This is a genomic window from Qipengyuania sp. JC766 (assembly GCF_040717445.1).
In the GTDB taxonomy this organism is placed as follows: domain Bacteria; phylum Pseudomonadota; class Alphaproteobacteria; order Sphingomonadales; family Sphingomonadaceae; genus JC766.
The window spans coordinates 331297-445111 of sequence record NZ_JBFEFL010000001.1; the positions used below are offsets into that span (position 1 = coordinate 331297).

Consider the following 113815-nt stretch of genomic DNA (forward strand, 5'->3'; position numbering starts at 1 on the left):
GTATCGCAGGAGGAGCTGGACCAGCGATACGACCGGGCGCTTGCCGCAGGGTACAAGGCGCTGATGCTTTGCGGTGCGATGGCCAGTGCCGAGAGGTCCGGCACGGCTCGAACACCGGAGAGTGTGCAGGAGTGGGAACTGACCGGCATCTACCCTTCGCTCGATCCCATCGTGCGCGATCTGCCGTACGAGATCGTCCGGGTTCCTGTTTACGAGAAGGCGCCGCGCCTGTTGCCGCGCCTCCACCATGTGAGGGTGTCCTGGGCCGACGACATGCTGCCGCGCGTCGCGGTTCACCGGGCGGGGGAGGGCTGCTCCATCCTGCCGCCGGGTGCCGAAATGCCGGCGGTGGAAGCGGAGGATCCCGTCATTCCGCGGCCGCCGGAACCCCTCTTTCGCAATGTCGAGGCGGGAGCGGATGGGGTGGCCGCGCGGGCCTTCGGCAGCGATTACGGGGAGGGGACGCGCACCACCGCGGTCCTCGTCCGGCAGAACGGCGGCGTCATCGCCGAGCGCTATCGCGAAGGGTTCGACGCTAGGACGCCGCAGCGTACCTGGTCGGTCGCGAAAAGCATTGCCGCGACACTGGTCGGGGCCGCCGTGGAACGCGGTGACGCGGCGATGATCCTCGACCGCGATCATGCCGCTGTCCCGATGCTGATCCCCGTCATGCGCTGGTACGAAGGGGAGGACGATCCGCGCCAGCAGATCACGCTCGACAACCTGCTGCGCATGGCATCCGGCCGGTATTCCGATACGGCTGGCAATCGGACAGATCCGGTCTACTGGGGCGGGGCCAGCGTCGACGAGCGGGCGAGCAGCTGGCCGATCATCCACCAGCCCGGAACGGTGTTCCGCTACGCCAACAACGACACGCTGATGGCCGTGGAAGCGATTTCCCATACGTTTGCAGATCACCCGCCGGCCGAATTCTTCGCCCGGCTCGGCATGTTCGATACCGTGGCGGAAACCGACTGGCAGGGGAATTACGTCCTTTCCAGCCAGGTCTGGTCCACCGCGCGCGATCTTGCCGATCTCGGCCAGCTTTATCTTAACGACGGAATGTTGAACGGCGAACGGATCCTGCCCCAAGGCTGGCTGGAATACGTGTCCGCGCCCTCCGGCCCGCAGCCGCCGGGGGCCTATGGCTACGGAGCGGGATGGTGGCTCATGCGCGGGATGGACGGCATCCCGGACGATACGATCGCCGCGCGTGGCAATCGTGGGCAGTACGTGGTCGTGGTTCCGAGCCGCGATATCGTGATCGTTCGACGGGGCGAGGATCCCGCGGGCAAGGTCTTCGATCTCGAGCAGTTCACGCGCGACATGCTGGGATCCCTCTGATCCTTCGCATTCAGGAAAGCCACCTATTAAATTAACGGTGCCTGTCGGCGCGCTTCAGGATCGTCTCAGGCACCATGCCCTAGAACACTCCTTGAAACCGGGGCATTCCCGTTCCGGTTCTGATCAAGGAGCGTCCCATGAAGACCATTTCCAAAGCCCTTGCCGGAACCGTCGCCGCAGGTGCGATGGCCATGGCTTCCATCACTCCCGCCGTTGCGCGCGACCGGGACGACAAGATCGATGCAGGCGAGATCATCGCCGGAGCCGTGATCCTCGGCGGCATCGCGGCCATCCTTTCCAGCGGCAGCCGCGATCGCGACCGCTACGATCGCGATTACTACCGCGCCGACCGCAATCGCGGCAATCCGCGTGTCGCCATCGACCGCTGCGTACAGGCTGCCGAATCCACTGCGCGCCGGTATGGCGGCTATCGCTACGCCGACGTCACCGACATTCGCGATGTCGACCGCACCAATCGCGGCTGGCGCGTGAAGGGCCGGATCGCCGTCGACGGCGCCCGCGGCTATCGTGATCGCTACGACCGTCGCGGAGCCGACGACCGGGGTAATTTCACCTGCCGGATCGATCGCGGCCGGGTTGTCGACGTCAACTTCGGTGGCATCCGTGGCCTTCGGTAAGGCACACGCAGCCATCTGATCTGAAAGGGCGGTTCAGACTGGTGACAGTCCGGACCGCCCAGTTGTTCGACCGTTCTTACAGGGGAAGTGCCATGAATCGATTTGCCAGAATTGCCGCGATGCCCCTTCTTGCAGGCGCTATGACGGTTGCTGCCGCACCGGTTTCGGCCGCCGAACTGCCCAGGCCCACTGCCATGTCCTTCGCGGATCATGTGCTACCCGGCACTGCGACCGGCGATTTCGACAACGCGCAGTATCGTCGCAATCGCTATCGTCGCCACCGTGACGACGGCGTCGACGCAGGCGACGTGCTCGCGGGCGTTCTGGTCCTTGGCGGAATTCTCGCGATCGCCGATGCGGTCTACGGTGACGACGACGATCGCCAGCCGGTTCGATACGAACGACAGGACTCGATCGAGTCCGCCGTGGCCAATTGCCGGTACGAGGCCGGTGACGGTGCGAGGGTCGAGAACGTCCGCCGCGACGGTTCCGGCTGGACGGCCGAAGGTGTCTTCGCCGGTGGAGAAGCGTTCTTCTGCCGCACCGATGCGGACGGACGCGTCGTGGAAATCGACTATGCCGATGGATACGGCTCCTACGGCCAGTCGGGTCAGGTCGGCGGTTATGGGGACCCGACCTATGGCGACACCGCATATGAAGATCGGCAGTATGACGATGCGACATACTACGAAGCGCGTCGGCGGCTGGGCAATGCGCCCGTCCAGGACGGTTACGCAGCCGGGCCCTATCCCGGCGGTCCGGTTTCCGACGAGGACGATTACTACTACGCGGAAGAAGACCCCTATCGGGACTACTGATCGGGGGCGGGTCTGCCGCGATCGCGGTAGATGGGCAGGGCGAGGCTGAAGCGAATGGCGCAACTGCGCAGTGTCAGCCCCGCCAGTGTTGCCGCCGCCCATACCGGTTCGCGCGGCAGGTCGGTGGCATAGCCGATGACGCACAGGCTGGCGGAAAGGGCCGCCGCCGTCACGTAGAGTTCCGGGCGCATGATGATCGACGGCCGCCCGGCCACCACATCGCGGATGATTCCGCCAACGCACCCCGTGACGACACCCATCATCATCGCCGGGATCGGCGGCAGTCCGTATTCGAGAGCCTTGGCGGAGCCCAGTACCGCGTAGGCGGTCAGCCCGATGCCGTCCGCATAGTCGAGCAGCTTGCCTTCCCACCAGCGGGTCGGGGTAAACCAGGTCAGCAGGGCCATGCCCAGGCACACCGCCGCCACCCAGGGATCGGTGATCCAGAAGACCGGAGCGTCGATCAACAGGTCGCGGATGGTGCCGCCGCCGACGCCGGTCACGAGCGCGAAGAACGCCATCGTGACGAAGGTCTGCTTTTCCTTCGCAGCGAGCAACGCTCCAGATAGAGCGAAGATCGCGACGCCGATAAGATCGAGCGTATCGAGAACCGGGGTAAAGATGTCAGGCTCGACCGGCATGGCTGGCAATCCTTCTCGTCAGTCCTCTGGGCACGCGCTTGCGCATATGACATTGGGTTCGGGCCTACCTGGCGCGGGGTTCATCGACTGGGGCGTGTGTCACCCGCAGCCAATTCAGCACGAACTTTCGGCCGGGAGTTATTCGTTCGCGAAGATGCGCGCGTCGTCGGCGAAAGCCTTCATCTCGATCGCATTGCCGCTCGGATCGCGGAAGAACATCGTCGCCTGCTCGCCGACCTGGCCTTCGAACCGGATATGGGGTTCGATCACGAATTCGGTTTCGGCTTGGACCAGCCTTTCGGCCAGTTCCTTCCACTGCTCCATCGTCAGGACGATCCCGAAATGGGGTATCGGCACATCGTGGTCGTCGACCGGATTACTGCCGGTCGCGCCCTTGGCGACCACGCCCGGCATCTGGTGCGCCACGATCTGGTGGCCGTAGAAGTCGAAATCCACCCAATCCTGCGAAGACCGGCCTTCCGGGCAGCCCATGACGTCGCCCCAGAACTCCCGGGCGGAGATCAGGTCGTGGACGGGAAAGGCGAGATGGAACGGGCGCAGCGTCATGGCGGTCACATGTGGATCGGCTTGCCCTGAACCGCCATCGCCGCCTCCTTGATCGCTTCGGAATGCGTCGGGTGGGCGTGGCAGGTATAGGCGATGTCCTCGCTCGTCGTGCCGAATTCCATCGCCTGCGCGGCCTGTGCGATCATCGTGCCCGCAACGCTCGCGATCGCCCAGACGCCCAGCACGCGGTCGGTTTCCGCTTCCGCGATCACCTTCACGAACCCGTCGGGCTCGTGGTTGGTCTTGGCCCGGCTGTTCGCGGCCATGGGGAACTTGCCCACCTTGATCGCCGCCTTGTCGCCGCCCATCTTCTCGATCGCCTGTTCGGTCGTCAGGCCGACCCCGGCGATTTCCGGCCAGGTGTAGACTACGCTCGGGATGAGTGCGTGGTTCACGATGCCGGTCTGGCCGGCAATGTTCTCCGCGACCGCGATGCCTTCATCTTCGGCCTTGTGCGCCAGCATCGGGCCGGGGATCACGTCTCCGATCGCCCAGACGCTGTCGACCGAGGTGCGGAAATCGTGGTCGGTCTCGATCTGTCCGCGCTCGTTCGGTTCGAGTCCGATGGCCTCCAGGCCAAGGCCTTCGGTGTTCGGCTTGCGGCCGATGGACACGAGCACGCAGTCGACATCCATCGTCTCCGCGTCGCCGCCCTTGGACGGTTCCATCGTGAGCGTGGCGGTCTTGCCCTTGACCTCGACGCCGGTGACCTTGGTCCCCAGCTTGAAGTCGATACCCTGCTTCTTGAAAATCTTGCGCGATTCCTTGCGCACGTCGCCGTCCATGCCCGGAAGGATCTCGTCGAGGAATTCGACGCAGGTCACTTCGGCGCCCAAGCGGCGCCACACGCTGCCCAGTTCCAGCCCGATGACGCCGCCGCCGATGACGACCATCTTCTTCGGGACTGCCGGCAGCTCGAGCGCGCCGGTGCTGTCGACGACCACGTGGTTGTCGTTGTCGATCTCGATACCGGGCAGGGGCGTCACCGAGGATCCCGTCGCGATCACGATATCCTTCGCGGTAACCGTCTCGTCGCCGACCTTGACCGTATGCGCGTCCTGGAACGTCGCGCGGCCTTTCTTCCAGTCGACCTTGTTCTTCTTGAACAGGAACTCGATGCCCTTGGTCAGCCCGTCGACCGCGTCGCGCCGCTGCGCGTGCATCTGATCGAGGTTCAGCTTGGGAGAGACGTCGATGCCCATGTCCTTCATCGCGCCGTTGGCGGCGGCATCGAAGTACTCGCTCGCATGGAGCAGCGCCTTGGACGGAATGCAGCCCACGTTGAGGCAGGTTCCGCCCAGCGTGTCGCGGCTTTCCGCACAGGCCGTCTTCAGGCCCAGCTGCGCCGCGCGGATCGCGGCGACATATCCGCCGGGTCCGGCACCTATGACGAGGACGTCGTAATCGTATTCGGCCATTATTTGCTCACCGCTTCATTCATGCATTCACTCATCATCGGAAGAACATCCTCTTCCGACAGGTTGGCTTTCTCCATGCCGGAATACTCCTCGCCGATCCTGTCGGAGACACAGGTGCAGATTCGATCGGCGATCGCGGCCGGCACGCCCTGTTGCTCGCTAGTGGTCTTGCAGGAGGAAAGGAATTCGGTGTCGAAGGCGTCATCGGCCGCCCGGTCGGTCTCGCTGGCCGGACCGCCGCAGGCGCTCAGTGCGAGTCCGAGCGCGGCGATGGTCGCTAGACGCCAGGTGACTGGTCGATGGCTCGGCATCATTCCGGGCTCTCCTGATCCGCCGTGGAGGGGGAGGGGTCGGTGCTGTCGGCACATGCGTTGACGATCCCTTCGATATTCTCGCGGCTGATGTCGTCGACGGTCAGCTCGCTGTCTTCGAGGAAAGCATCGGCGCTACACTGGCAGACCTCGGAAATACGGTCGGCGACGATTCCGGCGCTTTCCGCGACGCCTTCGCACTGGGTGGTCACGGCGTTGCGCACTTCGCCTTCGACCGCGTCCCCTGCAATTTGGGTCGCGGCGTCGCATCCGACTAGGGCCAGCGTCGCCAGCGAAACCAGGGCGAGCGATCTAAAATGCATCTGCCGTTTCCTCTTTCGTCCGGTCACAGGTCGATCAGCATCCGGGTGGGATCCTCGATCGCCTCCTTGATGATTTTCAGCGCCGTCACCGCCTCGCGCCCGTCGATCAGGCGGTGGTCGTAGGAAAGGGCAATGTACATCATCGGGCGGATCACGATCTCGCCATTGACGACCACCGCGCGGTCCTCGATCCGGTGGAGGCCCAGCACCGCGCTCTGGGGCGGGTTGATGATCGGCGTCGACATGAGCGATCCGAACACGCCGCCATTGGAGATCGTGAAGGTGCCGCCCTTCATGTCTTCCATCGTCAGCGAACCGTCGCGCGCGCGCGATCCGAAATCGGCGATGTCCTTCTCGATCTGCGCGAAACCCTTCTTGTCGGCGTCGCGGATGACCGGGACGACGAGGCCGTTGGGCGCGCTGACCGCCACGGAAATGTCGACGAAGTCGTGATAGACGATCTCGTCGCCCTCGATATAGGCGTTCGCGGCGGGCACGTCCTTCAGCGCGAGGCAGGCAGCCTTGGCGAAGAAGCCCATGAAGCCGAGCTTGATGTCGTGCTTCTTGGCGAAGAGGTCCTTGTACTTCTCGCGCGCCTCGATGACCGCGCTCATGTCGCAGTCGTTGAAGGTCGTGAGCAACGCCGCTTCTTCCTGCGCGCCCTTCAGGCGCTTGGCGATAGTCTGGCGCATGCGCGTCATCTTCACGCGCTCGGTCCGCCGCTCACCCGAGGATGAACCTTCGACCTGCTGCGCCTGCGCCGGGGCGGCGTCGGCCACGCTGCCGCTGTCCTTCTTCGCCCTGGCGGCTTTCTCGACGTCTTCCTTGGTCAGGCGGCCGTCCTTGCCGGTGCCCTTGATCGTCGAGGGATCGACACCGTGTTCGAGCACGGCGCGCCGCACGGCCGGGCTCAGCGTCTGCGTGCCGTCCGATGCCTTGGCGTCGCTGCTCGACGGCGCCTGCTGGCCGGCTTCGGCGGGCTCGTTCTTGCCCTCTTCCTTCCGCTGCGTGTCGCGATTGGCTTCCTCGCCCTTCGTTGCCGGCGCGGCGCCTTCCTCGACCAGAGCGAGCACCGCACCGACCTCGACCGTGTCACCGACCTCGGCCTTCAGTTCCTGGATCACGCCGGCAACGGGCGAGGGCACGTCGACCGCGACCTTGTCGGTCTCGAGACTGGCGATCGGTTCGTCCGCCGCCACGGCATCGCCGGGCTGCTTCAGCCATTCCCCGATCGTGCCTTCGGTGACCGATTCACCCAGGGCAGGAACCTTGATTTCCGTGGCCATTCTCGTTTCGTCCTCAACAGCTTCTCGTAACGCGCGCATTGCGCATGATTTCTTCCGCGCCGGACAGGCCGAGCGCGATGCTGACCAGCCCGTCCTGCTGGACCTTGTGGCGCGGCGCATAGCCCGTGGCGGGCGAGGCGGCGACTTCGCGCCCGGCATAGCACGGGCGCATCCCTTCGTGACCCGCTTCGGTCAGCGCGTCCTCGATCAGATTGTCGACGAAGAACCAGGCGCCGTTGTTCTTGGGCTCTTCCTGGCACCAGACGACCTGCTTGAGATTGGTCATCCGCTTCAGGCGCACCGTCAGCGGTTCTCCGGGGAAGGGATAGAGCTGCTCGAGCCGGACGATGGAAACGTCGTCCAGGCCTTCCTCGTCGCGCTTCTCCATGAGGTCGTAGGCGACCTTGCCGCTGCACAGGACGAGGCGGCGGACCTTCTCGTCCGGGATTTCCGTCAGGTCGGACTTGATCCGCATGAAGTGGTGCTCGCCCATGAACTCGGCCGCCGTGCTCTTCGCCATCGGATGGCGCAGCAACGACTTGGGCGTCATGATGACCAGCGGCTTGCGGAAATTGCGCAGCATCTGGCGGCGCAGCACGTGGAAATAGTTGGCCGGCGTCGTGATGTTGCAGACCTGGATGTTGTCGTTCGCGCACAGTTGCAGGAACCGTTCCAGGCGGGCGGAACTGTGTTCCGGACCCTGACCCTCGTAGCCATGCGGCAGCAGCATCACGAGGCCGTTGGCGCGCAGCCATTTCGCCTCGCCGCTGGCGATGAACTGGTCGATCATGATCTGCGCGCCGTTGGCGAAGTCACCGAACTGCGCTTCCCACAGCACCAGTGTCTTGGGATCGGCCATCGCGAAGCCGTATTCGAAGCCGAGCACGCCGTATTCGGACAGCGGGCTGTCATAGACCTCGAACTTGCCGTGCGGCAGCGTGGTCAGCGGGATGTACTTGTCCTCGTCCTGCTGGTCGTGCCAGACGGCGTGGCGCTGGCTGAAGGTGCCGCGGCCGCTGTCCTGCCCGGACAGGCGCACGCCGAACCCTTCGGTGACGAGGCTGCCGAAGGCGAGGGCTTCCGCCGTCGCCCAGTCGAAGCCTTCGCCGCCTTCGAACATCTTGCGCTTGGCATCGAGCACGCGGCCCAGCGTTTTGTGGATGGTCACGTTATCGGGAACGGTCGTCAGCGTCCGGCCCAGGCTGTCGAACAGCTTGCGCTCGATCGCCGTTTCCACGTTGCGCCGCGCGTTCTCCGAATCCGCAGGACGATGCAGGCCGGCCCAGCGACCGCCGAACCAGTCGGCTTCGTTCGCCTTGTAGCTCTTGGCTGCCTCGAATTCCTCTTCCAGCCTTCCGACGAAGTCCGAGATCAGGGTGTCGTGGTATCCTTGTTCGATCGTGCCTTCATCCAGCAGTCGCCTGGAATAGATCTCACTGACCTTGGGATGCTTGCGGATCGCGTCGTACATGTGCGGCTGGGTGAACTTGGGCTCGTCGCCCTCGTTGTGGCCGAACCGGCGGTAGCACCACATGTCGATCACGATGTCCCGGCCGAACTTCTGGCGGTACTCGACCGCCAGCTTGCAGGCGAAGGTCACCGCTTCCGGATCGTCGCCGTTGACGTGCAGGATGGGGGCCTGGACGCCCTTCGCCACGTCGCTGGGATAGGGGCTGGACCGCGCGAACTTGGGGCTGGTGGTGAACCCGATCTGGTTGTTGATCACGAAATGGATGCAACCGCCGGTGCTGTAACCGGGGACGCCCATCAGGCCGAAGCATTCCCAGACCACGCCCTGTCCGGCGAAGGCCGCATCGCCGTGGATCAGCACGGGCAGGACCTGCTCGTGCTTCTTCAGGTCGTCGCGGATCGCCTGCTGCGCGCGCGCCTTGCCCAGGACGACCGGATCGACCGCTTCCAAATGGCTGGGGTTGGGGACGAGGCTCATATGCACCTCGATCCCGTCGAATTCACGATCGGTGCTGGTGCCGAGATGGTATTTCACGTCGCCCGATCCGCCGACATCGTCGGGGTTCGAGCTTCCACCGGAAAATTCGTGGAAGATCACCTTGTACGGCTTGCCCATGACGTTCGCGAGGACGTTCAGACGTCCGCGGTGCGCCATGCCGTAGATGATCTCGCGCACGCCATCCTGGCCGCCATATTTGATGACGGCTTCCAGCGCGGGGATCATGCTTTCGCCGCCGTCGAGGCCGAAGCGCTTGGTGCCGACGTATTTCTTGCCGAGGAAGTTCTCGTATTCCTCGCCGCGCACGACCGCGGCCAGGATCGCCTTCTTGCCTTCGGGGGTGAACTGGATGGTGTCTTCCGGGCTCTCGAACTTGTCCTGCAGGAACCGGCGTTCCTCGGTGTCCGAGATATGCATGTATTCGAGGCCGACCTTGCCGCAGTAGTCCGCGCGCAGCTTGGCCAGCAGGTCGCCCAGCCGTACCCATTCGAAGCCGAGCACGCCTCCGACGAAGACTTCCTTGTCTTCCTGCCCTTCGAACCCGTGCCATTCCAGCGTCAGGTCTTCGGGGAAATTGCGCTCCGCAAGTCCCAGCGGATCGAGGTCGGCGGCGAGGTGACCGCGCACGCGGTAAAGGCGGACCAGCAGCATGGCGCGGATCGCATCGGACGCGGCTTCCTCGATCGCGGCCGGATCGCTCGGCTTGCCAGCCTTGGCCGCGGCCTTCGCCACCGCGACTTTCATCGCCGTGGGATCGAGCGCCTGCGTCCATTCGCTTTCCGCGTCCGGCCCGGTCTGCGGCCAGCGCGGATTGCCCCAGCTGGGGCCCGGCTGGGGACCGTCCTGGTCCGTCATCGCGGGAAGGAATTGCTGCTGTTCTTTACCCATGGTCACCTCTTGGTGAAGGAGCGCGCGAGAGTTACGCGAGTTCCTTCAGCATGGCATCGAGAGTGGTGCCAAGTTCGCTTGGGCTGGGGGAAACGCGGATGCCCGCATCTTCCATCGCCGCGATCTTGTCGTCCGCACCGCCCTTGCCGCCGGAAACGATGGCGCCCGCATGGCCCATCCGGCGACCCGGAGGGGCCGTGCGTCCGGCAATGAAGCCGACCACCGGCTTGCGCCGGCCGAGCGAGGCCTGTTCCTTCAGGAACTCGGCCGCTTCCTCTTCCGCGCTGCCGCCGATTTCGCCGATCATGACGATCGACTTCGTCTCGTCGTCGTCGAGGAACAGGTCGAGCACGTCGATGAAGTTGGTGCCGTTGACCGGATCGCCGCCGATGCCGACCGCCGTGGTCTGGCCGAGGCCGACCTGCGTGGTCTGGTGGACGGCTTCATAGGTCAGGGTGCCCGAACGGCTGACGATGCCGACCGACCCCTTCTGGAAGATGGAGCCGGGCATGATGCCGATCTTGCACTCGCCGGGCGTCAGGACGCCGGGGCAGTTGGGGCCGATCAGGCGGCTGGCCGAACCGGTGAGCGCGGCCTTCACGCGCACCATGTCCAGCACCGGGATGCCTTCGGTGATGCAAACGATCAGTTCCATCTCGGCATCGATCGCCTCGCAGATCGCGTCCGCGGCGAAGGGCGGCGGCACGTAGATGCACGATGCGGTTGCGCCGGTCTCGGCCTTGGCTTCCTTCACCGTATTGAAGTTGGGCAGGCCGATATGCGTGGTGCCACCTTTACCCGGCGTCACGCCCGCAACCATCTGCGTCCCGTAATCGAGCGCCTGCTGCGTGTGGAAGGTACCGGTATCGCCGGTCATCCCTTGCGTGATGACCTTGGTGTCTTTGTTTACGAGGATGGACATCTAATTCTCCGATTTGGCGGCTCGAGATCGCCGTAGAAGGCGAATGGCCGCAACAATTACTGTTAATACGCCGATCCAAAATATGACCAGATTGACGCCGAAGCCCGCATAACCATCGATACCGACCGCGTGATACACTAAACGGGAAACGGGGGTCGTGGCGAAGACGATTAACACAAGACCTATTATGAGGCCTTTGCTCACGCCAGCGAGCTATCCAGCCCCTTGCACGCCTCGAGCAGCTCCTCGACCGCGTCCGTGCTGACCTTGAGGTTGTTCTTTTCCTCGTCCGAGAGCTCGATCTCGATCACTTCCTCCGTGCCACCAGCGCCAATCACGGTCGGGACGCCGACATACAGGCCGTCGAGGGCATACTTGCCTTCGACATAGCTGGCGCAGGGCAGGATGCGCTTCTGGTCGCCCAGATAGGCCTCGGCCATGCTGATCGCGCTGGTGGCGGGGGCGTAATAGGCCGAGCCGTTGCCGAGCAGGGCGACGATCTCGCCGCCACCTTTGCGGGTGCGGTCCACGATCTCGTCGATGCGGCTGGCGGACACGCCCTTGATCTTGGCGTAGTCGTTGACCGGGATGCCGTTGATCGTGGTGTAGCTGGTGACGGGCACCATCGTGTCGCCGTGGCCGCCGAGGACGAAGGCATTCACGTCCTTCACCGAGCAGCCGAATTCCCAGGCGAGGAAGGTCGCGAAGCGTGCGCTGTCGAGCACGCCCGCCATGCCGACCACGCGATTGTGCGGGAGGCCGGAAAATTCGCGCAGCGCCCAGACCATCGCATCGAGCGGGTTGGTGATGCAGATCACGAATGCGTCGGGGCAGTTGTTCTTGATGCCTTCGCCGACCGCCTTCATCACCTTCAGGTTGATGCCGAGCAGGTCGTCGCGGCTCATGCCGGGCTTGCGCGGCACGCCTGCGGTCACGATCACCACGTCCGCGCCGGCGATGTCGGCGTAATCGTTGGTACCGGTAATCTTCGCGTCGAAGCCTTCGATCGGGCCGCACTGGCTGAGGTCGAGCGCCTTGCCCTGCGGCATGCCTTCGGCGATGTCGAACAGGACGATGTCGCCCATTTCCTTCTTCGCTGCGAGATGGGCGAGGGTGCCGCCGATCATGCCGGCGCCGATAAGGGCGATCTTCTTGCGTCCTGCGGATGCCGCGGAGTTCTGGGCCATGAGTGCTGGTAGTCCTTTGGATCGCGCGGGACCTGGGCCTGAACCCGGCGTGCGCCCGCGTCCCGCGAGGAAGCCGCACCCGGTACGAATGCGCGCGACCTAGGCCCGCCGGACGTGCTTTGCAACACCCGAGCCGCAGGAAACGCGACATATTGCTGCAAATGCAATGCGTTTGCAATAGGCGCCCGATATCGGCGCTATTCCAACGACGCGACAGCCCCCGTGCCGGTTCCCGTATGGATGAGGTTGGTCAGGACTAGCCGGTCACCGTATACGGCGCACCGTCGTCCTCCTCGCGCTCGCGGGCGAGGAGCATCGAGGCCAGGTGGTCCGGCACCGCACGGCTGAAATAGAAGCCTTGGCCGAGCGTACAGCCCGCCGCGCGCACGGCCTGCACCTGCTCCACCGTCTCGAGACCCTCCGCCACGATCTCCATGTCGAGCCGCGATCCCATCTCCGCAACTGCGCGGATGATCGCATCCGACTTCTCCCCCGCATTGGGCCCGGAGACGAAGCTGCGGTCCACCTTGATCTTGCGGAAGGGGTACTTGTGGAAGTGCCCGAGCGAGGAATAGCCGATCCCGAAATCGTCCAGCGCGAACCGTACGCCGTGGCGCGACAGCTCGCGGATGAAGAAGTCGGTCTCCTCGTGATCGTCCATGAACAGGCTCTCGGTGACTTCCAGTTCCAGCCGGGACGGGGCGATGCCCGCCTCGCGAATGGCGTTGAGCACGCCGAGCGTCGCCCCCGGAGCCCTGATCTGCATGGGCGAGAGGTTGACCGCGAGCGTCACGTCCTCCGGCCACTTGGCCGCCGTACGCGCCGCGCGCGACGTGACCCAGTTGCCGAGCGTGACCAGGACGCCGGTCTCCTCCGCCACCGGGATGAACTCCTCCGGGAGCAGTTCGCCTTTTTCCGGATGGAACCAGCGCACAAGCGCTTCGAACGTCCGGATGCGGCCGCTGGCAAGGTCGACGATCGGCTGGAAGAAAATCGACAGCTGGTCGTTCTGGATCGCGGTTCGCAGTTCCGCCTCGATCTCACGCCGCCTGACGAGGTTGCGGCTCATTGATGGCAGGTAAAAGCAGGTCTGCTTGCGACCATTCACCTTCGCATCGTAGAGCGCGAGGTCGGCATTCTTGAGCAGCGTGTCCGCATTGTCGCCGTCCTCGCCGCGCAGAGTCACGCCGATCGACACCCCGACTTCGAGACAGTCGCCGTCGATCCGCATCGGCCGCATGATCTCGGCATGGATTTCGCTGGCCAGGCATTCGCTGCCGAGCCGGTCCTCAATCGGGGTGGCGACGATGAATTCGTCCCCGCCGAAGCGCACGACGAGCGCGTCCGGACCGACCAGCGCGCGCAGGCGATCGGCCACTTCGGCCAGGACGCCGTCACCGGTCGGATGGCCGAGCAGGTCGTTCACTTCCTTGAAGCGGTCGAGATCGAGCCAGAGCAGGGCCAGGCAATCGCCTTCGCCGAGCCGTCCCAGCATTTCGGGCAAGTCCTCGTCGAGGGCCGTGCGATTGGCGAGCCCCGTGACCGGGTCCTTCCTCGCCAGTTCCCGCATTTCGGTCGCCATCGCAGCGCTGGTCTCGGCGGCGGAGATGGAGTCGCGCAGCGTCCGGAAGATGTTCATCGTGACCGATGCCATCGCCGGAAGCATCAGCAGGAGGTTGAAGGCGAGCAGGACGTAGGCGAGGCCGCCCACCGCGAGCGCCGCGACCATGATCGGCACGATGACGAGGCTGAGTTGCCCCAGTGCGATGACCGGGCGCCCCGCATTGCTGGTGCATATTCCGACCCCGAACAGCAGCGCGTTCGCCACCACCAGCAGCTGGATCCCGCCATGCAGTTCCAGCCAGACGGTCAGGGCCGCTGTCACGCCCAGCGCCGTTGCGTAGGAAAAGGCGCCGGCCTCGTATGCCAGTTCCAGCCGCGAAATCGACCCCGTGCGCTCGCTCGGCTTGATGACGAGATTGGACGCGACCCGGAGCACCGCGATCGTCGTGATCACGGCGAGCGCCGCATACAAGGCGGGTTCGCGGCTGAGAAAGGCGGCGGCAGCCGTGGCGAAAACGCCGTTGACCGCGCCCACTGCCAGCGTGCCCTTCTGCGAGAAGAGGGAAAGGACGAGCTGCTTGCGCGCGCGTCCGCTGTGCGGATCGCTCGGCGCGATATCGCGGGCATTGGCGCGCACGCGTTGCCAGAACGTCTTTGTCCCCATCACCGGGGTCTTACGGTCCAAGGGTCACCGACCGGTTAAGGAGGCAATTACCGAAAATGCTTACGCTGACGGGGCGGAACCCGTCAGCCGTTCCGGCGGATAGGAACGGAAAGGCTGTCGGCAAGCCGTCCGTCGAGCACGCTGCAGATCGCGTGCCAGTGCTCGTAGCGTGCGCGATCGCCCGCGATCAGGGCGTTTTCGGCTTCCTTGTGCGCATTGTCCGCCGCGTTGAGCCCGTGCCGGGCGAAATGGCGCAGCGCTTCCGCAAAGCACGGATCGGTGAGGCGCGGTTCGCCATTGTCGTTGCTGGCGCGCTGGCGCAGCCGACGGGCGAGCACCTTGGCGACCGCGGACTTGCGTGGTCCGCGCGCGGGGGCGAAATGCACCGACATAGAATTTGACCCGATTTCTGTTCTTGTTGGAGGCGTCCCTACGTCCGCTGCCACTAACCCTGCCTCTAAATTCAGGGTTATGGGACGCTTAACCCCGCTATTGTCCGGGCTGCCTGATCCAGCGCCCGCTATTGGCGTATTCGGGCTTTACGCCGTTGTCGGAAGGCACGTCTTCCGCCTGGAACTGGGCGTCGCCGCCTCGCGCCTCGACTTGCGGGGTATAGACGGGCGGGGGCGCCACGGGACGTCCTGTGGAAGGAACACCTGTGGTCCCGGCCGGCAGTCCTGTGCGCGCAGCTTCTGTCTGTGCGCGGGCCTGCGCTTCCTCGAATGCCCGGGCGAGAGCCAGCGGATCGGCCGGATCGTTTTCCGGCAGGTTCGCGACGCGCGGCTTGGGCGCGTTGGCAGGTTCCACCCCAGCATAGCGCGAACTGAAGGCCCCTGCCGTCCCGGCGCTGCCTTTCCAGCGATAGAACCGGTGCGCGCCGATCGTGCCAATGTGGTCGAGGCTCGGCGCCCAATAGGGGTAGATCCATACCGTGTGATAATGCGTGGCGAGACCCACCGGGCGGTACACCATGCCGTTCAGCGCATCTCTGGCGACCATCCGCGCCCGCGCCATCCCGGCGACACTGGGCACTCGGCGCATGGAGCCGTCGCAGGTGAAGCTGAACTGGCAGCCCGTCGTGCGCTCCGACCCCTGGAAGACGACGCCGCAAACGCTGTTGGGGTAGCTGGGATGCGCGACCCGGTTGAGCACGACCTGCGCGACGGCACGCTGGCCGCCGATCGCTTCCGACGCAGCCTCGTAATAGACGGCCTTGGCAAGGCAGTCGATCGCGCGTCCCTGGCTGAGACTGCTCCCGGACAGGGAAAAGGCGCGCGCTGCTGCACCGACGCGGCTGGCGGCCAGTTCTTCCGCCTGGTCGAGGCTGCCGGTTCCGGAAATGTCGAAGATCGCCAGGTCGGAGCCGGGCATGTCCGCGACGACCTGGGGCGTGTCTTCCATGTAGTAGAAAGCCGATCCCGGGAAACTGAAGCCCGCCTTTTCGAACGGCATCGGCTTCACGCCGGGCGCGTCCGCTGTTGCGATATCGTCCGAGAAGCCGGCCCATTCGCCCGGTGCGGCCATGGCCGGAACTGCCACCGCCGCGACCAGCGCGAGCAGGCGGCGCCAGCCCTGACGCTTGCGAATCTGGCGCTGCTGCGCGCGTGTGGGGGCTGGCTGGTTCATTGCGAAGGATCCGCCGCCATGCATAGCGATGCAGGCCCTTAACGGCGACGGCGGCGGCATAGCGCGTCCTATACCGGCACAGGTCGCGGATGGCGGTGAACAACCGTCCCTAACGCGCGGTAAATGCAGGGCTTGCGGTGTCGCCGGCGCCGCCGTATTGGCGCGCCCAGCGTTTCAGGTTGTCCGGGAAACCGGACCGAAGAGGGAAAGCGGTGAGGGGACGTCCCCGAACCCGCTGCTGCCCCCGCAACTGTGACCGGCGAGCGCGCCTTCGATGGCCCACTGCCCCGACTGCAAAGGATGGGCGGGAAGGGGGAGGCGCAGCGGCGACCCGGGAGCCAGGAGACCTGCCGGGAACGCGTCGTTCAGCCTCGGGCGGGGTGTACCGCAGGCAACGGATGCAAGGCACGCCGCGGTGGCGTCGTCTTCCGTCATGAGCGGCTCAATCGCTTGCGATGGAGGAATCATGCGTCACGTCCTTTTCGGTTTTTGCAGTACCCTTGCGTTCACGGTCCCTGCCCACGCCCAGGTCGAGCCTTCGACCCGCGAACAGGTCCCCGACGACACGCCGGTCGATCCGGTCGTCGTGTCCGACGATTTCTCCGAATTCGCGACCGATCCCGACACGATCACAATCACGGTCACCGGTACGCCGATCGAGGTCGAGGACACGGGGCAACCGGTCACGATCATCGGTCGCGACGAGATCGAGTCCGTCCAGGGCCCTGACATCGCCCGTATCCTGCGGCGTGCGCCGGGCGTGACGGTCACGGGCAGCGGCGGTCTCGGCAGCCTGACCAGCGTCCGCGTCCGCGGTGGGGAGAACGACCAGTTACTGGTCCTGGTCGACGGCATCGAGGTCAACGATCCGGCTTCGACCTCGGGCGGTTTCGATTTCGGCAATCTCGTTCCCGGAACCATCCAGTCGGTGGACCTGTTGCGCGGTTCCAATTCCACCGTCTGGGGCAGCGATGCGATCGCCGGGGTCATGGCGATCACGACGCGCGCGGCGACCGGACTCGAAGCGAGCGCGGAATACGGCGCACGCGACACCGTCTACGCACAGGCGTCCGGCGGTGTCGAAAGCGATGCCGGGTTTATCGGTATCGCAGGCAGCTACCTGACCACGGGCGGCGTTTCCGCTGCCGCTTCGGGCACCGAGCCCGACGGGTTCGAACAATATGCAATTACCGGGCGCGGTCGCCTCTATCTCGGGCGGACCGCCTCGCTGTTCGCTTCGGGCCGCTATGCCGAGGGCGATCTCGAACTCGACGGGTTTCCGCCGCCCGACTTCACGCTCGCCGACACCGGCGCCACGCAGGAGACGCGGCAGTATTCGGGCAATGTCGGCGTGCAGAACGATGCCGGGCCGCTTTTCGTGAAGGCCGCCTATTCCTTCGCCGATACCGAGCGCGTGAATTTCGATCCCGGGACCGGTCCGGGACCGTCCTTTACCTCCGACGGCCACCAGGACCGGATCGAGGCGCGCGGCGAATGGCGCCCGATCGGTCCGTTGCTGGTCAATTTCGGCGGCGAGTACGAGTGGAGCGCGTTCAGCAGCGATAGCAGCGACCGGGTGACCACCAGCATCGGCGGCGTCTACGGACAGCTCGGGATCGAGTTCGGTCCGCTCTCGGGCCGCGCCGGCCTTCGTTACGACGATCATCAGGATTTCGGCGGTACAGCCAGCTTCGGTGCGGATTTCAGCTACGCGCTCGCGGACAATCTGCGGCTGCGCGCCAGCGTCGGCGAGGGCTTCAAGGCACCGTCGCTTTTCCAGCTTAATTCCGATTTCGGCAATCCGGCGCTGGACCCCGCGCAGAGCACCAGCTTCGACCTCGGCCTCGCCTATGGGGACCGTTCGCAGGATGGCTATGCCGGTCTGACGCTGTTCCGCCGGGACACCGAGAACCTGATCGATTTCGCGAGCTGCTTCAGCGATCCCGATCCTCTGTGCGATGATGGCCGCTTCGGCTATTACATCAATGTCGGCGAAACGCGGGCGCAGGGCTTCGAGATCGAGGCGGGCAAGCGTCTCGGCGATCGCCTGATGATGCGGCTCGCCTACAGTTACGTCGAAGCCGAAGACCGCACGCCCGGCGGCGCGAACGAGGGCAACCGGCTGGCGCGGCGCCCCGATCATGCCCTGACGGCCTCGGTCGACTGGACCGGTCCCGCCGATCTGACGCTGGGCGGCGACGTAAGGCTCGTCGGCGACAGTTTCGACAATATCGGAAACACCACGGCACTCGACGGCTACGTATTGACCGACCTCCGGGCCAGCTGGCCGCTGGCGGAGCAGATCGAACTGTTCGGCCGGATCGAGAACCTGTTCGATGTCGATTACACGGTCGCGGCCGGATACGGCACCCCGGGCAGATCGGCTTATATCGGGGCGCGGCTGCGCCTGTGAGGGCGCTCGTGCCGGCGCTGCTGCTGCTGGCGGGGTGCGGTCAGGCCGGTTCCGCGCCGTCGGCGACGCTGGCTGAGCGGCCTGCCGACCGCCCTACGATCGTGAGCCTTAACCCCTGCACCGACGCAATGCTGGCGGAAATCGCCGGGCCGCAGCAGGTCCTCGCGCTCTCGCATTACAGCCGGGATCCGGCCGCGCGTTCGATGCCGGCAAACTTGGCGCGTCGGTATGGGGTGACGGGCGGAACGGTCGAAGAGGTCCTCGCGCTCGATCCGGACGTCGTCGTGGCGGGTGCGTTCCTCGCGCCTTCCGCGAGGGCGGCTTTTGCCGATTTCGGTATTCGCGTCGAAACCTTCGGCATCGCCTCGTCGGTCGAGCAGAGTCTCGGGCAAATCGAGAGGCTGGGCGATATCGCGGGCAACCAGGCTGCGGCCCGTCGATCCACGGGGCGCGTGGAGCGGGCGGTCGCTCAGCTCAAGGACGGTGCCGGCACCAATGCCGTGTCCACCGTTCTCTGGCAGTCGGGCGGGATCGTGCCGGGTGAAGCGACCCTGGTGAGCGATCTTTTGCGGCGCGGCGGCTTTGCCAGCCATTCACAGGCCCTCGGACTGGGGCAGGCGGACTTCCTGCCGCTGGAGCGCGTGCTGTCCGATCCGCCGGACCTTTTGCTGGTTGCCGGTGCGGAACGCGCGCAGCATCATCCCGCGCTGGCCGAAGTAGCGAACCTTCGCGTCGAGACGATCGATCCGGCTCTGCTGTTCTGCGGCGGGCCCACGATCGCACGGCTGGCCGCGCGGCTGCAGGACTTGCAGCAATGAAGCGGGCCTCGCTGATCTTCGGCCTCGGTATCCTGTTCGCGCTGCCGCTTTCGCTGCTGGCAGGGCGCGTCTGGGTCGATCCCGCCACCACACCCAATGCCGTTCTCATCCTTGCCGAACTGCGCCTGCCGCGCAGCCTGCTGGCAGTCGTGGTCGGGGCGGGGCTGGGTGCGGCTGGTGCAGCGATGCAGGGATATTTGCGCAATCCCCTGGCCGATCCGGGCCTGTTCGGAATTGCGCCCGGTGCCGCGCTCGGCGCGGTGGCCAGCTTCTGGTTCGGATACCAGGCCGCACCTTTCGCATTGCCGTTGATGGCGCTGGCGGGCGCAGGGGGCGCGATGGCGTTGCTGGCCCTCATTGCAGGACGCGCGGGCGGCATCGCGCTGTTCACTCTTGCCGGGCTGATGGTTGCAAGCCTCGCGGGCACGCTTACCAGCCTGGCCATAAGCCTCGCGCCCAACGCCTTTGCCATGAGCGAGATCGTGACCTGGCTGCTCGGCGCGCTGACCGATCGCAGCTGGCGCGAGGTCTGGATCGCCGCGCCGCTGACACTGGCCGGCATCGGTCTGCTGTTCGGTGCCGGGCGGGATCTCGATGCCCTGACACTGGGTGATGCGGCGGCCCGGTCGCTCGGTGTGGATAGCCGCAAGCTGCTGGCACTGCTGATCGGCGGCGTGGGGCTGACGGTGGGAAGCGGCGTCGCCGTGGCCGGCATCATCGGATTTGTCGGCCTGATCGTTCCGCACCTCGTCAGGCCGCTGACGGACCGCCGTCCGTCGCAGCTCATCCTGCCGAGCGCGCTTGCCGGCGGCCTGCTGGTGCTGGTGGCCGATTGCGTGGTTCGCATTCTCCCGCTCGTCACCGAATTGCGGCTCGGTATCGCCCTCAGCCTGATCGGCGCGCCGTTCTTCCTCTGGCTGCTGCTGAAGATGCGGCGCGGCGGATCGGTGGGCTTCGCATGACCGGGGCGGAACTCGGCACGCAGGGGGTCTCGATCCCGGGACGTTTGACCGATGTTTCGGTCATGCTGGAAGCCGGCTCGGTCACTGCGATCTGCGGTCCGAACGGGGCGGGCAAGTCGACCCTGTTGTCGGTGCTGGCAGGGCTCAACGATCCGGCATCCGGACGTGCCATGCTTGGCGAGACACCGCTGTCTGCGCTCGACCCGCGGCAACGGGCCCAGCGGATCGGTTTCCTGCCACAGGAGCCGGACATTGCCTGGGACCTGGCGGTTCGAAATCTGGTTTCTCTGGGCCGCCTGCCGCATCGCGATCGGGCGACCGGCTTGGTGGACAACGCGCTCGCCGCGCTCGACCTGGTCGGTTTTGCGGACAGACCGGTGTCCACGCTCTCGGGCGGCGAGCGGGCAAGGGTGCTGCTCGCGCGCGTGCTCGCGGGCGAACCGGAATGGATCCTCGCCGACGAACCCCTCGCCGCGCTCGATCTCGCGCACCAGGCGCAACTTGTCGGCCATCTGAAGGCCGTGGCCCGCAAGGGCGCGGGGGTCGTGATCGTCTTGCACGATCTGGCCCTGGCCCGGAACCATGCCGACAGGGTCATCCTGCTGTCGGAAGGCCGCATCCATTCGGAGGGCGAGCCTGCCACAAGCCTTTCGCCTGCCGGGATCGCCGAGGTCTTCGGAGTAGAGGGCGAGTGGCTGGGCGAAGAAGGCCGGCTGGCATTTTCCCCTGTCCTACACACGGAGCGCCTGCCTAGAACATAGGAAGAACATCGCAACGGGCGATTATCGCTTTCCATGAAAGGGCCAGGCCATGCCGACATTCGACCGGACATATTTTTTCGCGACTGCGAGGGGGGCGCTGTTCGGCGGACGCTTGCGGCAGGAGCAGGTGGAGGGGTGCAACGCCATCCTGGACAGGTGGGAAAGCGACTATCCGGACGCGGACCGGCGCTGGCTTGCCTACCTGCTGGGCACCGCCTTCCATGAAACCGCGCAACGCATGGCACCCATTCACGAATTCGGCAGTTCGGCCTATTTCGAGCGGCGCTACGGTCGGGGAACGCGGGTCGGCCGGGAGTTGGGCAATGCCTGCATCGGCGACGGCGCGCGCTTTCACGGGCGTGGTTTCGTCCAGCTTACCGGGCGGCGAAACTATGCCGACTGGTCGAGGCGCCTTTCGATCGACCTGCTGGGCGAGCCCGATCTGGCGCTGGAGCCGGGGATTGCGGCGCGCATACTCGTCGAGGGCTCGGTGCGCGGGACGTTTACCGGCCGGTGTCTCGGCGATTATTTCAACGAGGAACGGGATGACTGGCACCACGCGCGCCGGGTCATCAACGGTTTGGACCGGGCGGCCCACATCGCCGGACTGGGTCGGCGCTTCCTGACGGCGCTGGGCGGGAGTGGGACTGTCGCCTGATGCATCGCGACCCTACCTGAGCAGGATGGATCGCTCCCAACTCGTCGACCGCTGGTTTGCACTGACGCGCGGGACCATGCCCGGCGTCGCCGCCGGGAAGGGCTGGCCGGTCCGGCTCGATCACTGCTTCCAGCGTATATTGCTCGACAATGCCGTCGGCGGCCCTTGGCGCGAGCATGTAGCCGCGCCGGCCTATCGCAATGCGTCCGATGCCGTACTGCGCGAGGCGATCCGGCTGGGCGAAGCGGCGATCGCGGGCGAACTGGATCTGGCGGATCTCAATCGCCGATCACTCGTGTGGCGGGGGAAGGCATAGAGCCGCAATCTGGGCCGAACTTGCCAAATGTGAGGAAGCCGTCTTTGTAGAACGTCGAAAAGACGGGGGTACACACATGTTTGCAACGGCGTTGATGGCCGGTTTTCTCATTCAGGCTTCGGGTAATGCGGAGGGTGCGGCACAGGCGGCACCCGTTCCACCATGCGAATACAAGAACCGGATGAATTTCTCGATCGGCGATGGGGTCGGCGGGGCGGTTCATGCGCGGCGGGTCCGCTTCGGCGATGCGCCGGGTCTCGCGACGGAACTGCGCATGACCATCGAGGCGCCGATCGTGAACGCGCATTCCGACCGGGCGGAAGGGGTGGTGAAGGTCACGCTCGGCCTCGCGCAAGGCAGCCTGCCGCCGCAAGACGGCGCCGGGGCACGCGCGCCGGGCCTCCAGTGGATCCATGTAAAGTCGCGCCAGCTCCAAGGGACCGATCCCGACCACCCGGCCTACAAACGCAAGCCCAAGCCCTTCATGCGCTGGAGCGTGGGGGACAAGGTCGTCGACGGGGCGGGCTTCCTGTCCGATGGCGGGGCGCTGGTGCTCCTCGAACCGACAGAGACTGCCGATCTTTTCGGCGCGGGCGACTGGACCTTCGAGACGGCAGAAGGGTTCGAAAGCCCGTGGGCGGATTACCGGATCCCCGCGGCGTTCATGGCCGGGATCATCAAGGACATGAACAACATCATGGCCGCGGTCGAAAAGGCGCAGGAAAACGGCGATTGCACCGTCGGAACCGCTTTCGGCGAAATGCCGCGCGGCGATATTTTCTACTAGTGACGGAAAGGAGCGCCGGATCGCGGATCCGGCGCTTCCGTCGATCGTCTTACTGGCCAGTCGTCCGCGGCGGTAGCGCGCCGTCGCTGGCTTCCGTGCCGCTGCCCTGCTGGCTGCCTTCGCCGCCGATCAGGCCGAGCGCCGACAGCATGTAGCGCACGTCCGGATCGCGTCCGGCGAAGTTGCGGTACATTTCGCCATAGTCCATCGTGCCGCCCTTGCTGAGCACGGCTTCGCGGTAGCGATCGCCGTTGGCGCGGGTCAGGCCGCCGTTCTCCAGGAACCAGTTGCGGCTGTCATGGTCCAGCATCTGCGTCCACAGATAGCTGTAATAGCCAGCGCTGTAGCCTGCGGGCGAGCTGAAAATGTGGTTGAAGTAGGTCGTCCGGTAGCGCGGCGGCACCAGGTCGACTTCCAGCCCAAGGTCGCGCAGCGCGCTGTCCTCGTAAGCGGACACCTGGGCCGGCGTGCTGATAGCCGCGGCCTCGTCGGCCGACAGCGCGTGCCAGCGCATGTCCAGCAGCGCCGCTTCGACGACTTCGCCGAAATCGTAGCCCTGGTTGAACTTGCTCGCCGCTTCCAGCTTCTCGACCAGCTCGGCCGGGATGGTCTCGCCCGTTTCGTGGTGCTTGGCGTAATTGCGCAGCACTTCGGGGTAGGTCATCCACATCTCGTGGACCTGACTGGGATATTCCACGAAATCGCGCGCGGTGGCGGTGCCCGAGAGGCTTTCGTACTTCTGGTCCGCGAAGAAGCCGTGCAGCGCATGGCCGAATTCGTGGAAGGTCGTGTTGACCCAGTCGAAGCTGACCAGCTGGGGTTCGCCCGCCGGTGCCTTCGGGATATTGAGCACGTTGTAGATCACCGGCTTCGTGTCCCAGAGATAGCTCTGGTCGACGAAATTGCTCATCCACGCGCCGCCGCGCTTGGACGGGCGCTGGAACGGGTCGAAGTAGAACAGGCCCATGTCGGAGCCGTCCGCATCGCGAACGGTGTAGACCCACACGTCCGGGTGGTAGACCGGGATGTCCGTACGACGTTCGAAGCTGAGGCCGTAAAGCTTGTTGGCCATGTAGAAAACGCCGTCTTCCAGCACCTTGTCGAGCTGGAAATACTGCATCACCTCGTCGTCATCGACTTCGTAACGCCCGGCCTTGACCATATTGGCGTAGCGGTACCAGTCCCACGGCTGCACTTCGAAATTGCCGCCTTCCTCGCGGATCTTCTCGTTCAGCACGCCAGCTTCGCGGCGTTGGGTCGCGGCGAGCGCGGGAACCATCTGGCCCATGAAGTCGAGCGCGGCCTGCGGCGATTCCACCATCCGGTCGTACATGGTGTAACTGGCCCAGTCCGGCTCGCCGAACAGGGCGGCCTTCTCCGCCCGCAAGCGGGCGATCTGCGCGACCAGCGGGCGCGTATCGATAGACGTCGTGCCGTCGGCGCGGTGGTAGCTCGCCTTGAATAGCTTTTCGCGCGCGGCGCGGTTTTCCATGCTCGGCAGGAGCGGCTGCTGCGTGGTGTTCTGCAGCGCGATCGCGAATTTGCCCGGCTGGCCTTCTTCCTGCGCCAGCTGCGCGGCGGACTGGATGTCGGATTCCGACAGGCCGGCCAGTTCGGCGCGGGTGTCGAAGAAGACGGTCTGCTCGCTCATCGCGTTACGGGCCTGCTGCCCGAACTCGGTGGTGATGGTGGACAGTTCCGTGTTGATGGCTTTCACCCGCTCGCGCTCGGCGTCGGTCAGCAGGGCACCGGCGTGGACCATGTTCTCGTAGGTCGTCTCGAGCAGCTTGGCGTCCTCGCGCGTCATGCTCATCGCGGCGCGGTTGTCGTACACCGCCTTGACCCGCGCGAAGAGCTCCGGGTTCAGCGTGATGGAGTCACCATGCGCCGACAGCTTGGGGCTGATGTCGGTGTTGATCGCGTCGAGGCGTTCGTTGGTATTGGTGCCGGTAAGGGCGAAGAACACCCGGCTGACCCGGCCGAGCATCCGGCCCGACTTTTCCAGTGCCACGATCGTGTTGTCGAAGGTGGGCGCGGCGGGATTGTCGATGATCGCCTGCACTTCGGCCTTCTGGATGGCCATGCCCTGCTCGAAGGCCGGGACATAATCGTCCTCGGAAATCTGGCGGAAGTCCGGCGCGAGAAAGGGCAGGTCGCTGTCCTGCGCGAAATAGCCCGTGCCTTCGGGGATGTCGGCCTGCGCCAGTTCGTCGGACGCTTCGCCGAGCGTCTCCGCCATCGCGGCTTCGTTATCCATCGTGGTGCATCCTGCCATCAGGGCGCTGGCGGCAACGGCCGCGAACAATTGGGTTTTCATGGTTTCTCCGGTCGAAAATCTGTGAGTGCGTATGATTTTCCATGTAGCAGACAGCATCTGAACGGGAGATTGGTTGCAATTGCAAGCATCTCCCGCCCGCTGCCGGTTTCGGCTGGCCGCCCCTGTCGGGGGAAGGGTCAGGCGGTGGTGCGGGTATCGCCGTATTCGTTGTGCGCGAAGATCTGCGCGCGCCGGTCGCTGCGATGTTCCAGTCCGCCGAACACCGTGCCCTTGGCTGATGTGTAATCGAGTTCCGCCGCAATGGCGGCGTGGTCCCGCGTGTCGATCGCTGCGTTCAGCCTCGGGCTGTCTTCCGCGTCGAGCTTCCCGATCCCGACATTGTAGGCAAGGTCGACCAAGGCATCGAATTCATGCTGATAGAGAGGCATGTCGCCGACCAGTTCGCGGACCCCTTGTGCCGCCTTCTCGGCATCCTGTCTCAGCAGGCGCATGGCATGATCCTTCGTGATCGTATCGCCGATCCGCAGTCCCTCGTCCGGCAGCACCAGATGGCCTGCTCCCACCAGCGGGTTCCCGATCACACTGGAATAGACTGTCAGTTCCATCCCCTCTTCGGCGACGATCGCGTCGAGCAGTTCGGGACTGGGCGACAGCTTGCTGGCGTGGACCCGGAAGTTTTCGGCATCCACCATGGTCGTATCGCCGGACACCGGCGCATGGTTGAACGGGACCGCGCTGTTCGCGGCCACGGTCATAGCAGCACCACCGACCAGCATGGCCGCCCGTGTCCGTTTGGACGGGCGCGCAGGTCCGGATCGCTCCCGGCGTGCCATACGGCGCGCGCCGAAACCGACTGCGAACTTGCGCGGTTCGTCCTTCACCCGGCGCAAGGCCCGCCTGACGGTCTCTCTCTTGCGCCGGCGCGCGCCTTGCGCGCTCGTGGCCGTGCGGCTCTGGCTGGCGTGCAGACTGGCGAGGCGTCGGGCGGATTGCGGGGTCATGGTACTCCTGTTGCGTTTGACGGGCACGCAAACAGTCGGCGCGACCGCCGTTCAGTGTATCAACGGGTCAGGGCACGCCATCGGTCCACGACTCGTCGTGTCCACGATGCGGCTCCGCGACCCCGCAACTGCGGACCCGCTATTCCTCGGGGACCGAGTCCATGTCGAACGCGCGGTTTTCCAAGGCCGGGTCTTCCAATGCGCGGACGAGCACGGCGGCCACGTCGCCGCGATGCGCCTTGCCGGATTTCTCGACTTCCTCGCCCAGGCGAATGCGCCGGTGCCCGTCTTCCTGCGTCAGCGAGACCGGGCGGATGATCGAATAGGCGAGCTCGCTTTCGACCAGATGCACATCGGCGTCGTGCTTGGCCTTGAGATAGTGGTGCAGGTCGCTGTCGGGATCGGGATCGTCCGCGCCGATGGAGCTCAGCATGACGAACTTGTTCACGCCCGCGGCCTGCGCCGCATCGACCAGCGCGATGGCGCCGTCACGGTCGATCGTGTCGGTCATGTCGGGCCCGGTTGAACTGCCCGATCCCGCTGCGAAGATAACCGCGTCCATGCCTTTGCAGGCGTCTTGCGGGAGATCGGCGAGGTCGCCCTGCCGGGTCTCGCAATCGTCGGGCAGGACGCTGGTGTCGGAGCTTTCGCGAACCAGCGCCACGGGGGAGTGTCCTTCGTCCTGCAACTGGCGCACGACGCGTTGACCTGTGTGGCCGGTGGCACCGGCGATGAGTACTTTCATGGCGGAATTCCTTGCATGTCTGCCGCGACGTCTGGGTGTCGGCGGCCTCTGCCCGTTCGACGCGCGGGGCGCCGAGCCGTTCCGCAAGCGCGGGGGACCTTTGCGGATGGACGCCGCATCACCACATGGCGCGAGGACCGGCGCGACGGAACCACGCAAGGCATCCGTGCGCTGTGACACAAGCGGCCGTCCCGGCGCTTGACATCACGGAACACAAACGGAACACGGCCCCTATGGCACTTACCAAGATCAGCGTCCGCGGGGCGCGCGAACACAACCTCAAGGGTGTGGACATCGACCTGCCGCGCGACAGCCTGATCGTGATCACCGGGCTTTCCGGCTCCGGCAAGTCGAGCCTCGCGTTCGATACCATCTATGCCGAGGGGCAGCGGCGCTACGTGGAATCGCTCAGTGCCTATGCACGCCAGTTCCTCGAGATGATGCAGAAGCCCGATGTCGAGCATATCGACGGGCTTTCGCCGGCCATCTCGATCGAGCAGAAGACGACCAGTCGCAATCCGCGTTCGACCGTGGCGACCGTGACCGAAATCTACGACTACATGCGCCTGCTGTGGGCGCGGGTGGGCGTGCCCTATTCCCCCGCGACCGGCCTGCCGATCGAGGCGCAGACAGTGTCCAACATGGTCGACCGGGTGATGGCCCTGCCGGAAGGCACGCGCCTCTATCTGCTCGCGCCGGTGGTGCGCGGGCGCAAGGGCGAATACCGGCGCGAACTGGCCGAGTGGCAGAAAGCGGGCTTCACCCGCGTGCGCATCGACGGAGAGCTCTACCCGATCGAGGAGGCGCCGGCGCTCGACAAGAAGTTCAAGCACGACATCGAGGTCGTGGTCGATCGCCTGGCGGTGAAGGAAGGGCTGGAAACGCGGCTGGCCGACAGTTTCGAGACCGCGCTCAAGCTCGCCGACGGTCTGGCCTATGTGGACCTGGCGGACGGCGTGGTGCCGGGCCGGGAGGACGAGGGCGAGAGCGGCGGTGCGATGAAAGGGGCGGGCATCCCCGCCAACCGGATCGTGTTTTCCGAACGCTTCTCCTGCCCGGTATCGGGTTTCACCATCGAGGAAATCGAGCCGCGCCTGTTCTCGTTCAACGCGCCGCAGGGGGCCTGCCCGACCTGCGACGGGATCGGCGAGAAACAGCTGTTCGACCCGCAGCTGGTAGTCCCGAACGAGGCGCTCAGCCTCAAGAAGGGCGCGGTGGTGCCCTGGGCCAAGTCCAACCCGCCCAGTCCCTATTACATGCAGGTGCTGCAATCGCTGGCGGGCGAGTACGGCTTCGACCTGACGACGCCCTGGAGCGAGCTGAGCGAGGAGAACCGCGACGTCATCCTCCACGGCACTAAGGGCAAGCGCGTGCCGCTGACCTTCAAGGACGGACGCAAGCAGTACACCGTCAACAAGCCGTTCGAAGGCGTCATCGGCAACCTCAACCGCCGGATGCTGCAGACCGAAAGCGCCTGGATGCGCGAGGAGCTGTCCAAGTTCCAGACCGCGCAGCCGTGCGAGACCTGTGGCGGCAAGCGCCTGAACGAAAAGGCGCTGGCAGTGAAGATCCCGGGGCCGTCAGGCGTCACCGACATCGCCACGCCCACTAAGATGAGCGTCGCCGACGCGCGCGCATGGTTCCTTGGCCTGCCGGAGCACCTGAACGACACGCAGGGCCAGATCGCCAAGGCCATCCTCAAGGAAATCAACGAGCGGCTGGGCTTCCTCGACAATGTCGGGCTCGACTACCTCAACCTCGACCGGACCAGCGGCACGCTGTCGGGCGGGGAAAGCCAGCGCATCCGCCTCGCCAGCCAGATCGGCAGCGGCCTTTCCGGCGTGCTCTACGTGCTGGACGAGCCCAGCATCGGCCTGCACCAGCGCGACAACGACCGGCTGCTGGAAACGCTGAAGCGCCTGCGCGATCTCGGCAACACGGTGATCGTGGTCGAGCATGACGAGGACGCGATCCGCGCCGCCGACCACGTGGTGGACCTCGGCCCCGGCGCCGGCGTGCGCGGGGGCGAGGTGGTGGCGCAGGGCACGCTGAAGCAGGTGCTGAAGGCGAAGAACTCGCTCACCGCGGACTATTTGACCGGGCGGCGCGAGATCGCGGTCCCGGCCAAGCGGCGCAAGGGCAACGGGCACAAGCTGACGGTCCACGGCGCGCGCGCCAACAACCTCGCCAACGTCACCGCCTCCCTGCCGCTGGGCACCTTCACCTGCATCACCGGCGTTTCGGGCAGCGGCAAGTCCAGCTTCACCATCGACACGCTCTATGCCTCGGCCGCGCGCACGCTGAACGGGGCGCGGGTGATCGCCGGCGCGCACGACAAGGTCACCGGCCTCGAATATTGCGACAAGGTGATCGAGATCGACCAGTCGCCCATCGGCCGCACCCCGCGCTCCAACCCGGCGACCTATACCGGCGCCTTCACCAACATCCGCGACTGGTTCGCCGGCCTGCCGGAGGCGCAGGCGCGCGGGTACAAGCCCGGCCGGTTCAGCTTCAACGTCAAGGGCGGCCGGTGCGAGGCGTGCCAGGGCGACGGGCTGATCAAGATCGAGATGCACTTCCTGCCCGACGTCTACGTCACCTGCGAGGAATGCGGCGGCAAGCGCTACAACCGCGAAACGCTGGAAGTGCGCTTCAAGGGCATGTCCATCGCCGACGTGCTGGACATGACGATCGAGGATGCGGAGGAGTTCTTCAAGGCCGTCCCCCCCATCCGTGACAAGATGCACACGCTGAACGAGGTGGGCCTCGGCTACGTCAAGGTCGGCCAGCAGGCGACGACGCTGTCGGGCGGTGAGGCGCAGCGGGTGAAGCTCGCCAAGGAACTCGCCCGGCGCAGCACCGGGCAGACGCTCTATATCCTGGACGAGCCGACCACCGGCCTGCATTTCGAGGATGTGCGCAAGCTGCTGGAGGTCCTCCACCGGCTGGTGGAGCAGGGCAATTCCGTGGTGGTGATCGAACACAACCTGGACGTCATCAAGACGGCGGACTGGATCCTCGACCTCGGCCCCGATGGCGGCGTGCGCGGCGGTGAAGTGGTGGCCGAAGGAACACCGGAGGAGGTTGCTGCGGTCAGCGGGAGTTATACGGGGGCTTACTTGAAACCTATGTTGGAGCGGGGGCGATCCGCAGCGGAGTGAGTGCGGACAAAGTGTTGGCTGACTGTCCTTTGGAAAATATTTGCCCTTAAAAGGGTCTGCTAGATACACTTTCCATGAGCTTTTAGCGTTTTGCTCAGGTAGATTTTTGAGGGGATGGCATGGCTGCTGATTTAAAGACTTTCTTGGATCCATCTTATCAATCCACTGAGTTGCGCGCTTTTGCGTTCATCAGTGCGCAGTTTGCACGGGGTGCTCGAACCTCAGTGGATTGCCTGCTGCCCTTTACGATTTTTGCTGCGGGTGAGCTCGAAGGCCAGCCATTCGATGCTGACAAAATGCAAAAATTCTTGTCGCAAAAATATTTCCTAAATCTGCCCCTTTTTGTGATTGAAGACCTTACGTACTCAATGAAAAAAGTCGGCGCTTTGGTCGAAATGAATGGCGTACAAAATCCCTGTGTATGCGGATGTTAGACCTCAGACACTATCATCTGATGAAGAACTTGATATGTCTGTGGATCAAATAGACCAAGTATCGCGTCAGCTTGCAGAGTACGCAAATATTCGCGACTTAGCGGAGCCCCTTTCTGGCGCAAGCTGGTCGGAGGTGTTAATCGATTTCTTTGCTAGGGAAAGGTTCGACCGAAAGTTTAAAAGGAATGTGACAAAAGGGCGTGCGATAATCGCTAGCCCAATTTTTACTGACCATAAGGTGGTTGCGGACTTTATCCGTCATCATCACGATTTAGGATCTGAGATATATAAGATTATTGAAAAAATATACTATGGAGTTCTTGTAACCGATTTTCTCACAAAGATCCAAAATACACCGAACGATGTCGATGCAAGGGGTCTGCAAATTGTCTATGACGCTCCGGTATTGATGAGATTAGTCGGTTTTTGTGGTAGGATAATCCAAAAAGCGGCCAGAGAAATGCATGATTCTCTTGCAGCATTGGGTTGTGAATTTTTCTATTACGGGCATTCCTATAACGAACTTCTTGCGAACGTCGATTACATAATAACTCAACGAAAGCTTGGAGAGCCCCTTCGCCCCGAGACGGAAGAGGCTTTTCGCAAGGGCGAGCTCAGCATTGCTGATCTAACCACCTTTAAAACTGCGCCGGATCGCATCCTTTATAGTGACTTAGGAGCCACCGAACATCCCGCTTCGTACGAAGATCGGTCGGGAGATGAGCACCAGATCGACGAAGTTGCCTTCAAAAATCGGCTCGGGCACGGGGGTATAGGTTGGGGCACTACCAAAAATGCCGCTGAGGCTGATGCCGCAAGCCTTGCTTTGACGCTGCGTCTGCGGAGAGGAAAATCCTCCACAGACTTGTTTAAGAGTGGTACTATATTCGTTACTCACAACACGGGATTAGTGCGACATGCAAGGGTTTTTTTAAAAGAAAACGGACTTTTGCCTGCCCGTACTTTGAATCCATTTCAAACCATGACTCAAGTAACGACAATCGCGTGGCTTGCGAAAGGGGTTGCCTTCGATTCCTCAAGGGTAAGCGCGCAACTGATAGCCGATTGCTACAGTGCTGCAGTTCCCGAAGAAGGGTGGAATCAAGAACTACTTAACAAGGTCGCACAGTATGGCAAAGACGAGATCTCTTTGATGCTCACCGACGCTCTTTTTTCGAGCAGTATTAGGCAGATCGCGTCCGAAAAGTCTCTTGGAAATGTCGCTATTTTGCGTTCAACTAGCACTGCTGATGTCGTACGGGATGCGCGAGAAGCTGCGGATAAGATTCGCGAGGAGGAAAGGGGCAAAGGATTTGCGGAAGGCAAATCTGAAGCGCTTGGAGAGACTTCGGCGCGCTTGTCTCTTAAAGCCAAGACAATCTCAGACAAAATTGGAAGAGCGATTGTGTATTTGGTTCTCGCCTCAGCGGGATATCTGCTTCTGGAAAGTGTGCCGGGGGTGAACTTGCCTCTCATCGATGACAACAACATAGCTGTCATTGCTGTCGCGATCGCTATTTCGTTATGGTCCCTAGTTTCTTTGATGGGGTTGGCGAAGGACCTCTCTTTACAAGAAATTGTGTCTAGGGGCGTTTTTAAAGCAGTTAGGAAACTACAGGTTTTGCTTGTTGGAACAGACCCTAACGAAATTTCATCGTAAAGTTTCTAAAGCCACTACGCGGCTTAGCTATGCCGGCCCCGTCGCCAGCAGCCGGCGGGAGAAAAAGCTGATCCCCATGCATCATGAGTGGCCGTGCGCGCATCGTCCGAACTGGGTGCAAGCGGCGTAAACCCGTGGAAGGTCAACGGTCATCGCGCCGAGCGCGCCATGGCAAGCGGTTTTCCGATCATCGGCGGCGGACGGTGCCGCAGGAAGGATCCGGCTTCCGACGGTCGGCGATCAAAACCGAGTAAGTCTCACCCCGGATGCACGGTCGTGAACACGATCATCCCGTAACCAACAGTCAGTCCGATATAAAGCCACAGCAGGGTCAAGCACACACGCTTCGATTTCGAGAAGAACAACCAAATCATCGGGATGATGGAGAGCATGGCGACCATGCTTGCGATCGCCTGTTGGGGGGTCAGGGACGCTGCGATTTCCTGCTGCTTTTCCGCCGTTACGAAAACCATGGTCGCGATCGTACCGAGGACGTTGACGCCCAGCACCCCGCCGACGACGAAACGCTTTTGTTGCCAGAACCAGACGTCGAAGTCCGGCCAGTCGTCCGGCTCATCCGGGAAGGTCATGCTGGCCACTAGGTAATACCAGCCGAAGGCCAGCAATATGCCCAGCACGGTGCCGCCGTTGAACGGCATAAGGTCCCGGTACCCGTACATGTGCAGGAAGAAGGTGGACTGGTCCACAATCACCAGCAAGCCCAGCAGTGGCGTCAGCCAGCCGATATGGATGCGCTCCATCCCCGGATCGATCCCCGCCTTGCGCCGCGCGCGCAGCTTCAGCACGCGGGCGAAGCCGCGCAGCACCTCTGCCATGGCAAGGCCCATCAGCAGTATGAAAGCCTCGAACAGGAAATTGAAACCCGGCATCGCTACGCGCCCCCCATGGCGTGGCTGGTGCGGCATAGTCCGCCGGATCGGCGCGTTTGGCAAGCGGGAGGGGAAGCGTTGTGCGCGGTTCGGGTGCCTTCGCGCTTTCACGTCACCCCGGGCCTGACCCGGGGTCCCGCTACTTCTAGGGCGGCATTGGAAGGAAGCGGGACCCCGGCTCGGGGGCCGGGGTGACGTCGCAAAGGGCATCCTCTCCCGCGCCGCACGAAAATCCTGTCCTACACGCCCCGTCCTGTATATCTGGTCCGGTTCCCCTGAAACCATCGACAGGTGAACCGATGACCGATCTTTCCCATACCGCAAACCTCCCCGCGCTGGTCCAGGCGCTGCCGGCGGACGTTACGCGCGCGGCGCAGACGCAGTTCGGCACGGCCGCGCAGATCGTGTTCCTGGAGGCGCTGGCGACCAGCGGCTCCGTCCGGTCGGCTGCGCGGCGGGCCGGGACATCCCACCAGAGCGCCTATCGCGCGCGCTGCTCCACGCCGGCATTCCGGCGAGCGTGGGACGCGGCGCTGCTGGCTGCGCGGGCCCATGCGGAAGGCGAGCTGGCCGACCGTGCGCTGAACGGCGTGACCGAAAAGGTGTTCTACCATGGCGAGCAGGTGGACGAGCGCGTCCGCTATTCCGACAGGCTGCTGCTCGCCCATCTCGGCCGGCTGGACCGGCTGGCGGAACAGGCCGGGGCGAACGCGCTGGCGGAGGATTTCGACGGCATGCTGGAACGCTTCGGCAGGGGCGAGGACCTGGCGCCCGACACGCCTGCCCCGGCGGACGAAGCGGGTGGTGCCGGGTCCGGGCCCGATGGCGAGGCCGGGGCCGGGAATTTACCCCCAGGACACTGGTCCAGGCGGTCCATGTCTCCCGGACCCCGGCCCGGAGACGAGCCGGAAACGGACGGGAACGGGGACGACACCGACCTCGAGGACGAGATGGACGCCAAACGCCCGCCCCACGCGCCGCGCCTGTCGGCGCTGGGGGATGCGGACGAGGTGTTCGAGTGCCAGGCTGAGGCCTTCCTGGCGGGCGATCCCGAGTGGTGGCGCGTCGGATCGGACTATCGCACGTTCGAGTACCACAACAACGTCTGGCTGCCCGAGCTCGAGGCTGTGGCCAGGTCGGACGATGCTGAAGACGAGGACGCGGAGGGCGAGGACTCGGAGGGCGACGCGCCCGACGGGGAGGCGCCCGAAGAGGAGACCGAGACGCAGGACACGGCCGAAGACCCCTACGCCACCGATTACGACGATGCGTGCGAGGACGAAGGCTACGCCGAGGACGCGGCCCGGTACGAAGCGGCCGTGCGCGAGGCCGCAGCCGACGCGGCGCGTTCCGCAGAGCCGCATCCGGACTTGCCGCCCGGACCGCGGATCATGCTGCTGTAGGGGAAGGGGGCCTCAGGGCCCCCTCGCACGTCAGCTGACGAGTTCGAGATCGACGGAGGCGTGGCCGGTGGCGATCAGGCCGATCTCCGTCGCCGCGGCGCGGCTCACGTCGATATGGCGGCCGCGTACGAAAGGCCCGCGATCGTTGATGCGCACGATCACGCTCTTGCCGGTACGCTTGTTGGTCACACGCACCTTCGACCCGAAGGGCAGCGTCTTGTGCGCGGCGGTCATGGCATTCATGTCGAACCGCTCGCCATTGGCCGTGCGGCGGCCGTGGAAGCGCTTGCCGTAATAGGAGGCGATGCCGCTGCCGAGCGAGCGCTGGGTGGTGACTTCGGGCTCCACTGGCACTTCGATCGTCTCGAGGTCGACTTCGTTGCCGGACGCCTCGGGCGCGGGCGGCAGCGTCTCGAACGCGTCGAAGCTCTCCTCGACGCTGGGCATGGTGTCGATCGCCGCGGACTGGTCCGCGGGCGACGGCAGCGCCGGCACGGCGGTCGTGGCATCGTCGGTCGCTTCGGCCAGGGCGGCGCTCGCGGGGACCGCGAAGGTCAGCGCGCCGATGGCAAGCAACATGCGCATCCGCGCCCGGGTGGAGTAATCGGTCATGGAAGTGTTCCCATCCAAATTCGAACGGGGCTTTACGGGCGGAAGGTTGACGGTTCCAAACCGCCTCCTCGGCTCACCGACGGTCAGAAACGACTCGTCCGTTAAATGAGGCGAAAACGAGGTATCGCGTAGTTTCGAAGGGTGCCGAAAGGGTGGTTCCGACCCGGGAATCGGCAGCGAATCGATGCCTCGGTGGTCCTCGATTCGCCCATCCGGAACCACGATTCCGCGGATGAACCGGCGGGTAGACGCTCGTGAATGAGGGGGGCTGACACAGAAAATGGGGCCGGTATCGCTACCGACCCCACTCTCACCGTCGCGTGGTCCCGTCTTCCGGCGAACCGTCCGACGAGCGCTTGGCGCCCGGTGTTTTCCCGCGCTCTTGCCACGAGGGCAGGGCAGCGGTTCTGTCACCGGCGCTCGCGCCGGCATCCGGGTCCTCTCGGTTCCCGCACAGTCCGAAGACCGTGCGTTCCCCGGCAAGGGGCCCGAGACCGAACATCCTGGCGGCCGGTCTTCTCGAACGGCATGGTTCCGACCGAAGTCTTCCCCGTGCCTCGAAGTCCGACCGGACATCCGGCCCGTGTCGACATGCTTGGCGACCCTCTCGATCGGCCGTTCCGCGTCCGGGCAAGCCCGTGTCACGGTCCGTCCTCGAACATCGCCTGGACAGATGTCTTCACGCCGAACCGGTTCGAAATTGCCTTCGCTATCAGGTGGTTAGACCTTCAATCGAAGACCGTTTCTGGCCTGTTCGATGTCCCGAGAATGCGTCCACCGACCGAGTTGCGCAAGGGATGCAAGACCGACTTATCCACTTTCCCCGGAATTCGCGGTGGACAAGAGTGGATAACTCTTGTGCGCGTGCGAGAAAGAGAGTGAACCTTTGTTGCGCGTGCGAACCAACTCGCGACACAATTGGCTCAATTGCGTGGTTTGCGTCGCCGGCCGATTAGCTTGAGGCGCAGGGCCTGCAGGTTGATGAAGCCTTCGGCATCCCGCTGGTTGTAGCTGCCCGCATCGTCCTCGAAAGTGACGACGTCCTGGCTGTAGAGGTTGAAGCTCACATCGGCACGGCGCCCGACGACGCTGGCGAGGCCCTTGTAGAGCTTCAGGCGAACCTCGCCGGTGACCAGTTGCTGGCTGTGGTCGATCGCCGCCTGCAGCATCTCCCGTTCCGGAGCGAACCAGAAACCGTTGTACACGAGCTCCGCGTATTTCGGCATGAGCTCGTCCTTCAGGTGCATCGCGCCCCTATCGAGCGTCAGCTGCTCGATCCCGCGATGGGCCCGGGCGTAGATCTCGCCGCCGGGCGTCTCGTACATCCCGCGGCTCTTCATGCCGACGAAGCGGTTCTCGACGAGATCCAGCCGGCCGATGCCGTGCTTGCGACCGAGATCGTTCAGCGCCGCGAGCAAGGTGCCAGGGCTCATGGCATTGCCGTTCACGGCGACGCCGTCCCCCTTGTCGAAACCGATGGTGATGTATTCCGGCTCGTCAGGCGCCTCTTCGGGATGGTCGGTGCGGGAATAGACGTAGTCCGGCGTCTCTTCCCACGGATCCTCCAGCACAAGACCTTCGCTGGACGTGTGCAACAGGTTCGCGTCGGTAGAGAAGGGCGCTTCTCCGCGCTTGTCCTTGGGAACGGCGATCTGGTGCTTTTCCGCCCATGCAATCAGCGCGGTGCGGCTGGTAAGGTCCCATTCGCGCCACGGCGCGATGACCTTGATGTCCGGATCGAGAGCATAGGCGCTTAGCTCGAAGCGGACCTGATCATTACCCTTGCCGGTCGCGCCGTGGGCGATTGCGTCGGCGCCGGTCTCATGAGCGATCTCGACGAGCCGTTTGGAGATCAGAGGCCGCGCTATGCTCGTGCCGAGAAGGTAGTCGCCTTCGTAGCGGGCATTGGCGCGCATCATCGGAAAGACGAAGTCCCGCACGAACTCCTCGCGCAGGTCCTCGATGTAGATGTGTTCGTCCGGGATACCCATCGCCCGGGCCTTCTGGCGTGCGGGCTCGATCTCCTCGCCCTGACCGAGATCGGCAGTGAACGTGACGACCTCCAGCCCGCGTTCGACTTCCAGCCACTTGGCTATCACGCTGGTATCGAGTCCGCCCGAATAGGCGAGGACGACTTTCCGAATGTCCGACATGCCTGCACTCCTGTTTCGCCGGCGCGGCTATCAGCGCTCCGGACGGGACGCAATCGCGAACCTTGTCGGGCAGCGCCCGTGAATCTTGGCGGCAGGCTACTCCGCTGCTTGCTTCAACATCGGATCGAAGCGCCAAGACGGGACGGCGCCGCGTTCGCGCAAGCTGGCGCTTTCCTCCTGGATGAAATCGCGGGTCATCGGAATGGCGGTGCGATCCTTCACGTAGATGACCTGCCAGTTGACCAGCGCGCCGTTGCGGAAGGCCTGTTCGGCACCGGCAAGGTAGAACTGCCACATGCGGTAGAAGACCTCGTCGTACATCTCGACGATCTCTTCGCGATGCATGACCGTGCGGTTGTACCACTCCTCCAGCGTATGGCTGTAGTGGAAGCGCATCGCCTCTACATCCATCACCTGCCATCCGGCACGCTCGCTGGCCGTGACGAGTTCGGAAAGGGCCGGGATGTAGCCGCCCGGGAAGATGTACTTGCGGGTCCATGCATCGGTGGCACCCGGAGGGCCCGCGCGGCCACAACAATGGCTCATCATGACGCCATCGGGCTTCAGCAGGCGATGGGTATGCTCCATGAAAACGGGGTAGTGCGGTTTGCCGACATGCTCGAGCAGGCCGACCGAGCTGATCCGGTCGAATTCACCCTCGACATCGCGGTAGTCCATGAGGTGGAACTTCACCTTGTCCGCGACCCCGGCGGCCTCGGCGCGCTCGTTGCAGAACGCGATCTGGTCGGGTGCGAGCGCGACGCCGGTCACTTCGCACCCGTACATCTCGTGCAGGTAAAGCGCGAACCCACCCCAGCCGCAGCCGATATCGAGCACCTTCATGGGCACGCCGCCATTGTCCTCAGGCCGCTTGAGGTACATCTTCGCCGCGAGATGGGCCTTCTTGTCCATCTGGGCCTTTTCCAGCGACGTGTTCTCCGGATCCTCGCGGTAATAGGCCATCGTGTACTGGCGGTCCTCGTCGAGGAAACGCTCGTACAGTTCGCGCGTGAGATTGTAAGTATGCTCTGCGTTCTTGCGCGCCTTGTCCTTCGGATTGACGCTGTCGAGCCGCGCGCCGACTTTCTGAAGGATGCGCGCGAAGCGGGTCTGCGGCTGGATCGCGCTGTCGCCTTCGCGCTTGGTATTGGCTGTGACGAACAGCACCAGATCGCGGATGTCGTGCGGTTCTTCCACCACCAGCCAGCCCCACATGTAGGCTTCGCCCGCACCGAGTTGCGGATAGCGCGCGATGTGTCCGGCGGCTTTTTTGTTCGTCAGCCTGATCTTCAGGGGACCGCGACTGTCGTGTGTCTCGCCGGGATTGCCGTATTCGTGAGAGGTTCCGTCATGGTCGGTGACGACCAGGTGACCGGTATGGATCGCGCGCTTCAGGAACTTGTCGAGCAGCCACATGATGGGGGGCCTTGCCTCCTTGGTTCGGGTTTCGGGGTCAATTGGCGGTTCGGGTCGGCCGGTGTCAATCGCCGGCGGAGCTCACATGCCGGCATACCACTGGTAACCGGCACGATCTTCCCAGTATCCGCCACCGCCGTCGCCGATACCGTCCAGCGTATCCACCAGTTCGATGGCGGTGAGGTACTTGGCATGCTTGTACCCGACATGCTTTTCGACCCGCATCCGCAAGGGCGCTCCGTTGCGGATCGGCAACGGCTCCCCGTTGAGCAGGTGCGCGACGATCGTCTGAGGGTGGTAGGCATCGATCATGTCGACGCTCTCGTAATAGTCGCTGCCGCCGAGATTGTCGGCACAGCGGAAGACGACGAATTGCGCGCCTTCGCGCACGCCCGCCGCATCGAGGATCGTCGAGAGTTGCGGCCCGGTCCATTCGCCGATCGCGCTCCACCCTTCCACGCAATCGTGGCGCGTCACCTGGGTCCGCTGGGGCAGGGCCCGTATCTGATCCATGTCGAGCGACATCGGGCGATCCACCATGCCGCGCACTTCCAGGCACCAGTCGGCGAAGCCGGCTGCCGCCTGTTGCTGGTAATCGCCGTTCTGCGGATCGGTCGACCCGTTTCCGCGAAAGAAGGGCGAGATCGCGCTGCGCGGATATTCGGGGACCAGCGCCTCGCGCCCGGCAATCGCGCGATTGGCGTATTTGTGCCACGTCTGCGCGCCCTTCAGCAGGGCCTTGCCGGCCTGCGTTTCGCCGACCTTGGAGCAGGCCGAGAGGAATAGGGCGGACATGCCCGCCAGCACGCCGCGGCGACCGGTTCTGCCGAAATCGTTCATGGCTCCTTCCCCCCGAAGATCATGGCGCGCATCTGGCCGATCGGGCCGGACAGCAGCACCAGCAGGACGTGGACGACGAAGAAGGCGAAGATGCCCCAGGCGAACAGGAAGTGGAACGAGCGTGCCGACTGGCGCCCGCCCATCAGGTCCACCATCCAGCCGAAGGCCGGTTCCATACCCGGGCTGATGGCGATCCCTGTCAGGATCATGCCGGGCAGCAGCACGCCGAGCACGAGGCCGTAGGCGAGCTTCTGGAGGAAGTTGTACTTGCCTGCGCCGTGATCGAAGTTGAGTTTCAGGTGCTGGACGATGTCGCGCGCGATCGCCTTCGAACGCCATTCCTCGGGCCGGGTACGCAGGTCCTGCCAGAAATGGCGGTTCGCCAGCATGGCGATCCACATGGCGAGCAGGCCGAGCGAGAAGACCCATGCGGCGAGGAAGTGCCAGTCGCGCGCAGCGGACAGGCTGTAATAGTCGGGAATGGTCATCCAGCCGGGGAAGCGCGGGACGGCAAGCCATGCCTGTTCCGGCGCGAAGCCCCACTGGCCCCAGTAGAGATACGGGTGCGCGTTCGAGATGTTGAGGCCCGACATGAACAGCACCACCACCGCCCACAGGTTCACCCAGTGCCAGATGCGGGTGGACAGGCGATGGCGCTTTCGCGACCGAGCGTCGGGCGCTTCGCGCGGTACATCGATGGTGCTGCCTGCGACGGCCTCGGTCATGGCGTCTCTCCCCGCCGCGCAAGGTAGATCACGTCGCGGTCCTGCGCCAGCAGGTGTTGCCCGCTGTCGACGAACAGCGTCTCGCCGTCCGCGAGGTGTCCGTGCGCGAGGAACAGGGCGGCACTGGCGATCTCGTTCGCGCCGGTCTTGCGCTTGAGCGGGTTGAGCCGGTGCGAGATCTCGGTCTCTTCCTCGCTCTGGTCGTGGCTCGCGAGGATCGCGCCCGGCGCCAGGCCGTAGATGCGATCCGCATCCTTCGTCGCTCCCATCGCCAGCATCGGAACCGCGCCTGCGGCGGCGTGCTTCGCCATGGTGTAGCTGAAGAAGTCGGGATTGGGGTTGGCGATCTTCTGGTCGAGGAACTGGATCACCCGCCGCCCGGCCGAAGCCTTGGCGGCGCGGAGGTAGGCCTGCGCCAAGCGTACCGGGGAGAGGGCATTGACCTGCATCGCCTTTTCGCTTGTGTCCGGATCGAGATCCGCCACGTCGTCGGGGTCGAATACGGCGGCGCAGTTCACCAGGCAGCGCCAGTCGGCAAGCTCGTGCGACAGGCCTTCTACCATCGCTTCCGCAGCGTCCCCGTCGCGAAGGTCGCACTGGACGATGCGGGCCGACGGCAGTTCGTCCGCCAGCTCGCGCGCCGCGTCTTCGCTGGTGCCGTAATGGATGACGATGTGCCACCCCTCGTCGGCAAAGGCGCGCGCCAGCACCGCCCCGATTCGCTTCGCCCCGCCGGTCACTAGGACTGCCGGCCGGGTCACGAAACCACTCCCGAAAGACGAGACATGGACCGCATGGACCACAGTCCAGGAGCAAAAAAACCGGGCCTCTCCGCGACCGGTGGTGCAATGTCGGGAAGGGTAGGCGCGCGGGTCATGCGCGACACTGGAGCATACCGGCGCGATGTAGGAAAGGGCGAAGTCGGGAACACCTTCACGCTAACATCGGATAGGATGGCCGGTTCCACCGGAACAACGTCCGCTCGCTTTCCTTGCCAGCACGAGAGTATCGGCATCAGCAGATGGGGAACACATGGGCCTCAAGCGTTCCATGGGGCTGGCGAGCCTTACCTTTTACGGCACCGGCACAATCCTTGGCGCAGGGATTTTCGTGGTGATCGGCGAAGTCATCGGAGAAGCAGGCACGCTCGCGCCGATCGCCTACCTCGCCGCGGCACTCGTCGCGTTCACCACCGCTCTCACCTTTGCGGAACTCGGCGCACGCATACCCGATGCGGGCGGCGCTATGGAATATGCCGCGCGCGCATTCGGGGAAGGTTTCCTCGCCAGTGCCAGCGGCTGGCTGCTGATAGTCGCCAACCTCGTGTCGGCGGCCACCATCGTCACCGGTTTCGTCAGCTATCTGGACAGTTTCGTGTCGATAGAAGGACAGATCGCGACGACGGTTCTCGTCCTGCTGCTGGGCGCGGTGGCAACCGTCGGCATCAAGCAGAGCGCATGGTTCATGACGGTCACGACCCTTGTCGGCATAGGAACGCTGCTGTTCGTTCTGTGGGTCACGCGCGCGGACATGATTGCGGCACCGGCCGCCATCGCGAATGCCGATAGCTGGGGCGCGGGATCCGCGACTGCGATCCTCGCGGGCGCGTTCCTGGCCGTCTACAGCTTCATCGGGTTCGGCGACATGGGCCAGACGGCGGAAGAAGTCCGCGACGTGGAAAGGACCCTGCCGAGAGCCATCGTCTTCTCGCTGCTCATCGTGTTCGTCTTCTACCTCGCCGTCTCGGCCGCGCTGGTCGGAGGCAACGCGACGGAAGCGATTTCGGACGCACAAGCGCCTCTGGTGGAAGCGGTGGTGCGTAAGGGCTGGCCCGCCATGCCGGTCGCCATCGCCAGCCTGTTCGTCATCGTGAACGGCGCGCTGGCGCAGATGATCGCGTCGAGCCGCATGATGATGGACATGGCTCGCGACGGGCGCAGCGTGATGCCGCTGGCGATGGAGAGAGTGAACGAACGGACGAACACGCCTGTGCTGGCAACTCTGGTTTGCGCGGGCATCGTACTCGCGCTCGCCCTGTTCCTTCCACTGAAGACGCTGGCCAGCGGTACCAGCCTTGCCATCCTGTTGGTCTTCGTGATTGCGAATGCCGCGCTGCACAGGTTGAAGAAGCAGGATCAGCCCGAAGGGGTCCCGAACGTGTGGCGGATCGTCCCGGTCCTGGGGATGATCTTCTGCGCGCTGGCGCTGGTCGGACAAGTGGTTCTGTGGGTGACCGGCATCGGAAGCGCGGGGCACTGAGTACGGGCTTGCGCGCTCATTCCTTGCGGAGGGTCAGGGCGTACCAGTCACGCTGGACGCCGTCGGCGCCCTTGCCGGGGTAGCGCTCGGTCGCGGCGATGGCGAAGCCCGCTTTCCTGTAGGTGTCTTCCAGCCATGCCTCGTCGGGCAAATTGGTCAGGCGGCCGAGCGGATCGCGTCCCTCGTCTGGATGATCGGCATCGCCCAGCTTGTAGTTCGCGAAATGCCAGCCACCGGGTCGCAGCGCGCGGTGGATCCGCGCCAGCACCCCGGGAAGGTCGGCGCGTCCGACATGGAGCAGGCAGGCATGGGCCCAGACCGCATCGTACTGCTCGCGGGCATCGAGGTTGTCGAACAGCATCACGCGCGCGCCGACGTCGAACCGTTCGTTCGCCTTGCGCACCATGCCCGGCGTCCCGTCGGTCGCATCGAGACCGAAGCCGCGCCGTGCGATATGCGCCGAATCCCGTCCCCCGCCGCAGCCCAGTTCCATAATCCGTGCACCGGGCTCCAGCCTGTCGAGGAAAGCGTCCAAGTGCCGGCTGGGACCCTGCGCAAAGCTCAGGACATAGTGCGGGGCGTTCTCCTGATAGTAACGAATGGTGGCCGGATCGGTGCTCATTCGCCCTTCAGGTGCCTGGCAAAGAAGGCGAGCGTGGCAGGCCAGATTTCCTGTTGCGCCGCCAACGAGGCTTCGTCGTACCGGAACGTGCCTTCGGTGCGCTGTACGCCACTGCCGGACAGGGCATGGCCGGCGTCTGGATAGATCAAAGCGACGGTTCGCAGGTCCGGGTCCGCCTCGGCCCTTCGTTCAGCAATGTTCTGCGCCATCGCGCCGGAATTCCATGTGTCGTCCGCGTCGCCGCCGGCGACCAGAACCGGCTCGTCGATATCCTCGACCCGGATGCGGGCCGCCGGCACCCTGCCGGGATTGGCGCGCCGTCCCGCATCCTGCGGTGTGCGCAGCCGGACGACCGCACCGGGAATGGCATATTTCCGGAACTCCTCCTCCATCCCCAGATAGGGGACGTAGGGCAGGGGTTCTCCATTCCAGGAAAAGCTGCTGACTTCGTCCGGGCCAATGCCGGGACCCCAGCCTTCCCATACCACGTCGCTCGGCACGATGGCGGCCACTGCGGCGAATCCGTCGATTCTGCTCGAACCAGCAAGAGCGAATTCCGCTCCCTTCGACACGCCGTAAAGTCCGATCCCGTCCGCCTTCACGTCCTTGCGCGCGAGCAGCCAGTCGCGCGCGATAGCCAGCTTTTCGAGCGGTATGGCGTCGAATGCTTCGGGCAGGTCTGGCAATTGCCGTTCCGGAGGCAGGTAGCCGGGGGAATAATAAGGAATGCCAAGGACGGCGTAGCCTTCCGCCAGGAACCGCGGCGCCGCGCCGCGCGAGCCCATATCGCCCCCTTCGCTTCCGCCGAGCAGAATGATCACCGGGTACGGTCCGTCACCCTCGGGCGTCGCAAAATAGGCGTAGGGCAGCGTATCGCCGACCATGATTTCGTTGGCCGACACCGGTGGACCCGGTTCGGCGGCGGCTGGCGCTGCGAGGAGAAGGCCGAACGCCGCGAACGCAGTTGCAATATGTCTGAAAATGGCTCCGGTCTCCCTCTGGTGTATTAGAGAGGTATTACACTTGCCGGGCCGTCTTTCAAGTGCGGTCCTTCCAGCGCGGTATTAACGCCCGAATGCTACTGCCGGACGGCGAACCAGATCGTGTGGCGCGGGCCCTTGTTGTTGGGGCGGGCGCGGACGGTGCGTTCTTCCACGGCCATGCCGGTATCGCGCAGGCGGCGGGCGAAGGCGGGATCGGGCGCGGCGGACCACACGGCGAGAATACCGCCCGGATTGAGCGCGTCGCGCGCGCGGGCGAGACCGGTGCGGGTGTACAACCGGTCGTTCCCGTCGCGCACGATCCCGTCGGGGCCGTTGTCGACATCGAGCAGGATTGCGTCCCAGAGCTTGCAGGTTCCGTCGATCGCATCGTCGATCAGGGCGGCGACATCCGCGATGACGATGTCTCCGCGCGGATCGTCCAGCGTATCGCCCGTCAGATGCGCGAGCGGGCCAGCGGCCCAGTCGAGGATTTCGGGCACGATTTCCGCCACGGTGACGCTGCCGCCTTCCGGAACGCGCGAGAGCGCGGCGCGGTAGGTGAAGCCGAGGCCGTAGCCGCCGATCAGCACGCGCGGGCGCGGCGCGGCAATCCGGTCGAGCGTCAGTTCGGCGAGCTGCTCTTCGGAAAACTGCATCCGCGTCCCCATCAGCTCGTCGCGCCCCAGCATCACGACAAAGTCGCGGCCATGGCTGACGAGGGTCAGGGTTTCGCCGCCGGGGATGTCGGCGACGGCGAGGGTTTCGCGCGGCAGCATGGGGCCAGCCGGATCAGGCCGCCGGCGCGGCGGCGAGGGCGGCTTCGCGATCTCGGTCCGCGCGGCTCTTCTTTTCCGCGGCCGTCTTCAGCTGGCCGCAGGCGGCATCGATATCTCGGCCACGCGGCGTGCGTACGGGCGCGCTGATGCCGGCTTCGAAGACGATTTCCGAAAAGCGCCGCACGCGCTCCGGCGTGGAGCAGGCGTAGGGCGCACCGGGCCAGGGGTTGAAGGGGATAAGGTTCACCTTGGCCGGCAGGTCGTATTCGCGCAACAGGCGGACCAGTTCGCGTGCGTCCTCGTCGCTATCGTTGACGCCGTCCAGCATGACGTATTCGAAGGTGATGCGACGGGCGTTGCTGGCACCGGGATAGTCGGCACAAGCCTGGAGCAGTTCCTCGATCCCGTACTTGCGATTGAGCGGCACGATCTCGTCGCGCACGTCCTTGGTCACAGCGTGGAGCGAGACGGCGAGGTTGACGCCGATTTCCTGCCCGCACCGTTCCATCATCGGCACCACGCCGCTGGTGGAAAGGGTGATGCGGCGCTTCGACAGGGCCAGTCCGTCGCCGTCCATCACCAGATTGAGTGCGCCCTTGACGTTGTCGAAATTGTAGAGCGGCTCGCCCATGCCCATCATCACGATGTTGGTCAGCAGGCGACCGTCGCTGGTATAGGCGGCTTCCGTTTCCTCGTCCGCGAAATCCATCTTGCCCTTGGGCCATTCGCCGAGCGCATCGCGCGCCAGCATGACCTGCCCGACGATCTCGCCCGGCGTCAGGTTGCGCACCAGGCGCATCGTGCCGGTATGGCAGAACCGGCAATTGAGCGTGCAGCCGACCTGGCTGGACACGCACAGCGTGCCGCGGGTCTCGTCCGGGATGAAGACCATTTCGAATTCGTGCCCGTCGCTGGTGCGCAGCAGCCATTTGCGCGTGCCGTCCGTGCTGTGCTGCGCTTCGACCACGTCCGGGCGGCCGATGACGAAACGTTCCGCCAGCCAGGGCCGCATGGTCTTGGCGATGTCGGTCATCGCCTCGAATTCGGTGACGCCGCGGTGGTAAAGCCAGTGGAATACCTGCTTGGCGCGCAGCTTTGCCTGTTTCGCGTCCAGTCCGGCTTCGGCAAACAGTTCGCGGATGCGGTCCTTCGGCAGGCCGATCAAGTCCACGCGGCCATCTTCGCGCGGCGTGATGTCGCGCGCGACGGGAACCGGGTCGATCTGACCCGGGATGGGCATGAGCGTCGTGTCGGGCATGGGACGTCATATAGCAGGCGGCCGCGCAAATTTCCATCCGTCGCATTCGGTTCCCGAGCAAGCGGCGAAACGTGCGTTCATCCGGATGACAGGATGTTGCGCGCGTGCAACAGTTTCTTGTTATGTGGTATTCATGAAACTGGATGCCGAATTGTCCATTTGGGTCTCACGAGCGGCGGTCGCCGCCCGGCCGCTGCTCACCTACAATGGAGTTATTTCAATGAAGTACATCGCAAGCCTGCTGGTCGCCGGTTCCGCCCTCGCGGTTTCGGCCCCGGCTTTCGCCCAGGACGCCAACCCCGCTTTCACCGGTCCGCGCGTCGAAGCCAATATCGGTTACTCGACCACCGGTGCCGGCAGCGAAGCGGACGATGATGTCAATGACGACAACGATCAGGATATCGACGGTCTCGTCTACGGTGCGACGGTCGGCTTCGACTTCGCGGCCGGCGGCGCATTGGTCGGCGTTGAAGCGGAATACACTGACAGCAGTGCCGAAGTCGAATTCAACGACGACGGTGATTTCGAAGGTTTCGGCCTCGGCCGGGTTGAAGCGGGCCGTGACCTCTATGTCGGCGCGCGCGTCGGCACGGTGATCGGCGGCGACACGCTGCTCTACGCCAAGGGCGGCTACACCAATGCCCGCTTCAATGTCGTCGACGCCGACGGTGACGACTTCGACACGAACTTCGACAGCGACGGTTACCGCATCGGTGCCGGTATCGAGCACGCCGTGAGTGAGCAGGCCTTCATCAAGGTCGAGTACCGCTACTCGAACTACTCCGAAGGCGAGATTAACTTCGACGACAGCGACCTGCCCGATGGCGGCCGCGTCGATATCGACCTCGACCGCCACCAGATCATGGCCGGCGTCGGCGTCCGCTTCTAATCGGAGCGACGAGACAGGGAAGGGCGGGGCTTCGGCTCCGCCCTTTTTCTATGCGTCAATAGACACCTAGAGCCGCGCGCAGCCAACTGTGGCGGCGTCCATCGCGGTGGCGGCGCCGGCGAGGTCGTAGGTGTTGCTGAACTGGCGGCCGCGCGTGTCGCGGGTGCTGACGGTCATGGTGCCGGCCGAGCGCATGGCCGCCACGATCGCTGCGTCCATGGCGCGATTCTTCGCCCAGGCATTGCCCCGCGCGCCGGTCAGTTCGAAGCGCCGGTCCCCGATGCGCAGGGAGACGGTGGCATCGGCGCGCATCGCGCGCGACAGGCGGAAATGGATCTGGTTGCGCACCTTGCGTTCCGGCCAAGTGCCGACGCTGGCAAACGGTTCCAGTTCGCGCGCTGCACGGCTGGGTCGCGCCTTTGCGATCGCGTAGCACCGCGGCGTCTCCGTATCGCGAAAGGCGCCCCAGTCCGAAAAGACGCCGAGGCTCTCGCGCGCGGAAGCGGGTACCGCCAGCGTCGCCACGGCGAGGAGTATCGCAAGCCTACGCATAGCAGATCGCCATGATCTCCCATTCCCTGCTTCCGCCCGGTAGCGCAACGGTACGCAGGTCGCCAAGCCCGGCGCCGCGCAGCGCCCGCGCCATCGGGCTGGACCAGCCGATCCGGCCGGCGCCCGCGTCCTGCTCGTCGTCGCCGACCAGCGTTACCGTGCGGCGCTCGTCCTCTTCGTCCGCCAGCTCAACCGTCGCGCCGAAGAAGACACGCGTCGGATCGGGCTGCTGCGCCGGATCGATCACGCGCGCACGCTTCATCCGCCGCACCAGGTGCGCCAGTTCGCGATCGATCTCGCGCATGCGCTTGCGGCCGTAGAGGTAGTCGCCGTTCTCCGACCGGTCGCCATTGCCCGCCGCCCAGCTGACTATCTCGACGATTTCGGGCCGTTCCTTGCCCAGCAGATGATCGTAGCGCGCCTTGAGCGCGGCATATCCTGCCGGGGTGATCGGGTTCGTCCGCTCGGTCAGCGCAGGAAATCCACGGCCGTGCGCGGCGCGACGCGGCCGATCCGGTCGGGGTAGAGCTGCTCGTACACCGCCGCGTTCTCGATCACGCGCTGGACGTAATTCTTGGTTTCGAAGATCGGGATCCGCTCGATCCAGGTCACCCAGTCGATCCCGCCGCGGCGCGGGTCGCCATTGGCGCGCAGCCAGCGGTTCACATTGCCGGGCCCGGCATTGTAGGCCGCGATGGCGAGTGGGTAGCTGTTGTCGTAATAGCTCAGCATCCGGAAGAAATAGCCGTTGCCGAGCTGGATATTGTAGGTGGGGGACGCGATCAGGTCGTCGCGCGAATAGCTGAGGCCGAGCTTGCCCGCCTGTTCGTTGGCGGTTGCCGGCATCAGCTGCATCAGACCGCGCGCGCCGGCATGGCTGATCGCATTGTCGGCGAACTGGCTTTCCTGCCGGGCGATCGCATGGACCATCGTGAAGTCGGCCCCGGGCGGCAGCATCAGCAGGGGGAAGCCCTGCGCCACGAACTGGTCGTGCCCGTCCGCGCCGGCCGCTTCAGCGACATTGACCGCCAGGTCCCGCCGGCCGATCTCACGCGCCAGTTCGGTTACCAGCATGTGTTCGGCCTCGGTGTCGGCCTGGTCGGCAATGGCCTGGTAGAACTGGATCCCCGTGCGCCAGGGCTTGCCCTTCGCCACCTCCTTTACCGCCAGGGTGAGCGGCGCGGTCGCGAATGCGGCCCGTTCCTGCGCGGAAGGTTCCTGCGCGTTCTTACCGCCGAGCGGGGGCACCGGGCGCATCAGCTTGGCGAGGGCGAGCTGCCCGTAGAAGCGATCGGGATATTGGGCTGCAAGCCCGTAATAGCGCTGCGCCTCGCCCTGGTTGCCCGCCCGTTCGCTGGCAAGGCCGGCCCAGTAGAATCCCTTCGAGCGTGTCTGGGGGGTCTGCGCCGCCGCACCGTAGCGGTAGAACAGCGGAGCAGCCGCCGTTCCGTTGCCGGTGTTCCAGAGCGCTTCCGTCCCGCCGAGCCACATGAGCGAGGTGTAATCGTCCCGCAGGCGATAGGATTCCTTGGAAATGTCCGCCCCGGTCGGGAACATGTCGTCCACCGATGCCGCGATGCGCGCAGCCGCGCTCGGACCCGCGGCGCGCGCCACGGTCAGCGTTTCGCCGATGAAATCCTCTGCATCGAACGGCAGCCCTGCGAATTGCGGGCGGCCGTCCATGACGGCGACGGCATTGCCGGAGATATCGTCCGTCGCGGTGTGGCGCACGAGATTGTAGGTGTAGTTCGCATCGTACTTGGCGGCGGCCGGCGGGTTCACGGGACGCTGGCCCTGGACCAGCATCAGCCGGGCCATCGCCATGTCGCGGAAGGATGGGGAAATGCGCGCCACCATACGCTGCGCCGCCGCCGCCTCTTCCTGCCACAGCAGGGCATCCATGCGCGCGTCATGGTCCTCGATCTGGAAGCGGTTGGCGAACAGCGCGTCGAGATAGCTTTCGGTCCCGGCCGACATTTCACCGCCGCGCCAGGCCGCGCGCGCCATCTCGAACGCCTCGTCGCGGCCGAGCGACTGCAGGGCGAGCGCATATTGCGCGCGGCCCTCGTTCGTCAGGGGCGGCTTGGCATCGAAGAAGGCGACGATGTTGCTTGCCGAGACCTGCTCGCGCGCCAGCGCCAGTTCCGCGCGGGTGCGAAGGCGTTCTTCCTGCGGGAAGTCGGGATAGGCGAGGATGAAGCTGGCGTAGGAATTGAACGGCAGTTCGCGCTGCCCGATCAGGAATTCCCAGCGTTCGACCGCCTGTTCCATGCCCGTAGGCGCGGAGGCGACAAGGTTGCGACGCGCTTGCTCCCATGCGCCGGGGTCCTGCGCGCACAGGGCGGTCGGGGCGGTGAGGGCAGTCAGGGCGAGAAGGGCAAGCGGCAGTTTCGTGATACGGTCCATGCTGGACATGATGGTGCGCGGCTCCTTATCAGGCGCTGAATAACGGACGGCATCGCGATGGAAATCCCCCAATGCCCCATGCGTCCCCATGACCATACGAAAGGCTCCCCACAATGTTTTCCGGATCGATTCCCGCTCTGGTGACTCCTTTTCGCGACGGATCGTTCGACGAAGCGGCATTCCGCCGGCTGGTCGACTGGCAGATCGAATCGGGCAGCAAGGGACTGGTGCCCTGCGGCACGACGGGGGAGGCTTCCACGCTGTCCAATGCCGAGCATCACCGGGTGATCGAGATCTGCATCGAACAGGCCGCCGGACGCGTTCCGGTGATTGCGGGATGCGGCAGCAACGACACGCAGAACGCGCTGCTGCACATGCAGTTTTCGAAGAAGGCAGGCGCAGCCGCCGGACTGTGCGTCGCGCCCTATTACAACCGGCCGACCCAGGCGGGGCTGGTCGCCCATTTCAGCTATCTGTGCGAAAACAGCACCTTGCCGATCGTGCTTTACAACGTACCGAGCCGCACCGTGACCGACATAGAGGACGATACCGTCGTCCAGCTGGTTCGGAAGTATCCGGACCGGATCGTCGCGATCAAGGATGCGAGCGGGGACCTTTCACGCGTGGCGGACCACCGGATGGGGCTGGACCACGATTTCTGCCAGCTGTCGGGCAATGACGAGCTGTGGCTGCCGCATTCGGCCGCCGGGGGTTCCGGCTGCATTTCGGTGACTGCGAATGTCGCGCCCCAGCTGTGCGCGGAATTCCACGACGCGATCGCGGCGAACGACCTGGTCAAGGCGCGCGAGCTCAACGACCGGCTGTTCCCGCTGCACTACGCCATGTTCTCCGACGCGAGCCCCGCACCGGTCAAATACGCGCTCAGCCGGGTTCACGACTGGCTGGAATGCGACGTGCGCCTGCCGCTGGTCAATGCGAGCGAGGCCAGCCGCCGTGCCGTGGACGAGGCGCTGGAGCACGCCGGAATCCTGTAGGGATCAGTCTGGCGGGTTGTGCTTCTCGACGAAGGCGACTGCCGATTCCAGCATCTGGCGACGGGTTTCGGACAATGAGAGCCAATGATCCTCGCCCGCGAGCGTGACCAGCTCGTAGGACTTGCCCGCGTCCTTCAGCGCGTTGGCCATCTTGTGCGAATGGGAATAGGGCACGACCGTGTCGTCGCGGCCATGGATCAGCAACACGGGCGCATCCGCCTGCCTGGCGAACCGCCGCGGCGAGACGTCGTCCCACCGATCCCGTGGGCCAAGCTGCTGCAGGAGGGCCGCTTTCGTGATGCGCTGGCTGCCCGAGCCGCGATAGTCCTCGTTGTACATGGCCTTGATGTCGCTGACCGGCGCCACGGCGACCGCGCAGCGATAGAGGCCCTGCTGCAAGGTCACCCCGGCGAGCGCGGCATATCCGCCGTAGCTTGCACCAACGATGCAGGCCCGCTCGGGATCGACGATCCCTTCCTTCGCGAGGGCTGCCAGCCCGTCGGAAATATCGGTCTGCATCTTGCGGCCCCATTCCCCGTATCCCGCCAGCTTGAAGGCCTGCGTGCGGTTGGTGGATCCGCGGAAGTTCGGCTGGAACACCGCGTATCCGCGCGCGGCATAGGCCTGCGCCCACCAATCGAACTGCTCGCTGTCGGCCCCATGCGGCCCGCCATGCGGCATCATCAGGACCGGCAGGTTCTTCGGCTCGCGGCCGGGCGGCAGGGTCAGGATACCGTCCATCTCCAGCCCGTCCGCCGCGGTATAGGCAAAGGTGCTGATCGGGCCGACCTGTTCGGGCGCGATCCGCGGGCGTTCCCAGGCGAAGCCTTCCGCCCTGAGGCTGGCAAGGTCCACGAAGAACCACGTGCCGCTGTTCTCATTGCCCGAAGTCCGCACGATGGCCGCGTCGAAATCGCCCGTCCAGTCGACCATCCGCATGTCGTACTTGGCAAAGGCCCTGCGGATCTTTCGCGCGGCATCCTGGTGCGCGGGGTCGAGGAATACAGGGCCTTCCTCCGCGTCGAGGTAGCCCCGCAAATATCCCGTCTCGTCGTCCCAGAACAGGCGTTCCACGTCGGCATCCGCCAGAAACGGCTTTGCCGCGCCGCCCGCCAGCGGCAACTCGTACCACTGGGCGACGTTGTCGGCGTCCCGGTCGGAATAGAGCAGGCTCGTCCCGTCGTAATTTAGCCCAATCAGGGATGTCCGGCCCGACGGGCTGGTGCCCGTGCGGATGACCTTGCCGCCGGTGCCGCGGATTTCCCATTCGCCCGACCGCGTGTTGATCTCGAACCGGGCGGCGATTTCCCCGTCCGCGCCGACGATCCAGTCGCGGTCGGTTCCTTCCGGTCCCGCGGGGCCCACCTGCCGTGCGTCGTTCGTTTCGAAATCGACGCGATAGAGATGCGGCCGGCCGTGATCGAACTCGTAGTCGTTACGATGATTGCGACGGAATTCCAGCGCTCCGAAATAGCCGCTGAGCTTCCCGTCGCGCTTGCGGATGCCGTATTGCCCGAAGATCGCATCCGGCACGCGCCGGTCGTCGGAGAAGATGATGTGCGGTTCGCTGTCCTTCGATGTCGGGACGATCGTGGCCGTGTGGAATTCGTGCTTGTCGGTGGTGAAACCGAACCCGAGGCTCTGGGTCTGGCTGGTGACGAGCAGGACCCGTGCATCGTCGATCCAGTCGAAACTGCGGATTTTCAGCGCGCCCACCGCCATCCTGCGATGGACCGTCATGTCGCGCCCGAGGATCATCAGCACGCGCTGCCCGTCCATCGTCGCCAGCATCGCGATATACGAACCGCTGGGCGAAAGCGCGGCGTCCTCGACATCGGGGAGTTCGCCGTAATCGGCGATCGACGGCGGCTCGCCCGCCCAGGCCGCCGGTGTCATCGCGCTCAGCAACAGGCACGCGGCAAGCGTGCGAAGACGATTTCTCATGATAGTCCGACCCCCCGGCAAATCCTGTCGGCAAGAAAACCCCAGAATTGTCGCCAGATCAAGAGCGAAGGCCCCGACGCTGGATCGCGCCACGACGGTGCCTTTGGCGGTCTCTCAGTCGCCCCAGTCGGACTGGTCGTCGGTTTCGAGAAAATCTGACGTCGCGGCCTCTTCTGCTGCCCTTGCGGCGTCTTCGGCCATGTCCGCGGCTTGCGCGTGTTCGCCGTTCCATGTCTGCTCGCTACGGCGGTCTTCTTCCGCCTGCTCGCCATACTGGGCGAGGACCGCTTCGGCGGTGCGATCGAGCAGCCGGTCGGTCTCGGCGCGGGTCGACGGGATTTGCGATTTCCAGCTTGCAGGCAGGTCCTCGAAACGCCGTGCGACCGGGCGGTTCTCCAGCTTGGCGAGGATCCATTCGGTCGCCATCGCGTCGGCCAGCGCTGCCAGTGTCGCCTGGTCGCCGTCCTGCATGCCGGGCTGCATCGCCAGCCAGTTGGCGGGAACGTCGGCCTCGACGACGAGCCGCGTCCGTTCGGGGCCGACCGGCTCGATCGCCACCTCGATCGTGACCACCGTGTCCTCGAGAAAGCCGTATTCCGCGCGGTAGCGCGTCTCACCGACCGGGTAGGTCCGATAGAAGATCGTCCCGTCCCGCTCCTGCGTCACCTGGGGGAAGGTTTCGCGAAGGAAGAGTTCGAGCGAAAGATCGTCCAGGCGACGCTTCACCTCGTCCGGCGATTGATCGATGACCGGATCGGGCACCCCGGCGACATTCGCACCGGCAAAAATGTCCGGCTGGGCCGCATAAGTCGCAACGCCGGCAAAGCCGACGAGCGCGAGGGCGAGAGCAATCCTTTCCATCGCGGTCCTTTAGCAGGAAGCCCACAAGCACTGGTTAATCGGCAGCCCTTTGCCTTTTCGATCTCGCGGCCCTACATGCCGCCGCCTCATGCCCCGTCCCAAGCCCGCTACCTTCGACAAGCAGAAAGTGGTCGCCGAGAACCGGCGGGCGCGGTTCGATTATGCGGTGGAGGATACCTACGAGGCGGGAATCGCGCTGCAGGGGACCGAGGTAAAGGCGTTGCGCGCGGGCGAGGCGAGCATCGCGGAAAGCTACGCCGAAGTGCGCGACGGACAGGTCTGGCTCGTCAACTCGAATATCCCGGAATACAGCCACGGCAATCGCGAGAACCACGAGCCCAAGCGGCCGCGAAAACTGCTGCTGCACGAGCGCGAGATTGCGAAGCTCACCGGCGCGGTGGAGCGCAAGGGCATGACGCTGGTTCCGCTGAGCGTCTATTTCAACGCGAAAGGCCGCGCGAAGCTCGAACTGGCGCTCGCCAAGGGGCGCCAGTCGCAGGACAAGCGGGAATATATCAAGGATCGCGACTGGAAGCGCGACAAGGCGCGATTAATGCGCGAAAAGGGATAGGCGTTTCCCTTGCGCGGGAGCCGCGCGATATCCAGTATCAGCAGGCGCGATGAAATCCTCCCGTTCCAAGACTTTCCTGGCAGACCAGATCCGCAAGCGAACGCCCTCGCGCGAGGAAATGGCGGAAAACCGCTGGCTGAAGCCGATCGCGCATCGCTTCCTCAGTCCCGAACTCTGGCGCTTCACGCGCCGCTCCGTTCCGCGCGGCGTGGCCCTCGGCCTGTTCGCGGCCTTCATCGTGCCGCTGGGTCAGATATTCCTCGCCGCCTTTCTCGCCCTCCCGGCGCGCGCCAATGTCCCGCTCGCGGCACTGACCACCTTCGTCACCAATCCCTTCACCCTGCCGTTCTGGCTCTGGGCGGCGAACCGGACCGGCAGCTTCGTGCTCGCCATCGATTCCGCGGCCGGCGGCGTGGCGAACGAGGAACTGGCGAGCGGGCGCTGGGGCTGGGTGACCGATGCATTCGAGGTCGCCGGCGTGACCGGCTTCGGGTTCCTCGTGCTGGCCATCGTATCTTCCGCAGTCGGATATCTCCTGTCCGGCGTCGTCTGGAGACAGGTCGTCGTGCAGAAGCGACGCAGGCGCCTGGCGCGCATGGAAGCGCGGCTGGATGAAAGATTGAACGGAGACGGTTCGTGATCGCCGTCGACCGGCCCGAAGGCGCGCTGTCATGGCACTGGTTCGCGGCGGCCGCGCTGGCGCTGGTCGTCAGTCTGGCGGCCATCTGGTTCGTGACCGACAGCGTGCTGCTGGTCGTGGTGGCGCTGGGAGGGATGGGGGCCGTCGGGGCGGGGGCGTTCTTCGTCTCGCGCTACTCCGCACCGCCGGCGAGCGCCGAGATCGCGCCGCCCGACTGGGCAGTCACCGTCGCCGCGATCGAGGGCGAGGGCGATGCCATCGCGATTACCGACCGGGCCAACCGGATGGTGTGCGCGAACAGCCGCTACACCGACTGGTTCGGCGTGGGGACTGCGCCGCCCAACCTCCCACTGCCGCGCGAATCGCTCGAGGAACTGGCGAAGACGGCGCGCCTCGCCTGGCGCGACGGAGATTCGACCAGCGCGGAACTGAAGGGCGAGGGCGTCCTGTGGCAGGCCCGGGTCCGGCGGGCGGGGCGGGGTCAGGACCACCTGGTGTGGCGGCTGACAGTGCGGTCGGAGGACGACCTGGCCAATTCGGCAGCCACCCTTGTCACCGGAGACTGGGGCGCGGCGCTGTCCCGCGCCGGCGTCGACAGCGCGCTCGTCGGGCCGGACGGTATCATCCGGGCGGCGGCGAGCGGCTTTGCCGAGCAGGCCTGCGGCGATCCGTCGGCCACGATGGCCGGTCTCGATTTCGCCGCCCAGTTCCGCAGCGACGAGCAGGACCGCATCGTGTTCGCGCGAGACGGTCGCAAGGGCGCGGCGCGCGCGCTGATCCAGGTGCCGCTCGGTGGCGATGACGGCGCGCCGGTGGACGAGCAACCGTCCCTCATCCTGGTGGTCGAAAGCGGCGTCGCCATCGGTGCCGGCATGGAAGCGGCCGGCGTGGCGTCCGCGCCGCAGCTGGAAGCGCTGCTCGGCGCGCTGCCGCTGGGCCTGGCGATGACCGACCGCGACGGGCGGTTCCTGTTCGGCAACGAGGCCTTCCTGCGCGCCATCGGGCGCGAGGACGGGACCATGCCGCAATACCCGTCGGACCTGGTGGTGAAGGAAGACAAGGGGCCGCTGGCGGACGCGGTACGGCGATACGGCAAGGGCCCGGCCAATAGCGGCGACATGGCCATTCGCCTGCGCGAATCTCCGGACGACCCGGTTTCGCTCGGACTGTCCGGCGTGCGGGGCCTCGGCGATGCGGCGGTTCTCCTTTCGCTGCGCGACGGCAGCGAGGAAGCGCGGCTGAAGCGGCAAGTGGCGCAGGCGACGAAGATGCAGGCTGTCGGCCAACTCGCAGGCGGCGTCGCGCATGATTTCAACAACGTCCTGACCGCAATCATCGGTTACTGCGACCTGATGCTGCTGCGCCATACGCCCGGCGACAGCGACTATGACGACATCCAGCAGATCCGCGCGAATTCCAACCGCGCCGCCGCTCTGACCCGGCAACTGCTCGCCTTCAGCCGCCAGCAGACGCTGCGGCCGCAGGTCCTGCAGTTGCCCGATGTCGTGAGCGAAGTGGCGCAATTGCTAAAGAAGCTGTTGGGCGAAAAGGTCGAATTCAAGGTCCGGCACGACCGCGAACTGGGCCCGGTCCGCGCCGATCCGCAGCAACTGGAGCAGGTGATCGTGAACCTCGCGGTCAATGCGCGCGACGCCATCCATTCTCGCGGCAACGGCAAGGGCAAGCTGTCGCTCGCGACGCGGCGCGTGACCGCGCGGGACGTGCGCGCCAGCGGATCGGACATCCTGCCGATCGCCGATTACACCGTGCTGGTCATGCAGGACACGGGCGGCGGCATCCCGCCGGAACTGCTGGGCAAGGTGTTCGACCCGTTCTTCACCACGAAGGAGCAGGGGAAGGGTACCGGGCTCGGCCTTTCGACCGTGTACGGTATCGTCAAGCAATCGGGCGGCTTCATCTTCGCGGAGAACGTCGCGGGATCGGGCGGGCGGCCGGAAGGCGCGCGGTTCACCGTCTACCTGCCCGTCTATTCCGGACCTGTCGTGGAGGCCGAGAGCAAGCCGTCGGCGCAGAAGGAGCCCGCAGCGAGCGATTGGTCGGGCGGTGGGCGCATCCTGCTGGTGGAAGACGAGGACATGGTCCGCGCGGTGGCGGAACGCGCGCTGACGCGCGCCGGCCATACCGTGACCACTGCGAAGGACGGGGAAGAAGGCCTTGCCGCCATCGCGCGCGGGGACGAGTTCGACCTCGTCCTGTCCGACGTGGTGATGCCGGTGATGGACGGCCCTGCAATGGCGAAGGCGCTGCGCAAACTGCGGCCGGACCTGCCGGTGCTGTTCATGTCCGGCTACGCCGAGGAGCAGCTTCGAAACGAGATCGACATCGACGCGATGCACTTCATGCCCAAGCCGTTCAACGTGCAGCAGATCAGCGACAAGGTATCGCAGGTCCTTTCGACGAGCCGATAGGCCTTTCCCGCCGTACACGAAATCGCCCGGCCCGGTTCGCATGTTAAGCTTGTGATAAGGCAGGGCGGGTGCAAAAGTGCCGCAGGGCCGCCGCGGCGGCACGGGGAACACGCGGATTCGCCCGGTTTCGGCAATTCGCCAACATTGAGGGGAAGGCGAATGCGCAACACGGCAATGGTCCTGTTCGGTGCGGTCGGAGCAGTTCTTTCCACCGGGGCTCTGGCACAGGAGGTCGCGCCCGATACCGCGGCCGAAAGTGCGCAAGGCGATGTCGCCGTCACAATCTACCAGAACGGGCAGGCGCTGGTGCAGGACGTGCGGCAGCTGGACATCGCGCGTGGGCGCAGCCGCATCGTGTTTCCCGACGTGTCGGCGCAGATCCGCCCGGAAACGCTCAGCTTTGCAGCCCCCGGCACGGCCATCGTCGAACAGAATTTCGACTTCGACCTGCTGACCCCGCAGAAGATGATGGAAAAGGCGATCGGTCAGACGATCACCCTGATCCGCACCAATCCTGCGACCGGGGCCGAAACGCGCGAGCGCGCCGAGGTGCTGAGCACTGCCGGCGGCGTGGTCGTGCGCATCGGCGACCGGATCGAGGTGCTGCGCGACGACGGCCTGCCGGTCCGAGTGGTCTTCGACCGCGTTCCGCCGAACCTGCGCGCGCGCCCGACTCTCTCGGTAAATGTGGAAAGCGACCGGTCGGGAACGCGGCCGGCCTCCATCCGCTACCTCACGCCGGGCCTCGGCTGGAGCGCGGACTACGTCGCGCTCTACGACGAGCAGGTCGGCAGCATCGACATGCAGGGCTGGGTCACCCTGACCAACCGCACCGGCACCACATTCTTCGATGCGGACACGCTGCTGGTCGCCGGCAACCCGAATTATTCGGGACGCAACAACACGCGCAGCATCAGCCGCGTGGGCACCGAAAGCGCCGATCGCGAGCAGGTGGGCGAATACTATCTCTACCCGATCGACGGGCGCACGACGATCGCCAACCAGCAGACCAAGCAGGTCAGTTTCCTCGACGTGCAGGGCGTAGCCGCGAACAAGGTGTACAGCCGGACGGTGAACTGGCTGGCGAACGACAGCCAGCCGGTCAACGTATCGAGCGAGATCGCCTTCTCGTCCTCGCGCGATGGCGGGCTGGGCGATGCGCTGCCTGCGGGAACGGTGCGCTTCTACCAGCGGGACCGCGAGGGGAACCCGCAATTCATCGGCGAGAATTCGATTGGCCACACGCCCATGGGCAGCGAAATGTCGCTGCGCACGGGTGACGCCTTCGACGTACTCGTCCAGGCCGAGGTCGAGAAGCGCGAACGCATCACCGCGGACGAATACGAACGGTCCTCGCGCTCGCGCATCATCCAGGACGGACAGGTGGTCGCGACGATCGAGAACGAGCGCGCCGTCACCTACTGGCGCACGACGATGCGCTACACCTTCACCAATGCCAAATCGACGCCTGTCGAGGTGGAACTGCTGCAGGCCGGACTGGACCAGGGATGGTGGACGCGCGACTACCGCGTGGTGGCCGAGGACCTGACCGGGACGCAGATCAACACCGACGAGCGCAAATGGACTGTTCCGGTTCCCGCCAACGGGCGCCGGGAATTCCGCGTCATCTTCGAAACCAAGTACTGAGGCCGCGCGGCATGCGCTGGCTGTCAGCCTCCCTCGTGCTCCCCATCGCGGCGTGCCTTGCCGCACCGGCGGCCGCGCAATCGCGGGCGGCGGTCGACGCTTCGGCACCGGACGATCTTTCGGTCACCGTCTATCGCGATCCGCAGCGTGGCGAGTTCGACGAGATGAATCGCGACTGGCCCGAAGGGTTCGCGATGATCAGCGAGACGCGGACCGTCACCCTGCCGCCCGGGGAATCGACGATCCGCTTCGAAGGAGTGGCGGAAGGCATGGTCGCGGTGACCGCCATCGTCACCGGGCTTCCCGGCGGCACGATCGAGAAGAACCGCAACGCGGAACTGCTGAGCCCCGGCGCGCTGGTCAACGGGACGCTGGGCAACCGCGTGCGCATCACGCGGACCAACCCCGGCACGGGAGAGCAGGAGACAGAGCGTGCGATCGTGCGCACGCGGGCGGACGGCGGACTGGTGCTCCAGACGGACGCGGGTTTCGAAGCGGTGAGCTGTTCCGGACTGCCGGAAAAGCTCACGTTCGACCGGGTCCCGGCAGGGCTCTCCGCACGCCCGGTCTTTTCGATCGACACCCGCGATCCGGCCGGTGGCACCTATACCATCGTGCTGACCTACCTCGCCTGGGGCTTCGACTGGGACGCGCACTATGTCGCGCGGCTCGGCGACAGCGGGGCGAACGGCAAGACCTATTTCGACCTCCTGAGCTGGCTGACCATCCTCAACGACAACGGCCAGAGCTTCGAGGATGCGAACCTCATGGCGGTGGCCGGCACGCTCAACGTCGAGAGCGATTTCGAAGGACTGGCCGATCCGCCCGAGGCGCCGCCGCTCCGCCTGCTGTGCTATCCGCTGGGCAGTACGGCACTGGGCACGCCGGTGAGCCAGCTCGTCCCGCCACCGCCGCCTCCTCCTCCGATGGCCATGGCGGCGCCGATGGCCGATTACTCGGACATGGAGCAATCGATCGTCGTCACCGGTTCGCGCGTCTTGCGCGAGGAACTGGCCATGGTCGCGAGCGAGGAACAGCTCGGCGATCTCAAATTGTATCGCATCCCCGAGCGGGTGACGGTCAGCGCGCAGGGCCAGAAGCAGATCGCCTTTCTCAACCGCCAGCGGATCGAAGGCGAGTTCGTCTACGAACTGGGCTGCGATCTGGGCGGCTGGGTGGTCACGAACACGGACGACTGGGACGAGGACGACGACGGGCCGGAGCTCGAGTCCACCCGCCTGTTGCTGGAGACGGTCAATGATGAGGATCACGGCCTCGGCGTAGCTCTGCCACAGGGCGGGGTGACGGTATTCGAGCCGAGCTCGCGCGGTCCCCTGCTGATAGCCGAGGAGCGTTTCCGCGATTATGCCGTGACACAGGACGTGGAACTGGAACTCGCCTCCGAGAGCTGGAGCGTGCGCGGGGTGTGCGGACTGGTGTCCGAAGCGGAAGGCGACCGGCTGGAAGAAGGCGAATGGGCCGGCGCGCGGGCCCGCCTCGTGAACGTCGGCAGCCGTCCCGCGACGGTCAGGCTGCGGCTGGGCTGGGCCGGCGACTACGAATACCGGACCGGCCGACGCAAGCCGCGCCTGAAGGACGGCGAATACGTGATCGAGGTCGAGGTCGGGGCGGGGGAGACGCGGGATTTCGATTTTCGCGCGCGCGATTCGGACACCGAGGACAGCTGACGCCCGCTTGCCCGGAAACTAATTTTCGTTCCCCTCTTGTTCCGAAAGAACAAAGCGGATACATACGCCACAGTTGATGATCGGGGCATCGCCCCTTGGCACAATGAGGAGGCGTGTGACATGGCGGCACAACTGAAGCTGGTAGACAAGGAATCCAACGTGGACCGTCAAAAGGCGCTCGACGCCGCACTCGCGCAGATTGACCGCGCATTCGGCAAGGGTTCGGCGATGAAGCTGGGCCAGAAGGAAGCGATGAATGTGGAGGCGATCTCCACCGGATCGCTCGGTCTCGATATTGCGCTCGGCGTGGGCGGGCTGCCCAAGGGTCGCGTGATCGAGGTGTACGGGCCGGAAAGCTCGGGGAAAACGACCCTGGCGCTGCACGCCATCGCCGAAGCGCAGAAGGCTGGCGGAACCGCAGCGTTCGTCGATGCCGAGCACGCGCTCGATCCGGTTTACGCCAAGGCGCTGGGCGTCGATATCGACGAGCTTATCGTGTCCCAGCCCGACACCGGTGAGCAGGCGCTGGAAATCACCGACACGCTGGTTCGGTCCAATGCGATCGACATCCTGGTGGTCGACTCGGTCGCCGCACTGGTGCCGCGCGCCGAGATCGAGGGCGAGATGGGCGACAGCCATGTCGGCCTGCAGGCCCGCCTGATGAGCCAGAGCCTGCGCAAGCTGACCGGCTCCATCAACCGCTCGAAGTGCATGGTCATCTTCATCAATCAGCTGCGCATGAAGATCGGCGTGATGTACGGTAACCCGGAGACGACGACCGGCGGCAACGCGCTGAAATTCTACGCTTCAGTACGCCTCGACATTCGCCGCACCGGCCAGATCAAGGATCGTGACGAAATCATCGGCAACTCGACCCGCGTCAAGGTGGTCAAGAACAAGGTGGCGCCCCCGTTCAAGCAGGTCGAATTCGACATCATGTACGGCGAAGGCATCAGCAAGATCGGCGAGATCCTCGACCTCGGCGTGAAGGCCGGGATCGTCGAGAAATCCGGTTCCTGGTTCTCCTACGACAGCATCCGCATCGGCCAGGGCCGCGAGAACGCGAAGGTCTGGCTGAAGGAAAATCCAGAAATGTGCGACAAGCTGGAAGCCGCCATCCGCGGCCGGACCGACGAAGTCGCGGAGGAAATGATGACGGGTCCGGACGCGGAAGACTGACATCCATTACCTCGAGCGGGCCGTATCCGACCTCCGTCCCGATTTCGGGATGCGGCCCGGAACACGGAAAACCGGCGTGCCGCACTCGACCGCGGCGCGCCGGTTTTTCGTTTCCGCGAGAGGCGCCCGCGCCGGAGCGGTTCGGATATCAATGGTCAAACGCATCATCCTTGGCCATAGCGCGTCCTCCATCGGCGCAGGGGGGTGCAATGACGGGACGAAACGAATGGCAGGGCCGTGTCGGCGAAAGCTGGGCGGATGAATGGCGCAGGACCGACCGGTCTTTCGGCGGACTGACGGACCGCTTGCTGGAGGTCGCGAATGCGAGACCTTTCCGGCAGGCGCTTGATATCGGATGCGGCGCAGGCGAGGTGTCCCTCGCTCTTGCCCGCGCCAATCCGCGCGCGAACGTGGTCGGCATCGATGTAAGCGAAAAGCTCATCGAAATGGCGCGCGATCGCGGCGCATCGCTCGGCAATCTGGAATTCGTATCGGGGGACGCAGCGCGCTGGGAGGCCGCATCCGACCCGGCCGACCTGCTGGTCTCGCGCCACGGCGTCATGTTCTTCGACGATCCATACGCGGCCTTCGGGCAGCTGGCGCGTGGTGCCCATCCGGACGCCCGCCTCGTATTTTCCTGCTTCCGTGCGCGCGGGCTCAACCCTTGGGCGAGCGAGATTTCGCGGCTTCTCGGTTCGGCCGATACCGCGCCCGATCCGGAAGCGCCGGGTCCCTTCGCCTTTGCCGATCCCGCCCACGTCACGGGTATCCTGCGCGCGGCCGGATGGATCGACATCGGCATGACCGAGATCGATTACGCCTACGTGGCCGGTGCCGGAGACAATCCGGTTGCGGATGCTCTGGGCTTCGTCACGCGGATCGGTCCGGCCGCGTCGGCGATTCGCGATCTCGGGGAAGCAGAACGCGATCAGCTCATGATCCGGCTCCGGTCCCTGCTGGCCAGCTTCGCTGTGGAGGGCGTCGTGGCATTCCCTGCTGCCGCGTGGATCGTGACCGCGCGGCCCGGGGGACGTCGCTGATTGCCCATGCGTCTTGCCGCATCCGCGCGCAGGCCCTAATTCGCTGTCCATGCAATCGACCAACGATATCCGGCGCTCCTTCCTCGACTATTTCGGGGCCCACGATCATGCGGAGGTACCCAGCGCACCGCTGGTTCCCCACAACGATCCCACGCTCATGTTCGTCAATGCCGGCATGGTGCCGTTCAAGAACGTGTTCACCGGCCTCGAAACGGCACCGGCGCCGCGTGCGACCAGCAGCCAGAAATGCGTGCGCGCCGGCGGCAAGCACAACGATCTGGACAATGTGGGCTACACCGCACGGCACCACACGTTCTTCGAAATGCTCGGCAATTTCAGCTTCGGGGATTATTTCAAGGAACAGGCGATCCTGCATGCCTGGACCCTGCTGACAAGGGAATGGGGCCTCGACCCCGGCCGGTTGATGGCAACCGTCTATCACACCGATGACGAGGCATTCGACCTCTGGCGCAAGATCAGCGGCTTGCCGGAAGATCGCATCATCCGCATCGCGACCAGCGACAATTTCTGGTCGATGGGCGATACCGGCCCGTGCGGCCCGTGCAGCGAGGTCTTCTACGATCACGGCGATCACATTCCCGGCGGCCCTCCGGGTTCGCCTGACGAGGACGGCGATCGCTTCATCGAGATCTGGAATCTCGTCTTCATGCAGTTCGAACAGTCTGCAGACGGCGAGCGGACGTCCCTGCCGAAACCCTCGATCGATACCGGCATGGGACTGGAGCGGATCGCGGCCGTCATGCAGGGCGTCCATGACAATTACGATATCGATACTTTCAAGGCGCTGATCGCCGCATCCGAGAGTCAGACCGGCGTCCCCGCCGAAGGTGCGGAGCGGGCATCCCACCGGATCATTGCCGACCACCTTCGCTCGACCTCGTTCCTGCTGGCGGACGGGGTTCTCCCGTCCAACGAAGGGCGCGGATATGTCTTGCGGCGCATCATGCGGCGCGCCATGCGGCACGCGCACCTGCTGGGCGCGAAGGTGCCGCTGATGCACCGTCTGGTTCCGCAACTTGTGACCGAGATGGGCCAGGCATTCCCGGAACTGCAGCGTGGCCAGGCCCTGATCGAGGAAGTGCTCGAGCGCGAGGAAACGCAGTTCCGCAGGACCCTGGAAAAGGGTCTCGGCCTGCTGGACGATGCGACCGGCAATCTGGGCGAGGGCGAGAGCCTCAACGGCGAAGTCGCCTTCAAGCTCTATGATACCTACGGCTTCCCGTATGACCTGACCGAAGACGCGCTCCGCGCCCGCGGCATCGGCGTGGACCGCGAAGGGTTCGACGCGGCCATGGCGCGCCAGAAGGAAGCGGCGCGCGCCGCCTGGAAGGGTTCGGGCGACGCGGCGAGCGACACCGTGTGGTTCGACATTGCCGAGCGCGAAGGCTCCACCGAATTCACCGGCTACAGCGCCACTGTCGGCGAGGGCCGCGTCGTGGCGCTTGTCCGGGATGGCGCGGAAGTGGACGCGGCCGGAGAGGGCGAGAGCGTCCAGGTCGTGGTCAACCAGACACCGTTCTACGGTGAAAGCGGCGGCCAATCCGGCGATTCAGGGACGATCGGCACGCCCGACGGGCTGCGCATGACCGTAACGGATACGGACAAACCGCTGGGACGGCTGCACGCGCACCGCGCCACGGTCGAAGCCGGTTCGATCAAGGTCGGGGATATCGTCAGGCTGGACGTGGATGCCGAACGACGCGACCGGATCCGGGCGAACCATTCGGCCACGCACCTGGTCCACGCGGCGTTGCGCAACACGCTGGGTGACCACGTCACGCAGAAGGGCTCGCTGGTGGCGGAAGAGCGGCTGCGTTTCGATTTCTCGCATCCCAAGCCGCTCACCGCCGAGGAGATCGCCGCGATTGAAGCGGAAGTAAACGCCGAAATCCGCGCCAACGAGCCGGTCGGAACGCGGCTGATGAGCCCGGACGATGCTGTTGCCGCCGGCGCGCTGGCGCTGTTCGGCGAAAAATACGGTGACGAGGTCCGTGTGCTGACCATGGGGCGCCCCGGGGACGCCGGCCGTCATTACTCAGTCGAATTGTGCGGCGGTACGCATGTTTTGGCGACGGGCGACATCGCGCTTTTCCGCATCGTGTCGGAAAGCGCCGTTTCGTCAGGTGTGCGCCGTATCGAGGCGCTGACCGGAGAGGCCGCCCGCCAATGGCTGGTCGATCGCGAGGAAGCGCTCAAGTCGGCGGCTGCCACCCTGAAAACCGCACCCGACGACGTCGCCACGCGCATTGCGGCACTGGTCGACGAACGACGGTCGCTGGAAAAGGAACTCGCCGAGGCACGCAAGCAGTTGGCGCTCAGTGGCGGTGGATGCGCGAGTGGCCCCGCCCAGGAAAACATCGGCGGAGTGGCGTTCTCCGGCCAGGTGATCGAAGGCCTCGATCCGAAAGAGCTGCGCCCCCTGCTCGACGAGGCAAAGCAGCGGCTCGGTTCCGGAGTTGCCGCGATTTGTGCCGTCAATGACGGCAAAGCAGCCTTCGCCGCAGCGGTCACCGAGGACCTGATCGAGCGCTTCAATGCCGTCGACCTTGTACGCGCCGGCGTGGAAGCCCTCGGCGGCAAGGGCGGTGGCGGCCGCCCGGACATGGCGCAGGGCGGGGGCCCGGACGCAACACAGGCCGCCGCTGCACTCGACGCCGTCAGATCGGCGCTGCGAGAAACCGAAGCGGCCTGAGTTCTCGGCCCGACCGGGTACAGACTACCTTGCGCCCTTGGTACCGCGCCTCGTGTCGCCGCTGCTGCCTTGCGGCAGATCCTTGCCACCCTGGTCGGCAGGACGGTTCGCATCGCGGCGTGCGGACGGATTTTGCTTGCCATCGCCCTGCACATTCTGCGGCTTGAACTTTTCGTCGTTGGGGATCGGCTCGGTGGGGTCGGTCATGGTTTCTCTCCTTTCCTCCCCAACGTCCGGGAGCGGGGAGAGGTCCGAGAATATCAGCCGTTAATCGTCGAGGTTCGCAGTTTGGGCTTGTAGTCGAGCGCACCCTTTTCCTCGATCTGCGCGCGGTATTCGTCGCGTTTCTCGTGGATGGAAGCGATGACCGGTCCCATCGGAACGCCGATATCCACCAGCACCGCTTCCGAAAGCTGGAGTGAGCTTTCCAGCGTCTCGGGCACGGCATGGCTGGCGCCGGCCTTGTACAGTTCCGCGGCGTGCTGCGTGTCGCGCGCACGCGCGACGATGAGCAGGTCAGGGTTCGCCTTTCTCAGCTTGCGCGTCAGCCTTTCGGCGAGGGTGGGCGCGTCCATGGTGAGGACGACGGCCGGTGCCCGATCGATACCGAGCTTGTCCATCGAATCGGATCGCGATGCGTCGCCGAAACGTGCCCGGAACCCGCGCCGCTTCGCCCGCTCCACGAGATCCGGATCGGCGTCGATTGCGAGATACGGCTTCTCATGCGCATCCAGCATTTGCGCGACAAGCAACCCGACGCGTCCGGCGCCCACGATGATGACCGGTGCCTCGTCCACCTCGCGCGCGTCCAGCTCGGGCGCGGGTTCAACTTTCCGGGCAACGATGCGGCCCAGCCGCGCCAGCAGCGGGGTGATCGTCAGGCCGATTGCCGTCACGATCTGCCAGAACTGTGCCGTGCCGGGCTGGATCAGGAGAGCGGCGCTCGCCGCGCTCAGCACGATCAACGTCGTTTCCGACGGGCTGGCCATGAGGATGCCGGTTTCTGCGGCCGTGCTGCGCCGCGCGCCCATGGCGCGCAGCAGGATGCCGGTCAGCAGCGCCTTGAAAACGATGACGAGGACCACAGCCAGAAGGATCGGGATCGGGTTCGCGGCGATCGTGGCCAGATCGATGCTCATGCCGACAGTGATCAGGAAGATACCGAGCGCCAGCCCCTTGAAGGGCTCCATGATGGCTTCGACTTCGCCGTGGAATTCGGTCTCGGCGATCAGAAGCCCGGCGATGATCGCGCCGAAGATCGGCGAAAGGCCGACCGCCGCCGTCGCGAGGCTCGATACGATGACGACCAGAAGTGACGCGGCGAGAAACAGCTCGGGGCTCTTGGTCCTGGCGGCCTGCGCGAATAGGCGGGGCAGGGCGAAGCGACCCACCACCAGGAGGGCGATGACGACGAGTGCGCCTTGCCACAGGGTATCGACGAGACCGGCCCAGCCTTCCGACTGCGCGACGGGGGCCATCGCGCCCAGGAGGAAGATGATCGGGACGATCATGATGTCCTCGAACAGCAGCATGGAGAGCGCCGCGCGGCCGACGGGGGAATTCGTCCCGGATATCGGCAGCACGATCGCCGTGGAGGACAGGGCAAGGGCGAGACCCAGGCCGAGCGCGCCGGTCCAGTATTGCCCCATCATCCCGAGGACGATCGCAATCAGGCTCGCACCGATGAGAACCTCGAGCGAGCCGAGGCCGAATACGAGGCGGCGCAATTGCCACAATCGCTTGAAGCTGAGTTCGAGCCCGATGGTGAACAGAAGCAGGATTATGCCGAATTCGGCAAAGGGCTCGAGCGCCTCGGGGTCCGTTATCGTGACGTGGGTGAGCCAAGGGTATTCGTAGACGAACTTGCCGAGGCCATACGGGCCCACCGCTATGCCGATCAGGATGAACCCGATGACCGGAGTGATCCGGAACCGGGTGAATACCGGAATCACCAGACCTGCCGCGCCCAGGATAACCAGGGCGTCGCTCATCTGGGACAGGTCGAGTTCGGCAGCCATCGGGTTCGCCTACCGCGTGCGGCTCACCCTGTCACGCGCGGGCGTGTGCCTATCCGCCGCCGACGCCCGGCGGGCCGAGCGGTTCGGCGCGCGGCCTCGTCTTGCCCGGATGCTCGCCGGCTTCGTCCCACTCGATGCGATAAAGGTCGAACCGCCGATCCGCGAGATTGCGGACGGTGCCCTCCGCGCGAGCCCAGCTCAGGTCGGCCAGGTTGATGTCGCTGATGGTGAGCGTTTCCACGTTCTCGCTCGCTTCGGCGGCGATGCCGTCGCGCGCGAAGGGGAAGTCGCACGGCGTCAGGATGCAGCTCTGCGCATACTGGATGTCCATGTTGGCGACATTGGGCAGGTTGCCGACATTGCCGCTCAGGACCACGAAGCACTGGTTCTCGATCGCACGCGCCTGCGCGCAATAGCGGACGCGCAGGTAACCCTGCCGGCTATCGGTGCAGAACGGCACGAAGATGATCCGGGCGCCTTCGTCTGCCAGGCGACGGCTCAGTTCCGGGAATTCGCTGTCGTAGCAGATCTGGACGCCGATCGGGCCGCAATCCGTCTGGATAACGTCGATCGTGTCGCCCCCGCGGATGTTCCACCAGTACCGTTCGTTGGGCGTCGGGTGGATCTTTTCCTGCTCGTGGACCGATCCGTCGCGCAAGCACACATAGGCGACGTTGTGAATGTCCCCGTCGTCCATGCGGGTGGGGTGCGATCCGGCGATGATGTTGATGTTGAAGCGCATCGCCATCTCGGCGATGTCTTCCTTCAGGCGCGGCGTGTATTCGGAAAGCCGTTCGATGGCTTCGAGCGGCGACAGTTCCTTCTCCTCGAAACTCAGCAGCATGAGCGTGAAGAGTTCGGGAAAGACTATGAAGTCGGCCTCGTAATCCGCTGCGACATCGATGAAATATCCGATGGCGCGCATGAACTCGTCATAGTCGGCGACCGCTCTCGCCTGCAGCTGGCAGGTCGCCACGCGTACCGACTCGACACCGCGCGGCAGGCGCTTCTTCACCGGCTGGTCGCGTTCCACATAGGGGTTGCGCCAGACCATCTTGACCGCGTGCCCGCGCGACGCCTTGTCCTCGGGCAGGTACTTGCGCATCACGCCTTGCGGTTCGAAGCCGTTGGCCAGCTGGAAGCGAAGCACCGGGTCGTGCAGCTTCCCTGCCAGCACGCGTTCGAGATATTCCTCCGGGTCCTGCACCCGGTCGTTCTTGCGCCGCCGGGCCTTCGCATAACCGGGCATGCGCCCGCCGAAGACGATACCGGTCAGGTCGCGTTCTTCGGCCAGCGCGCGCCGCTCCTCGTAGAGACGGCGGCCGATGCGCACGCCGCGCACTGCCGGATCGACGCACATCTCGTAACCGTAGAGCCAGTCTCCCGTCGGATCGTGGCGGCTGCCATACCCGTTGCCGCTGATTTCGTCCCAGTCGTGCGGGGCGAAGACAACCGGCTCAGGCAACTGCATCGATGCGCAATATCCGACGACTTCGTCATCCAGCAGGGCGACGAAGCATCCTTCCGGGAAATTGTTGATTTGGCCGCGGATCTCGCCCTGCGTGTAGGCGGGAAGGTCGTCATAGGCACGGCGGATCAGCGCCGCGATGCCGCGCACATCCTTGATCATCGCCTGGCGTACCACGAGCCGGGCCTGGCCGATGGTTTCGTCTTTTTCGCGCTGCGACGGACGTTTCGCCATGCTCGGGGTCAATCCTTGAAGGGGTTGTCGGTCGAAGGAATGGTATCGCCGCGATGCCGCGTCGTCAGCAGGTCGCTGTCACCTGCCGCTCGGAGTGGTTCGATCCGATTGGCGTGTCCGCCTCGCAGGGAAGGGCCAGCGGCCGCGGCGACAGGAGCGGTGAGGCAATCAGGAGAAAGGCGGGGCCGAGACATTTGCCTCAGCGCCCGCCGGCAATCCTGCCTGTCAGGCCCAATTGGCCATTTCTTTCTCGAGATTGGATCGAATCGCCTCGAAGAACTGCTCGGTCGTCAGCCAATTCTGCTGCGGGCCGATGAGCAGGGCGAGGTCCTTCGTCATCTGGCCGTTCTCGACCGTCTGAATGCAGACCTGCTCAAGCGTTTCCGCAAACCGCACGACATCGGGCGTGTCGTCGAACTTGCCGCGATACATGAGGCCGCGGGTCCAGGCGAAGATGCTGGCGATCGGGTTCGTGCTGGTCGCCTTGCCTTCCTGGTGCTGGCGATAGTGGCGCGTGACCGTTCCGTGGGCCGCTTCCGCTTCGACGGTCTTGCCGTCGGGCGTCATCAGCACGGAGGTCATGAGGCCGAGCGAGCCGAAGCCCTGCGCCACGGTATCGGACTGGACGTCGCCGTCGTAGTTCTTGCAGGCCCAGACGAACTTGCCGTTCCACTTGAGCGCCGCGGCGACCATGTCGTCGATCAGGCGATGCTCATAAGTGATGCCGGCTGCCTTGAACTTGTCGGCAAATTCGGCGTCGAACACTTCCTGGAAAAGGTCCTTGAAACGGCCGTCATACTTCTTGAGGATCGTGTTCTTGGTCGAGAGATACACCGGCCAGCCCCGGTCGAGACCGTAATTCATGCTGGCGCGTGCGAAGTCGCGGATCGATTCGTCGAGGTTGTACATCGCCATCGCGACGCCCGAGGACTGGAACTCGTAGACATCGAGATCGATCTTCTCGCCATCCTCGCCTTCGAACACGAGGCGCAGCTTGCCGGCGCCGGGGATCAGCGTGTCCTTTGCGCGATACTGGTCGCCGAAAGCGTGGCGGCCCACGACGATCGGATCGGTCCAGCCCGGCACGAGACGCGGGACGTTGTCGATGACGATCGGCTCGCGGAAGACGACGCCGCCGAGGATATTGCGGATCGTGCCGTTCGGGCTGACCCACATCTTCTTCAGGCCGAATTCCTCGACGCGCGCTTCGTCCGGCGTGATGGTCGCGCATTTGACGCCGACGCCGTATTCTTTGATCGCGTTCGCCGCGTCGACCGTGATCTGGTCTTCGGTCTCGTCGCGCTTCTCGATCGAGAGGTCGTAATATTTGAGGTCGACATCGAGGTAAGGCAGGATCAGCCTTTCGCGGATCCACTGCCAGATGATTTTCGTCATTTCGTCGCCGTCGAGTTCGACGATCGGGTTCTTGACCTGGATTTTCTGCATGAGTGCCTGTCGCCTTGCGTTCTGGGAATTGTTGGGGCGGGCCTTAGCAGAGGGACCGCGACACGCAAGCAATGCACCGGGCAAGAAAAAGCCCGCCAGTGGCGGGCCCGTTCTTCAAACCGGAACGATGGTGGGCGTAGGAAGAGTTGAACTTCCGACCCCTGCGATGTCAACACAGTGCTCTACCACTGAGCTATACGCCCGAACCATCGATCCCGCCGGTTGGACGGCGGACGCGCCACTTAGCCAATGGCCGCAGGGCGCGCAAGCAGGAAAGACGCTAAAGCGACGCCTGTTTCCGATCTTCGAATATCCGGTCCACTTCCAGCACGAGGTCGCGCAGGTGGAACGGCTTCGACAGGACCTTGGCCTGCGGTTGCTCGCGGCTGGCCTTCAAAGTCACGGCGGCAAAGCCGGTGATGAACATGACACGCGTGGCCGGGCTGGTTTCGTTGCAGCGCTGCGCCAGTTCGATCCCGTCCATTTCGGGCATGACGATGTCCGACAGGAGGAGATCGAACCTCTCCGATTCGAGATACGGCACGGCGTCCGTGCCCCGTCCCACCGCGACCACTTCATATCCGGCCTTTTCGAGCGCGCGCGACAGGTACTGGCGCATGGCGTCTTCGTCTTCTGCGAGGAGTATGCGGGTGGGGTGGGTGTCGGTCATGGTGGCCGGGTAGCAGCAATCGCTTAAAAAATCCTGCGTCCCGCGACCATTGCCCAGCTTTGACACAGGGGGACAAGCAGGGCAGCACGCTTGCATGCGTCCGGACGCCTCACCGTTTGCCGATTCGAACATTCGTCATGGGGGCACGATTCCCGGCACCGGGAAGCCCGCCTTTTCGTTGCGGATGGCCAATCCTCCGGCAACGCCGATCCTTCTGGCCGCACCCCATGCGGGCCGTGCCTATCCCGATCGCGTCCTGCGCCGGATGCGGCAGCCCGATTGGGCCCGGCTGCGGCTGGAAGATCGGCTGACCGACAAGCTCGCCGGCGAAGTCGCCGCCCGAACCGGTGCCGCGCTTCTGGTGGCACACGCGCCGCGCGCCATGATCGATCTCAACCGGTGCGATACCGATATCGACTGGAGCATGGTGGCTGAACCGGAGCGCCGATCGGCTCCCCGGCCCCACGGTGAATGCCGTGCGCGCAACGGGCTGGGGCTGGTGCCCCGAAGGCTGGCGGGGCTGGGAGAGATCTGGCGCGGGCCGATCTCGGGTTCCGATCTCGATGCGCGTATCGGGCAGATCCACGGACCCTACCATCGCGAACTGGACGGCGCCCTCGACACAATCCATCGCGACTGGGGTGGGGCCTTGCTGCTGGACCTGCATTCCATGCCGCCGATCGGGAAGCGGCATCCTTCGGACCGTCCGGCGCGGTTCATCCTCGGAGACAGGTTCGGCACATCGTCCGACGATCGCCTGGTGGCAACTGCGCTCCGTTCCCTCGCCGGCGCAGGGGCGACCGTGGCGCATAACAGGCCTTATGCGGGCGGCTATATTCTCGAACGGCATGGCAAGGCATCGGAGGGCCGTCACGCAATCCAGCTGGAGATATGCCGGTCGCTCTATCTGGATGACGAGTGGAAGGGGCTGACCGATGGGTTCAGTGCCCTGGTGGACATCCTGGTCACGCTGGTGCGCAATCTGAGCGCCGAGATGCAGGCGATCACCGGGGACGATCGTCTGCCCCAGGCCGCCGAATGAACCGCCCATAAAAAACCACCTCGTGCGAGATGCACGAGGTGGCCAAGGTTCAGGGAGGACGCACCATCGGGTGCGTCTGGAACCGGCGGCTTTGAGGGGGGAATTACCGCCGGTCCATGTAATTTGGGGGTCCGGCCTGGCCGGTTCAAGCCCCCTTGGAACCGTTATTCCGCGTTTTCCAGTTTCGGGCCCTTGCCCTGCTGGACCTGGCGGAAAAAGATGGTCCGCATGAGTTCGAGCGAGAACGTCTGCGCATGGATCAGAGCCATGAGGCCGTTCTTGTTCCACTGGTCGAGCACATCGGTCGGGACCTGCGACAGTTTCTCGCCATTGATCATCTGGAAGCCGCGATAGACGAACGGCTTGGCGCCTTCGCCGTTCTGCTGGATGGTCACTTCGCCGTCCATCAGCAGTTCGTACTTCTTCAGTTCGTCGATGAAAGCGCGCGTGCGCTGACCGGCCTGTTCGAACTTCTCGCAGAAGTCGAGAATGCCCTTGGTGTTGTCGGTCGGCTGGTTTTCGTCGTCGAAAAGCTTTTCGCCCTCGTCGAACTCGCCCACCGTTTCAGAAGTCGGGTCGAAGCACAGCGACAGGTCGTCCGTATCGGGCTTCAGCTTGGCGAGCATGAAGGGATAACGGCGGATATACGCCGGCAGATAGACGGCTTCCGTGACCTTGCCTTCGTCATCCACGAAGGTGTTCACGCCTTCGTTGATCCCCATCAGCGCCAGCGGCATCGGGTTTTCGCCGGAGGAGAAGATGATCGGGTAGTGGCGCTGCGCCTGCACGAATTCGTCGACCGTGAGCGGAATGGCGTGCTGGTTCTTCAACCACTCGGCCGAGTCCATCGCCCGGGTCCTGAAGGTTTTATGGTCCCGGCTGTTGAGGGGCATCAGGTCGTTGTAGAAGAGGGGAAGCTGCGGCTGCGGCGCACTGGCCATGGGTAAACTCCGGATCGGATTGGTGATTGGGTGACCCGCCCCGGAAACCCCGGTCGGGACGTGCGCAGGGCCTTAGTCGGTGGGGCCTTGCGGCGCAAGCGCGAGCAATTTGCCCGGATTGAGGAGGTTCTGAGGGTCGAGTGCGCGCTTGACGTTGCCCAGCAGCGAAAGCCGCGCCGGATCGGTGAGCCGCGCAAGCTCGTCCACCTTGATCTGCCCGATGCCGTGTTCGGCGCTGATCGATCCGTCCCATTGGGTCACCAGATCGTGCACGAAGGCGCTGGCGGCCTTTCCCTCGCCATCCTCCCACGTGCGCGCCTCGGCCCCTGCGGGGGCACGGACATGGAAATGAACGTTGCCGTCACCAAGATGGCCGAAGGCGACGCCCCTGGTCCCCGGGAACTGCTTTTCTACGGCGGGCACTGCCTCATCGATGAAGTCGGCCATCCGCGCGACCGGTACCGACACGTCATGCTGCACGGCCGGGCCGACCCCGCGTTCCGCCGGCGCGATGGACTCGCGCAGCAGCCAGAGGTCCTCGGCCTGGCTCTCGTTTGCGGCGATCGTCGCATCCTGGATCAGGCCGTCTTCGAATGCCTCGCCGAGCACCGCCTCCGCCAAATCCTGCAGCATTTCGCCGTCGTCCTCGCCGCCGACGAGTTCGACCAGAACGGACCATGGATGGATCGCATCGAGCGGGTTTCTCGCATTCGGCAGGTAGTCGAGCACGGCTTCGAGGGAATGTTGCGGTACGACTTCGAACCCTTCTAGGTAGGCGTCGGCCTTGTCCTGAAAAGCCACCAGCAGCCGGCGTGCCGCCTTGATATCGTCCAGACCTGCCCAGACGACCCGTCGCTCCGCGATGTCCGGGATCAGTGCCAGCGTGACGGCGGTCACGATGCCCAGCGTTCCCTCCGATCCGATGAAGAGCCGGTTGGGATCGAAGCCCCGGTTGTCCTTCTTCAGCGGCGATGTGCCATCCAGCACCGATCCGTCGGCAAGCACGACTTCCAGCCCGAGAACCTGCGCGCCCATCGTCCCATGGCGCAGGACCTGCGTGCCGCCCGCATTGGTGGATACCAGGCCGCCGATCGTGGCGCTTCCTTTCCCTCCGAGCGTGAGAGGAAAACGCAATCCCTGCTCGCGTACTTTCTCGTGGAGCGTCTGGAGAACCACGCCTGCCTCGCAGGTGATCTGGCGCTGCGCCGGATCGAATGCGCGGAACCGGTCCATCCGGCGCATGGACAGCAGCAGGGAATCGCCGCTCTCGTCCGGGGTCGCGCCGCCCGACATGCCGCTATTACCGCCTTGCGGGACGATCGGGACGCGGAACTCGGCACACAGTGCGACCAGCGCGGAGACTTCTTGCGTGGCGGAGGGCTGGGCCATCGCCATCGCCTTCCCGGTGTAGCGCCCGCGCCAGTCCGTAAGCCACGGCGCGAGAAGCTCCGGGTCGGTCACCAGTCCGCGGTCGCCCAGTATCGCGCCGGCGCGACGGAGAAACTCTTCACGATTGTCCATGGCCGAACTATGCCAATCGCTGGCGCGATGTGCCAGCCATTTGAAAGTCGGGCGCGTCAATTAAGCGGGTATTCAACCGCAGGCCTTAGGTGCGGTAACCGGATTTCATTTCTGCCTGTCGGGACCAGGCGCAACACGCGGGGGCGAGACGCAAAATCATGCACGGCATCGCACTGCTGTTTGCCCCGTTGCTGCTGCTCGGCTCGGCCGATTCCGCCGTCGAAACCGTCGATCAGTCACCCGTCGAAGCGACCGGAACCGGCTCGGATGATTATTATGCGCGGCTGCAGTCCGCGGCCGGGCAAACGCCGAAGCGGCAGCAGGTCCGGATCCGCCAGCGTGTCATCCTTCGAGTGACGCCCTACCGACGACTCAACGCCACCGTCCGGCCGCGCAACGTCGTGGAACGGAAGATCGGCAAGTGCATCGACCTCAAGGAGATCGCCGGTGTGCAGCCCGATGTGGGGCGGCGGCTGATCTTCTATATGCGCGATCGCAGCATCGTGGCGGGGTCTTTGGAGAAGAGTTGCGCGGCCCGCAGTTTCTATAGCGGCTTCTATGTCGAGCCAGACGAGGATGGCAGGCTCTGCATCGACCGCGATCGTCTCCAGTCACGGACTGGGGCCAAATGCAAGCTGGAGCGATTTCGAGAACTGGTCGCCGAATAGGCCGGATCGCGCCAGAATCTTGACTTTCCACCAAGGCGGGCGCAAGGCGCGCGACCTGTATCGATACGTCGCTCATCAGCGCTACGGATCGTGTCTTCCGCCTTAATCATGGATTTCGAACAAACCGCATGACATTCGCCGATCTCGGCCTTTCACCCAAGCTGCTCGAAGCCGTCTCGACTGCCGGTTACACCGAGCCCACGCCGATTCAGGCCGAAGCCATTCCGACCGTGCTGATGATGCGCGACCTCATTGGTATCGCTCAGACGGGGACGGGCAAGACGGCCAGCTTCGTGCTGCCGATGATCGACATCATGGCTTCGGGCCGACGCCGGGCGCTGATGCCGCGGTCGCTGATCCTCGAGCCGACCCGCGAACTTGCCGCGCAGGTCGCCGAGAACTTCGAGAAATACGGGGTGAACCACGACCTCAAGATGGCGCTGCTCATCGGCGGTGTGCAGATGGGCGATCAACTAAAGGCGCTGGACGAGGGCGTCGACGTCCTTATCGCAACCCCAGGCCGGTTGATGGACCTGTTCGAACGGGGCAAGATCCTGCTGAGCGGCTGCGAACTGCTCGTGATCGACGAAGCCGACCGGATGCTCGACATGGGTTTCATCCCGGACATCGAGTTCATTTGCTCGAAGCTGCCCGAAGGGCGGCAGACCATGCTTTTCAGCGCGACCATGCCGCCGCCGATCGAGAAGCTGGCCAAGAAGTTCCTGAACAATCCCAAGCGGATCGAAGTGACTCGCGCGGCCAGCACGAATGCGAACATCACAGCGTTCAAGGTTCCGGTGAAGCCGCGCCAGAAACGCGACACGCTCGAATGGCTGCTGGGCAACGATCTGGTCGAGACGGCGATCATATTCGCGAACCGCAAGACGACCGTCCGGGAACTCAATAAGCATTTGCAGCGGGCCGGTTTCGCCAGCGGCGAGATCCACGGCGACATGGATCAGTCCAGTCGCATCAAGGAATTGCAGCGGTTCAAGGCGGGCGAAGTCAATATCCTCGTCGCCAGCGACGTCGCCGCGCGCGGTCTCGACATCAAGGGCGTCAGCCACGTCTTCAATTACGACACGCCTTGGCATCCCGACGATTATGTCCACCGCATCGGCCGGACAGGCCGTGCGGGGGCGAAGGGGCGAGCATTCACCTTCGTGACAGACGAGGACGCGGAAGCGATCGCGAATGTCGAGAAACTGACCGGCGGAGAGGTACAGGTCTTCGGCAAGAACGACGTGCGCGTCGAACTGCGCGAAGCGGAGCCGGCGAAGGAAGAGCCAAGGCGCTCGCGTCAGAAGTCGCAGCCGGAGAACGACGAGGCGCCTAAGGCGCCCCGTCGCGAGAAATCCTTTCGGAAGCGTAGCGACGACCGCGACGAGCCGTCCGCAGTGGGCGAATGGAACGGCCCGCAGCCGGACTTCCTGAGCGTCAGCGCAATCTGAGCTGGTTCGTCAGGAACCCTGCGGTTCCATGTCCTGCCTGGCGAGCGCCTTGCGAACCCCGTCATCTGCTTCCATGCGATCGCGATGCGCTTTCAGGGAAGGATAATCGTCTAGCTTAATCGGCGTCTGGTCGAGCCAGCGAACGAGCACGTATAGAAACGCATCGGCGAACGACTTCTCGCCAAGGTACCATTGGCCGCCATTCTCTTCCAGATTGGCGTTCAGGCGTTCGTAGTGACCGGCTAGTGTTTCGTACGCCTTCTTCTTGACTTCCTCCTGCGCGCTCTCGCTCTCGGCAAAGGCCTGCGCGGCGAAGTGTGGACCGTAGCTGGCATGCACCTCGCTGGTCATGAAGGACAGGGCTTCCGCTTCGCGATAACCCAAGCGCTCGTCCCGCGCGTATCCCTGCGTTCCGTAAGTCGCGCCGAGATAGGCCAGGATCGCCGCGAGTTCTGTCAGGACATCGCCGTCATCGAACTGAAGGGCGGGAACCTTGCCCTTCGGATTGATCGAAAGGTACTCGTCCTTCTTGTGATCGCCATATTCCATGTTGGCGATTTCCACGGGGGCATCGAGCCAGGCCACCGCGATATTGGCTGCCAGCGAGCAGGTTCCGGGCATCGTGTAGAGTCTGGTCATGGGCTTCTCCTTTGCCCGACCAATGCACCGCATTCCCGAATGTTTCGCCCGCTAACGTTTCAGTCCGCGAGGCGTACGAAGCTGTCGATGACGCGCTTGATCCCGACATCTTCGAACTCGATCTCGAGCTTGTTGCCTTCCTGGTCCAGCACGATGCCGGCGCCAAAGCGGTCATGCATGACCTGTGCGCCAACTGCGATGTCCGTGCGCGGCTTGGCGGCGAAGCTGGCGGCACTTCGCCTGCTTTCCGCAACCCGTGCGGGAGCGGTCTCGTAACCGCTGGCGAGCGCCCTTTGCCAGCCGGGACCACGCGCATTGCTGCGATCAGGCCGCGCGGTGTTCACGTGAGCGAAGGGATCCTCGGTTTCCGACCAGTTCGCGCGCCATAGCGAGGCGCCCCCTGTCAGCGTCGTCTCGGTCTCGATGTGATCGTCCGGAAGCTCGTCGACGAAGCGGCTCGGTATCGAGCTGTTCCAAGTGCCGTACACCCGGCGGTTTGCTGCGTGAAGGATGGTGCACCGCTTCCGCGCGCGCGTGATCCCGACATAGGCCAGCCTGCGTTCTTCCTCGAGGCTGGCAAGCCCTCCTTCGTCGAGCGCGCGCTGGCTGGGGAAGACGCCTTCCTCCCAGCCGGGAAGAAACACATTGTCGTATTCGAGCCCCTTGGCGGCGTGCATGGTCATGATCGTCACGGTCTCGACATCCTCGCCGCGATCCGTGTCCATCACCAGACTCACGTGCTCGAGGAAGTCGGGCAGCGTATCGTACTCTTCCATCGCCCGGGCGAGCTCGGCAAGGTTCTCGAGCCGGCCTTTCGCTTCGCTCGACTTCTCCTTCTCGAGCATCTCGTTGTAGCCCGTGTGATCGAGAACCTGGCGCAGCAATTCGGCCGGTGCCAGCGTTTCCGCCAGTTCGCGCCAGCCGAGGAAATCGCGCATTAGGGCGGCGATCGTGTTCCCGGCGCGCTTAGGAAGCTCATCGCTGTCGGCAAGCTGGAGCGAGGCCGCAGCGAGCGGCAGCCCGGTGCGCCGCGCGTGCTGGTGCATCTTCTCCAGCGTCTTGGCGCCCAGGCCTCTCTTCGGCGTATTGTAGATGCGCTCGAACGCGAGATCGTCCTGTGGCTGCGCGATGACGCGCAGATAGGCGAGGGCATCGCGGATTTCGGCGCGCTCGTAGAATCGGAAGCCGCCGATGATGCGGTAATTGAGGCCCAGCTGGATGAACCGGTCCTCGAATTCGCGCGTCTGGTATTGCGCGCGCACGAGGATGGCGATCTGGTCCAGGCTGGCACCCTGCCGCTCGAGCTGTTCGATCTCCTCACCGACGCGGCGCGCTTCCTCCGGCGCGTCCCAGACGCCGACGACGCGGACCTTGTCACCGCCGTTCGCCTCGGTCCAGAGTTCCTTGCCGAGGCGGGTCCGGTTGGCATCGATCAGCCCCGACGCGGCCGCAAGAATGTGCGGCGTGGAGCGATAGTTCTGCTCCAGCTTGATAACCTTCGCGCCGGGAAAGTCCTTCTCGAAACGCAGGATATTGGCCACTTCAGCGCCGCGCCAGGAATAGATCGACTGGTCATCGTCCCCGACCACGCAGATGTTCTTGCGTTGCTGCGCGAGCAGACGAAGCCATAGATACTGGACCTGGTTGGTATCCTGGTATTCGTCCACCAGGATGTATTTGAAGCGCGCGTGATACTGGGCGAGGATTTCCGGCTCGTTCCGCAAAATGTTGAGCATGTGGAGCAGCAGGTCGCCGAAGTCGCAGGCGTTCAGCTTCTTCAGCCGGTTCTGGTAAGCTTCGTATAGCGCGCGCCCTTTCCCGTTGGCGAAGCTCTCGTTGTCCAGTTCGTCGAGGTCGGCGGGGTTCAGGCCGCGGTTTTTCCAGCGGTCGAGCAGGCCCGCAAGCTGCCGCGCGGGCCAGCGCTTCTCATCCAGATTGGCGTCCGCGATCAGTTGCTTCAGCAGGCGCAGCTGATCGTCGGTGTCGATGATGGTGAAATTCGGTTCCAGGCCGACGATCTCGGCATGGCGACGCAGCATCTTGGCGCAGATCGAATGGAAGGTGCCGAGCCAGGGCATGCCTTCCACCGCGCCGCCAATGTGATGACCGACCCGCTCGCGCATCTCGCGCGCCGCCTTGTTCGTGAAAGTCACGCACAGGATCTCGCTCGGCCAGGCGAGGCGCATGGCTACCAGGTGGGCGAGGCGGGCGGTCAGGGCGGCGGTCTTGCCGGTCCCGGCGCCGGCCAGCATCAGCACGGGGCCTTCGGTTGTAAGGACTGCTTCGCGCTGGGGAGGGTTCAGTCGCGCCGCGTAGGGCGGAACCGGATCGGCGGATGCCGCGGGGAGATACGCTGGGTCTGCCATGTCAGGCGAACAGGTAGGGAACAACGCAAATGCGCGCAACCGCTAAGCGGTGCGCCTGTGAAAAGCCGCTCGAACAAGCAGGCTGTCGGGACGAAGGCGCTTGAAATCGATGAGAAATGGGCCGGTGCGGCGTCGCAGCGTCTTTAACCCGCTGATAATCAACCAAATCGGAGGTTCGTCGCTATTTCGCCACATTTGCCGGCGGTTTGCCCCCCGGCAGCGATGACCGGAGGAACCGCGCTGCGGTCCGGTCCATTTATTCTCCGACTGCCCGAGCAGGGGCAGAGCGAATGAAAGGAAAGATCATGCGTACCTACAAGTTTGCGATTGCTGCCGTTGTCGGTTTCTCGATCGCTCCCGTGGCTGTCTCGGCCCAGGACGCACAGACGACCGCCCCGGACACCATGGAGGCCCCGATGACCGCGGACACCATGTCCTCGATGACGCCGGAACAGCAGACGATCTATGATGGCTGGACTGCCGAACAGCAGGGGCAGTACGATGGTTGGCCCGCGACCACCCAGTCCTATTACTGGACGCTGACGCCGGACCAGCAGGAAACCTTCTGGACCCTTACCGATGAGAGCCGGATGGCCCTGATGGCACTGTCCTCCGAAGACCGTGTCGCTGCCTGGGCCAGTGTTGCCGAGCAGCAGGCACAGGCCGAAGCTCAGGCGAATGGAACCACCATGGAAGATGACGGCGTGACCGACGATGATACCATGGATGAAGGAACGGCCGAACCGATGTAATCGGCCAGCCAATTAGGCAAGGCGGAGCAAGGTAAGCTTCGCCTTGCCGACCTTGCGCTCGCTTTCGACTGCGAGCGTTTTTATGTCGGCATCCTCCGTACGCGACGTCTCCAGAGCGACCCAGCTGGCCGGCCCGATCCAGCCCAGCCGCACCAGGCGGTCGAGCGCCACGGACCCCGCACCGGTGCCGTAGGGCGGATCCAGCAGGATCAGGTCGTGCGGAGCCTTTGCTGGCCCCAGCGACATGACCGACCCGCCGCTGACCGTCGCCCTGCGGTTGGCGTCCAGTCCGGCGACATTCTTGCGCAGCGCATCGAGCGCATCGGGGTCCTGCTCCACGAACAGGCAGTGTGCGGCCCCTCTCGACAAGGCTTCGAGCCCCATCGCGCCCGACCCTGCGAACAGGTCCGCCACGCTCAGGTCCTCGAACGAGCCCAATCGGCTTGCCAGCATGCTGAACAGGGTTTCGCGCGTCCGGTCCGCGGTGGGCCGGGTGGTTTCTCCCTTCGGAGCCATGAGTTTCCTGCCCCGCCAGTCGCCTGCGATGATCCTCACCGGGCGGGATCCTGCTTCAAGCTGCTGCGGAACCGGTCGAGATCGCCCTTCCTGATCTCGGTCGCCTGTCCGCGTGGCAGGTCGTCCAAGTAGAACGGCCCGTACGCCGTCCGCATCAGGCGGTTCACCTTGAGGCCCAGATGTTCCAGCACGCGCCTGATCTCGCGGTTCTTGCCTTCCGTGATGGTCATCTCGATCCACTGGTTCTTGCCGGTCCGGCGTTCCATGTTGGCATCGATGCGTCCGTAGCGGATCCCGTCGATGGTCACGCCCTCGATCAGCGCTTCGAGCTGTTCCTGCTTCACGTCGCCGAATGCACGGGCGCGGTAGGTGCGCGGAATGCCGTTGGCCGGCAGTTCCATCTGGCGCTTCAAGCCACCGTCATTGGTCAGCAGCAGCAGGCCTTCCGTATTGAGGTCGAGCCTGCCCACCGGCATGACACGGCCCGCGTCCCGGGGAAGCGCATTGCGCAGTGCGGTGTATATGGTGGGGCGGCCCGCCGGATCGCGCTCTGCCGTGATGAGGCCCGTCGGCTTGTGGAACGCGAACAGGCGCGTGCGATCGGCCTTGCCGATCGGCTTCCCGTCGACCGACACTCCGCGCAGGTCCGGTATGATGGTGGCCGGCGTATCCAGAACCTTGCCGTCGATCGCCACGCGGCCGTCCGCGATCATCCGTTCGACCTCGCGCCGGCTGGCGACCCCCGCACGGGCGAGCAGCTTGGCGATCCGGTGGCCGTCGGGTTTTGCGTCTTGGGGCATGGGGCGCGCCCTATCCAATCCGCCGGCTTCGCGATAGCCGCGATTTTGCGATCAGACGCCGGCGTGCAGGAAGCAATTGAGCGTCAGCCGCCCGCTCGTCCGTGCGGTAGCCGGGTCCGGCGCCATGGGGATATGGCCGGAATGCAGCGTCCGGCCGCGATAGGCGATCAGGCGATCGCGCCTCGCTCCGATCTGCCCGATCATCCGATAGCTCTCGTCGTCGCCGTAGTGATACCGCGCGGGCGGAGGACCGAACTCTTCCACGTCCCGGCGGTGCAGCCGCGCGAATTCGTCCTCGCGTTCGGCAGTCACGGTTTCGAAGCCCGAGCGGCGGTGTTCGTAGAACGCCGTCCCGCCATCCCTCTCGTCGCCGAGAAAGTGAACCGTGGCCAGCAGGCCTGGTTCGGTCCCGTCGTAATGCGGCCGGCGCTGGCCGTCCTGCAAGCGGTCGGGCGGGATCGACACGATGCTGAAATCGCAACGTTCCGCCATGATCTCGCCGGAAAGTCCGAAGGCTTCTTCCACCAGCGACTGGAACAGCGGCGCGCCCAGCTGGAGATAGCGCGGATCGAAGGGAGCGCGGATGCCGGGATAGCCCTGCGCCGCTTCGTAACGCGCCGCGCGCCCCAGTCGCTCCAGCTCGTCTGCTTCCCGGCTGAAGCCGTCGATGACAACGACCGGCTCCCGTTCCCTGCCGAAGCGTTCTATGCGCCAGGTCCTGCCCTCGGCGTCACGCCCCACTACGCAGTGCCTCCTCCACCGTCTCGTGATAGCGGCGGATGCCGGTTTCCAGTGTCCCCAGCGTCAGGTGCCCGACCGCGCCGCTGGCTAGGCCCTGCTGTCCGAGCTCCGCCGCCCGGAAATCCTCGCTGGCGAAAACCCGGCTATCGAGCAGCTTCCAGCTCCGCTCCCAATGGTCGCGCGCCTTGTCGGTCTGCGGCTCTTCCGGGATCAGCATGAAATCCTCGACCAGCGTGCGATCGTGCGATTGCGGCATCATGACGAGGAGGTTGAGGTAGTCCGGGCTGGGAATGAGCAATGCGCCGGGCACCAGCTGGTAGGCATAGGTCACGACCCGGCGCAGTGCCGCCATGTCCGTGAGATCGAGTCCGTCCATGTCCTCCAGCCGTCCGACGGCAGAACGCGCATGCGGGCCGATCATGTCGCCGGCGGTCATCCCGTCCTTGAAGAACGGACCGATCGTCTTCGCATGCAGGCGCGTGACATGATAGCTTTCGAGGAAGGCATCCATGATCAGCTTCCAGTTGCCCGCGACATCGTGCGTCTTGCGGCGGAAGAGGACGTGGTCGGCCATGCCGAACGCCGCCCAGTCTGCCGCGACTTCCTCGGTCGCGGACCAGTCGGGATCTGAGTCGTCTTCCGACACCGGACAGAGCCAGATCGCGCCGCCCATTTCCCGGCTGGGCAGTTCGACAAGGCCCATCGTGTCTTTCTCGAGGCCGGGAAATGTGTCGGGGCGGGGCAGGGCGAGGAGGCGGCCGTCCACCGCATAGGTCCACGCGTGATAGGGGCATACGAGCCGTTTCGCGCATTGCACATCCTGCCCTTCCACCAGCCGCGTACCGCGATGGCGACACACGTTCAGGAAGACATGGACGATGCCCTGCGCGTCGCGGGTCAGCAGCAGCGGCCGACCGGTGCCGTCATGCGGAACAGCCATTCCCGGTTCGGGCAATAGCGCGCCGGGTGCGATGACCTGCGGCATCCGGTCGAAGATCGCGGCCTTTTCGCGCTCCCAGTATGCCGGATCGGTATAGACCGAAGCCGGAACGGTCGTGATCGCGTCACCCTGCCGCGTCTCCTCGCGCGCGATGGCCTGCGCGAGGGCAAGCTGGCCTTGCGTCGGACGAAGCGGACGATTTTCTGTGCCAAGCTCGTTCATCTGCGCTTTCCTACACTCACCTTACGCGTCTAGTGTCGCAGACTTTAACGGGTACGGGAAGAGAACCGAATGGCAGAAGCGGCCGCGCAGGCGAAGAAGCCGGGCATGATCGATGCGGTCAGGTCGCTCGGCCATCCCAAGACCCTTTTCATGCTTCTGTTCGGCTTCGCAAGCGGCCTGCCCTTCGCGCTGTTCCTGGGGACGCTGTTCGCTTGGCTGACGGAAGCCCAGATCGATCTGGAAACGATGGGCGTATTCTCGCTGATCGGGCTTGCCTACGCGTTCCAGTTCCTGTGGTCGCCGCTTATCGACAAGGTCGATATCGCCGGGTTCAAGCGACTGGGCCGGCGCAAGCAGTGGATCGTCCCGGCGCAGATCCTGCTCGGCGTGATCCTGGTCGCGCTGAGCCTGACCAATCCGACCAACGACACGATGTGGTGGTTCTCGCTGCTGGCGGGGATCGGCGCGATTGCCAGTGCGACGCAGGACATCGCGATCAACGCATGGCGCATCGATGTCGCGGACGAAAAGGCGACGCTCGATATCCTCTCGACCGTCTACCAGATGGGGTACCGGTTGGCGGCGCTGGTTGGAGGGGCGCTGGCACTGATCATCGCGGCGCGTATCGGCTGGCCGCAGACTTACCTGATGCTGGGCGGCGTCCTGCTCGTAATCGGCGTCATCGGATTGTTCGCGCCCGACGGATCGGCCGAAGACGCGGACGAGGATGCCGCGAATTCGGCCGAAATACTCGCGCTGCGTTCGGCCGGCGAGCTTGATCCCGAAGTGCGGCGCAAGGGGCTGGCGATCACGCTCGTGCTGTGGGGCTGGGCGATCGTCTCGATCCTGATCTTCATGATGCGGGCGATGGGCGTCTACATTCCCCACCCGTCCTTCGATCTGGGCGGTACCGCGGTCCATCCCGGCTGGCTGTTCGGAATGTTCGAACTGAACGAGGAAGGCCGGCCCGATCCGACCTTCTTCACCATCACCATGGGTCCGTTGATCATTGTGGCGACGATCATCATCCCGTCGCTGATCGCCGGCTGGCTCGCCGGGCAGAAGAAGGCGGGCAGGAATGTCCTGACGCAGGATGCGGCGCCTGCCGCGAACAGGGGCGGCTTCGCGATGGATCACCTCTACCGCGCGCTGCTGCTGCCGCTGGTCGAATTCGTCGGACGCATGGGCTGGTCGCTGGTGCTGATCATCTCGCTGGTCCTCACCTACCGCATCTGCGACGCGATCTGGGGGACGTTTGCCTACCCGTTCTATCTCGGCGAACTGCAATACACGAACGACGACGTGGCCTTTGCTTCCAAGTTTTTCGGTGTGGGTGCCATCGTGCTGGGCCTCGCGCTCGGCGGGGCCATGATCACCATCATCGGCCGGATGGCGACGCTGACCATCGGGGCCGTGCTGGCGGCCGCGACGAACCTCCTCTACGCCGATCTTGCCGTGGGCGGGGCGAACATGCAGGCGGCCAGCGACGCGGTCGGTTTCACGGCGCTCATCGGGTTCCTCGCGCCATGGGGGTCGGAAGGGATCGCGAAGCTGACCTTCACGATCTTCTGGGAGAACCTGTCCATCGGGATCGCGGGTGCGGCCTACGTGGCGTGGCTCTCGTCCATCGTCTCCAAGAAGTTCAGCGCGGTGCAGTACGCGCTCCTGTCCTCGCTCACCCTGCTGGTGGGCACGTTGGGGCGCGGGGCGCTGGGCGAGATGATCGAGAACCAGGGCTATTTCGACGTTTTCGTCCTGACCGCCGCCATCGGCATCATCGCCGTGGTGCTGTGCCTTGCGGAGTGGTTCCGGCAGGCCCGGATGGGCCGGCGCTCCGGCGTCGTGACGCCCGACCCGCAAGTGACCGATGAAACCGCCGGGGGCACGGTCTCCGCTACTCCGGCAGCGAGTTCGTCATCCTGAGCACGTTCCCGGCAAGGTAGAGCGAGCCGGCGACAAGCACCGGGAGACCGTCTGCCGGAAGCGCGTCCATGGCCTCCGCGACGGAATTTGCCTTCGTGGCACCGTCCCGGACTTCCGGCCCGTGGGTTTCGTAGCCGGCGATCGGCACCGTGGTAAGCGTCGCGATGTTGCGGGTAAGCGGTTCGACGATGCCCTGCGCGTCCTTCACCTTCTGCATCCCGAGGATCAGGTGGAGACGCGCGTCGCCGAAATGCGCAGCCAGCGCCTCGCCCGCCGACCGGTTGTGCCCGCCATCCAGCCAGACGACCCGGTCGCGCGTCAGCGGACCTGCCGGCAGGCGCTGCAGCCGCGCGGGCCACTCGGCCTCGCGCAGTCCGGCCGCCATCGCGTCCGGCTGCACCTCGACGAAATCCTGGTGCCGCAACATTGCGATCGCGAGTGCCGCATTGTCCGCCTGGTGGGGGCCCGGCAAAGTCGGGACGGGCAAGGCGAGTTCGCCATGCCGGTCGGAATAATGCAGGCCGGTTCCGGTGACGCCGGCGTCCCAGTCGCGGCCGCGCATTGCGAGCGGTGCACCTGAAGTCGCAGCGGCGCGTTCGATCTCCAGTTCCGCGTCGGGCCCATAGCGCTGGGTGACGAGCGAGCAACCCGGCTTCACAATCCCGGCCTTCTCGAATGCGATCCGAGCGATGGGTACGTCCGGCGCGCCTTCCTCCGGCGCGAGCAGCCATTGCTCGTGATCGATGCCGAGCGCCGCGATGCCGCTGGCCGCGACATGGTCCAGCACGTTCGTCGCGTCGAAACGTCCGCCGAGCCCGACCTCGATCACGCAGGCATCGGCCGGTTCGCGGGCGAAGGCGAGGAAGCTGGCGGCGATGGTGACTTCGAAGAAGCTCGGCCCCAGACCGTCGCTCGCGTCCAGCACCTCTTCCAGCAGACCGGCGAGCGCATCGTCCCCGATCAGTCGTCCGGCGACGCGGATCCGCTCGTTATAGCGCACGAGGTGCGGGCTGGTGGTCGCGTGGACGCGCTTGCCGTCCGCTTCCAGCATCGCGCGCAGGAACGCGCAGGTCGATCCCTTGCCGTTGGTGCCGGCGACATGGAACACGGGCGGCAGGCGCTTGTGCGGGTCGCCCAGCCGTTCCATCAGCGCCCGGATGGTCAGGAGACCGATCCGCCCCTGGGGCAGCGACAGCTTCGCCAGCCGGTCCAGCTGCGCCTGCACCGCCGGATTGTCGGAGCGACCGAAGTCGCGCATGGGGCCTAAGCCGCCTCGGCCGGACGCAGGTAGTCTATAATCTGCGCGAGCGTGGCGCGCAGGTCGTGCCGATGGGTCACCATGTCCACCATGCCGTGCTCCTTCAGGTACTCGGCCCGCTGGAATCCGTCGGGCAGCTTCTCCCGGATGGTGTCCTGGATCACGCGCTGGCCGGCAAAGCCGATGAGCGCGCCCGGCTCCGCGATCTGGATGTCCCCCAGCATGGCGTAGCTGGCGGTCACGCCGCCGGTGGTCGGATCGGCCAGCACCACGATGTAGGGCAGGCCCGCCTCCTTCAGTCGCCGCGTCATCACGGTCGCCTTGGGCATCTGCATCAGGCTGAGAATGCCTTCCTGCATCCGTGCGCCTCCGGCCGCGGTCACAACGACATAGGGTGCCCCCAGCCGCAGGGCATGCTCCGCGCCGACGCAGAAGGCCGTGCCGACCGCCATGCCCATGCTGCCGCCCATGAAGCCGAAATCCTGCACGCCGACGACTGCCGGATGACCCTCGATCTGGCCCTGCGCCACGGTGAACGCATCGGGTCGCGGGTTCTTTGCGCGCGCTTGCTTCAGCCGGTCGGTGTACTTCTTCGTGTCCCGGAAATTGAGCGGGTCCTCGCGCACTTCGGGAGCGGGGAGGACGGAATACCCCTCGTCCAGGATCTGCGCGATGCGTTCATCCGCCGACAGGCGACCGTGATGGTCGCAGCGTGGGCAGACCTTCTGGTTCTCGTGATACTCCTTGGCGAAGATCATCTCGTTGCAGGACGGGCACTTCACCCACAGATTGTCGGGCGTATCGCGCTTGGCGATGAAGGGCAGCGAGTTGCGGACGCGGGTAAGCCAGTTCATGCGGTTCCTTCTTTCCGCGGTGCCCTTGCCGCAGAATGCACCGCTTGGGCAAGCGATGCGGTGAGTTCGCGGATGTGGGACGGGGCGTCGGCCCCGTGTTTCTCCACCAGTTCGACGAGGGCGGAGCCGACCACGACCCCGTCGGCGACCTGCGCGATTTCAGCGGCTTGCTCTGGCGTCCTCACACCGAATCCCACGGCGACGGGAATGTCCGTCGCCTGCTTGATGCGCGAAACGTTCGCCTCGATCGATTCGATCGCCGCCTGCTGCATCCCGGTGATGCCCGCCACCGCGACATAATAAAGGAAGCCCTCGCTCCCCGCGACGACCTGCGGCAGGCGCCTGTCGTCGGTGGTCGGCGTAGCGAGGCGGATGGGCGCGATGCCGCGCGCGCGAAGTGCCGGCCCCAGCGCTTCGTCCTCTTCCGGCGGGATGTCGACGCAGATGACGCCGTCCACGCCCGCCGCGCTGGCCGCTTCCGCAAACCAGTCCGCCCCGCGCCGGACCATCGGGTTGGCATATCCCATCAGCACCAGCGGCACGTCCGGGTGGCGCTGCCGGAATGCAGTGGCCATCGCGAGGACGTCAGCCGTGGTGGTGCCGCGCCCGAGCGAACGGATATTGGCCTGCTGGATCGCGGGCCCGTCCGCCATCGGGTCGGTGAAGGGCATGCCGAGCTCGATGACGTCGGCGCCGCCTTCGACCAGCGCGTCGAGATTGGCCGCCGTGTCGCCATCGCCTGCTGTCAGGAAGCAGACGAGGGCAGGACTGGGCGTGGCGAAGGCACCGGCGAGGCGACGCGTGGGTTGGGGTGATTCGGTCATGGTCGGACGCCTCTTACCGGAGACATGGACCGCATGGACCACTGTCCAGGACAAAAAAATTCGGGCCCGCACAAAGGTTCGTGACTTGGGAAGGAATGATGCGGGTCCGGATTATCATCACACCTTAATGCCACGTCCGTCCGAATGTAGGACAGAAGATTCGGGTATCGGCAAAACGCGACAATCTGATCGACTAAGCCGCTGCGAATAGCGCTTAGCAAATAACGAGGCCTTCTTTGAGTTCAGCGATGTCAAAGGAAACGCGAAACCGTTAAAGGATTTGTCCAAGGCCGAAACCTATAAGAATTCCGGCTATTAGATAGATTGGAATAGCGAAAAGGTAGGGGCGGAAACCGACCCAAAAACCTTTTCTGAAATCAGGATCTTGCCAATCGCGCCTCAGTCCGCGGAGTTCGTCAAGAAAGCTTGCTATCTTCACATCTCCACGCCCAGCCGCTCGGCCACGGTGAAGATGTCCTTGTCGCCGCGGCCGCACAAATTCGCGAGGATGATCGCGTCCTTGTCCATTTCCTTCGCCCGCTTGGCGACTGCCGCGATGGCGTGACTGGGCTCCAGCGCGGGGATGATTCCTTCGGTTCGGCAGAGGAGCTGGAAGGCTTCCAGCGCCTCCTCGTCGGTGATGGCGGTGTATTCCACGCGCCCGCTGTCCTTAAGCCAGGCGTGTTCCGGGCCGATGCCGGGATAGTCGAGGCCGGCGCTGATCGAGTGGCCTTCGGTGATCTGGCCGTCATCGTCCTGCAGCAGGTAGGTGCGGTTGCCGTGCAGAACGCCGGGGAAACCGCCGAGCAGGCTGGCGGCGTGTTCGTCCCCGTCGAGGCCGTGGCCCGCCGCTTCGACGCCCAGCATCTTCACGTCCGGATCGTCGAGGAATGGGTGGAACAGGCCGAGCGCGTTGGACCCGCCGCCGATCGCGGCGACCAGCAGGTCCGGCAGGCGGCCGGTGCGGTCCTGCATCTGCGCTCTCGCTTCCTTGCCGATCACGCTCTGGAAATCGCGCACAAGCTCAGGGTAGGGATGGGGGCCGGCAGCGGTGCCGATGATGTAGAAGGTATCCTCCACATTTGCGACCCAGTCGCGCAGCGCCTCGTTCATGGCATCCTTCAGCGTGCCGCGCCCGCTGGTAACGGGGCGAACTTCGGCGCCGAGCAGCTTCATGCGGAACACATTGGGCGACTGGCGGCGCACATCCTCCGCACCCATGAAGACGACGCAGGGCAGGCCGAAGCGCGCGCAGACCGTGGCCGTGGCGACCCCGTGCTGGCCCGCGCCGGTTTCCGCGATGATGCGGGACTTGCCCATGCGGATGGCGAGCAGGATCTGCCCGATGCAATTGTTGATCTTGTGCGCGCCGGTATGGTTCAGCTCGTCCCGCTTGAACCAGATCCGCGCGCCGCCCAGCGCGTCGGTCAGCCGTTCCGCGAAATAGAGCGGGCTGGGGCGGCCCACGTAATGTTCCAGCAGGTCGTCGAACTGCGCGGCGAATGCGGGGTCGGCCTGCGCAGCGCGGTATTCGCGTTCCAGGTCCAGCACCAGCGGCATTAGCGTTTCGGCGACATAGCGCCCGCCGTAATCGCCGAAATGGCCGCGCGAATCCGGCATCTGCCGATAGCTGTTCGCCTTGGCGGGGGGAGGGGTCATCTGGGAAGGGCTGGCTTGATCTGTCATACGGACCGTGCCGCTTCGCAGAACGCCGCAATCCTGTCCACGTCCTTCACGCCGGGCGCGCTTTCGACCCCGCTGGACGTGTCGACCAGCTCCGCGCCCGTGGCCGCTATGGCAGCTGCCACGTTGTCGGGGGTCAGGCCGCCGGCGAGGCCCCAGGGAATGGTATGGTCGAAATCGGCCAGCAGCCGCCAGTCGAATGCCTCGCCATTGCCGCCCGGAAGCTTGCGCGCCGGGGCGTCGAACAGCAACCGGTCCACATGGCCTTCGAAGCGGCGCGATTTTGCGAGCGTTTCGGCGTCCTTGACTCCCAGCGCCTTCCACACCTCCACCTTCGCGCGCTGCCGGATGAGGCCGGACCATTCGGGGGTCTCGTTGCCGTGGAACTGGATCACGTCGGGTTTGACCGCCTCGATCGCCCTTACGGTGGTCTCTAGGTCCGCGGTGACCAGCAGCAACACCGCCTTCGCCCGTCCGCGCGCGAGCGCGCGCAGGCGGCCCGCGTCTTCCAGCGAGACATGGCGAGGGCTGGGTTCGAAATGGACGAAGCCGACATGGCTGGCGTCCGCATCCAGCGCCGCGCCCAGAGTGGCTTCGTCCCGCAGGCCGCAAATCTTGATCGAAGGTGACATCGGGCCGAACTAGGGTGCGCGGCGCCGGATCGCAAAGACTTACGTGTTGCGGCCGTGAGACGGGACAGGCAGGATGGAAGGGAAGGGGACGCAATGATGCGACGAATGCGATATCTTGCGGTCTTGCTGGGGGCCGTGATCGTCATGGCGTGCAACCCGATCGAGCGCGCAGACGAGGCGAGCGAGAAAATCGAGAGGTTTCATGCCGATTACAACGCGCAGCGCGACGATGCGATCTGGCAGAGGACAGGTCAGGAATTCAAGGACTCAGCGTCGCGGGAAGATCTACAGCAGCTCATCGACATGGTGCGTCGCAATCTCGGGCAGATGGAAGAGTCCGAGCAGATCGGCATCAACATGAACAGCAACCTCAACGGCAGCTTCACCGTAGTCACGACGAAATCCCATTTCGAGAAAGGACTGGCGAACGAAGTCTTTACCTTCATCGCGCGGGACGACGAACTGGAATTGGTCGGATGGAATGTCCGGTCTGACGATCTCATGAGGGGGGTAATGGAGGATGCTGCACGGGCCGCAGAGTCCGAAGGCGCGATGTAAGTAAATTCGGAGATGTCAGAGCGGTTCGAGTTCGAACATGACTCCGACGGATGCCGTGATCGTCAGTTCGCCGGGTGAGACGCTGGTAGAGGCCAGTGCGGGTAAGGACACCGCCATATCGGCGAAACCCATATTATAGTCGTAGTCATATCCCGTGCCGAGCCCCGAAATCCGACCTTCGTCCATCGCCACGATCCGCTTGATCCTGAGGCCGGCGGCGGCGGCGTAGATTTCGGCACGGCGGCGGGCATCGGCAATCGCGAGAAGGCGGACCTCCTCCTCGATCGCGGACGAATCTTCGATTTGGAAGGCCGGGCCTCCGATCGAGTTTGCGCCGGCTGCGATCACCCGGTCAATCAGCGCGCCGTAACCGTCGGTATCGGACTGGCGCACGCGCAGGACGTTGCTCGCCTGATAGCCGACGATCCTTGGTGCCGCATATTCATCGAGCGCAGCAGCGGCTGCCGCATCTGCAACTGCATCGCCTGCCATCGCGGCTTCAGCATCTGCCGCCACCGTCTCTGCAAGCGAGTTCGATGCGAGGGTCATAGCGTAGGGATTGCCGTAGTCCGTGTTCATCACCGGTGTGATGGAAAGCGCGCTGGTCTGGATATCGCGTTCCGCGATGCCCTGTGCCTTCAACTCAGCTATCACGCGCGCCATCTTCTGCGCATTGTCGCGCGCCGCATCCTGCGCGCTGGCCGCCGTGGTGGCGACGCCGATGGTGGAAATGGCAAGGTCGGGCGCACGCCGGACTTCGGCCTTGCCGTCCACTGTCAAAATCGCATTGCCGGTGGACGCCGGATCGAGCGCGAACATGCTGAGCCCGCGCGTATCCTGCGCCTGTGCCGGCACCGTCAGAAAGAGGCCCAGCGCCGCCGTGATGAAAACTCCCCGCATGACTTGAACCCTTCCCAGTGGTGGATTTGAAAATGGAACCTAGAGCGTCGCCTCGATATCGCGGGCGGCCTGCAGCGGGTCTTCCGCGCGGCTGATGGGACGGCCGATGACGAGTACGCTGGCCCCGTCGTCGCGCGCCTGGCGCGGGGTCACCACGCGTTTCTGGTCGCCGGTCGCCTTGCCGTCCGGGCGCAGGCCGGGGACGACGAAGAAACCGTTCTTCCATTGGTCCTTGACCGCGCCGACTTCCTGTCCGGAGCATACGATCCCGTCGAGGCCAGCGCTCTGGGCGAGGTCTGCGAGCCGCATGACCTGGTCGTGCGGTGAGCCGCCGACGCCGGTACGCGCCATGTCGCGCTCGTCGAGGCTGGTGAGCATGGTCACGGCGACGACCCTCGTGCCTTCCGCAGCGGCCGCCTTCGCGTCTTCCATCATGGCGCGTCCCCCGCTGGCGTGGACGGTCACGATGGCTGGCTCCAGGACGTGGATCGCCTGCATCGCGCCTGCGACGGTATTGGGAATGTCGTGCAGCTTGAGGTCGAGGAAGATCGGCAAGCCGACCTGCGCCAGTTCGTGCACCCCGTGGCTGCCGTGGGCGTAGAAGAACTCCAGCCCCAGCTTCAGGCCGCCGACATGTGCCTTCACCTTCTGCGCCAGCGCCTTGGCCGCGTCGATCCGCGGGACGTCGAGCGCGAGGTAGACGGGGTTGCTCACGAGTGCGGGCGATCCTCGGGGGCGAGGGTGCGGCCGTCCTCGCTGCTGGGCCGGTCGATCACCGGCTCCCGGACGACGGGTTCGGCAGGGGCCGCAGCCGTTGCGCGCGCGGCGCTTTCGAGCGCGCGGATCCGGCGTTTGAGGTTCCACTTGATGCCGCGATAATACAGCCAGGTCGGCACGAGGCCGAGCAGGAAAAAGGCGATCGCGATGAAGCCGACCGGCCATTCGAAGAGGAAATACTGCCCGTTGCCCTGCGGCCAGATGCGCACGTCCTGCGGTTCGCTCCAGTTCATGAACACGAACAGGCAGACAGCGACGGTCAGCAGGACCCAGAACACGGTACGGACGATATTCATCGGCAGCTCTCCTCAGCGCCCGTTTCTAGGACGGCGGGCGTAAAAAGCAAAACCATCCGGAGAGGTTCCCCGCAACGGTCAGCCGAAGACCCGCTCGAAAATCGTGTCGACCTGCCGGAAGTGATAGTCGAGATCGAACTTGGCATCGATTTCCTCGGCCGACAGCGCGGCGGTCACTTCCCCGTCCTGCTTCAGCAGGTCGCGCAATTGCAGCTTGCCGTCCGATTCCCACACCTTCATCGCGTTGCGCTGAACCAGCCGGTAGGCATCCTCTCGGCTCACCCCGGCCTGGGTGAGGGCGAGCAGCACGCGCTGCGAGTGGATGAGACCGCCCATCCGGTCCATGTTCGCCTGCATCCTCTCGGGATAGACCAGCAGCTTGTCGACCACGCCGGTCAGCCGGGCGAGCGAGAAGTCGAGCGTGATGGTCGCGTCGGGGCCGATGAAGCGCTCGACGCTGGAATGGCTGATGTCCCGTTCGTGCCACAGGGCCACGTTTTCCAGCGCGGGCAGGGCGTAGGCGCGGATCATCCGGGCCTGGCCGGTCAGGTTCTCGGTCAGGATCGGGTTGCGCTTGTGCGGCATCGCGCTCGAACCCTTCTGGCCGGGGGAGAAATACTCCTCCGCTTCCAGCACCTCGGTACGCTGGAGATGGCGGATCTCGACCGCGAGCCGCTCGATGCAACTGGCGATGACGGCCAGCGTCGCGAAATACATCGCGTGACGGTCGCGCGGGATGACCTGGGTGCTGACCGGCTCGACCTTCAGGCCGAGGCGCTCCGCCACGTGCTCTTCCACCTCGGGTGCGATGTTGGCGAAGGTGCCGACCGCGCCGCTGATCGCGCAGGTCGCGATTTCCTCGCGCGCGGCGACCAGCCGCTTACGGCAGCGGGCGAACTCGGCATACGCCTGCGCCAGCTTGAGGCCGAACGTGGTCGGTTCCGCATGGATGCCGTGGCTGCGCCCGATGGTGGGCGTGTACTTGTGTTCTTCCGCCCGCCGCCGCAGCGCCGCCAGCAGCAGGTCCAGGTCTTCCAGAAGCATGTCGGACGCGCGCGCCAACTGCACGGCCAGCGTCGTGTCCAGCACGTCGGAACTGGTCATGCCCTGGTGCATGAAGCGCGCTTCCTCGCCGACCTGTTCGGAAACCCAGGTCAGGAAGGCGATGACGTCGTGCTTGGTCACGGCCTCGATCGCGTCGATCGCAGCAACGTCGATCTTCGGGTCGTTCTCCCACCAGTCCCACAGCGCCTTGGCCGCGCTGTCCGGTACCACGCCGAGCTCGCCCAGCTTCTGGGTCGCATGGGCCTCAATCTCGAACCAGATGCGGTATTTCGCTTCCGGCTCCCAGAGAGCGGTCATGGCGGGACGGGCGTAGCGGGGGACCATCGAAGACTCCGGTAGATGCGTTGCAGCGACGCAGGAGCGGCTAGGGGCTGGCCGTGGTCATGGCAAGGTGCCCGGTTCGCGCATCGCCTCACATGTTAATTGCTTTGCATCGACCCGGCGCCATTGTACTGTCCAAACTGCCGTTTTCGGCTGAAAACTTTGCTTCGGAGTCTCAATGGTCCGTCTGATCGGTTCGTCTGCCATCGCTCTTGTTCTCGCAACGCCCGCCCTTGCCGGGGACGAGGTCCGCTATGCCCCGGCACCCGACTGGGTGGAGGTGGCGCAGATCGATGCCGGATCGATCGAGGATGGCCCCAGCGAAGTGCTGTACGACTGGCAGCACCGGCTGGAGGACGGGGTGGTCCGGTCCTATTTCGACAGGGCCGTGCGGATCGACAATCCTGAAATGCTGACGAGCGAGGGCACGGTCCAGGTCGAATGGCTGCCGGACAAGGGCGACATCACCGTCCACCGCTTTTCCATCATTCGCGACGGCAAGGAAATCGATCTCGCCGGACAGGGCGTCGCGTTCGATGTCCTGCGGCGCGAGCGCAATCTCGAAAGCCGCCTGCTCGACGGAGCCCTGACCGCGGCGGTTTCCGTGCCCGACCTGAGGCAGGGGGACATGCTGCGCTTCGCCTACAGCACGACGCTGGCCGACCAGGCGCTGGGCGACGAGATGCAGGTGGTGCAGTACCTGCCCGCCAAGCCGTGGCGGGTCGCGCAGGGACGCGCCATCGTCTCATGGCCGACCGGCAGCGGGGTGAGCTATCGCGCGGGACCGGACATCGCCATCGGCAGTCCGACGCGCGCCAACGGATACAACCGCGTCAGCGTCTCGCTCCCGATCGATAAGCGCGACGAGATGCCTTATGACGCGCCCTCGCGCTTCAATCGCTTCCCGCTGCTCCAGGTGGGTACGTTCGACAGTTACGATGAACTGTCGCGCGTGATGGCACCGCATTACGCCGAAGCTGCGCAGCTTCCGGAAAGCGGCGCGGTCGCGGCTATCGTGGCCCGGATCATGGCGGACACATCCGATCCGCTGGAGCGGACCGCCATGGCGACCCGCATCGTGCAGGACCAGGTCAGCTACCTGATGGACGGCCTGAACGGTGGCAACTACCTGCCGCAGGACGCGGAAGACACCTGGGCCAAGCGGTACGGGGACTGCAAGGCCAAGTCGGTCCTGTTGAATGCGATGCTGCAGAAGATGGGCATCGATTCGCAAGTCGTGCTGGTCACCACGCAAGGCGGGGATGCCTTGCCGGAGATGCTGCCGCTGCCGGCCAATTTCGACCATATGATCGTACGCGCCCGGATCGACGGAGAGAATTACTGGCTGGACGGCACCAGCACGGCGACCCGCCTCAACAATCTGTCGCAGGTGCCGCCGTTCTTCTACGCGCTGCCGGTCGTGGCGGCGGGTTCGGACCTGGTCGCGATGGACAAGCGCCTGCCTTCGCTGGCCGACGCAATGATGACCGCGACATACGATCAGTCCGCAGGTGCCGACCTTCCCATCATGTTCGAACTCGAGATGCAGCTGACCGGCGCCTCCGGTGCGCGGCTGCAAAGCGTGGTCGACGAGAACGATCCGGAAATGAAGAAGGCCATCGCGCAGAGTTTCGGGGCAGGGCAGGTGTCCGGCGGACAGGTGACCGATGTCGACCTGTCCTACGATGCGACGACCGCGATCGGCACGGTGCGGGTTGTCGGGGTGGGCGATTCGCGTTTCGGATACGAAAACGGCCGCTTCCAGGCGACGCTTGCGAACGGGGGCGGGCAGGTCTTCCGGCCCAACCGCGTGCGTCCGGCGTGGCGCGAGATCCCGGTCATGACCTACGGACCCCAGAGGTCGGATTCGGTCATGCGGATAAAGCTTCCCGCCGGAGGGGAAGGTTTCCGGCTGGAAGGCGACACTACTCTGGAGGAGACCTACGCCAACACGACCATAGCGCGATCGGCCAAGATCGAAGGCGACACGGTCGTGATGAAAGAATCGGTGTCCAACCTGCTCGGCGAAGTCGAACCCGACGAGATCGGGGACGAGCGCCGCCGGGCGCTGAAGGTTTCGAAGTCCCGCATCGTGCTGCGGGCGCCGGACGACACGGTCTGGCGCTGGGATCTCGAACCCGCCGAACTCACTCGCAGGACGCAGGAGGCCCGCGCCGCCTACGACCTAGCGGTGGCGAATGCGGACGAGGATGATTTCGGACCGCTGCAGGCGCGTGCCAACTTCTTCGCGCACACCTTCGCCTACGACCTGGCCGCGCAGGACATCAGCCGCATCATTGCGGAAGAGCCGTCGGCGGACCTCCTCCTGACCCGCGCCACACTGCTGAACTCGCTCGGCCGGCATGACGATGCGATCGCGGATATCGCGCTCGCCTACGAACTGGACGGGGCCGCCAGCACGGCGACGTGGCAGGCGACCATGCTGGCGCAGACCGGCCGGACCGACGAGGCGCTCGAACTGCTCGACCTGTTGCCCGTCGACGAGGATGACATGGACAATTACGCCGAGGCGCGGTCTTTCGTGCTGGGCATCTCGGGCGACACCGATGCCGCGCGCGCGGTCCTGGAAGAACGGCTGGCCGAACGGGAGAACAGCGCGGATGTCCTCAACGCCGACTGCTGGCTGCGTGGGACGCTTGAAGTCGACCTCGACGGCGCGATGGAGCGCTGCACCCGGGCCGTGGAGCGCGCAGCCTATCCCGCCAACGCCCTCGATAGCAGGGCGCTCGTCCGGTATCGCATGGGCGATGCGGCGGGGGCTCTGGCGGATCTGGACGCGGCGCTCAAGCTGGCGCCCGACCTTTCGGCGTCGCGTTACCTTAAGGGCATCATCCTGCAGGAGCAGGGCGATGTGGCCGGGGATGCGCTCGTGGCCAGCGCGCTGCGCCAGTCGCCCGAACTGAAGGCCTACTATAATCTCTACGGGATCGCGCCGGTCGGCTGATGCCGGTCAGATAAGGCCCTTGGACCGGAGCGAAACGTGGCCCTGCCGTCCCACGATCACGTGATCGTGGACGGTGATGCCCAGCAACCTACCGGCTTCGGCGATGCGATTGGTAATCTGGATGTCGGCCCTGCTCGGCTCCGGATTGCCGCTGGGATGGTTGTGGACGAGGATCAGGGCGGTGGCGCCCAGGTCCAGTCCGCGCCGGATGACTTCGCGCGGATGGATCGCCGCCTCGTCGATCGAACCGTCGCCGACATGGTGGTCCTGGATCAGGCGGTTCTGCGTGTCGAGATAGAGCACGCGCACGCGCTCCACGGTCAGGTGCGCCATGTCTATCGCGAGATAGTCCAGCAGCGCCTGCCAGCTGCCGAGGACCGGCTTGTCCTGCACTTCATTGCGCGCCATGCGCCGTGCAGCCGTCGCCACCGCCTTCAGCGCCGCAGCCGTCGTCTCGCCCACGCCGTCCACCGCCTGCAGCGCGCCGGGTTCGGCATTGAGGACCTTCGACAAAGAGCCGAACCGGTCGATCAGCCGCTTGGCAATCGGCTTGGTGTCGCCTTGCCGGATCGCCGCGAACAGCAGATATTCGAGCACTTCGTAATCCGCGAGCGCTTCCGCCCCGCCATGCAGCAGGCGCTGGCGAAGGCGCGCGCGGTGGCCGCTTCCGTCATGGGGTTTCCTCGAAGCGCGATCGTCGGCCATCGGCGGGGCTTGTCAGCGTATTCGACGCGACTTGCAAGAACTGCACGCCGGCTTGATGTCTTTGACGAACGGGGCAGGGCAGGAAAACAGCCATTCGGTTGACTCGGAATCATGCGCCGCCTAAGGGGTGCGCGCCCTCGGCGGGTGCCTCTTGCCCGTGTCTCGCATTCCCTTCAAGGAGGCTGGCATGAGCGACGAGAAACCTGCACGGGAACCCATCGGTGAGGATGCGCGGATCGACGCGCTCGAGGGGCGGTTGAAAGCCGCACGCGAGCGGGAAGATACGCGCAGACGCCAGCAGGCCAAGAAGCCCGACGCGAGCTATCGCAGCGGCAACCGGGCCCTGGCGGACCTTCTCGGCGGGTTGATCGGCGGCACGTTGCTGGGCGTTGGCGTGGATGCGCTGGCCGGCACGTCGCCGTGGGGTCTGTTGGTGGGGCTGTTCCTCGGAATAGTCGTGGCTTTCAGGAACATTCTCCGGATGGCGAAGTCGCCATCGCCGGCCTCGTCCGACGAGGATGGCGCTTCGGACGGAATTACTCGGGATTAAGGGCTTAGGCAGACGTGGCAACCGAAGGCGAACCGGCCAAGGTCGATCCGATGTACCAGTTCACCATCAAGCCGCTCGGTGGGACCGAGGCTTGGGAACTGGGCGGCAGCGGCATCAACATCGCATTCACCAACAGCGCGTTGTGGATGGCGATCACCACTGTCGTGCTCATCGCCTTCGTCTGGGGCGGCATGAAGCGGCAACTGGTGCCCGGCCGCTGGCAGATGGCGGTGGAAAGCTTCACCGGTTTCATCGACGACATGCTGGAAGTGAACATCGGCAAGGCGGGGAAGAAGTACGTTCCCTACGTCTTCAGCCTGTTCATGTTCATCCTCTTCGCCAACCTGCTCGGCCTGATGCCGGTCGGGATTTTCGGCATCCATCCCTTTACCTTCACCAGCCATTTCACGGTGACGGGCGTCCTGGCGGCGATCAGCTTCTCGATCGTCCTGCTGGTCGGCTTCTTCAAGCACGGCTTCAAGTTCTTCGGCCTGTTCGTGCCGCACGGCACGCCGCTGCCCATGATCCCCATCATCTTCCCGATCGAGCTGGTCTCGTTCATGGTGCGCCCCTTCAGCCTCGCGCTGCGCCTTTTCGTGGCGATGATGGCCGGACACCTTCTTCTCAAGGTGCTGTCGTCCTTCGTGATCGACGGGACCAATGCCGGCGCGATCTTCGGCCTTATTGCCGGGCTTCCCAGCTTCCTGCTCATGATCGCGATCAGCGCGCTGGAAATCCTCGTCGCCGGCGTTCAGGCATATGTCTTCGCCCTGCTGACCGCATTGTACATCAACGACGCGGAAAACCTTCACTAAGGGCGCCCGAATTCGCGCCCGTTCTTTCTCAAATCACGGATCATCAAGGAGTAATCGAAATGGAAGCAGAAGCAGCACGGATGCTCGGCGCGGGCCTCGCAGCTATCGGAGCCGGTCTGGCCGCTCTGGGCGTGGGTAACGTCTTCGCATCGTATCTCTCGGGCGCGCTGCGCAACCCGGGTGCCGCAGACGGCCAGCAGGGCCGCCTGTTCATCGGCTTCGCCGCAGCCGAACTTCTCGGCCTGCTGGCGTTCGTGATCGCGGCGCTGCTGATCTTCGTCGCCTGATCACAGCCCGCCGGGCCCGGTTGATCCGGGCCCGGCGACTGTCGGCCGACCGAAGGACACGCAATGCCACAGATCGATCAGCTAGCCGAAACGTTCACCAGCCAGGTATTCTGGCTGCTCGTCTTCTTCGGCATCACCTTCTTCGTCGTCGGGCGGGGCATGGTTCCGCGCGTGATGCAGACCATCGGCGACCGCGACAGCAAGATCGCGGACGACCTCGCCGCGGCGCAAGCCGCCCGCGATCAGGCCGATGCGGAAGAAGAAGCTTGGCGCCAGCGCGAGAACGAGAACCGTACCGCCGCCCAGGCGGTCGTCGCCGAAGCGAAGGCCAAGGCTGCCGCCGAAAGCGAGACCAAGCTGTCCGCGGCCCAGGAACGGATCGACGCAAAGCTGACCGCGGCGGAGGCCGAGATCGCGCAGGCGCGCGGTTCGGCCCTGGCCGAGATCGAGGATGTGGCCGCGGAAGCGGCACAGGACATCGTCAAGCAGCTCGCCCGCGTTTCGGTGACCAAGCCGGCCGCCAAGGCCGCCGTGAAGGAGGCCATGCATCATGGCTAACCCGCCCGCAGTTTTCGCCACCGACGAGGCCGAAACCATCGTCGAGATCGACGGCGGCGCCGGCAAGCATGTCGAACCCGAGCTGTGGGGCCTTGCGCCCTACCAGTGGGTTTCGGTTGCCATGCTGGTACTGCTCGTCATCGCGTTTGCCGTCGCTAAGGTCCACAAGACCATCGGCGGCGGGCTCGATGCGCGCATCCAGGCGATCCGCGACCAGCTCGACGAAGCCAAGCAGCTCCGGGCCGAGGCCGAGGCGTTGCGCGACGAGTACACCAAGAAGATCGCCGATGCCGAGGTCGATGCCGCCACGATGCGCGAGAACGCACAGCGCGAAGCCGACGCCATCCTCGCCAAGGCGGAAGCGGACAGCACCGAGATGGTGGAACGCCGCCAGCGTATGGCGGAAGACAAGATCGCTGCTGCCGAGCGCGACGCGGTTGACGATGTCCGCAAGCGCGCCGCGACCGCTGCGGCCGCGGCAGCCAGGACTCTGATCGCCAGCAAGCACGACGCCGAGGCGGATCGCAAGCTGGCCGACGAGGTCATCGCCGGCCTGTAAGGGCCGGCACCACCTTCACTTCAGAACGAGTCCTTCGCTTCCCTCAGGGCAGCGAAGGTTTCGGCTGGCGTTTCACCGCCCCATCGCTCGCGCATGTCGGGGGCGTCCGCACGCAGGAACGGGTTGGTCGCCAGCTCGCGTTCCAGGCCCGTCGGCACGGTCGGCTCGCCTCGCTCGCGTCGCTTCTCGACTTCCTTCGCATAGTCCTGCAGCGCCGCGTTGTCCGGATCGGCATGGAGCGCGAACCTGGCGTTGGCGGCCGTGTATTCGTGCGCGCAATAGAGCGTCGTCTCGGGCGGCAGGGCCTTGATGCGCTGCAGGCTCTGCCAGAACTGTTCCGGATCGCCTTCGAACATCCGTCCGCAACCTAGCGCGAAGACGCTGTCGCCGACAAAGGCGATATTGTCCGCGGGCAAGTGATAGGCGATATGGCCGAGCGTGTGCCCGCCCACGTCGAGGACGCGCGCTTCGTGGCGGCCCAGCGTCACCGTATCGCCGTGCGACAGGGTCCGGTCGATCCCGGTGATCTTGCCGGCCTCCGCTTCGGGCGCGACGATCGTGCATCCCGTTTCGGCCTTGATCGCCTCGTTGCCGCCGGCGTGGTCGGGGTGCCAGTGCGTGTTCCAGATCTGGGTGATCCGCCAGCCTTTTGTCTCCGCCTCTCGCAGGATGACGGGCGCTTCGGGCGTGTCGATGCAGGCGGTTTCGTCGCTATCGGGATCGTGGACGAGGAAGCCATAATTGTCCGACAGGCAAGGGAACTGGTGGATCTGGAGGGTCGTGGTCATGGGCCCAACCTAGGTACCGGCGCCCCAATAGGAAAGGCCCGCCCTCCCGGATGGGGAGAGCGGGCCTTGCCGTAGCAGATGGCCGGACCGCCACGAGCGGTCCGGCACAATGCCGTTTAGTCGTTCTTCTTCAGAGCTTCGCCCAGGATGTCGCCCAGCGAGGCGCCGGAGTCGGCTGAGCCGTACTGTTCCACGGCCTGCTTCTCTTCGGCGATCTGATAGGCCTTGATCGAGAAGTTCGGCTTCTTCGAACGGTCGAAGCCGATGACCTTGGCATCGACCTTCTGGCCGACCTGGAAGCGGTCCGGACGCTGTTCGTCGCGGTCGCGGCCGAGGTCGCTGCGCTTGATGAAGCCGGTCTCGCCGTCGTCGCCGACCTGCACTTCGAGCCCGCCATCGCGAACTTCGAGCACGGTCACGGTGACGACCTGGCCACGCTTCACGCCGTCGCCGGCGGCGGCCACGCCCGGAGCACCCTTTTCAAGCTGCTTCATGCCGAGGCTGATGCGTTCCTTCTCGACATCGACGTCGAGCACGACCGCATCGACCTGCTCGCCCTTGCGGTGCAGGGCCAGCGCGTCCTCGCCCGAGATGCCCCAGGCGATGTCGGACATGTGGACCATGCCGTCCACGTCGCCTTCGAGGCCGATGAACAGACCGAACTCGGTGGCGTTCTTGACTTCGCCGCTGACGGTCGAGCCGACCGGATGCTTGTCGGCGAAATCTTCCCACGGATTGCCCTGCGCCTGCTTGAGGCCGAGGCTGATGCGGCGCTTTTCCGAATCGACTTCGAGCACCACCACGTCGACTTCCTGCGACGTGCTGACGATCTTGCCCGGGTGGACGTTCTTCTTCGTCCAGCTCATTTCGGACACGTGGACCAGGCCTTCGATGCCCGGCTCCAGCTCCACGAAGGCGCCGTATTCGGTGATGTTGGTCACCTGGCCGGTCAGCTTCGCGCCGACCGGGTACTTGGCGCCGACGCCGTCCCACGGATCGCTTTCCAGCTGCTTCATGCCCAGGCTGATGCGCTGGGTTTCGGCGTTGATGCGGATGATCTGCACGCTGACCGTGTCACCGATATTGATGACTTCGCTCGGGTGGTTGACCCGCTTGTAGCTCATGTCGGTGACGTGGAGCAGGCCGTCGATGCCGCCCAAGTCGACGAACGCACCGTAATCGGTGATGTTCTTGACCACGCCGTCAATGATCTGGCCTTCGGCCAGCTGGTCGATCAGCTCGCTGCGCTGTTCGGCGCGCGTTTCCTCGAGGATCGAGCGACGCGAGACGACGATGTTGCCGCGGCGACGGTCCATCTTGAGGATCTGGAACGGCTGCGGCACGTCCATCAGCGGGGTGATGTCGCGCACCGGGCGGATGTCCACCTGGCTGCCGGGCAGGAAGGCCACGGCGCCGTCCAGGTCGACGGTGAAGCCACCCTTGACGCGGCCGAAGATGCGGCCTTCCACGCGGGCGCTTTCGCCGAACTCGTTTTCCAGCTTGTCCCAGGCGGCTTCGCGGCGGGCGCGGTCGCGGCTGAGCATGGCTTCGCCGTCGGCGTTCTCGACCCGGTCGACGAACACTTCGACTTCGCTGCCGACTTCGAGGCCGTGATCGTCCTCGCCGTCGCCGCGCATGAATTCCTTGAGATCGATGCGGCCTTCGCTCTTGAGGCCCACATCGACGACGGCCTTGCCGCCTTCGATCGCAGTCACGGTGCCCTTGACGACGCGGCCTTCGAAGCCGCCGTCTTCCGCACCGCCGAGTTGTTCGTTGAGAAGCGCTTCGAAGTCGTCGCGCGTCGGCATTTCCTGGGTTGCCATAAGGTCAGTCAGTCCTGTTCAATCGTTTTGCTACCGGCCACCGGTTTTTCCGGAGGTCTTGGGCCCGTCTCCCGCACCATTGCGGGGGCAAACGGGGCAAGAGGGCCGTTGCCGCACGGGGCCGCATGCCGTCGTACGGGTCCATCGAATCCAACGGGTATCGAGAACGGTCGCGCGCCTATGCCCAAATGCGGCGAAAAGCAAGCAGAACCGCCCCGGGGAAGGACGAACTGACCGAGACATGGACCGCCTGGACCACCGTCCAGGGCGAAAAAAACGGTGGCTTTCGTGCGACGGTGTCCCGGACGTGGAAACTTCGCGCAGGGAGCGCGGAAGAAGGGCAGGCGGGAAAGGCGATAACCGGTCATCCCCGGACGGATGGCATAATGCGCCGCCTGTAGGACAGGGTTTTCTAGTCCTGGTGGCCACTATCGTCCGCGGCCCGCTCGGTCGCCTCGATCGCGGCGGCAATCGCCGCGTCCCGGTCGAGAACGGTGGTGTCGATCATAACCGCATCCAACGCAGGCTTCAGCGGTGCGTCGGAGCGCCCCTGGTCCCGCGCATCGCGCCGTTCGATCATCTCGATAACGTGTTCCAGCGTGATATCGTCGCCGCGCCCGCGCAATTCCTTCCAGCGCCGTTCGGCGCGCGCCTCGACACTGGCGACGACGAACAGTTTCACCTGCGCATCGGGCGCGATGACGGTGCCGATATCGCGCCCGTCCAGCACCGCCCCGCCATCCTGGTCGGCAAAGGCGCGCTGCCGCGTGAACAGCGCCTCGCGCACGGCGGGGTGGATGGAAACGCGACTGGCGAAGCCACCCGTTTCCTCGCTGCGCAGGGCCGGGTCCGCCAGCAGGCTGTCTGGGAAAGTGCACCCTGCCAGCGCGTCGCCCGCATCGTCCGGGTCCCCGCCGTCGAGGAACACCTGCCGCCCCACCGCACGGTAGAGCAGGCCGGTATCGAGATGCGGCAACCCGAAATGCGCCGCCAGTGCCTTGGCGATTGTGCCCTTGCCCGAGGCGGTGGGTCCGTCGACGGCGATGATCATGCCTCGCGCTCCTGACCCTTGCGCCCGGTCCGGATCGCCTTGACCAGCCCGAAGATCGCGATGGCCGCCCAGAAGCCTTCCAGGACGAGGCTTGGCCAGTTGGTATGCACGAGCAGGGATACCGTCAGCAACGCGGCTCCCACCAGGTTGGTGCCGTGCAGGATGAACGGATTGGGATGCTCCCTGAAGGTCAGGTAGGCATAGGCGCCGATGATGCAGGCGGTGCCGGCGAAGCCGACCCAGCTCGCCCAGTCGAGCCCTGCCACGAGCCCGCTCACGATCCTGCCTCCGCCAGCAGTTCGGCGAAACCGGGGAAACTGGTGGCAATGGGCGCGGCGCTGTCGATCTCGACCCCGTCCGCGCTGGCGAGGCCTGCCACGGCCATGCTCATGGCGATGCGGTGGTCCAGATGGGTAGTGACCGGACCGCCACCGGCCAGCGGCGCGCCGCCGGTGCCTTCGATGGTCAGGCCGTACTGCGTTTCCGTGACGCGCGCGCCCGCGCGCTGCAAGGCATCGGCCATCGCGGTGAGGCGGTCGCTTTCCTTGACCCGCAGTTCCTCGAGCCCGCTGGTGCGGGTGGTGCCTTGCGCGAGGGAGGCGGCGACGAACAGGACGGGAAACTCGTCGATCATGCTGGGCGCGATCGCAGGATCGACGTCAATCCCGGTCAGTGCGGCGTGCCGCACGCGCAGGTCCGCCACCGGTTCTCCGCCGACTTCGCGCCGGTCCAGTTCCTCTATGCTGGCGCCCATGTCGCGCAGCACCGCGATCAGTCCGGCGCGGGTCGGGTTGAGGCCGACATTCTCGACCACGAGATCGCTCCCCTCCACGATGGTCGCAGCCACTATGAAGAAGGCGGCGGAAGACGGATCGCCGGGCACCTCGATCGTCTGCGGGTTCAGGTCGGCTTCGCCGGTGATGCGAATGACCCGCTCCGGCCCGGAATCGTCCACTTCCAGCTGCGCGCCGAAACCGCGCAGCATGCGTTCGGAATGGTCGCGCGTCGGCACCGGTTCGATGACAGTGGTGATGCCCGGCGTGTTCAGCCCGGCGAGCAGGATCGCGCTCTTCACCTGTGCGCTGGCGACCGGCAGGCGGTACTCGATCGGGACGGCGGGCAGGCTGCCTCGCATCATCAGCGGCAGCGTGCCGCCCGGCGATGGGGTGAAGGCCGCGCCCATCTGCGACAGCGGCTCGATCACGCGGCCCATGGGCCGCCCGGAAAGGCTGGCATCGCCGGTGAAGGCCGCGGTGATGCCGTGGCTGGCGACGAGCCCCATCAGGAGGCGCGTGGAGGTGCCCGAATTGCCCATCTCCAGCGCGCTCGTCGGTTGCAGCAGTCCGCCGACGCCCACGCCGTGGATCGACCAGCTGCCATCATCATGCCGGTCGATTGTCGCGCCCATGGCGCGCATCGCGGCGGCGGTGGCCAGCACGTCCTCCCCTTCCAGGAGGCCGGTCACGCGCGTTTCGCCAACGGCCAGCGCGCCCAGCATCAGCGAGCGGTGGCTGATCGACTTGTCGCCCGGCACGCGGATGCGGCCGCGCAAGGGGCCTTGCGGCGCGAAACGGCGGGGCTGGGGCTGGCTGTCCATAGGGGCGCGGCTTTGACACCGGCGAGGGCGCGTGGCAAGGCGCGCGCCATTCTTGATTCGGCGGCCCGGCGGCCCCAGATCATTCCCGCGAGATTGCAGACCGGCGCGCGCCCCACGGCAGCGCCCGCATAAAGGAAATTACTATGGTGAAGCCCGAATGGGGTACCAAGCGCACCTGCCCCAAATGCGGCACGCGCTTCTACGACCTGAACAAGGAAGACCCCGTCACCTGCATCGAATGCGGTGAGGAGTGGACTCCGGAACCGGTCCTGAAGACCAAGCAGCCGATCCCGTTCGAGGACGAGGACAAGAAGGACAAGGATACCGACGCCGACAGCGATCTGGCCGATGACGATCTGGACGACGTGGACGAGGACGAGAACCGTCCCGACGCGGATGTCGATCTCGGCGACGATTCGAGCGACCTGGCCGTGGAAAAGGGCAAGGGCGACGACGAAGGCGACGACAGCTAATTCGCTTGCATTCGGGTTGCGCCCTTTCTAAGGGGCGCTTCCCGCAAGGGTGGCGAACTGGTATACGGTTCGCCTGACATGACTGGAACGGGGCCTTAGCTCAGCTGGGAGAGCGCAACACTGGCAGTGTTGAGGTCAGCGGTTCGATCCCGCTAGGCTCCACCAGTCATCGACATCTGTGGTGAAAGCCGCACGCTGGCCGACGAGGTTTCGTCCGCCGGCGTTTTTCGCGTTTATCCCGGCCGGCGCGCCGGGAAGGAGTCTGGAGCGTACATGTTCGATAACCTGTCCGATCGTCTCGGCGGTGTGTTCGACCGGCTTCGCGGGCGCGGTGCGCTCAGCGAAGGCGACGTGCGCGAAGCCATGCGCGAAGTGCGCGTCGCCCTGCTGGAAGCGGACGTCGCGCTGCCGGTGGTCCGCCGCTTCATCGACGCGGTGACCGAAAAGGCGATCGGCGCGGACGTCCTCAAATCGGTCACCCCGGGCCAGCAGGTCGTCAAGATCGTCAGCGACGAGCTGGTCGAGATGCTCGGGGGGGAGGAGACCGAAGGGCTTATCCTCGAGGCCAAGCCGCCGGTCGTGATCATGATGGTCGGCCTGCAGGGTTCGGGCAAGACGACCACGACCGCCAAGCTCGGCAAGTTCATCAAGGAGAAGCACGGGCGCAAGGCGCTGATGGCTTCGCTCGACGTCAATCGCCCGGCCGCGCAGGAGCAGCTGGCGGTGCTGGGCGAGCAGGTCGAGGTGGCGACGCTGCCGATCGTGCAGGGGCAGCAGCCGGTCGATATCGCGCGCCGCGCGATGGACGTCGCCAAGCTGCAATCCGCCGACGTGCTGCTGCTCGACACCGCGGGCCGCCTGCATGTCGACGAAGCGCTGATGGCCGAGATGAAGGCCGTCGCCGGCGTATCCGCGCCGACCGAGGTGCTGCTGGTGGTGGACAGCCTGACCGGGCAGGACGCGGTCAACGTCGCCAAGAGCTTCACCGACGAGGTGCCGCTGACCGGCGTCGTGCTGACCCGGATGGACGGCGATGCGCGCGGCGGTGCGGCGCTTTCGATGCGGCATGTCACCGGCAAGCCGATCAAGTTTGCCGGCACGGGCGAAAAGCTGGACGCGCTGGAGCAGTTCCATCCGAAGCGGGTCGCGGACCGCATCCTGGGCATGGGCGACGTGGTCAGCCTCGTCGAGCGCGCCGCCAGCGTGGTCAAGGAGGAAGAGGCCGAGGCGCTCGCCAAGCGCATGGCGAAGGGCCAGTTCGACCTCAACGATCTGCGCACGCAGCTGCGCCAGATGAACCAGATGGGCGGGCTGGGCATGCTAGCCGGGATGCTGCCGGGCATGAAGAAGGCCAAGGCCGCGCTCCAGCAGAGCAACATGGACGACAAGGTGCTGGTCCACATGGACGCGATCATCGGATCGATGACCGCCAAGGAACGCGCGAACCCCGCGCTGCTGAATGCGAAACGCAAGAAGCGCGTGGCGGCGGGCAGCGGGCTTCAGGTGCAGGACGTGAACCGCCTGCTCAAGATGCATCAGGAAATGTCGCGCGCGATGAAGCAGATCAGGAAGATGGGCGGGCTCAAGGGCCTTGCCGCGATGTTCGGCAAGGGCGGCATGGACGCCGCCATGCCCGGCCTCGGCGGTCCGAAAGGCGGCCTGCCGCCCGGCCTCCCGGGCCTCCCCGGATCGAAGAAATGACGACTATTCAGATTATTGCATTGGAAAGGTGAACTAACATGGCAATTTCCCTACGTCTCTCCCGCGGCGGTGCGAAGAAGCGCCCCTATTACCGCATCGTGGCGGCCGACAGCCGCAAGGCGCGCGACGGTCGCTACCTGGAGCAGATCGGCACCTACAACCCGCTGCTCGCCAAGGACGACGACAAGCGCGTCGTGCTGAACGAGGATCGTGCCCGCTACTGGCTGGGCGTCGGCGCGCAGCCGAGCGACCGCGTGGCCCGCTTCCTCGATGCTGCCGGCATCCGAGAGCGCGAAGCGCGCAACAACCCGCAGAAGGCCGAACCGGGCGAGAAGGCCAAGGAACGCCTCGAGGAAAAGGCCGAGAAGCAGCGCGAAGCCGAGGAAGCCGCCAAGGCTGCCGAGGAAGAAGCGAAGACCGCTGACGCGCCCGCCGAAGAAGGCGCCGCCGAGGAAGCCGCCGACACCGCCGAGGAAGCCAAGGAAGAGGCCAAGGCCGACGAAGCTCCGGCCGAAGACGCTTCCGAAGAGAAGGCCGACTAAGCCAATCCGATGCAGGACCGGCCCGTCACCCTTGCCGCCATCACCGGTGCGCATGGCGTGGCGGGCGAGGTTCGCCTCAAGCTCTTCGGCGAAGGGCTGGATATGCTGAAGGCGCACACTTCGTTCAACGACGGTGCCCTGACGCTCAAAAAGGTGAAGTCCGACAACAAGGGCGGCGCCATCGCCCGCTTCGCGCAGGTGACCGACCGGACCGCGGCCGAAAAGCTGCGCGGCACGGTCCTGACCGTCCCGCGCTCCGCCCTGCCGGACCCCGGCGAGGGCGAATATTACCACGCCGACCTCCTTGGCCTCGCGGCCGTCTCCGACGCCGGCGACCCGCTCGGCACGGTCGTCGCGGTCGAGAATTTCGGCGCGACCGACATCGTCGAGATCGAACGGCCCGCCACCGACGGTAAACCCGGCAAGACCTTCATGGTCCCGCTGACGAAGCAGGCAGTGCCGGGCTGGGATGCTGAACGCTTGGTCGTCAGCGCCGATTTCGCCGATTAGGAACGCTCGCCATTGCCGATCCATTCGGATGGCATGACCTTTGCGAAAATGCTTTGCACGACCGCCGGCGCAATATCGCTGGCGGCATGCTCTTCGGGCGACGGAGACGCCACGCAACAGGACGCGCCGTCTCCCGGTTCATCGTCCGATCCGGCCGAGGACGCCGCAGCCAGCACGCGACCTTCGGGCGAGGTCCGGCTCGTCACGGTCGAAGGACACATCGAAGCCGGCGTCGAATGCCCCGTGCTGCGCACGCCCGACGGCAAGGTCTATGCCCTGAGCCTTGGGGAAGCGGACTTCGGCCCGGGTGACTATGTGCGCTATTCCGGCGAACTGGCCGATGCGAGCTTCTGCCAGCAGGGCGAGGGAACACTGATTGCCCGCAACGTCTCGGAAATCGACCCGCCAGCCCGTGACCGGGATCCGGCCCGGGCCGGCGGCATCGCCTTGACCAGGGACTATCTGACCGGCAGCTGGGTCGCGAAGGGGGTCGATGCCGATTGTCGCCAGCCCGACTTCCGGATCGAGGCCAGTCCCGCAGGGATTGCTCTGAAGGGACGCATTTCCGACCACGACGACACCGCGCGTGTGGTCCTGGGCGACTATCCGCGGATCGATCTGGACGAACCGCTGGACGACCTCCCGATCGAAAGCCGTGGACCGGATGGCCTCGCCATCCTCCGGCCGGCAAATGATGCGCAGTACGATCCCGTCACCATCGGCGATGCGGCCATTACGGGTGACGGCGTGGTGTTCGTGAAATGCGCGTGACAATCGCTGGCAATATTTCCCCGCATGCCTAAACCGCGCGCACCATGACCTTCGCCGCGACTGTCCTGACCCTTTATCCCGAGATGTTTCCCGGACCGCTGGGCGTGTCCATGGCGGGGCGCGCGCTGGAGCGGGGCGACTGGTCGTGCGAGGCGGTCCAGATTCGCGATTTCGCGACCGACCGGCACCGCACCGTGGACGATACGCCTGCCGGCGGCGGGGCGGGCATGGTGCTGAAGGCGGATGTGCTGGCTGCGGCAGTGGACCGGGTGCGCGCCGACGGTCCGGCGCGGCCGATGCTGGCGCTGACACCGCGCGGCGCGCCGATCACGCAGGCGCGCATCCGCGAAATCGCCGAAGGGCCGGGTATCGCGCTGCTGTGCGGCCGGTTCGAAGGGTTCGACGAGCGGCTTTTCGAAGGCCGTCCGTTCATCGAACAAGTGAGCCTTGGCGACATTGTCCTGTCGGGCGGGGAACCGGCGGCAATCGCCATACTCGATGCTTGCATTCGGCTGCTTCCCGGAGTAATGGGCGCGCCTTCAAGCGGGGTCGAGGAATCGTTCGAGGACGATCTGCTCGAATACCCGCACTACACCCGACCTCAGGAATGGGAAGGGCGCACGATCCCCGAAGTGCTGCGATCGGGGGATCATGCGAAGATCGCCGCGTGGAGGAAAGCCCGCGCGGAAGAAGACACTCGGTTACGCAGGCCGGACCTTTGGGAGCGTTATTCCAACGCTCGGGCCCAGCCTGCCTCTGGCGCGCGGCATGACAAGGAAGGACCAGGGACGTGAACCTGATTCAGACACTCGAAGCCGAGGCGATCGAAAACCTCGGCAAGGACATTCCGGATTTCCGTGCGGGCGACACCGTGCGCGTCGGCGTGAAGGTCGTCGAAGGCCAGCGCGAGCGCGTGCAGAACTTCGAAGGCGTGGTCATCGCGCGGTCGAACCGCGGCATGGGTTCCAACTTCACCGTGCGCAAGATGAGCTTCGGCGAAGGCGTGGAGCGCGTATTCCCGCTCTACTCGCCGATCGTGGACAGCGTGACGGTGGTCCGTCGCGGCGTCGTGCGTCGTGCGAAGCTGTATTACCTGCGCGGCCGCACCGGCAAGAGCGCGCGTATCGCGGAGCGTCGGGACAACGTTAAGGCCTGATCCCGGCACACACTTCAGTTTGACGAAAGGGCGCTCCGGCTTACAAGCCGGGGCGCCTTTTCTTTTGTTGTCTGAACGGGGTCCATCCTTGCAATGCGTTACCTGCTTACTGCCGTCGCTCCTCTCGCCCTCGGCCTGGCTCTCGCCACACCGCTCGCTGCGCAGGAGCGTCCCGCGATGAACGAGCAGGCACAAGGATCGACCCTGTCCTTCGAACGGGTCTTCGCCAGTCCCAGCCTCGACGGCGCCAGCCCGCGGCAGGCGAAGCTTTCGCCCGACGGGCGATACCTCACCCTGCTGCGTAACCGGGCCGACGACCGCGAGCGGTACGATTTGTGGGGCTACGACCGCGAGAGCGGCGAATGGACCATGCTGGTCGACAGCGAAGCGCTGGGATCGGGCCGCGAACTGTCCGAAGACGAGAAGATGCAGCGCGAACGTGCGCGCGTCGGCAATCTCAAGGGCATCATCAACTACCAGTGGAATTCCGACGGCAGCGGCGTGCTGGTCCCGCTCGACGGTGACCTGTATCTCGCGCGGCTCGACGGGAGCGTCACCCGGCTGACCGATACCGAGGAAAGCGAACTCAATCCCAAGCTGAGCGAGGAGGGCGGCTACGTCTCGTTCGTGCGCGACCGGCAGCTGTGGGTCGGCGAGGTGGGGAGCGAAGCCGCGCCGATCACGCCGAAGGAAGGCGAGACGATCCGCTGGGGTGAGGCGGAATTCGTCGCGCAGGAGGAAATGGGCCGGCTGACCGGATACTGGTGGTCACCCGACGACAGCCGCCTTGCCGTCCAGCGCACCGACGAAAGCCCCGTCGGCATCGTCACGCGGGCCGCGATCGGCGCGACCGGGACGCGCGTGTTCGACCAGCGCTATCCGGTGGCGGGCAGCGACAACGCGATCGTCGAACTCTACGTTATGGATCCCGATGGCGGAAACCGGGTGAAGGTGGACCTTGGAGACGAGACGGATATCTATCTCGCCCGGGTGGACTGGGCGCCGGACGGTTCGCTCTACGTCCAGCGGCAGGACCGCGAGCAGACCCTGCTGGACCTCCTCCGCGTCGATCCCGCGACCGGGGAAACCAGCCTGGCCCTGCGCGAGCGCGCGGCCGAGAATTACTGGATCAACCTGTCTGACAATTACCGCTTCCTGGCCGATGGCTCGCTCGTCTGGTGGTCGGAGCGCGACGGGTTCGGCCATCTCTACCGGATCGTGTTCGACGAGGACGGCGTACCGGGGGAGACGACGAAGCTCACCAGCGGCAATTACGTCGTCACCTCGCTGGTCGGGGTGGACGAGAATGCGGGCCGGGTGTTCTTCACCGCCAATGCTGACAATGTGCTCGAACAGCAGGTCTACTCCGTCCCGCTCGCGGGCGGCACGCGCCAGCGGCTGACGGAAGAGGGTTTTACGCACGGGGCCAGCATGGACCGGGACGGGCGCACCCTGCTGGTCAGCCGGTCCTCGCACAACCAGCCGCCGCAGTCCTATTTCGCCGATGCCGCAGGCAACCGCCTGACCTGGGTGGAAGAGAATGCGCTGGATGCGGACCACCCTTACGCCCCGTTCCTCGCCAGCCACGAGCCGGCGCGTTACGGCACGATCGCGACGCAGGACGGCACCGACCTGTTCTGGAAGATGGTCACGCCGAAGATGGAGCCGGGCAAGCGGTACCCGGTGTTCTACCACCACTATAGCGGGCCGGGTCCGCAGATCGTGACCCATGGCTGGGACGGCGCGCTGCAGCAGGCGGTGGTCGATGCGGGCTACATCTGGTTCGAG

The 113815-nt window shown here is 65.0% G+C and carries 104 protein-coding genes, 2 tRNA genes and 1 riboswitch (2 of these 107 running past the window's edge); of the genes, 46 read left to right on the plus strand and 60 right to left on the minus strand.

Annotated elements, in window-relative coordinates:
- The 3 genes from AB1K63_RS01695 to AB1K63_RS01705 all read left to right on the plus strand — a co-directional run.
- Positions 1–1344, plus strand: the 3' portion of a protein-coding gene (locus tag AB1K63_RS01695) for a serine hydrolase (protein WP_366958175.1). The gene continues 78 nt to the left of window position 1, outside the view; the window shows 1344 of its 1422 coding nt (coding positions 79–1422); its start codon lies off the left edge, out of view; its stop codon occupies positions 1342–1344.
- 137 nt (positions 1345–1481) lie between these two features.
- Positions 1482–1982 (plus strand): hypothetical protein, encoded by a 501-nt coding sequence (locus tag AB1K63_RS01700; protein WP_366958176.1) that lies wholly within the window; start codon positions 1482–1484, stop codon positions 1980–1982.
- A 140-nt stretch (positions 1983–2122) separates the two neighbouring features.
- Entirely contained in the window at positions 2123–2800 is a 678-nt protein-coding gene (locus tag AB1K63_RS01705; RefSeq protein WP_366958178.1) for a hypothetical protein, read from the plus strand.
- On the opposite strand, the gene AB1K63_RS01710 is transcribed toward AB1K63_RS01705, so the two are convergent.
- The 12 genes from AB1K63_RS01710 to AB1K63_RS01765 form a co-directional block, all read right to left on the minus strand.
- A complete protein-coding gene (locus AB1K63_RS01710) occupies positions 2794–3441 on the minus strand; it encodes a trimeric intracellular cation channel family protein (RefSeq protein WP_366958179.1) in 648 nt (215 codons plus the stop codon). The genes AB1K63_RS01705 and AB1K63_RS01710 overlap by 7 nt on opposite strands.
- Before the next feature lie 138 nt (positions 3442–3579).
- The gene (locus tag AB1K63_RS01715; protein WP_366958180.1) at positions 3580–4008 is read right to left on the minus strand and encodes a VOC family protein; all 429 of its coding nucleotides are present in this window, start codon (positions 4006–4008) and stop codon (positions 3580–3582) included.
- A gap of 5 nt (positions 4009–4013) precedes the next feature.
- Positions 4014–5426, minus strand: a complete 1413-nt coding sequence (gene lpdA / locus AB1K63_RS01720) for a dihydrolipoyl dehydrogenase (protein ID WP_366958181.1) — start codon at positions 5424–5426, stop codon at positions 4014–4016.
- Positions 5426–5740, minus strand: coding sequence for a hypothetical protein (locus tag AB1K63_RS01725; RefSeq protein WP_366958183.1), 315 nt, complete (start codon positions 5738–5740; stop codon positions 5426–5428). The genes lpdA and AB1K63_RS01725 overlap by 1 nt, the downstream gene beginning before the upstream one ends.
- Positions 5737–6060, minus strand: a complete 324-nt coding sequence (locus AB1K63_RS01730; RefSeq protein WP_366958184.1) for a hypothetical protein — start codon at positions 6058–6060, stop codon at positions 5737–5739. The genes AB1K63_RS01725 and AB1K63_RS01730 overlap by 4 nt, the downstream gene beginning before the upstream one ends.
- 23 nt (positions 6061–6083) lie before the next feature.
- The gene (gene odhB / locus AB1K63_RS01735) at positions 6084–7346 is read right to left on the minus strand and encodes a 2-oxoglutarate dehydrogenase complex dihydrolipoyllysine-residue succinyltransferase (protein ID WP_366958185.1); all 1263 of its coding nucleotides are present in this window, start codon (positions 7344–7346) and stop codon (positions 6084–6086) included.
- 13 nt (positions 7347–7359) lie between these two features.
- Positions 7360–10203 (minus strand): 2-oxoglutarate dehydrogenase E1 component, encoded by a 2844-nt coding sequence (locus AB1K63_RS01740; protein WP_366958186.1) that lies wholly within the window; start codon positions 10201–10203, stop codon positions 7360–7362.
- Positions 10204–10234: 31 nt separating this feature from the next.
- Complete coding sequence (sucD, locus tag AB1K63_RS01745) at positions 10235–11125, minus strand: succinate--CoA ligase subunit alpha (protein WP_366958187.1); 891 nt, start codon at positions 11123–11125, stop codon at positions 10235–10237.
- 200 nt (positions 11126–11325) lie between these two features.
- Positions 11326–12312 carry a malate dehydrogenase gene (gene mdh / locus AB1K63_RS01750; RefSeq protein ID WP_366958189.1) on the minus strand — a complete coding sequence of 329 codons (987 nt, stop codon included), beginning with the start codon at positions 12310–12312 and terminating at the stop codon, positions 11326–11328.
- A 256-nt stretch (positions 12313–12568) separates the two neighbouring features.
- Positions 12569–14560: an EAL domain-containing protein gene (locus AB1K63_RS01755; RefSeq protein ID WP_366958190.1), complete on the minus strand. Its 1992-nt coding sequence runs from the start codon at positions 14558–14560 to the stop codon at positions 12569–12571.
- A gap of 62 nt (positions 14561–14622) precedes the next feature.
- Positions 14623–14925, minus strand: coding sequence for a hypothetical protein (locus AB1K63_RS01760; RefSeq protein WP_366958191.1), 303 nt, complete (start codon positions 14923–14925; stop codon positions 14623–14625).
- A gap of 103 nt (positions 14926–15028) precedes the next feature.
- On the minus strand, positions 15029–16165 hold the full coding sequence (locus AB1K63_RS01765; protein WP_366958192.1) for a cell wall hydrolase: 1137 nt from the start codon (positions 16163–16165) through the stop codon (positions 15029–15031).
- A gap of 159 nt (positions 16166–16324) precedes the next feature.
- Positions 16325–16535: riboswitch (cobalamin riboswitch) on the plus strand.
- A gap of 96 nt (positions 16536–16631) precedes the next feature.
- On the opposite strand from AB1K63_RS01765, the gene AB1K63_RS01770 reads away from it, so the two are divergent.
- The 7 genes from AB1K63_RS01770 to AB1K63_RS01800 all read left to right on the plus strand — a co-directional run bounded on the left by AB1K63_RS01770 (position 16632) and on the right by AB1K63_RS01800 (position 22880).
- Complete coding sequence (locus AB1K63_RS01770) at positions 16632–18578, plus strand: TonB-dependent receptor (protein ID WP_366958193.1); 1947 nt, start codon at positions 16632–16634, stop codon at positions 18576–18578.
- The gene (locus tag AB1K63_RS01775) at positions 18575–19396 is read left to right on the plus strand and encodes an ABC transporter substrate-binding protein (protein ID WP_366958194.1); all 822 of its coding nucleotides are present in this window, start codon (positions 18575–18577) and stop codon (positions 19394–19396) included. Before AB1K63_RS01770 ends, AB1K63_RS01775 begins: the two co-directional genes overlap by 4 nt.
- A complete protein-coding gene (locus tag AB1K63_RS01780) occupies positions 19393–20358 on the plus strand; it encodes an iron ABC transporter permease (RefSeq protein WP_366958196.1) in 966 nt (321 codons plus the stop codon). Before AB1K63_RS01775 ends, AB1K63_RS01780 begins: the two co-directional genes overlap by 4 nt.
- Positions 20355–21119, plus strand: a complete 765-nt coding sequence (locus AB1K63_RS01785; RefSeq protein ID WP_366958198.1) for an ABC transporter ATP-binding protein — start codon at positions 20355–20357, stop codon at positions 21117–21119. Before AB1K63_RS01780 ends, AB1K63_RS01785 begins: the two co-directional genes overlap by 4 nt.
- Before the next feature lie 49 nt (positions 21120–21168).
- The gene (locus tag AB1K63_RS01790) at positions 21169–21777 is read left to right on the plus strand and encodes a glycoside hydrolase family 19 protein (protein WP_366958199.1); all 609 of its coding nucleotides are present in this window, start codon (positions 21169–21171) and stop codon (positions 21775–21777) included.
- A 25-nt stretch (positions 21778–21802) separates the two neighbouring features.
- The gene (locus tag AB1K63_RS01795; protein WP_366958200.1) at positions 21803–22093 is read left to right on the plus strand and encodes a GCN5-related N-acetyltransferase; all 291 of its coding nucleotides are present in this window, start codon (positions 21803–21805) and stop codon (positions 22091–22093) included.
- A gap of 94 nt (positions 22094–22187) precedes the next feature.
- Positions 22188–22880 carry a hypothetical protein gene (locus tag AB1K63_RS01800; RefSeq protein WP_366958201.1) on the plus strand — a complete coding sequence of 231 codons (693 nt, stop codon included), beginning with the start codon at positions 22188–22190 and terminating at the stop codon, positions 22878–22880.
- 49 nt (positions 22881–22929) lie between these two features.
- Here AB1K63_RS01800 and AB1K63_RS01805 read toward each other — a convergent pair whose 3' ends face one another.
- From AB1K63_RS01805 to AB1K63_RS01815, 3 genes are all read right to left on the minus strand, one after another.
- On the minus strand, positions 22930–25197 hold the full coding sequence (locus AB1K63_RS01805; RefSeq protein WP_366958202.1) for a M3 family metallopeptidase: 2268 nt from the start codon (positions 25195–25197) through the stop codon (positions 22930–22932).
- 137 nt (positions 25198–25334) lie between these two features.
- The gene (locus tag AB1K63_RS01810) at positions 25335–26159 is read right to left on the minus strand and encodes a lysozyme (RefSeq protein WP_366958203.1); all 825 of its coding nucleotides are present in this window, start codon (positions 26157–26159) and stop codon (positions 25335–25337) included.
- 139 nt (positions 26160–26298) lie between these two features.
- Entirely contained in the window at positions 26299–26904 is a 606-nt protein-coding gene (locus AB1K63_RS01815; RefSeq protein WP_366958204.1) for an SDR family oxidoreductase, read from the minus strand.
- A 233-nt stretch (positions 26905–27137) separates the two neighbouring features.
- Between AB1K63_RS01815 and uvrA the strand changes: the two genes are divergently transcribed.
- From uvrA to AB1K63_RS01830, 3 genes are all read left to right on the plus strand, one after another.
- Positions 27138–30065 (plus strand): excinuclease ABC subunit UvrA, encoded by a 2928-nt coding sequence (gene uvrA, locus AB1K63_RS01820; RefSeq protein WP_366958206.1) that lies wholly within the window; start codon positions 27138–27140, stop codon positions 30063–30065.
- A 119-nt stretch (positions 30066–30184) separates the two neighbouring features.
- On the plus strand, positions 30185–30499 hold the full coding sequence (locus AB1K63_RS01825) for a hypothetical protein (RefSeq protein ID WP_366958207.1): 315 nt from the start codon (positions 30185–30187) through the stop codon (positions 30497–30499).
- Positions 30465–32159, plus strand: coding sequence for a hypothetical protein (locus AB1K63_RS01830; protein ID WP_366958208.1), 1695 nt, complete (start codon positions 30465–30467; stop codon positions 32157–32159). The genes AB1K63_RS01825 and AB1K63_RS01830 overlap by 35 nt, the downstream gene beginning before the upstream one ends.
- A gap of 257 nt (positions 32160–32416) precedes the next feature.
- On the opposite strand, the gene AB1K63_RS01835 is transcribed toward AB1K63_RS01830, so the two are convergent.
- On the minus strand, positions 32417–33049 hold the full coding sequence (locus AB1K63_RS01835; RefSeq protein WP_366958209.1) for a hypothetical protein: 633 nt from the start codon (positions 33047–33049) through the stop codon (positions 32417–32419).
- Positions 33050–33348: 299 nt separating this feature from the next.
- On the opposite strand from AB1K63_RS01835, the gene AB1K63_RS01840 reads away from it, so the two are divergent.
- Positions 33349–34452 carry a hypothetical protein gene (locus AB1K63_RS01840; protein WP_366958210.1) on the plus strand — a complete coding sequence of 368 codons (1104 nt, stop codon included), beginning with the start codon at positions 33349–33351 and terminating at the stop codon, positions 34450–34452.
- A 30-nt stretch (positions 34453–34482) separates the two neighbouring features.
- On the opposite strand, the gene AB1K63_RS01845 is transcribed toward AB1K63_RS01840, so the two are convergent.
- The 6 genes from AB1K63_RS01845 to AB1K63_RS01870 all read right to left on the minus strand — a co-directional run bounded on the left by AB1K63_RS01845 (position 34483) and on the right by AB1K63_RS01870 (position 40959).
- A complete protein-coding gene (locus tag AB1K63_RS01845; RefSeq protein ID WP_366958211.1) occupies positions 34483–35064 on the minus strand; it encodes a septal ring lytic transglycosylase RlpA family protein in 582 nt (193 codons plus the stop codon).
- A 923-nt stretch (positions 35065–35987) separates the two neighbouring features.
- Positions 35988–37217, minus strand: coding sequence for an argininosuccinate synthase (locus AB1K63_RS01850; protein ID WP_366958212.1), 1230 nt, complete (start codon positions 37215–37217; stop codon positions 35988–35990).
- Between the two features lie 96 nt (positions 37218–37313).
- Positions 37314–38633 carry a cyclopropane-fatty-acyl-phospholipid synthase family protein gene (locus tag AB1K63_RS01855; protein ID WP_366958214.1) on the minus strand — a complete coding sequence of 440 codons (1320 nt, stop codon included), beginning with the start codon at positions 38631–38633 and terminating at the stop codon, positions 37314–37316.
- A gap of 81 nt (positions 38634–38714) precedes the next feature.
- The gene (locus AB1K63_RS01860; protein WP_366958215.1) at positions 38715–39473 is read right to left on the minus strand and encodes a molybdopterin-dependent oxidoreductase; all 759 of its coding nucleotides are present in this window, start codon (positions 39471–39473) and stop codon (positions 38715–38717) included.
- A complete protein-coding gene (locus tag AB1K63_RS01865; protein WP_366958216.1) occupies positions 39470–40198 on the minus strand; it encodes a cytochrome b/b6 domain-containing protein in 729 nt (242 codons plus the stop codon). The genes AB1K63_RS01860 and AB1K63_RS01865 overlap by 4 nt, the downstream gene beginning before the upstream one ends.
- Complete coding sequence (locus AB1K63_RS01870; protein ID WP_366958218.1) at positions 40195–40959, minus strand: SDR family oxidoreductase; 765 nt, start codon at positions 40957–40959, stop codon at positions 40195–40197. Before AB1K63_RS01870 ends, AB1K63_RS01865 begins: the two co-directional genes overlap by 4 nt.
- A 271-nt stretch (positions 40960–41230) precedes the next feature.
- On the opposite strand from AB1K63_RS01870, the gene AB1K63_RS01875 reads away from it, so the two are divergent.
- Positions 41231–42457, plus strand: a complete 1227-nt coding sequence (locus AB1K63_RS01875; protein WP_366958219.1) for an amino acid permease — start codon at positions 41231–41233, stop codon at positions 42455–42457.
- 16 nt (positions 42458–42473) lie between these two features.
- Here AB1K63_RS01875 and AB1K63_RS01880 read toward each other — a convergent pair whose 3' ends face one another.
- From AB1K63_RS01880 to rlmN, 4 genes are all read right to left on the minus strand, one after another.
- Positions 42474–43079, minus strand: coding sequence for a class I SAM-dependent methyltransferase (locus tag AB1K63_RS01880; protein ID WP_366958221.1), 606 nt, complete (start codon positions 43077–43079; stop codon positions 42474–42476).
- The gene (locus AB1K63_RS01885; RefSeq protein ID WP_366958222.1) at positions 43076–43981 is read right to left on the minus strand and encodes an acyl-CoA thioester hydrolase/BAAT C-terminal domain-containing protein; all 906 of its coding nucleotides are present in this window, start codon (positions 43979–43981) and stop codon (positions 43076–43078) included. Before AB1K63_RS01885 ends, AB1K63_RS01880 begins: the two co-directional genes overlap by 4 nt.
- Positions 43982–44157: 176 nt before the next feature.
- Positions 44158–44838 (minus strand): spermidine synthase, encoded by a 681-nt coding sequence (locus tag AB1K63_RS01890; RefSeq protein ID WP_366958223.1) that lies wholly within the window; start codon positions 44836–44838, stop codon positions 44158–44160.
- Between the two features lie 13 nt (positions 44839–44851).
- Positions 44852–46096, minus strand: a complete 1245-nt coding sequence (gene rlmN, locus AB1K63_RS01895; protein ID WP_366958224.1) for a 23S rRNA (adenine(2503)-C(2))-methyltransferase RlmN — start codon at positions 46094–46096, stop codon at positions 44852–44854.
- On the opposite strand from rlmN, the gene AB1K63_RS01900 reads away from it, so the two are divergent.
- Positions 46077–46985, plus strand: coding sequence for a porin family protein (locus AB1K63_RS01900; protein ID WP_366958225.1), 909 nt, complete (start codon positions 46077–46079; stop codon positions 46983–46985). The two genes, rlmN and AB1K63_RS01900, sit on opposite strands and share 20 nt — an antisense overlap.
- A 66-nt stretch (positions 46986–47051) precedes the next feature.
- Here AB1K63_RS01900 and AB1K63_RS01905 read toward each other — a convergent pair whose 3' ends face one another.
- From AB1K63_RS01905 to AB1K63_RS01915, 3 genes are read right to left on the minus strand one after another with little or no spacing between them, the layout of a single operon-like run.
- Positions 47052–47537: an invasion associated locus B family protein gene (locus tag AB1K63_RS01905; protein ID WP_366958226.1), complete on the minus strand. Its 486-nt coding sequence runs from the start codon at positions 47535–47537 to the stop codon at positions 47052–47054.
- Complete coding sequence (locus AB1K63_RS01910) at positions 47530–48009, minus strand: GreA/GreB family elongation factor (protein ID WP_366960626.1); 480 nt, start codon at positions 48007–48009, stop codon at positions 47530–47532. The genes AB1K63_RS01905 and AB1K63_RS01910 overlap by 8 nt, the downstream gene beginning before the upstream one ends.
- A complete protein-coding gene (locus AB1K63_RS01915; RefSeq protein WP_366958227.1) occupies positions 48006–49952 on the minus strand; it encodes a lytic transglycosylase domain-containing protein in 1947 nt (648 codons plus the stop codon). Before AB1K63_RS01915 ends, AB1K63_RS01910 begins: the two co-directional genes overlap by 4 nt.
- A gap of 104 nt (positions 49953–50056) precedes the next feature.
- Between AB1K63_RS01915 and dapA the strand changes: the two genes are divergently transcribed.
- Positions 50057–50938 (plus strand): 4-hydroxy-tetrahydrodipicolinate synthase, encoded by an 882-nt coding sequence (gene dapA, locus AB1K63_RS01920; protein WP_366958228.1) that lies wholly within the window; start codon positions 50057–50059, stop codon positions 50936–50938.
- A gap of 3 nt (positions 50939–50941) precedes the next feature.
- On the opposite strand, the gene AB1K63_RS01925 is transcribed toward dapA, so the two are convergent.
- Both AB1K63_RS01925 and AB1K63_RS01930 read right to left on the minus strand, forming a co-directional pair.
- Complete coding sequence (locus tag AB1K63_RS01925; RefSeq protein WP_366958230.1) at positions 50942–52882, minus strand: S9 family peptidase; 1941 nt, start codon at positions 52880–52882, stop codon at positions 50942–50944.
- Positions 52883–52996: 114 nt separating this feature from the next.
- Positions 52997–53743, minus strand: coding sequence for a hypothetical protein (locus AB1K63_RS01930; protein WP_366958231.1), 747 nt, complete (start codon positions 53741–53743; stop codon positions 52997–52999).
- 88 nt (positions 53744–53831) lie between these two features.
- On the opposite strand from AB1K63_RS01930, the gene smpB reads away from it, so the two are divergent.
- From smpB to alaS, 8 genes are all read left to right on the plus strand, one after another.
- Positions 53832–54314, plus strand: coding sequence for an SsrA-binding protein SmpB (smpB, locus tag AB1K63_RS01935; RefSeq protein WP_366958233.1), 483 nt, complete (start codon positions 53832–53834; stop codon positions 54312–54314).
- A gap of 49 nt (positions 54315–54363) precedes the next feature.
- Positions 54364–54954, plus strand: coding sequence for a DUF2062 domain-containing protein (locus AB1K63_RS01940; protein ID WP_366958234.1), 591 nt, complete (start codon positions 54364–54366; stop codon positions 54952–54954).
- The gene (locus AB1K63_RS01945) at positions 54954–57383 is read left to right on the plus strand and encodes a response regulator (RefSeq protein WP_366960627.1); all 2430 of its coding nucleotides are present in this window, start codon (positions 54954–54956) and stop codon (positions 57381–57383) included. Before AB1K63_RS01940 ends, AB1K63_RS01945 begins: the two co-directional genes overlap by 1 nt.
- Positions 57384–57542: 159 nt before the next feature.
- Positions 57543–59030, plus strand: a complete 1488-nt coding sequence (locus tag AB1K63_RS01950; protein WP_366958235.1) for a DUF4139 domain-containing protein — start codon at positions 57543–57545, stop codon at positions 59028–59030.
- An 11-nt stretch (positions 59031–59041) separates the two neighbouring features.
- Positions 59042–60718: a hypothetical protein gene (locus tag AB1K63_RS01955; RefSeq protein WP_366958236.1), complete on the plus strand. Its 1677-nt coding sequence runs from the start codon at positions 59042–59044 to the stop codon at positions 60716–60718.
- A gap of 120 nt (positions 60719–60838) precedes the next feature.
- The gene (gene recA / locus AB1K63_RS01960; protein ID WP_366958237.1) at positions 60839–61897 is read left to right on the plus strand and encodes a recombinase RecA; all 1059 of its coding nucleotides are present in this window, start codon (positions 60839–60841) and stop codon (positions 61895–61897) included.
- A 209-nt stretch (positions 61898–62106) separates the two neighbouring features.
- The gene (locus AB1K63_RS01965) at positions 62107–62937 is read left to right on the plus strand and encodes a class I SAM-dependent methyltransferase (RefSeq protein ID WP_366958238.1); all 831 of its coding nucleotides are present in this window, start codon (positions 62107–62109) and stop codon (positions 62935–62937) included.
- A 49-nt stretch (positions 62938–62986) separates the two neighbouring features.
- Positions 62987–65650 carry an alanine--tRNA ligase gene (gene alaS / locus AB1K63_RS01970; RefSeq protein WP_366958239.1) on the plus strand — a complete coding sequence of 888 codons (2664 nt, stop codon included), beginning with the start codon at positions 62987–62989 and terminating at the stop codon, positions 65648–65650.
- A 24-nt stretch (positions 65651–65674) separates the two neighbouring features.
- On the opposite strand, the gene AB1K63_RS01975 is transcribed toward alaS, so the two are convergent.
- The 6 genes from AB1K63_RS01975 to cpdR form a co-directional block, all read right to left on the minus strand.
- Complete coding sequence (locus tag AB1K63_RS01975; protein WP_366958241.1) at positions 65675–65857, minus strand: hypothetical protein; 183 nt, start codon at positions 65855–65857, stop codon at positions 65675–65677.
- A 53-nt stretch (positions 65858–65910) separates the two neighbouring features.
- Positions 65911–67668: a cation:proton antiporter gene (locus AB1K63_RS01980; RefSeq protein ID WP_366958242.1), complete on the minus strand. Its 1758-nt coding sequence runs from the start codon at positions 67666–67668 to the stop codon at positions 65911–65913.
- A gap of 49 nt (positions 67669–67717) precedes the next feature.
- Complete coding sequence (locus AB1K63_RS01985) at positions 67718–69370, minus strand: bifunctional GNAT family N-acetyltransferase/carbon-nitrogen hydrolase family protein (RefSeq protein WP_366958244.1); 1653 nt, start codon at positions 69368–69370, stop codon at positions 67718–67720.
- Between the two features lie 225 nt (positions 69371–69595).
- A complete protein-coding gene (locus AB1K63_RS01990) occupies positions 69596–70816 on the minus strand; it encodes an NADP-dependent isocitrate dehydrogenase (protein WP_366958245.1) in 1221 nt (406 codons plus the stop codon).
- A gap of 128 nt (positions 70817–70944) precedes the next feature.
- Positions 70945–71019, minus strand: a tRNA-Val gene (locus AB1K63_RS01995).
- A gap of 77 nt (positions 71020–71096) precedes the next feature.
- Positions 71097–71486, minus strand: coding sequence for a cell cycle two-component system response regulator CpdR (gene cpdR / locus AB1K63_RS02000; RefSeq protein ID WP_366958246.1), 390 nt, complete (start codon positions 71484–71486; stop codon positions 71097–71099).
- 184 nt (positions 71487–71670) lie between these two features.
- On the opposite strand from cpdR, the gene AB1K63_RS02005 reads away from it, so the two are divergent.
- Entirely contained in the window at positions 71671–72528 is an 858-nt protein-coding gene (locus tag AB1K63_RS02005; protein ID WP_366958247.1) for an N-formylglutamate amidohydrolase, read from the plus strand.
- Positions 72529–72692: 164 nt separating this feature from the next.
- On the opposite strand, the gene AB1K63_RS02010 is transcribed toward AB1K63_RS02005, so the two are convergent.
- A complete protein-coding gene (locus AB1K63_RS02010) occupies positions 72693–73469 on the minus strand; it encodes a SapC family protein (protein WP_366958248.1) in 777 nt (258 codons plus the stop codon).
- A 72-nt stretch (positions 73470–73541) separates the two neighbouring features.
- Positions 73542–74990 carry an FAD-binding oxidoreductase gene (locus tag AB1K63_RS02015; RefSeq protein ID WP_366958249.1) on the minus strand — a complete coding sequence of 483 codons (1449 nt, stop codon included), beginning with the start codon at positions 74988–74990 and terminating at the stop codon, positions 73542–73544.
- A gap of 158 nt (positions 74991–75148) precedes the next feature.
- Between AB1K63_RS02015 and AB1K63_RS02020 the strand changes: the two genes are divergently transcribed.
- Positions 75149–75658, plus strand: a complete 510-nt coding sequence (locus tag AB1K63_RS02020) for a hypothetical protein (protein ID WP_366958250.1) — start codon at positions 75149–75151, stop codon at positions 75656–75658.
- A 128-nt stretch (positions 75659–75786) separates the two neighbouring features.
- Complete coding sequence (locus AB1K63_RS02025) at positions 75787–77109, plus strand: DEAD/DEAH box helicase (RefSeq protein ID WP_366958251.1); 1323 nt, start codon at positions 75787–75789, stop codon at positions 77107–77109.
- 9 nt (positions 77110–77118) lie between these two features.
- Here the strand turns inward: AB1K63_RS02025 and AB1K63_RS02030 are convergent, their stop codons facing one another.
- Complete coding sequence (locus AB1K63_RS02030) at positions 77119–77748, minus strand: glutathione S-transferase (protein WP_366958252.1); 630 nt, start codon at positions 77746–77748, stop codon at positions 77119–77121.
- A gap of 59 nt (positions 77749–77807) precedes the next feature.
- Positions 77808–80114, minus strand: a complete 2307-nt coding sequence (locus AB1K63_RS02035; RefSeq protein WP_366958253.1) for a UvrD-helicase domain-containing protein — start codon at positions 80112–80114, stop codon at positions 77808–77810.
- 305 nt (positions 80115–80419) lie between these two features.
- Here AB1K63_RS02035 and AB1K63_RS02040 point away from each other — a divergent pair, with 305 nt between their 5' ends.
- Positions 80420–80866 carry a hypothetical protein gene (locus AB1K63_RS02040; RefSeq protein ID WP_366958254.1) on the plus strand — a complete coding sequence of 149 codons (447 nt, stop codon included), beginning with the start codon at positions 80420–80422 and terminating at the stop codon, positions 80864–80866.
- A 12-nt stretch (positions 80867–80878) separates the two neighbouring features.
- Here AB1K63_RS02040 and rsmD read toward each other — a convergent pair whose 3' ends face one another.
- Genes rsmD through AB1K63_RS02060 form a run of 4 tightly spaced genes read right to left on the minus strand, consistent with a single transcriptional unit; the run spans position 80879 to position 84085 of the window.
- A complete protein-coding gene (rsmD, locus tag AB1K63_RS02045; protein WP_366958255.1) occupies positions 80879–81421 on the minus strand; it encodes a 16S rRNA (guanine(966)-N(2))-methyltransferase RsmD in 543 nt (180 codons plus the stop codon).
- Entirely contained in the window at positions 81418–82182 is a 765-nt protein-coding gene (locus tag AB1K63_RS02050; protein ID WP_366958256.1) for a pseudouridine synthase, read from the minus strand. Before AB1K63_RS02050 ends, rsmD begins: the two co-directional genes overlap by 4 nt.
- 51 nt (positions 82183–82233) lie before the next feature.
- On the minus strand, positions 82234–82923 hold the full coding sequence (locus AB1K63_RS02055; RefSeq protein ID WP_366958257.1) for a DUF6445 family protein: 690 nt from the start codon (positions 82921–82923) through the stop codon (positions 82234–82236).
- Positions 82913–84085 carry an SRPBCC family protein gene (locus AB1K63_RS02060; RefSeq protein ID WP_366958258.1) on the minus strand — a complete coding sequence of 391 codons (1173 nt, stop codon included), beginning with the start codon at positions 84083–84085 and terminating at the stop codon, positions 82913–82915. Before AB1K63_RS02060 ends, AB1K63_RS02055 begins: the two co-directional genes overlap by 11 nt.
- 69 nt (positions 84086–84154) lie before the next feature.
- Here AB1K63_RS02060 and AB1K63_RS02065 point away from each other — a divergent pair, with 69 nt between their 5' ends.
- The gene (locus AB1K63_RS02065) at positions 84155–86008 is read left to right on the plus strand and encodes an MFS transporter (RefSeq protein WP_366958259.1); all 1854 of its coding nucleotides are present in this window, start codon (positions 84155–84157) and stop codon (positions 86006–86008) included.
- Here AB1K63_RS02065 and AB1K63_RS02070 read toward each other — a convergent pair.
- The 5 genes from AB1K63_RS02070 to AB1K63_RS02090 all read right to left on the minus strand — a co-directional run bounded on the left by AB1K63_RS02070 (position 85980) and on the right by AB1K63_RS02090 (position 91259).
- Positions 85980–87266, minus strand: a complete 1287-nt coding sequence (locus AB1K63_RS02070; protein ID WP_366958260.1) for a folylpolyglutamate synthase/dihydrofolate synthase family protein — start codon at positions 87264–87266, stop codon at positions 85980–85982. The genes AB1K63_RS02065 and AB1K63_RS02070 overlap by 29 nt on opposite strands.
- Positions 87267–87271: 5 nt before the next feature.
- Positions 87272–88120: an acetyl-CoA carboxylase, carboxyltransferase subunit beta gene (gene accD / locus AB1K63_RS02075; RefSeq protein WP_366958261.1), complete on the minus strand. Its 849-nt coding sequence runs from the start codon at positions 88118–88120 to the stop codon at positions 87272–87274.
- Positions 88117–88944: a tryptophan synthase subunit alpha gene (gene trpA / locus AB1K63_RS02080; protein WP_366958263.1), complete on the minus strand. Its 828-nt coding sequence runs from the start codon at positions 88942–88944 to the stop codon at positions 88117–88119. The genes accD and trpA overlap by 4 nt, the downstream gene beginning before the upstream one ends.
- 435 nt (positions 88945–89379) lie before the next feature.
- A complete protein-coding gene (gene trpB, locus AB1K63_RS02085) occupies positions 89380–90603 on the minus strand; it encodes a tryptophan synthase subunit beta (protein ID WP_366958265.1) in 1224 nt (407 codons plus the stop codon).
- A gap of 23 nt (positions 90604–90626) precedes the next feature.
- Positions 90627–91259 (minus strand): phosphoribosylanthranilate isomerase, encoded by a 633-nt coding sequence (locus AB1K63_RS02090; RefSeq protein WP_366958266.1) that lies wholly within the window; start codon positions 91257–91259, stop codon positions 90627–90629.
- Positions 91260–91364: 105 nt separating this feature from the next.
- Between AB1K63_RS02090 and AB1K63_RS02095 the strand changes: the two genes are divergently transcribed.
- Positions 91365–91817 carry a hypothetical protein gene (locus AB1K63_RS02095; RefSeq protein ID WP_366958267.1) on the plus strand — a complete coding sequence of 151 codons (453 nt, stop codon included), beginning with the start codon at positions 91365–91367 and terminating at the stop codon, positions 91815–91817.
- A gap of 15 nt (positions 91818–91832) precedes the next feature.
- On the opposite strand, the gene AB1K63_RS02100 is transcribed toward AB1K63_RS02095, so the two are convergent.
- The 4 genes from AB1K63_RS02100 to purB all read right to left on the minus strand — a co-directional run bounded on the left by AB1K63_RS02100 (position 91833) and on the right by purB (position 95179).
- A complete protein-coding gene (locus tag AB1K63_RS02100) occupies positions 91833–92717 on the minus strand; it encodes an SIMPL domain-containing protein (RefSeq protein ID WP_366958268.1) in 885 nt (294 codons plus the stop codon).
- Between the two features lie 39 nt (positions 92718–92756).
- The gene (pyrF, locus tag AB1K63_RS02105) at positions 92757–93431 is read right to left on the minus strand and encodes an orotidine-5'-phosphate decarboxylase (protein WP_366958269.1); all 675 of its coding nucleotides are present in this window, start codon (positions 93429–93431) and stop codon (positions 92757–92759) included.
- Positions 93428–93790: a LapA family protein gene (locus tag AB1K63_RS02110; RefSeq protein WP_366958271.1), complete on the minus strand. Its 363-nt coding sequence runs from the start codon at positions 93788–93790 to the stop codon at positions 93428–93430. The genes pyrF and AB1K63_RS02110 overlap by 4 nt, the downstream gene beginning before the upstream one ends.
- Before the next feature lie 78 nt (positions 93791–93868).
- Positions 93869–95179, minus strand: a complete 1311-nt coding sequence (purB, locus tag AB1K63_RS02115; protein WP_366958272.1) for an adenylosuccinate lyase — start codon at positions 95177–95179, stop codon at positions 93869–93871.
- A gap of 175 nt (positions 95180–95354) precedes the next feature.
- Between purB and AB1K63_RS02120 the strand changes: the two genes are divergently transcribed.
- The gene (locus tag AB1K63_RS02120; RefSeq protein WP_366958273.1) at positions 95355–98141 is read left to right on the plus strand and encodes a DUF3857 and transglutaminase domain-containing protein; all 2787 of its coding nucleotides are present in this window, start codon (positions 95355–95357) and stop codon (positions 98139–98141) included.
- A 6-nt stretch (positions 98142–98147) separates the two neighbouring features.
- Here the strand turns inward: AB1K63_RS02120 and radC are convergent, their stop codons facing one another.
- On the minus strand, positions 98148–98846 hold the full coding sequence (gene radC / locus AB1K63_RS02125) for a DNA repair protein RadC (protein ID WP_366958274.1): 699 nt from the start codon (positions 98844–98846) through the stop codon (positions 98148–98150).
- 187 nt (positions 98847–99033) lie between these two features.
- Here radC and AB1K63_RS02130 point away from each other — a divergent pair, with 187 nt between their 5' ends.
- From AB1K63_RS02130 to AB1K63_RS02150, 5 genes are all read left to right on the plus strand, one after another.
- The gene (locus tag AB1K63_RS02130; protein ID WP_366958275.1) at positions 99034–99396 is read left to right on the plus strand and encodes an AtpZ/AtpI family protein; all 363 of its coding nucleotides are present in this window, start codon (positions 99034–99036) and stop codon (positions 99394–99396) included.
- A 50-nt stretch (positions 99397–99446) separates the two neighbouring features.
- Complete coding sequence (locus tag AB1K63_RS02135) at positions 99447–100211, plus strand: F0F1 ATP synthase subunit A (RefSeq protein ID WP_366960628.1); 765 nt, start codon at positions 99447–99449, stop codon at positions 100209–100211.
- Positions 100212–100270: 59 nt separating this feature from the next.
- A complete protein-coding gene (locus tag AB1K63_RS02140) occupies positions 100271–100498 on the plus strand; it encodes a F0F1 ATP synthase subunit C (protein WP_366958276.1) in 228 nt (75 codons plus the stop codon).
- A gap of 63 nt (positions 100499–100561) precedes the next feature.
- The gene (locus tag AB1K63_RS02145) at positions 100562–101056 is read left to right on the plus strand and encodes an ATPase (protein ID WP_366958277.1); all 495 of its coding nucleotides are present in this window, start codon (positions 100562–100564) and stop codon (positions 101054–101056) included.
- A complete protein-coding gene (locus tag AB1K63_RS02150; protein WP_366958278.1) occupies positions 101049–101615 on the plus strand; it encodes a hypothetical protein in 567 nt (188 codons plus the stop codon). Before AB1K63_RS02145 ends, AB1K63_RS02150 begins: the two co-directional genes overlap by 8 nt.
- Positions 101616–101635: 20 nt before the next feature.
- Here AB1K63_RS02150 and gloB read toward each other — a convergent pair whose 3' ends face one another.
- The 5 genes from gloB to aroA form a co-directional block, all read right to left on the minus strand.
- A complete protein-coding gene (gene gloB, locus AB1K63_RS02155) occupies positions 101636–102403 on the minus strand; it encodes a hydroxyacylglutathione hydrolase (RefSeq protein WP_366958279.1) in 768 nt (255 codons plus the stop codon).
- A 116-nt stretch (positions 102404–102519) separates the two neighbouring features.
- A complete protein-coding gene (gene rpsA / locus AB1K63_RS02160) occupies positions 102520–104226 on the minus strand; it encodes a 30S ribosomal protein S1 (protein ID WP_366958280.1) in 1707 nt (568 codons plus the stop codon).
- A gap of 412 nt (positions 104227–104638) precedes the next feature.
- A complete protein-coding gene (locus AB1K63_RS02165) occupies positions 104639–105277 on the minus strand; it encodes a d(CMP) kinase (protein WP_366958281.1) in 639 nt (212 codons plus the stop codon).
- Entirely contained in the window at positions 105274–105555 is a 282-nt protein-coding gene (locus tag AB1K63_RS02170; RefSeq protein ID WP_366958282.1) for a permease, read from the minus strand. Before AB1K63_RS02170 ends, AB1K63_RS02165 begins: the two co-directional genes overlap by 4 nt.
- Positions 105552–106874 (minus strand): 3-phosphoshikimate 1-carboxyvinyltransferase, encoded by a 1323-nt coding sequence (aroA, locus tag AB1K63_RS02175; protein WP_366958283.1) that lies wholly within the window; start codon positions 106872–106874, stop codon positions 105552–105554. Before aroA ends, AB1K63_RS02170 begins: the two co-directional genes overlap by 4 nt.
- Positions 106875–107017: 143 nt before the next feature.
- On the opposite strand from aroA, the gene AB1K63_RS02180 reads away from it, so the two are divergent.
- From AB1K63_RS02180 to AB1K63_RS02220, 9 genes are all read left to right on the plus strand, one after another.
- Complete coding sequence (locus tag AB1K63_RS02180; RefSeq protein WP_366958284.1) at positions 107018–107347, plus strand: TIGR02300 family protein; 330 nt, start codon at positions 107018–107020, stop codon at positions 107345–107347.
- A gap of 89 nt (positions 107348–107436) precedes the next feature.
- Positions 107437–107512: transfer RNA gene (locus AB1K63_RS02185), tRNA-Ala, on the plus strand.
- A 108-nt stretch (positions 107513–107620) separates the two neighbouring features.
- Complete coding sequence (ffh, locus tag AB1K63_RS02190) at positions 107621–109048, plus strand: signal recognition particle protein (RefSeq protein WP_366958285.1); 1428 nt, start codon at positions 107621–107623, stop codon at positions 109046–109048.
- A gap of 38 nt (positions 109049–109086) precedes the next feature.
- Positions 109087–109590, plus strand: a complete 504-nt coding sequence (gene rpsP, locus AB1K63_RS02195; protein WP_366958286.1) for a 30S ribosomal protein S16 — start codon at positions 109087–109089, stop codon at positions 109588–109590.
- 9 nt (positions 109591–109599) lie between these two features.
- Positions 109600–110100: a ribosome maturation factor RimM gene (gene rimM / locus AB1K63_RS02200; protein WP_366958287.1), complete on the plus strand. Its 501-nt coding sequence runs from the start codon at positions 109600–109602 to the stop codon at positions 110098–110100.
- A gap of 48 nt (positions 110101–110148) precedes the next feature.
- Positions 110149–110871, plus strand: coding sequence for a DUF5818 domain-containing protein (locus tag AB1K63_RS02205; protein ID WP_366958288.1), 723 nt, complete (start codon positions 110149–110151; stop codon positions 110869–110871).
- Positions 110872–110915: 44 nt separating this feature from the next.
- Positions 110916–111665, plus strand: coding sequence for a tRNA (guanosine(37)-N1)-methyltransferase TrmD (gene trmD / locus AB1K63_RS02210; protein WP_366958289.1), 750 nt, complete (start codon positions 110916–110918; stop codon positions 111663–111665).
- A complete protein-coding gene (gene rplS, locus AB1K63_RS02215) occupies positions 111662–112027 on the plus strand; it encodes a 50S ribosomal protein L19 (protein WP_366958290.1) in 366 nt (121 codons plus the stop codon). Before trmD ends, rplS begins: the two co-directional genes overlap by 4 nt.
- 93 nt (positions 112028–112120) lie before the next feature.
- Positions 112121–113815: the 5' portion of a DPP IV N-terminal domain-containing protein gene (locus tag AB1K63_RS02220; RefSeq protein WP_366958291.1), read on the plus strand. The gene runs 567 nt beyond the window's last position; 1695 of the gene's 2262 nt are visible here — the first part of the coding sequence; its start codon is at positions 112121–112123; its stop codon lies beyond the right edge, outside the window.

Coding starts and splice junctions, on each gene's coding strand:
- accD (WP_366958261.1), bottom strand. CDS start 88,120: ATGAACTGGCTTACCCGCGTCCGCAACTCGCTGCCCTTCATCGCCAAG.
- odhB (WP_366958185.1), bottom strand. CDS start 7,346: ATGGCCACGGAAATCAAGGTTCCTGCCCTGGGTGAATCGGTCACCGAA.
- AB1K63_RS01840 (WP_366958210.1), top strand. CDS start 33,349: ATGACCGATCTTTCCCATACCGCAAACCTCCCCGCGCTGGTCCAGGCG.
- AB1K63_RS02020 (WP_366958250.1), top strand. CDS start 75,149: ATGCACGGCATCGCACTGCTGTTTGCCCCGTTGCTGCTGCTCGGCTCG.
- mdh (WP_366958189.1), bottom strand. CDS start 12,312: ATGGCCCAGAACTCCGCGGCATCCGCAGGACGCAAGAAGATCGCCCTT.
- AB1K63_RS01905 (WP_366958226.1), bottom strand. CDS start 47,537: ATGCGTAGGCTTGCGATACTCCTCGCCGTGGCGACGCTGGCGGTACCC.
- AB1K63_RS01785 (WP_366958198.1), top strand. CDS start 20,355: ATGACCGGGGCGGAACTCGGCACGCAGGGGGTCTCGATCCCGGGACGT.
- aroA (WP_366958283.1), bottom strand. CDS start 106,874: ATGGACAGCCAGCCCCAGCCCCGCCGTTTCGCGCCGCAAGGCCCCTTG.
- AB1K63_RS02165 (WP_366958281.1), bottom strand. CDS start 105,277: ATGATCATCGCCGTCGACGGACCCACCGCCTCGGGCAAGGGCACAATC.
- rimM (WP_366958287.1), top strand. CDS start 109,600: ATGCAGGACCGGCCCGTCACCCTTGCCGCCATCACCGGTGCGCATGGC.
- AB1K63_RS01950 (WP_366958235.1), top strand. CDS start 57,543: ATGCGCAACACGGCAATGGTCCTGTTCGGTGCGGTCGGAGCAGTTCTT.
- AB1K63_RS02120 (WP_366958273.1), top strand. CDS start 95,355: ATGGTCCGTCTGATCGGTTCGTCTGCCATCGCTCTTGTTCTCGCAACG.
- AB1K63_RS01880 (WP_366958221.1), bottom strand. CDS start 43,079: ATGAGCACCGATCCGGCCACCATTCGTTACTATCAGGAGAACGCCCCG.
- AB1K63_RS02010 (WP_366958248.1), bottom strand. CDS start 73,469: ATGGCCAGTGCGCCGCAGCCGCAGCTTCCCCTCTTCTACAACGACCTG.
- AB1K63_RS02035 (WP_366958253.1), bottom strand. CDS start 80,114: ATGGCAGACCCAGCGTATCTCCCCGCGGCATCCGCCGATCCGGTTCCG.
- rlmN (WP_366958224.1), bottom strand. CDS start 46,096: ATGCCCGACACGACGCTCATGCCCATCCCGGGTCAGATCGACCCGGTT.
- AB1K63_RS02130 (WP_366958275.1), top strand. CDS start 99,034: ATGAGCGACGAGAAACCTGCACGGGAACCCATCGGTGAGGATGCGCGG.
- AB1K63_RS02040 (WP_366958254.1), top strand. CDS start 80,420: ATGCGTACCTACAAGTTTGCGATTGCTGCCGTTGTCGGTTTCTCGATC.
- smpB (WP_366958233.1), top strand. CDS start 53,832: ATGCCCCGTCCCAAGCCCGCTACCTTCGACAAGCAGAAAGTGGTCGCC.
- AB1K63_RS01915 (WP_366958227.1), bottom strand. CDS start 49,952: ATGTCCAGCATGGACCGTATCACGAAACTGCCGCTTGCCCTTCTCGCC.
- AB1K63_RS02090 (WP_366958266.1), bottom strand. CDS start 91,259: ATGTCACCTTCGATCAAGATTTGCGGCCTGCGGGACGAAGCCACTCTG.
- AB1K63_RS01990 (WP_366958245.1), bottom strand. CDS start 70,816: ATGCAGAAAATCCAGGTCAAGAACCCGATCGTCGAACTCGACGGCGAC.
- AB1K63_RS02050 (WP_366958256.1), bottom strand. CDS start 82,182: ATGCCCCAAGACGCAAAACCCGACGGCCACCGGATCGCCAAGCTGCTC.
- AB1K63_RS02205 (WP_366958288.1), top strand. CDS start 110,149: ATGCTTTGCACGACCGCCGGCGCAATATCGCTGGCGGCATGCTCTTCG.
- rpsP (WP_366958286.1), top strand. CDS start 109,087: ATGGCAATTTCCCTACGTCTCTCCCGCGGCGGTGCGAAGAAGCGCCCC.
- AB1K63_RS01740 (WP_366958186.1), bottom strand. CDS start 10,203: ATGGGTAAAGAACAGCAGCAATTCCTTCCCGCGATGACGGACCAGGAC.
- gloB (WP_366958279.1), bottom strand. CDS start 102,403: ATGACCACGACCCTCCAGATCCACCAGTTCCCTTGCCTGTCGGACAAT.
- AB1K63_RS01955 (WP_366958236.1), top strand. CDS start 59,042: ATGCGCTGGCTGTCAGCCTCCCTCGTGCTCCCCATCGCGGCGTGCCTT.
- AB1K63_RS01795 (WP_366958200.1), top strand. CDS start 21,803: ATGGATCGCTCCCAACTCGTCGACCGCTGGTTTGCACTGACGCGCGGG.
- AB1K63_RS01780 (WP_366958196.1), top strand. CDS start 19,393: ATGAAGCGGGCCTCGCTGATCTTCGGCCTCGGTATCCTGTTCGCGCTG.
- AB1K63_RS01715 (WP_366958180.1), bottom strand. CDS start 4,008: ATGACGCTGCGCCCGTTCCATCTCGCCTTTCCCGTCCACGACCTGATC.
- AB1K63_RS01925 (WP_366958230.1), bottom strand. CDS start 52,882: ATGAGAAATCGTCTTCGCACGCTTGCCGCGTGCCTGTTGCTGAGCGCG.
- AB1K63_RS01725 (WP_366958183.1), bottom strand. CDS start 5,740: ATGATGCCGAGCCATCGACCAGTCACCTGGCGTCTAGCGACCATCGCC.
- AB1K63_RS01805 (WP_366958202.1), bottom strand. CDS start 25,197: ATGAAAACCCAATTGTTCGCGGCCGTTGCCGCCAGCGCCCTGATGGCA.
- trpA (WP_366958263.1), bottom strand. CDS start 88,944: ATGACCGAATCACCCCAACCCACGCGTCGCCTCGCCGGTGCCTTCGCC.
- radC (WP_366958274.1), bottom strand. CDS start 98,846: ATGGCCGACGATCGCGCTTCGAGGAAACCCCATGACGGAAGCGGCCAC.
- uvrA (WP_366958206.1), top strand. CDS start 27,138: ATGGCACTTACCAAGATCAGCGTCCGCGGGGCGCGCGAACACAACCTC.
- AB1K63_RS01800 (WP_366958201.1), top strand. CDS start 22,188: ATGGCCGGTTTTCTCATTCAGGCTTCGGGTAATGCGGAGGGTGCGGCA.
- AB1K63_RS02030 (WP_366958252.1), bottom strand. CDS start 77,748: ATGACCAGACTCTACACGATGCCCGGAACCTGCTCGCTGGCAGCCAAT.
- sucD (WP_366958187.1), bottom strand. CDS start 11,125: ATGTCCATCCTCGTAAACAAAGACACCAAGGTCATCACGCAAGGGATG.
- rpsA (WP_366958280.1), bottom strand. CDS start 104,226: ATGGCAACCCAGGAAATGCCGACGCGCGACGACTTCGAAGCGCTTCTC.
- AB1K63_RS01940 (WP_366958234.1), top strand. CDS start 54,364: ATGAAATCCTCCCGTTCCAAGACTTTCCTGGCAGACCAGATCCGCAAG.
- AB1K63_RS02180 (WP_366958284.1), top strand. CDS start 107,018: ATGGTGAAGCCCGAATGGGGTACCAAGCGCACCTGCCCCAAATGCGGC.
- recA (WP_366958237.1), top strand. CDS start 60,839: ATGGCGGCACAACTGAAGCTGGTAGACAAGGAATCCAACGTGGACCGT.
- lpdA (WP_366958181.1), bottom strand. CDS start 5,426: ATGGCCGAATACGATTACGACGTCCTCGTCATAGGTGCCGGACCCGGC.
- AB1K63_RS01830 (WP_366958208.1), top strand. CDS start 30,465: ATGGCGTACAAAATCCCTGTGTATGCGGATGTTAGACCTCAGACACTA.
- AB1K63_RS01765 (WP_366958192.1), bottom strand. CDS start 16,165: ATGAACCAGCCAGCCCCCACACGCGCGCAGCAGCGCCAGATTCGCAAG.
- AB1K63_RS01850 (WP_366958212.1), bottom strand. CDS start 37,217: ATGTCGGACATTCGGAAAGTCGTCCTCGCCTATTCGGGCGGACTCGAT.
- AB1K63_RS01855 (WP_366958214.1), bottom strand. CDS start 38,633: ATGTGGCTGCTCGACAAGTTCCTGAAGCGCGCGATCCATACCGGTCAC.
- alaS (WP_366958239.1), top strand. CDS start 62,987: ATGCAATCGACCAACGATATCCGGCGCTCCTTCCTCGACTATTTCGGG.
- AB1K63_RS01710 (WP_366958179.1), bottom strand. CDS start 3,441: ATGCCGGTCGAGCCTGACATCTTTACCCCGGTTCTCGATACGCTCGAT.
- AB1K63_RS02065 (WP_366958259.1), top strand. CDS start 84,155: ATGGCAGAAGCGGCCGCGCAGGCGAAGAAGCCGGGCATGATCGATGCG.
- AB1K63_RS01825 (WP_366958207.1), top strand. CDS start 30,185: ATGGCTGCTGATTTAAAGACTTTCTTGGATCCATCTTATCAATCCACT.
- AB1K63_RS01790 (WP_366958199.1), top strand. CDS start 21,169: ATGCCGACATTCGACCGGACATATTTTTTCGCGACTGCGAGGGGGGCG.
- AB1K63_RS01890 (WP_366958223.1), bottom strand. CDS start 44,838: ATGCTGCCGCGCGAAACCCTCGCCGTCGCCGACATCCCCGGCGGCGAA.
- AB1K63_RS01845 (WP_366958211.1), bottom strand. CDS start 35,064: ATGACCGATTACTCCACCCGGGCGCGGATGCGCATGTTGCTTGCCATC.
- AB1K63_RS02015 (WP_366958249.1), bottom strand. CDS start 74,990: ATGGACAATCGTGAAGAGTTTCTCCGTCGCGCCGGCGCGATACTGGGC.
- AB1K63_RS01900 (WP_366958225.1), top strand. CDS start 46,077: ATGAGCGTCGTGTCGGGCATGGGACGTCATATAGCAGGCGGCCGCGCA.
- AB1K63_RS01930 (WP_366958231.1), bottom strand. CDS start 53,743: ATGGAAAGGATTGCTCTCGCCCTCGCGCTCGTCGGCTTTGCCGGCGTT.
- AB1K63_RS01730 (WP_366958184.1), bottom strand. CDS start 6,060: ATGCATTTTAGATCGCTCGCCCTGGTTTCGCTGGCGACGCTGGCCCTA.
- dapA (WP_366958228.1), top strand. CDS start 50,057: ATGTTTTCCGGATCGATTCCCGCTCTGGTGACTCCTTTTCGCGACGGA.
- trmD (WP_366958289.1), top strand. CDS start 110,916: ATGACCTTCGCCGCGACTGTCCTGACCCTTTATCCCGAGATGTTTCCC.
- AB1K63_RS01860 (WP_366958215.1), bottom strand. CDS start 39,473: ATGAACGATTTCGGCAGAACCGGTCGCCGCGGCGTGCTGGCGGGCATG.
- AB1K63_RS02150 (WP_366958278.1), top strand. CDS start 101,049: ATGGCTAACCCGCCCGCAGTTTTCGCCACCGACGAGGCCGAAACCATC.
- trpB (WP_366958265.1), bottom strand. CDS start 90,603: ATGACCCCTCCCCCCGCCAAGGCGAACAGCTATCGGCAGATGCCGGAT.
- AB1K63_RS02005 (WP_366958247.1), top strand. CDS start 71,671: ATGGCCAATCCTCCGGCAACGCCGATCCTTCTGGCCGCACCCCATGCG.
- AB1K63_RS01815 (WP_366958204.1), bottom strand. CDS start 26,904: ATGAAAGTACTCATCGCCGGTGCCACCGGCCACACAGGTCAACGCGTC.
- AB1K63_RS01875 (WP_366958219.1), top strand. CDS start 41,231: ATGGGCCTCAAGCGTTCCATGGGGCTGGCGAGCCTTACCTTTTACGGC.
- AB1K63_RS01835 (WP_366958209.1), bottom strand. CDS start 33,049: ATGCCGGGTTTCAATTTCCTGTTCGAGGCTTTCATACTGCTGATGGGC.
- AB1K63_RS02140 (WP_366958276.1), top strand. CDS start 100,271: ATGGAAGCAGAAGCAGCACGGATGCTCGGCGCGGGCCTCGCAGCTATC.
- AB1K63_RS01705 (WP_366958178.1), top strand. CDS start 2,123: ATGACGGTTGCTGCCGCACCGGTTTCGGCCGCCGAACTGCCCAGGCCC.
- AB1K63_RS01975 (WP_366958241.1), bottom strand. CDS start 65,857: ATGACCGACCCCACCGAGCCGATCCCCAACGACGAAAAGTTCAAGCCG.
- AB1K63_RS01700 (WP_366958176.1), top strand. CDS start 1,482: ATGAAGACCATTTCCAAAGCCCTTGCCGGAACCGTCGCCGCAGGTGCG.
- AB1K63_RS02095 (WP_366958267.1), top strand. CDS start 91,365: ATGCGATATCTTGCGGTCTTGCTGGGGGCCGTGATCGTCATGGCGTGC.
- AB1K63_RS01985 (WP_366958244.1), bottom strand. CDS start 69,370: ATGGCGAAACGTCCGTCGCAGCGCGAAAAAGACGAAACCATCGGCCAG.
- AB1K63_RS02100 (WP_366958268.1), bottom strand. CDS start 92,717: ATGCGGGGAGTTTTCATCACGGCGGCGCTGGGCCTCTTTCTGACGGTG.
- AB1K63_RS01770 (WP_366958193.1), top strand. CDS start 16,632: ATGCGTCACGTCCTTTTCGGTTTTTGCAGTACCCTTGCGTTCACGGTC.
- AB1K63_RS02060 (WP_366958258.1), bottom strand. CDS start 84,085: ATGAACGAGCTTGGCACAGAAAATCGTCCGCTTCGTCCGACGCAAGGC.
- AB1K63_RS01965 (WP_366958238.1), top strand. CDS start 62,107: ATGACGGGACGAAACGAATGGCAGGGCCGTGTCGGCGAAAGCTGGGCG.
- cpdR (WP_366958246.1), bottom strand. CDS start 71,486: ATGACCGACACCCACCCCACCCGCATACTCCTCGCAGAAGACGAAGAC.
- AB1K63_RS01980 (WP_366958242.1), bottom strand. CDS start 67,668: ATGGCTGCCGAACTCGACCTGTCCCAGATGAGCGACGCCCTGGTTATC.
- AB1K63_RS02135 (WP_366960628.1), top strand. CDS start 99,447: ATGTACCAGTTCACCATCAAGCCGCTCGGTGGGACCGAGGCTTGGGAA.
- AB1K63_RS02070 (WP_366958260.1), bottom strand. CDS start 87,266: ATGCGCGACTTCGGTCGCTCCGACAATCCGGCGGTGCAGGCGCAGCTG.
- ffh (WP_366958285.1), top strand. CDS start 107,621: ATGTTCGATAACCTGTCCGATCGTCTCGGCGGTGTGTTCGACCGGCTT.
- AB1K63_RS01810 (WP_366958203.1), bottom strand. CDS start 26,159: ATGACCCCGCAATCCGCCCGACGCCTCGCCAGTCTGCACGCCAGCCAG.
- purB (WP_366958272.1), bottom strand. CDS start 95,179: ATGGTCCCCCGCTACGCCCGTCCCGCCATGACCGCTCTCTGGGAGCCG.
- AB1K63_RS02145 (WP_366958277.1), top strand. CDS start 100,562: ATGCCACAGATCGATCAGCTAGCCGAAACGTTCACCAGCCAGGTATTC.
- AB1K63_RS01865 (WP_366958216.1), bottom strand. CDS start 40,198: ATGACCGAGGCCGTCGCAGGCAGCACCATCGATGTACCGCGCGAAGCG.
- AB1K63_RS02110 (WP_366958271.1), bottom strand. CDS start 93,790: ATGAATATCGTCCGTACCGTGTTCTGGGTCCTGCTGACCGTCGCTGTC.
- AB1K63_RS02025 (WP_366958251.1), top strand. CDS start 75,787: ATGACATTCGCCGATCTCGGCCTTTCACCCAAGCTGCTCGAAGCCGTC.